General features: G+C 68.4%; 101 protein-coding genes and 3 tRNA genes (2 of these 104 only partly in view). 66 read left to right on the top strand and 38 right to left on the bottom strand.

Annotated features, from left to right (window positions below):
- Nucleotides 1-1040: the final stretch of a UPF0182 family protein gene (locus ODE13_RS01795; RefSeq protein ID WP_322477725.1), read on the top strand. 2098 nt of this gene lie to the left of the window's left edge; only the last 1040 of its 3138 coding nucleotides appear in the window; its start codon lies off the left edge, out of view; its stop codon occupies nt 1038-1040.
- Nucleotides 1041-1218: 178 nt separating this feature from the next.
- Here ODE13_RS01795 and ODE13_RS01790 read toward each other — a convergent pair whose 3' ends face one another.
- Entirely contained in the window at nt 1219-1635 is a 417-nt protein-coding gene (locus tag ODE13_RS01790) for a DUF2231 domain-containing protein (RefSeq protein WP_322477724.1), read from the bottom strand.
- A 158-nt stretch (nt 1636-1793) separates the two neighbouring features.
- On the opposite strand from ODE13_RS01790, the gene ODE13_RS01785 reads away from it, so the two are divergent.
- A tRNA-Met gene (locus tag ODE13_RS01785) sits at nt 1794-1867 on the top strand.
- 131 nt (nt 1868-1998) lie between these two features.
- Here the strand turns inward: ODE13_RS01785 and ODE13_RS01780 are convergent.
- The 6 genes from ODE13_RS01780 to ODE13_RS01755 form a co-directional block, all read right to left on the bottom strand.
- Nucleotides 1999-2580 (bottom strand): GNAT family protein, encoded by a 582-nt coding sequence (locus ODE13_RS01780; RefSeq protein ID WP_322477723.1) that lies wholly within the window; start codon nt 2578-2580, stop codon nt 1999-2001.
- A gap of 36 nt (nt 2581-2616) precedes the next feature.
- Entirely contained in the window at nt 2617-3936 is a 1320-nt protein-coding gene (locus ODE13_RS01775) for a hypothetical protein (protein ID WP_322477722.1), read from the bottom strand.
- An 82-nt stretch (nt 3937-4018) separates the two neighbouring features.
- Nucleotides 4019-4606 (bottom strand): pyridoxal 5'-phosphate synthase glutaminase subunit PdxT, encoded by a 588-nt coding sequence (pdxT, locus tag ODE13_RS01770; RefSeq protein WP_322477721.1) that lies wholly within the window; start codon nt 4604-4606, stop codon nt 4019-4021.
- Complete coding sequence (pdxS, locus tag ODE13_RS01765) at nt 4603-5442, bottom strand: pyridoxal 5'-phosphate synthase lyase subunit PdxS (RefSeq protein WP_416210525.1); 840 nt, start codon at nt 5440-5442, stop codon at nt 4603-4605. The genes pdxT and pdxS overlap by 4 nt, the downstream gene beginning before the upstream one ends.
- Before the next feature lie 231 nt (nt 5443-5673).
- Nucleotides 5674-6504, bottom strand: coding sequence for a PspA/IM30 family protein (locus ODE13_RS01760; protein ID WP_322477719.1), 831 nt, complete (start codon nt 6502-6504; stop codon nt 5674-5676).
- 89 nt (nt 6505-6593) lie between these two features.
- Nucleotides 6594-8138 carry a hypothetical protein gene (locus ODE13_RS01755; protein WP_322477718.1) on the bottom strand — a complete coding sequence of 515 codons (1545 nt, stop codon included), beginning with the start codon at nt 8136-8138 and terminating at the stop codon, nt 6594-6596.
- Nucleotides 8139-8385: 247 nt separating this feature from the next.
- On the opposite strand from ODE13_RS01755, the gene ODE13_RS01750 reads away from it, so the two are divergent.
- Together ODE13_RS01750 and ODE13_RS01745 are read left to right on the top strand one after the other, a co-directional pair.
- Nucleotides 8386-10395, top strand: coding sequence for a trypsin-like peptidase domain-containing protein (locus ODE13_RS01750; protein WP_322477717.1), 2010 nt, complete (start codon nt 8386-8388; stop codon nt 10393-10395).
- Nucleotides 10396-10403: 8 nt separating this feature from the next.
- Nucleotides 10404-11189 carry a PIG-L deacetylase family protein gene (locus ODE13_RS01745; RefSeq protein ID WP_322477716.1) on the top strand — a complete coding sequence of 262 codons (786 nt, stop codon included), beginning with the start codon at nt 10404-10406 and terminating at the stop codon, nt 11187-11189.
- A gap of 9 nt (nt 11190-11198) precedes the next feature.
- Here ODE13_RS01745 and rraA read toward each other — a convergent pair whose 3' ends face one another.
- The 4 genes from rraA to ODE13_RS01725 all read right to left on the bottom strand — a co-directional run bounded on the left by rraA (nt 11199) and on the right by ODE13_RS01725 (nt 15104).
- The gene (rraA, locus tag ODE13_RS01740; protein ID WP_322477715.1) at nt 11199-11669 is read right to left on the bottom strand and encodes a ribonuclease E activity regulator RraA; all 471 of its coding nucleotides are present in this window, start codon (nt 11667-11669) and stop codon (nt 11199-11201) included.
- A gap of 31 nt (nt 11670-11700) precedes the next feature.
- Nucleotides 11701-13419: an anti-sigma factor domain-containing protein gene (locus tag ODE13_RS01735; protein ID WP_322477714.1), complete on the bottom strand. Its 1719-nt coding sequence runs from the start codon at nt 13417-13419 to the stop codon at nt 11701-11703.
- 72 nt (nt 13420-13491) lie between these two features.
- Nucleotides 13492-13965, bottom strand: a complete 474-nt coding sequence (locus ODE13_RS01730; RefSeq protein WP_322477713.1) for a tRNA (cytidine(34)-2'-O)-methyltransferase — start codon at nt 13963-13965, stop codon at nt 13492-13494.
- 71 nt (nt 13966-14036) lie between these two features.
- A complete protein-coding gene (locus ODE13_RS01725) occupies nt 14037-15104 on the bottom strand; it encodes a J domain-containing protein (protein WP_322477712.1) in 1068 nt (355 codons plus the stop codon).
- Nucleotides 15105-15234: 130 nt separating this feature from the next.
- Between ODE13_RS01725 and ODE13_RS01720 the strand changes: the two genes are divergently transcribed.
- On the top strand, nt 15235-16461 hold the full coding sequence (locus tag ODE13_RS01720; RefSeq protein ID WP_322477711.1) for a cysteine desulfurase family protein: 1227 nt from the start codon (nt 15235-15237) through the stop codon (nt 16459-16461).
- Here the strand turns inward: ODE13_RS01720 and ODE13_RS01715 are convergent.
- The 9 genes from ODE13_RS01715 to ODE13_RS01675 all read right to left on the bottom strand — a co-directional run bounded on the left by ODE13_RS01715 (nt 16415) and on the right by ODE13_RS01675 (nt 25629).
- Nucleotides 16415-16951: a DUF664 domain-containing protein gene (locus ODE13_RS01715; protein ID WP_322477710.1), complete on the bottom strand. Its 537-nt coding sequence runs from the start codon at nt 16949-16951 to the stop codon at nt 16415-16417. The two genes, ODE13_RS01720 and ODE13_RS01715, sit on opposite strands and share 47 nt — an antisense overlap.
- A gap of 28 nt (nt 16952-16979) precedes the next feature.
- A complete protein-coding gene (locus ODE13_RS01710) occupies nt 16980-18011 on the bottom strand; it encodes a hypothetical protein (protein ID WP_322477709.1) in 1032 nt (343 codons plus the stop codon).
- A 47-nt stretch (nt 18012-18058) separates the two neighbouring features.
- Nucleotides 18059-18466 carry a chorismate mutase gene (locus ODE13_RS01705; protein WP_179542233.1) on the bottom strand — a complete coding sequence of 136 codons (408 nt, stop codon included), beginning with the start codon at nt 18464-18466 and terminating at the stop codon, nt 18059-18061.
- Nucleotides 18467-18586: 120 nt separating this feature from the next.
- Nucleotides 18587-19726: a tRNA 2-thiouridine(34) synthase MnmA gene (mnmA, locus tag ODE13_RS01700; RefSeq protein ID WP_322477708.1), complete on the bottom strand. Its 1140-nt coding sequence runs from the start codon at nt 19724-19726 to the stop codon at nt 18587-18589.
- Nucleotides 19727-19859: 133 nt separating this feature from the next.
- Entirely contained in the window at nt 19860-21167 is a 1308-nt protein-coding gene (locus ODE13_RS01695) for a DUF58 domain-containing protein (protein WP_322477707.1), read from the bottom strand.
- 72 nt (nt 21168-21239) lie between these two features.
- Entirely contained in the window at nt 21240-22331 is a 1092-nt protein-coding gene (locus ODE13_RS01690) for a MoxR family ATPase (protein ID WP_322477706.1), read from the bottom strand.
- Nucleotides 22328-23644: a DUF4350 domain-containing protein gene (locus tag ODE13_RS01685; RefSeq protein ID WP_322477705.1), complete on the bottom strand. Its 1317-nt coding sequence runs from the start codon at nt 23642-23644 to the stop codon at nt 22328-22330. The genes ODE13_RS01690 and ODE13_RS01685 overlap by 4 nt, the downstream gene beginning before the upstream one ends.
- Nucleotides 23641-24339 (bottom strand): DUF4129 domain-containing protein, encoded by a 699-nt coding sequence (locus tag ODE13_RS01680; protein WP_322477704.1) that lies wholly within the window; start codon nt 24337-24339, stop codon nt 23641-23643. The genes ODE13_RS01685 and ODE13_RS01680 overlap by 4 nt, the downstream gene beginning before the upstream one ends.
- Nucleotides 24340-24348: 9 nt before the next feature.
- Entirely contained in the window at nt 24349-25629 is a 1281-nt protein-coding gene (locus ODE13_RS01675; RefSeq protein ID WP_322477703.1) for a hypothetical protein, read from the bottom strand.
- Between the two features lie 169 nt (nt 25630-25798).
- On the opposite strand from ODE13_RS01675, the gene mtrA reads away from it, so the two are divergent.
- The 6 genes from mtrA to secA all read left to right on the top strand — a co-directional run bounded on the left by mtrA (nt 25799) and on the right by secA (nt 34849).
- A complete protein-coding gene (gene mtrA, locus ODE13_RS01670; RefSeq protein WP_179542241.1) occupies nt 25799-26491 on the top strand; it encodes an MtrAB system response regulator MtrA in 693 nt (230 codons plus the stop codon).
- Between the two features lie 69 nt (nt 26492-26560).
- Nucleotides 26561-28330 carry an MtrAB system histidine kinase MtrB gene (mtrB, locus tag ODE13_RS01665; protein ID WP_322477702.1) on the top strand — a complete coding sequence of 590 codons (1770 nt, stop codon included), beginning with the start codon at nt 26561-26563 and terminating at the stop codon, nt 28328-28330.
- A complete protein-coding gene (locus tag ODE13_RS01660; RefSeq protein ID WP_322477701.1) occupies nt 28330-30048 on the top strand; it encodes an LpqB family beta-propeller domain-containing protein in 1719 nt (572 codons plus the stop codon). The genes mtrB and ODE13_RS01660 overlap by 1 nt, the downstream gene beginning before the upstream one ends.
- 259 nt (nt 30049-30307) lie before the next feature.
- Nucleotides 30308-31057 carry a ComF family protein gene (locus ODE13_RS01655; protein ID WP_322477700.1) on the top strand — a complete coding sequence of 250 codons (750 nt, stop codon included), beginning with the start codon at nt 30308-30310 and terminating at the stop codon, nt 31055-31057.
- Between the two features lie 115 nt (nt 31058-31172).
- Nucleotides 31173-31898 (top strand): ribosome hibernation-promoting factor, HPF/YfiA family, encoded by a 726-nt coding sequence (gene hpf, locus ODE13_RS01650; protein ID WP_179542245.1) that lies wholly within the window; start codon nt 31173-31175, stop codon nt 31896-31898.
- 278 nt (nt 31899-32176) lie between these two features.
- Entirely contained in the window at nt 32177-34849 is a 2673-nt protein-coding gene (gene secA, locus ODE13_RS01645) for a preprotein translocase subunit SecA (protein WP_179542246.1), read from the top strand.
- Between the two features lie 43 nt (nt 34850-34892).
- On the opposite strand, the gene ODE13_RS01640 is transcribed toward secA, so the two are convergent.
- Nucleotides 34893-35564 carry an Rv3235 family protein gene (locus tag ODE13_RS01640; RefSeq protein ID WP_322477699.1) on the bottom strand — a complete coding sequence of 224 codons (672 nt, stop codon included), beginning with the start codon at nt 35562-35564 and terminating at the stop codon, nt 34893-34895.
- Nucleotides 35565-35639: 75 nt separating this feature from the next.
- Nucleotides 35640-36713, bottom strand: coding sequence for a hypothetical protein (locus ODE13_RS01635; protein ID WP_322477698.1), 1074 nt, complete (start codon nt 36711-36713; stop codon nt 35640-35642).
- 217 nt (nt 36714-36930) lie between these two features.
- Here ODE13_RS01635 and ODE13_RS01630 point away from each other — a divergent pair, with 217 nt between their 5' ends.
- The gene (locus ODE13_RS01630) at nt 36931-37494 is read left to right on the top strand and encodes a hypothetical protein (protein WP_322477697.1); all 564 of its coding nucleotides are present in this window, start codon (nt 36931-36933) and stop codon (nt 37492-37494) included.
- Between the two features lie 46 nt (nt 37495-37540).
- Here the strand turns inward: ODE13_RS01630 and ODE13_RS01625 are convergent, their stop codons facing one another.
- Entirely contained in the window at nt 37541-37777 is a 237-nt protein-coding gene (locus ODE13_RS01625) for a helix-turn-helix domain-containing protein (RefSeq protein ID WP_322477696.1), read from the bottom strand.
- A 296-nt stretch (nt 37778-38073) separates the two neighbouring features.
- Here ODE13_RS01625 and ODE13_RS01620 point away from each other — a divergent pair, with 296 nt between their 5' ends.
- From ODE13_RS01620 to ODE13_RS01605, 4 genes are all read left to right on the top strand, one after another.
- The gene (locus ODE13_RS01620; protein WP_322477695.1) at nt 38074-38853 is read left to right on the top strand and encodes a hypothetical protein; all 780 of its coding nucleotides are present in this window, start codon (nt 38074-38076) and stop codon (nt 38851-38853) included.
- Between the two features lie 113 nt (nt 38854-38966).
- Nucleotides 38967-40379 carry an AAA family ATPase gene (locus tag ODE13_RS01615; protein WP_322477694.1) on the top strand — a complete coding sequence of 471 codons (1413 nt, stop codon included), beginning with the start codon at nt 38967-38969 and terminating at the stop codon, nt 40377-40379.
- 75 nt (nt 40380-40454) lie between these two features.
- Nucleotides 40455-45272, top strand: coding sequence for an NAD-glutamate dehydrogenase (locus ODE13_RS01610; protein WP_322477693.1), 4818 nt, complete (start codon nt 40455-40457; stop codon nt 45270-45272).
- 3 nt (nt 45273-45275) lie between these two features.
- Nucleotides 45276-46805 carry a sensor histidine kinase gene (locus tag ODE13_RS01605; protein WP_322477692.1) on the top strand — a complete coding sequence of 510 codons (1530 nt, stop codon included), beginning with the start codon at nt 45276-45278 and terminating at the stop codon, nt 46803-46805.
- A gap of 148 nt (nt 46806-46953) precedes the next feature.
- On the opposite strand, the gene ODE13_RS01600 is transcribed toward ODE13_RS01605, so the two are convergent.
- Nucleotides 46954-47202, bottom strand: coding sequence for a WhiB family transcriptional regulator (locus ODE13_RS01600; protein WP_179542255.1), 249 nt, complete (start codon nt 47200-47202; stop codon nt 46954-46956).
- A gap of 449 nt (nt 47203-47651) precedes the next feature.
- Here ODE13_RS01600 and ODE13_RS01595 point away from each other — a divergent pair, with 449 nt between their 5' ends.
- Complete coding sequence (locus ODE13_RS01595; RefSeq protein WP_322477691.1) at nt 47652-48107, top strand: hypothetical protein; 456 nt, start codon at nt 47652-47654, stop codon at nt 48105-48107.
- Between the two features lie 21 nt (nt 48108-48128).
- Here the strand turns inward: ODE13_RS01595 and ODE13_RS01590 are convergent, their stop codons facing one another.
- Nucleotides 48129-48536 carry a DUF1844 domain-containing protein gene (locus ODE13_RS01590; protein WP_322477690.1) on the bottom strand — a complete coding sequence of 136 codons (408 nt, stop codon included), beginning with the start codon at nt 48534-48536 and terminating at the stop codon, nt 48129-48131.
- A gap of 27 nt (nt 48537-48563) precedes the next feature.
- Here ODE13_RS01590 and infC point away from each other — a divergent pair, with 27 nt between their 5' ends.
- The 5 genes from infC to ODE13_RS01565 all read left to right on the top strand — a co-directional run bounded on the left by infC (nt 48564) and on the right by ODE13_RS01565 (nt 51924).
- Nucleotides 48564-49370 (top strand): translation initiation factor IF-3, encoded by an 807-nt coding sequence (gene infC, locus ODE13_RS01585; RefSeq protein ID WP_416210504.1) that lies wholly within the window; start codon nt 48564-48566, stop codon nt 49368-49370.
- Between the two features lie 439 nt (nt 49371-49809).
- Nucleotides 49810-50004 (top strand): 50S ribosomal protein L35, encoded by a 195-nt coding sequence (gene rpmI / locus ODE13_RS01580; protein WP_070159257.1) that lies wholly within the window; start codon nt 49810-49812, stop codon nt 50002-50004.
- Between the two features lie 110 nt (nt 50005-50114).
- Nucleotides 50115-50498: a 50S ribosomal protein L20 gene (gene rplT, locus ODE13_RS01575; RefSeq protein ID WP_322477689.1), complete on the top strand. Its 384-nt coding sequence runs from the start codon at nt 50115-50117 to the stop codon at nt 50496-50498.
- A gap of 128 nt (nt 50499-50626) precedes the next feature.
- The gene (locus ODE13_RS01570) at nt 50627-51622 is read left to right on the top strand and encodes an RNA methyltransferase (protein WP_322477688.1); all 996 of its coding nucleotides are present in this window, start codon (nt 50627-50629) and stop codon (nt 51620-51622) included.
- A complete protein-coding gene (locus ODE13_RS01565) occupies nt 51619-51924 on the top strand; it encodes an RNHCP domain-containing protein (RefSeq protein WP_322477687.1) in 306 nt (101 codons plus the stop codon). Before ODE13_RS01570 ends, ODE13_RS01565 begins: the two co-directional genes overlap by 4 nt.
- 49 nt (nt 51925-51973) lie before the next feature.
- Here the strand turns inward: ODE13_RS01565 and thpD are convergent, their stop codons facing one another.
- Nucleotides 51974-52876, bottom strand: a complete 903-nt coding sequence (gene thpD, locus ODE13_RS01560) for an ectoine hydroxylase (protein WP_322477686.1) — start codon at nt 52874-52876, stop codon at nt 51974-51976.
- 160 nt (nt 52877-53036) lie between these two features.
- Here thpD and ODE13_RS01555 point away from each other — a divergent pair, with 160 nt between their 5' ends.
- Nucleotides 53037-54224, top strand: coding sequence for an amidohydrolase (locus ODE13_RS01555; protein WP_322477685.1), 1188 nt, complete (start codon nt 53037-53039; stop codon nt 54222-54224).
- Between the two features lie 9 nt (nt 54225-54233).
- Here ODE13_RS01555 and ODE13_RS01550 read toward each other — a convergent pair whose 3' ends face one another.
- Nucleotides 54234-55778 carry a PTS ascorbate transporter subunit IIC gene (locus ODE13_RS01550; protein WP_322477684.1) on the bottom strand — a complete coding sequence of 515 codons (1545 nt, stop codon included), beginning with the start codon at nt 55776-55778 and terminating at the stop codon, nt 54234-54236.
- Nucleotides 55779-55833: 55 nt separating this feature from the next.
- Nucleotides 55834-56628: a PTS sugar transporter subunit IIA gene (locus ODE13_RS01545; RefSeq protein WP_322477683.1), complete on the bottom strand. Its 795-nt coding sequence runs from the start codon at nt 56626-56628 to the stop codon at nt 55834-55836.
- A gap of 56 nt (nt 56629-56684) precedes the next feature.
- Here ODE13_RS01545 and ODE13_RS01540 point away from each other — a divergent pair, with 56 nt between their 5' ends.
- Nucleotides 56685-57014: an acylphosphatase gene (locus tag ODE13_RS01540; protein ID WP_322477682.1), complete on the top strand. Its 330-nt coding sequence runs from the start codon at nt 56685-56687 to the stop codon at nt 57012-57014.
- Between the two features lie 37 nt (nt 57015-57051).
- Here ODE13_RS01540 and ODE13_RS01535 read toward each other — a convergent pair whose 3' ends face one another.
- Nucleotides 57052-59127: a S9 family peptidase gene (locus ODE13_RS01535; RefSeq protein ID WP_322477681.1), complete on the bottom strand. Its 2076-nt coding sequence runs from the start codon at nt 59125-59127 to the stop codon at nt 57052-57054.
- Nucleotides 59128-59259: 132 nt separating this feature from the next.
- Here ODE13_RS01535 and ODE13_RS01530 point away from each other — a divergent pair, with 132 nt between their 5' ends.
- On the top strand, nt 59260-60066 hold the full coding sequence (locus tag ODE13_RS01530; RefSeq protein WP_322477680.1) for a hypothetical protein: 807 nt from the start codon (nt 59260-59262) through the stop codon (nt 60064-60066).
- Nucleotides 60067-60123: 57 nt separating this feature from the next.
- A complete protein-coding gene (locus ODE13_RS01525) occupies nt 60124-60762 on the top strand; it encodes a DNA-3-methyladenine glycosylase I (protein WP_322477679.1) in 639 nt (212 codons plus the stop codon).
- Nucleotides 60763-60807: 45 nt separating this feature from the next.
- Here the strand turns inward: ODE13_RS01525 and ODE13_RS01520 are convergent, their stop codons facing one another.
- Both ODE13_RS01520 and ODE13_RS01515 read right to left on the bottom strand, forming a co-directional pair.
- Complete coding sequence (locus ODE13_RS01520) at nt 60808-61728, bottom strand: cation diffusion facilitator family transporter (RefSeq protein ID WP_322477678.1); 921 nt, start codon at nt 61726-61728, stop codon at nt 60808-60810.
- Nucleotides 61729-61827: 99 nt separating this feature from the next.
- Nucleotides 61828-62367, bottom strand: coding sequence for a hypothetical protein (locus tag ODE13_RS01515; RefSeq protein WP_322477677.1), 540 nt, complete (start codon nt 62365-62367; stop codon nt 61828-61830).
- A gap of 174 nt (nt 62368-62541) precedes the next feature.
- Between ODE13_RS01515 and ODE13_RS01510 the strand changes: the two genes are divergently transcribed.
- From ODE13_RS01510 to ODE13_RS01395, 24 genes are all read left to right on the top strand, one after another.
- Nucleotides 62542-63330 (top strand): superoxide dismutase family protein, encoded by a 789-nt coding sequence (locus ODE13_RS01510; protein WP_322477676.1) that lies wholly within the window; start codon nt 62542-62544, stop codon nt 63328-63330.
- A gap of 450 nt (nt 63331-63780) precedes the next feature.
- Nucleotides 63781-66732 (top strand): DUF4040 family protein, encoded by a 2952-nt coding sequence (locus ODE13_RS01505; protein WP_322477675.1) that lies wholly within the window; start codon nt 63781-63783, stop codon nt 66730-66732.
- Nucleotides 66729-67289: a cation:proton antiporter subunit C gene (locus ODE13_RS01500; RefSeq protein ID WP_322477674.1), complete on the top strand. Its 561-nt coding sequence runs from the start codon at nt 66729-66731 to the stop codon at nt 67287-67289. Before ODE13_RS01505 ends, ODE13_RS01500 begins: the two co-directional genes overlap by 4 nt.
- A complete protein-coding gene (locus tag ODE13_RS01495) occupies nt 67286-68890 on the top strand; it encodes a monovalent cation/H+ antiporter subunit D family protein (RefSeq protein WP_322477673.1) in 1605 nt (534 codons plus the stop codon). Before ODE13_RS01500 ends, ODE13_RS01495 begins: the two co-directional genes overlap by 4 nt.
- Nucleotides 68887-69327 (top strand): Na+/H+ antiporter subunit E, encoded by a 441-nt coding sequence (locus ODE13_RS01490; RefSeq protein WP_322477672.1) that lies wholly within the window; start codon nt 68887-68889, stop codon nt 69325-69327. Before ODE13_RS01495 ends, ODE13_RS01490 begins: the two co-directional genes overlap by 4 nt.
- A complete protein-coding gene (locus tag ODE13_RS01485; protein WP_322477671.1) occupies nt 69324-69590 on the top strand; it encodes a monovalent cation/H+ antiporter complex subunit F in 267 nt (88 codons plus the stop codon). Before ODE13_RS01490 ends, ODE13_RS01485 begins: the two co-directional genes overlap by 4 nt.
- Complete coding sequence (locus tag ODE13_RS01480; RefSeq protein WP_322477670.1) at nt 69590-69955, top strand: monovalent cation/H(+) antiporter subunit G; 366 nt, start codon at nt 69590-69592, stop codon at nt 69953-69955. The genes ODE13_RS01485 and ODE13_RS01480 overlap by 1 nt, the downstream gene beginning before the upstream one ends.
- A gap of 115 nt (nt 69956-70070) precedes the next feature.
- Entirely contained in the window at nt 70071-71309 is a 1239-nt protein-coding gene (locus ODE13_RS01475) for a YihY/virulence factor BrkB family protein (protein WP_322477669.1), read from the top strand.
- Nucleotides 71310-71542: 233 nt separating this feature from the next.
- Nucleotides 71543-73165: an ABC transporter substrate-binding protein gene (locus ODE13_RS01470; RefSeq protein WP_322477668.1), complete on the top strand. Its 1623-nt coding sequence runs from the start codon at nt 71543-71545 to the stop codon at nt 73163-73165.
- Nucleotides 73166-73383: 218 nt separating this feature from the next.
- Entirely contained in the window at nt 73384-75027 is a 1644-nt protein-coding gene (locus ODE13_RS01465; protein WP_322477667.1) for an ABC transporter substrate-binding protein, read from the top strand.
- A 63-nt stretch (nt 75028-75090) separates the two neighbouring features.
- Nucleotides 75091-76683 carry an ABC transporter substrate-binding protein gene (locus tag ODE13_RS01460; protein ID WP_322477666.1) on the top strand — a complete coding sequence of 531 codons (1593 nt, stop codon included), beginning with the start codon at nt 75091-75093 and terminating at the stop codon, nt 76681-76683.
- A gap of 111 nt (nt 76684-76794) precedes the next feature.
- Nucleotides 76795-77721 (top strand): ABC transporter permease, encoded by a 927-nt coding sequence (locus tag ODE13_RS01455; RefSeq protein WP_179542278.1) that lies wholly within the window; start codon nt 76795-76797, stop codon nt 77719-77721.
- On the top strand, nt 77714-78649 hold the full coding sequence (locus ODE13_RS01450; protein WP_322477665.1) for an ABC transporter permease: 936 nt from the start codon (nt 77714-77716) through the stop codon (nt 78647-78649). Before ODE13_RS01455 ends, ODE13_RS01450 begins: the two co-directional genes overlap by 8 nt.
- Before the next feature lie 11 nt (nt 78650-78660).
- Nucleotides 78661-79713, top strand: a complete 1053-nt coding sequence (locus ODE13_RS01445; RefSeq protein ID WP_322477664.1) for an ABC transporter ATP-binding protein — start codon at nt 78661-78663, stop codon at nt 79711-79713.
- The gene (locus tag ODE13_RS01440; protein WP_322477663.1) at nt 79700-80764 is read left to right on the top strand and encodes a dipeptide ABC transporter ATP-binding protein; all 1065 of its coding nucleotides are present in this window, start codon (nt 79700-79702) and stop codon (nt 80762-80764) included. Before ODE13_RS01445 ends, ODE13_RS01440 begins: the two co-directional genes overlap by 14 nt.
- A gap of 481 nt (nt 80765-81245) precedes the next feature.
- Nucleotides 81246-83087: an ABC transporter substrate-binding protein gene (locus ODE13_RS01435; protein WP_322477662.1), complete on the top strand. Its 1842-nt coding sequence runs from the start codon at nt 81246-81248 to the stop codon at nt 83085-83087.
- Nucleotides 83088-83221: 134 nt separating this feature from the next.
- The gene (locus ODE13_RS01430; RefSeq protein WP_179542283.1) at nt 83222-84745 is read left to right on the top strand and encodes an ABC transporter permease subunit; all 1524 of its coding nucleotides are present in this window, start codon (nt 83222-83224) and stop codon (nt 84743-84745) included.
- On the top strand, nt 84742-85893 hold the full coding sequence (locus ODE13_RS01425) for an ABC transporter permease (protein ID WP_322477661.1): 1152 nt from the start codon (nt 84742-84744) through the stop codon (nt 85891-85893). Before ODE13_RS01430 ends, ODE13_RS01425 begins: the two co-directional genes overlap by 4 nt.
- Entirely contained in the window at nt 85890-87584 is a 1695-nt protein-coding gene (locus ODE13_RS01420) for an ABC transporter ATP-binding protein (RefSeq protein WP_322477660.1), read from the top strand. Before ODE13_RS01425 ends, ODE13_RS01420 begins: the two co-directional genes overlap by 4 nt.
- A 206-nt stretch (nt 87585-87790) precedes the next feature.
- The gene (gene typA / locus ODE13_RS01415; RefSeq protein WP_322477659.1) at nt 87791-89737 is read left to right on the top strand and encodes a translational GTPase TypA; all 1947 of its coding nucleotides are present in this window, start codon (nt 87791-87793) and stop codon (nt 89735-89737) included.
- A 38-nt stretch (nt 89738-89775) separates the two neighbouring features.
- The gene (locus ODE13_RS01410; RefSeq protein WP_322477658.1) at nt 89776-90279 is read left to right on the top strand and encodes a hypothetical protein; all 504 of its coding nucleotides are present in this window, start codon (nt 89776-89778) and stop codon (nt 90277-90279) included.
- A gap of 164 nt (nt 90280-90443) precedes the next feature.
- Nucleotides 90444-90764 carry a ferredoxin gene (fdxA, locus tag ODE13_RS01405; protein WP_322477657.1) on the top strand — a complete coding sequence of 107 codons (321 nt, stop codon included), beginning with the start codon at nt 90444-90446 and terminating at the stop codon, nt 90762-90764.
- 10 nt (nt 90765-90774) lie between these two features.
- Nucleotides 90775-91872 carry a succinyldiaminopimelate transaminase gene (gene dapC / locus ODE13_RS01400; protein ID WP_322477656.1) on the top strand — a complete coding sequence of 366 codons (1098 nt, stop codon included), beginning with the start codon at nt 90775-90777 and terminating at the stop codon, nt 91870-91872.
- Between the two features lie 162 nt (nt 91873-92034).
- A complete protein-coding gene (locus ODE13_RS01395; RefSeq protein ID WP_322477655.1) occupies nt 92035-93321 on the top strand; it encodes a citrate synthase in 1287 nt (428 codons plus the stop codon).
- Nucleotides 93322-93568: 247 nt separating this feature from the next.
- Here the strand turns inward: ODE13_RS01395 and ODE13_RS01390 are convergent, their stop codons facing one another.
- From ODE13_RS01390 to dapD, 3 genes are all read right to left on the bottom strand, one after another.
- Entirely contained in the window at nt 93569-94522 is a 954-nt protein-coding gene (locus tag ODE13_RS01390; RefSeq protein ID WP_322477654.1) for a hypothetical protein, read from the bottom strand.
- Between the two features lie 286 nt (nt 94523-94808).
- Nucleotides 94809-95918 carry a hypothetical protein gene (locus tag ODE13_RS01385; RefSeq protein ID WP_322477653.1) on the bottom strand — a complete coding sequence of 370 codons (1110 nt, stop codon included), beginning with the start codon at nt 95916-95918 and terminating at the stop codon, nt 94809-94811.
- A 102-nt stretch (nt 95919-96020) separates the two neighbouring features.
- On the bottom strand, nt 96021-96992 hold the full coding sequence (dapD, locus tag ODE13_RS01380) for a 2,3,4,5-tetrahydropyridine-2,6-dicarboxylate N-succinyltransferase (RefSeq protein ID WP_322477652.1): 972 nt from the start codon (nt 96990-96992) through the stop codon (nt 96021-96023).
- 30 nt (nt 96993-97022) lie between these two features.
- On the opposite strand from dapD, the gene dapE reads away from it, so the two are divergent.
- The 8 genes from dapE (at nt 97023) to ODE13_RS01340 (ending at nt 106160) form a co-directional block, all read left to right on the top strand.
- Nucleotides 97023-98273, top strand: a complete 1251-nt coding sequence (gene dapE / locus ODE13_RS01375) for a succinyl-diaminopimelate desuccinylase (RefSeq protein ID WP_322477651.1) — start codon at nt 97023-97025, stop codon at nt 98271-98273.
- 222 nt (nt 98274-98495) lie between these two features.
- Nucleotides 98496-99509 (top strand): TAXI family TRAP transporter solute-binding subunit, encoded by a 1014-nt coding sequence (locus tag ODE13_RS01370; RefSeq protein WP_179542296.1) that lies wholly within the window; start codon nt 98496-98498, stop codon nt 99507-99509.
- A complete protein-coding gene (locus ODE13_RS01365) occupies nt 99506-101578 on the top strand; it encodes a TRAP transporter permease (RefSeq protein WP_322477650.1) in 2073 nt (690 codons plus the stop codon). The genes ODE13_RS01370 and ODE13_RS01365 overlap by 4 nt, the downstream gene beginning before the upstream one ends.
- Nucleotides 101579-101610: 32 nt before the next feature.
- Entirely contained in the window at nt 101611-102330 is a 720-nt protein-coding gene (locus ODE13_RS01360) for an SDR family oxidoreductase (RefSeq protein ID WP_322477649.1), read from the top strand.
- Nucleotides 102327-102773, top strand: coding sequence for a GNAT family acetyltransferase (locus tag ODE13_RS01355; protein ID WP_322477648.1), 447 nt, complete (start codon nt 102327-102329; stop codon nt 102771-102773). Before ODE13_RS01360 ends, ODE13_RS01355 begins: the two co-directional genes overlap by 4 nt.
- A gap of 22 nt (nt 102774-102795) precedes the next feature.
- Complete coding sequence (locus ODE13_RS01350; protein ID WP_322477647.1) at nt 102796-103923, top strand: FAD-dependent oxidoreductase; 1128 nt, start codon at nt 102796-102798, stop codon at nt 103921-103923.
- A 314-nt stretch (nt 103924-104237) separates the two neighbouring features.
- Nucleotides 104238-104684, top strand: coding sequence for a peptidoglycan recognition family protein (locus ODE13_RS01345; RefSeq protein WP_322477646.1), 447 nt, complete (start codon nt 104238-104240; stop codon nt 104682-104684).
- Between the two features lie 96 nt (nt 104685-104780).
- Entirely contained in the window at nt 104781-106160 is a 1380-nt protein-coding gene (locus ODE13_RS01340) for a deoxyribodipyrimidine photo-lyase (RefSeq protein ID WP_322477645.1), read from the top strand.
- A 76-nt stretch (nt 106161-106236) separates the two neighbouring features.
- Here the strand turns inward: ODE13_RS01340 and ODE13_RS01335 are convergent.
- A tRNA-Asn gene (locus ODE13_RS01335) sits at nt 106237-106308 on the bottom strand.
- A gap of 164 nt (nt 106309-106472) precedes the next feature.
- On the opposite strand from ODE13_RS01335, the gene ODE13_RS01330 reads away from it, so the two are divergent.
- The 4 genes from ODE13_RS01330 to ODE13_RS01315 all read left to right on the top strand — a co-directional run bounded on the left by ODE13_RS01330 (nt 106473) and on the right by ODE13_RS01315 (nt 109647).
- Nucleotides 106473-106991 carry an NUDIX hydrolase gene (locus ODE13_RS01330; RefSeq protein ID WP_416210502.1) on the top strand — a complete coding sequence of 173 codons (519 nt, stop codon included), beginning with the start codon at nt 106473-106475 and terminating at the stop codon, nt 106989-106991.
- Complete coding sequence (locus tag ODE13_RS01325; protein WP_322477644.1) at nt 106988-107578, top strand: TIGR00730 family Rossman fold protein; 591 nt, start codon at nt 106988-106990, stop codon at nt 107576-107578. The genes ODE13_RS01330 and ODE13_RS01325 overlap by 4 nt, the downstream gene beginning before the upstream one ends.
- A 112-nt stretch (nt 107579-107690) precedes the next feature.
- The gene (purU, locus tag ODE13_RS01320) at nt 107691-108566 is read left to right on the top strand and encodes a formyltetrahydrofolate deformylase (RefSeq protein ID WP_322477643.1); all 876 of its coding nucleotides are present in this window, start codon (nt 107691-107693) and stop codon (nt 108564-108566) included.
- A 277-nt stretch (nt 108567-108843) separates the two neighbouring features.
- Nucleotides 108844-109647, top strand: a complete 804-nt coding sequence (locus ODE13_RS01315) for a siderophore-interacting protein (protein ID WP_322477642.1) — start codon at nt 108844-108846, stop codon at nt 109645-109647.
- A 67-nt stretch (nt 109648-109714) separates the two neighbouring features.
- Here ODE13_RS01315 and ODE13_RS01310 read toward each other — a convergent pair whose 3' ends face one another.
- Nucleotides 109715-110161, bottom strand: coding sequence for a TM2 domain-containing protein (locus ODE13_RS01310; RefSeq protein WP_322477641.1), 447 nt, complete (start codon nt 110159-110161; stop codon nt 109715-109717).
- 214 nt (nt 110162-110375) lie between these two features.
- Here ODE13_RS01310 and ODE13_RS01305 point away from each other — a divergent pair, with 214 nt between their 5' ends.
- From ODE13_RS01305 to ODE13_RS01290, 4 genes are all read left to right on the top strand, one after another.
- Complete coding sequence (locus tag ODE13_RS01305; RefSeq protein WP_322477640.1) at nt 110376-111269, top strand: phage holin family protein; 894 nt, start codon at nt 110376-110378, stop codon at nt 111267-111269.
- 49 nt (nt 111270-111318) lie between these two features.
- A complete protein-coding gene (locus ODE13_RS01300) occupies nt 111319-111972 on the top strand; it encodes a CDP-alcohol phosphatidyltransferase family protein (protein ID WP_322477639.1) in 654 nt (217 codons plus the stop codon).
- A gap of 26 nt (nt 111973-111998) precedes the next feature.
- Nucleotides 111999-113249: a glycosyltransferase gene (locus tag ODE13_RS01295; protein ID WP_322477638.1), complete on the top strand. Its 1251-nt coding sequence runs from the start codon at nt 111999-112001 to the stop codon at nt 113247-113249.
- A gap of 42 nt (nt 113250-113291) precedes the next feature.
- Nucleotides 113292-113368, top strand: a tRNA-Ile gene (locus tag ODE13_RS01290).
- Here the strand turns inward: ODE13_RS01290 and ODE13_RS16910 are convergent.
- Nucleotides 113325-114191, bottom strand: a complete 867-nt coding sequence (locus tag ODE13_RS16910) for a class I SAM-dependent methyltransferase (protein ID WP_416210524.1) — start codon at nt 114189-114191, stop codon at nt 113325-113327. The two genes, ODE13_RS01290 and ODE13_RS16910, sit on opposite strands and share 44 nt — an antisense overlap.
- Nucleotides 114134-114299 carry the end of a glycosyltransferase family 4 protein gene (locus ODE13_RS01285; RefSeq protein WP_322477637.1) on the bottom strand. The gene runs 1010 nt beyond the window's last position, so 166 of the gene's 1176 nt are visible here — the last part of the coding sequence; its start codon lies beyond the right edge, outside the window; it ends in the stop codon at nt 114134-114136. The genes ODE13_RS16910 and ODE13_RS01285 overlap by 58 nt, the downstream gene beginning before the upstream one ends.

Genomic DNA, 114299 nt, shown 5'->3' with positions numbered 1-114299 from the left:
CCTACTCCGAGATGAGCGCCGAGCTCATGGATCACGTCCGCTATCCGGAGGACATGTTCCGTGTGCAGCGCGAGCTCCTGGGCCGTTACCACGTGACGGACCCCGGCGCCTTCTACGAGAACAACGACGCCTGGTCCGTCCCGGACGACCCGACCGTCGAGGACGGCACTGTCAACCAGCCGCCGTACTACATGACCCTGCAGATGCCGGGTCAGGACGAGCCGAAGTTCTCGCTGACCTCCACCTTCATCCCGCAGATCACCGAGGGCGCCCAGCAGCGCAATGTGCTCTACGGCTTCCTGGCAGCCAACGGCGACGCCGGCACCGGTGAGGACGGGGAGAAGGCCGAGGACTACGGCGGCCTGCAGCTTCTCGAGCTGCCGCGTGACACCGCGGTCCCCGGACCGGGCCAGACGCAGGCGAACTTCGACTCCAACGCCGAGGTCTCCCAGGAGCTCAACCTGCTGCGTCAGGGCGCTTCCGAGGTCATCAACGGCAACATGGTGACCTTGCCGGCCGGAGACGGAATGCTCTACGTGCAGCCGGTCTACGTCCAGTCCACCGGTACGACCGCCTACCCGCTGCTGCGCAAGGTGCTGGTCTCCTACGGTGAGGAGGTCGGCTTCGCCGACAGCCTCGGGGAGGCCCTGGATCAGGTCTTCGGCGGAGACGCCGGTGCCGAAGCGGCCGAAGGCGCCGGAGTCGAGGGTGAAGCCGTCGACGAGGGCGTGGAAGCACCTGTGGAGGATGACGCCACGGCCGAGGACGAGGACGTTCCGTCCCCGACTGAGGATGAGGCCACCACCGAGGATGACGAGGACGAGGCCACCGAGGACGACGACCCCACGGTGGAGGATGCGCCGGCCGGTTCTCCGGAGGAGCAGCTGGCTGACGCTCTCGAGCGCGCCAACGAGGCTATGCAGGACTCCCAGCAGGCCCTCGAGGACGGCGACTTCGCCGCCTACGGGGAAGCCCAGGCGGAGCTCCAGCAGGCAGTGGAGGACGCCCTGGCGGCTGAGGAAGCGATCGCCGGCGACTGATCCTCCTCCGGCGCGGCGTCCCGTGATCGGGCCGTCGGAGTCGGGAGCTGAGGTGCTGAGCACGGCCCAGGACGGTGGGGTCGGTTCCCTGAAGAGGGGACCGGCCCCACCGTCGTCTGTGTCCGGGGCGGTCACCTGCGGGCCGGACTCCCTCGCCCGAGGACGGCGCGATGTCCGGTCAGCTCAGTTCGCCCCAGACTGCCTCTGCGCCGCTGTGTCCGGCCAGGACTGTGAACGTCACCGCGGCGATCGCGCTGAGGATCGTGAGCACTCCGAAGACGCTCCTGGCGACTCGGTGGCGGATGAAGAACCACAGCAGGGCGGTCAGCGCCATCGCGGAGGAGGAGTACACCGTGGGCAGCCCCCAGCGGATGTGCTCCTCGGGGGTCCCGACGTAGTCGGTCAGGATCGAGCCGGACTGGTCGGCGACGACGGCGGAGATCGCGCCCAGCACGGCCAGGATCACCCCGAGCGGGCCACAGACTCCACGCAGGCGGGGCACGCAGACGGCCAGCACGAGCAGCAGGGCGGCCAGCGGCACGAGGATCACCACGGCGTGGACCACCAGCGGGTGGATCGGCAGGTCGAAGATCATGGGGGCTCCGGTCGGGTCGCGGGCGCTGGGGGGACCGACGGTACCGGACGCTGACCTGGAGCGTCACGGCTCCATGGCCGAGGAGACGCAGATCACCCCGGGATCGTTCGTCTCGATTTTGCATGCCGCTCACGCACCGGTAAAGTAGGACAAGTCAACGCGGGGTGGAGCAGTTCGGTAGCTCGCCGGGCTCATAACCCGGAGGTCGCAAGTTCAAATCTTGCCCCCGCAACGAGAAGACGAAGGCCCCTGATCGGAAGAGATTCCAGATCAGGGGTCTTCGTGCGTGCCCGGACATCTTACTCCGCGCGGAGCGTCAGGGCCAGAGCACTGACCAGCTCCTGACCCGCCGCAGTTGGGCCGTCAGCGGAGGCCGGACGTGACCTCGTCGTCCCGGACGGCGGCGTAGAGCAGCATGTCCCGCCGTCGGCCTCCGATCTCCTGGTGGCTGCGCAGCAGTCCCTCCCTCACGTATCCGGCACGTTCGGCGGTGCGCACCGAGGCGGTGTTCCAGGGTTCGATGAGCAGCTCGATCCGATGCAGGCCCTCCAGGCTCCAGCCGAAGTGGGTGAGAGCGGCGAGCGCATCTCCGGCCAGCCCGCTTCCTCGTGCCGAGGGAGCCAGCGCGTAGCCGGCGGTGGCGCGTCCGTGGGCGAACAGGCGCAGCCACAGGCCGCAGTGGCCCACCGGGGCGTCGTCGGTGTCGGCGATGGTGAAGGCGAAACCCGCCCCTTCGGCATGCCGAGACTGCTGGCGGTGCACCCAGTCGAGCAGCTCCTGCGTGCTCCCGTGGACCGGCAGCGTGCCGATCAGCGGCACGTAGGGGTCGGTGGACAGCTCGCGGGCCATCACGACGTCGGACTCGCGCACCTCGCGCAGCACCACCCGCCCATGGTGCGGGGGTTCGGTGGGCCAGGGCGGCAGAGGTTCCGTCTCGGAGGTCATCGCGCGGCGCCCACCGTCGGCTCGGCCACGGCTGGCTCAGTAGATGCTGTTCCGGGTGGAGGAGAGGTTGATGCCCTCTCCGGTGAGCTGGTTCCAGCAGGACATCTGAGAGGGGAACGATGCGCAGGCGAAGAAGCCGTTGGCGGCGGTCTGCCCGTACTGCAGCACCTCCGGCTCATCCTCAGAGGAGACCTGGTTCTCGCAGTCGGGCTCCGGCCCTTCGTCCACGCTGATTCGGTAGGTGGTGCCGTCTTCACAGCCCTCAGGGGCCTCGAAGGAGTGGTCCAGCACCCGGCAGCGCAGGGACTCGCCGAGCTCGCAGACCACGTTGCCGGTGGGAGCGGAGAAGGTGGTCATCTCCCGGGCGCCGGTGGCCGGGTAGGCGTAGTTGAACCAGTCGGTGCCCATGCCGCCCACGGCGGTGCTGAGCGCGTCATGCTCGGCCCCCTCGCCGCTGAGCAGCTGGAAGACACGAGCGGCGTAGGGGTCCCCGCACTCGTCCTGGAGGTCCTCCACGACGTCCTGGGAGAGGTCCGCGTGCTCCTGGGTCCACGCGTCCTCCTCGTCGCCGCGCTCAGCCAGGAGCTCGAAGACCTCTGCATCCTGAGCGGGGTCCTCACAGCTGGTCTCCTCCGGGAGATCCTGCAGGGCGGCGCGAGCCTCCTCCACCGTGGGCCCCTCGACCTCGGGCTCCTCAGGAGAGGGCTCCGGCGACTCCTCGGGCTCCGTGGTGGTCTGCTCCGGTTCGGGAGCCGGCGACTGCTCAGCGGCAGGGGTGCTTCGGTCACCGAGCAGGGTCAGCCCGAGGGCCAGGATCGCCCCGACCGCGATCAGGGGCAACAGCACGGCTAGGACGATGAAGCCGACCCGTCGCCCTCGTCTCTGCTCCCCGGCTTCCGGGGCGTCCTCGTCCGCGCCGTCCGCGCCGTCCGCGCCGTCCACAGCATCGTCCGCAGCGGCGGTCGCCCCGACGGCAAGGACGCCAGGTTCGTCATCGTGGAGCGGATCTGGATGCGGCTCCCGGGGCTGATCGTCGCCGGGCAGCAGAATCCCGGCCTCCTGCAGATCCGGCTCGGGATCTGGCTCAGGGTCCGGCTCGGACTCTGGCTCCGGTTCAGGTTCAGCTGCACCCTCCGTGACCGGGAGCTCGTCCTCGGGCCAGAATCGTCGCATCAGGGCGGCGTTGATCGCCGGATCGTCGAGATCCGCGAGAGCCTCGAGCAGCTCCGGGTAGGTGCTCGGGTTCGCAGCGACCTCAGGACGGAGCTCCGGGTGGTTCTCCGCGATCCAGTGCAGAATGTCCCAGTCTGTGGCCGGGTCAGAGGCCATCCGTCTGACGTCGTCGTGTTCAGTCATGCGTTCCTCGGGGCGCGGCGGGCGGGACCGCAGGTGCGGCGATCGGTTACGAGCTTACAAGCCCATGCCGATGAGACGCACCTCACGCGTCCCTGGCGATCTCCACGAACAGGCGATGCAGACGGGGATCATCGGTCAGCTCGGGGTGGAAGCTCGTCGCCAACATCCGTCCTGCACGCAGGGCCACGGGAATGCCTCGTGACTCTGCGAGCACCTGAACCCCCGCTCCGACCTCCTCGACCACCGGCGCGCGGATGAACACCGCCTCCAGCGGCTCCTCCAGACCGACGATGTCGAGCGGTTCGGTGAAGGAGTCCTGCTGACTGCCGTATCCGTTGCGTCGGGCGACGACGTCGAGTCCGCCGATGCGCGGGAAGCCGGCCAGCGCCTCCGGGTCGGCCACCTCTCGGGCCAAGAGGATCAGACCCGCGCAGGTGCCGAACAGCGCCAGCCCATCGTGCTGGGCCTCACGGATGTGCTCCATCATGCGCACCGGGGCGGCCAGCCGTGCCATCGTGGTCGACTCTCCGCCCGGCACGACAAGCCCGTCGAGAGCGTCCAGCTCGGCAGGCCGGCGTACGGTGCGGACCTCGGCGCCGGAGGCCGTGAGCGCCTGCGCGTGCTCGGCCACGGCCCCCTGCAGCGCGAGGACTCCGATCCGCGGGCTCACCAGCCGCGCTCGGCCAGACGGTGCGGGGCCGGGACGTCGGCAACGTTGAGACCGACCATGGCCTCGCCCAGGCCCTTGGAGACCTCGGCGATCACGGAGGGGTCGTCGTAGTAGGTGGTGGCCTTCACGATGGCCTCGGCGCGGGCGGCCGGGTTGCCGGACTTGAAGATGCCCGAGCCGACGAACACCCCGTCGGCGCCCATCTGCATCATCATCGCGGCGTCCGCCGGGGTGGCGACACCTCCGGCGACGAACAGGACCACCGGGAGGCGACCGTCCTTGGCGACCTTCTTCACCAGCTCGTACGGCGCCTGAAGCTCCTTGGCGGCCAGGTACAGCTCGTCCTCGGCCGTGGAGCCCAGCTGAGCGATCTCGGCGTTGATGGTGCGGATGTGCTTCATCGCCTCGGAGACGTCGCCGGTGCCGGCCTCACCCTTGGAGCGGATCATCGATGCGCCCTCGGTGATCCGGCGCAGCGCCTCACCCAAATTGGTGGCGCCGCAGACGAAGGGGACCTTGAACGTCGACTTGTCGATGTGGTGGACGTAGTCGGCGGGGGAGAGGACTTCGGATTCGTCGATGTAGTCCACCTTCAGGTGCTCCAGCACCTGGGCCTCCACGAAGTGGCCGATGCGGACCTTGGCCATCACCGGGATGGAGACGGTCTCGATGATGCCGTTGATCAGGTCCGGGTCCGACATGCGGGCCACACCGCCAGTGGCGCGGATGTCCGCGGGCACACGTTCCAAGGCCATGACGGCCACGGCGCCGGCGTCCTCAGCGATCTTCGCCTGGTCGGGGGTCACCACGTCCATGATGACGCCGCCCTTGAGCATGTGGGCCAGGCCGGTGTTGACCGTGGTCGCGCCCTGCTCGGCGGACTCTCGGGACTCGGTGTTCTCAGTGGACACGGAAGGACTCCTCATCGATGGATCCAGGTGACGGTTGCCAGACGTCCATTGAAGCAGAATTTCGCAGGGCACAGACACCGAGCGAGCCTCAGACGTCATCTGAGCCCGCCCGGTGTCCTGACAGAGCGCTTCAGCAGTGCGGAGCGTCGTCCTCGCTCACTTCTGCTGCTCGTTGCCCTCCAGTGCCGAGTCCAGCTCGGCCAGGCCGGCCAGATCGGCCTCGGTGACACCAGTGCCCGACTCGCCGGCACCGGCCCCCAGCGCTGCCGGGGTGGAGGCCCCACCCTTGAGCGCGGCCAGCCGCGCCTCGATCTCGGTCTGCTCGCCGAGGTCCTCCAGGGACTCGAACTGCGCGTCCAGGCTGGAGGCGGCCAGCTCGTTCTGCCCGCGCACCCGAGCCTCCTCACGGCGGATCTTCTCCTCGAAGCGGCCCACCTCGGAGGTCGGGTCCATGACGTCGATGGACTTCACGGCGTCGTGCACCTGGGACTGCGCGTGGGCGGCGCGAGAGCGTGCCACCAGTTCGTCACGCTTGCTGATGAGCTGCTGACGCTTGGTCTTCATCTGCTCAAGCCCCTGCTTGAGCTTGTCGACGATCTCGCGCTGGGACTGGATCGTCGGCTCAGCCGACCGGGCGGAGCTCTCCGAGTCCATCTGCCGCTGGATGGCGACCTTGGCGAGGTTGTCGAACTTCTCGGCGTCGGTCGGGTCGTCGGCCGCCCGGAACTCGTCGGCCTTCCGCGAAGCGGCCAGAGCCTTCTGCCCCCAGGAGCGCGCGGTGTCGAGGTCCTCGCGGTAGTCGTCCTCCATCATCCGCAGGTTCCCGATGGTCTGGGCCACGGCCTCTTCAGCTTCGGCGATGTTGTTGGTGAAGTCCCGGACCATCTGGTCCAGCATCTTCTCGGGGTCTTCGGCCCGGTCCAGCATCGCGTTGACGTTCGCACGCATCAGCTGGGACATCCTGCCGAAGATGGACTGCTTGGACACGGTGATCACCTTTCCTGGAGTGTTTCAGATCAGTCTAGTCAGTGGGCACGCTAGGACACAGGGGGTATCGACGCACAACCGGCCCGGGCTCAGAGCCACCGACGTCGTCCGTGCCGCATGCCGTAGCGCATCATCCGCCGGCCGGCCCGGCCATGGCTGCGCTGCCGACCGTACCCGGTGCCGTATCCGCCCCCGTAGCCGCCGCCCCAGTGGCGCCCGGAGCCGCCGAAGCCACCGAAGCCTCCGGACCCGGCGAGGTTCTCCTCGGCCCGGTCCCGGTCGGCGATCTGGGCGGCCTGCACGGCCAGGGTCTTGGCCTGGGTGGCGAAGTCCAGGGCGCGGGCGGGCTGGGTCTCGGCGAAGGACTGGGCCTCGGAGAGGCAGCGCTCGGCCTCGGCCATACGGGTCCGGGCGGTGGTCCCCACTCGGTGGGCGCGGGAGCGGAGGAAGTCCTGGGAGGACTGCACCTGGTTCCGTGCGGTCAGCAGCTCGGTCTGCAGCATCTCGCGGGCGCGGCGGTCCTTGGCCTGCCGGTCGCGCACCGAGTTCAGCGGGGCGTCCAGCTCCCGGTGGGCCAGTTCCAGTCCCAGCAGCAGGTCCAGCGGGTCGTATCTGCCGTCGGAGTCCAGGGTGCGGCGCACTCTGGCGACGGCGGCCTCGGCGGCCGCGATGGGTCCGGCAAGCTCGGGTGCCTGGCCGGCGTCGCGGGTGGCTCGGGCCTGGGCGACGTCCTGCTCCGTCTGAGCGAGCCCGACGTCAAGGTTCTTCCGCGCGTCATGCAGCTGGGAGATGGTCTGCTCCGCAGAGTCCAGCAGCTCACCGGCCTGCCCGGCGCTCTGCTCCCCGGAGTGGATGGCCACCACGGCGTCCGATGTGCGCTGCTCCTCCGCGGCGGAGCGGGCGGCGTCCCGTTGGGTTCCGGCCTGGCTGATCAGCTCCTCGGTGCGGTGCAGATTCTTCTCCAGCCCGCGGAGCGGCTCACCCTCGTAGCGCGCCTGCAGCTCCGGCAGCTGGGCGCCGAGCTGCTGCAGACGCTGTCCCAGGCCTGTGAGGCGCTCGTCGAGCTGCTCCACCGCCGGGCCTGGGCTGCGTTCGAGATCGCGCAGTCCTTCGAATTCCTGGCGGTGCGCATCGAGCGAGGCGTCCAGCTCTTCGCAGTGGTCCATGATCTGCTTGACGATCGACCGTGCCTGAGCCTCCTCCGACGGAGGCTGCTGATCGAGCTGCTGCTGCAGACGGAAGGCGTCGCGCAGATGCCCCTTGGACTTCTCGATGTCCTCCCGGAAGACCGCGACGGCCTCGTCCCCGTAGGCGGCCTGGGCGAAGAGGATCTCCTGCTCGGAGGAACGCACCGCCTCGTCGGCGGCCACCAGCAGGGAGCCCGCCTGCTGACGGAGCTGATCGAAGGGCATGGAGTCCCGCGGATCGACGGGGGCGCTCTGGCCCTGCTGACCGCCCGGGCCCAGCCCGGGAGCGCCAGGGGCCGAGGAGAGCCGACGCGTCTGCTTCCTGCCTCCGGAGAGGTACATGGCCCCCAGGCCGATGAGTACGAGGACCCCCGCACCGATGATCAAGGGGCCCACGAAGATGGCCCCGACGGGCAGGGGCAGGGGCAGCGCAGCGGCTTCGAGCATGGGCTCAGTCTATGAGCACCCCGGTGAGGCGTCCACGAGGCCGAGCGGCCCTGTGGACTGCGGACCTCTGTGCTGAGCGGGTCATGCCGAACGCAGGAATCGCACAGGTGGCACCCAGCGAGTTATCGTCAAAGGCACAGGATGGACGAGCACAATGCATCGAGTGCGCCGCCGTGGCACTATGCGGAGGCCCGAGATCCCACGCTCGCCCGGCGGGCGGCGTCGTCAGGTTGAAGGTAGGTTTCTCATGACTACAGACCCTCAGGACCACGCTGAGTCCCAGGACCGTGAGCAGGCGTCGACGACGCCCGGCGGTCAGCAGGATCGAGCGGCGGACAGCGGGGAGCAGACCCAGCGGATCCCCGCCTCGCCCGCGGAGGAGACGCGTCCGATCGCCCAGGAGGACGACCCGGCGCAGGATCAGGACCCGGCGCAGGATGAGGGCGAAGCCGAAGAGCCTCGGGAGAGGGGCCTCGGTCAGCCGGCCCGGACGTCTGAGGACCCCACGCAGGGTACTCTGCAGCGGCCCGAGGATCAGCCCACCCAGGCGCTTCCCGCCTACGGCCGACAGCCCACCTCGGACCCTGCTGCCTCTGCGTCAGACGCCGATGCCTCCAGCGTCCCCGGTGCCTCAGCCGGCTCCGTGCCGACATCGGGTTCAGCCGCGCCTGCTCCCTCGGCGCCGTCCGCGCCTGCCCCCGGCACGGCAGCGCCCGCGGGCAGTCATGACCGTGCGGCACCAGGGCCGCATCCCGCTCCGCGCGGAGTTCAGCCCTATGCCGGGCAGCCCCATCACGGACAGTCCCTCCATGCCCAATTCCACCACGGACCGCCTCATGGCAGGCAGCCGCATCAGAACCCCCCGGCGCAGCCCTACGGACAGCCGGGCCAGGCCCGCTCGGGCTACGCCCACCCCGCCCCCTGGGCCACCGGCCAGACGCGTCTGCCCGCAGGTGGGCAGCCGGTCCACCCAGGTCAGCCCGGTCAGCCAGGTCAGCCCGGTCAGTCAAGCCACCCAGATCACCCGGGCCACCCTGGTGGGGCCGCGGAGGAGAAGCGTCGTCGTGGTGTCGGCGTCCCCCTGTTCCTCGTCGGGGTCCTGGCCGCGGGACTCATCGGCGGCGGTGTCGGTGCCGGCGCGGTCGGCCTGTTCGGCAGCGACCAGATCGACGTCGGCGGCTCCGGGATCGAGATCAACAATCCGGAGAGCGCCACTGCGGTGACCGCCGCAGCGGCGAAAGCCTCACCCTCCGTGGTGACCCTCTCCGTGGCAGGGTCCAACGCTGCCGGCTCAGGTTCCGGCATCATCCTCGACGACGAGGGCCACATCCTGACCAACACCCACGTGGTGACCCTCGGCGGCGCGACCGCCGAGGCCGAGATCCAGGTCAAGCTCTCCGACGGCTCCGTGCGCCAGGCGGAGGTGGTCGGCACCGACCCGCTCTCCGACCTCGCGGTGATCAGACTCGACGACGCCGAGGGGGTCCAGCCGGCCGAACTCGGCTCCTCCTCGGACCTCAACGTCGGGGACCGGGCGATCGCGATCGGCGCCCCGCTGGGCCTGGACGGCACTGTCACCGACGGGATCATCTCCACCCTGGAGCGCACCATCTCGGTGGCCTCTGCCGCGGTGGACGAGGAGTCCCCCGACGCACCTCAGCCCGAGGAAGGCGACCCGGGCGACGACGGCTTCGAGTTCTACTTCCCGGACCTGGAGAACTCCCCCTCGCAGGGCTCCATCCACATCAATGTCATCCAGACGGACGCCGCCATCAACCAGGGCAACTCAGGAGGTGCGCTGGTGGACGGCGAAGGCCGGGTCATCGGGGTCAATGTCGCGATCGCCTCCACCGGTGGCGGGATCTCCGAGGCTGAAGCGGGAAGCATCGGCGTCGGCTTCTCCATCCCCATCGACTACGCCCAGCGCGTGGCCGAGGATCTCATCGCTGACGGTGAGGTCTCCCACGGCCTGCTGGGTGTCACCGTCAACGCTGCAGGTGCGGGGGAGCAGCCGCTGGAGACCGGCGGCGGTTTCACCACCGGTGCCTACGTGGAGGAAGTGGTGGCGGACTCCCCGGCCGACGCGGCTGACTTGGAGCCCGGCGACATCATCACCCAGGTCGGGGATCGCCGCATCGAGGACAGCCTGACGTTGACCGCCACCGTGAGGGAGTACCGTGCAGGGGAGACCGTGACCGTCAGCTACCTGCGCGAAGGTCAGGAGTACGAGGCCGAGGTCACCCTCGGCGGGATGTGAGAGATCCGATGCCCCAGTCCCCGCAGAGCCCCGAGTGGCTCATCGACACCCTCGGGGCGCGCCGGGTCCTCGCCTTCGGGGCCCACCCCGACGACGTCGACTTCGGTGCGGCCGCCACGCTCGCGGCGCTGACCGAGCGGGGAGTCGAGGTGACCCTGTGCCTGCTCACCGCCGGCGACGCCGGAGGCTTCGAAGTGGGCCAGGACCGGGCCGAGATGGCGCGCCGGCGGCAGGCTGAGCAGGAGGCGGCAGCCGCCGTGCTCGGCATCAAGGAGGTCATCCTGCTCGACGAGCGGGACGGCTGGGTGGAGTCCACCCCGGACCTGATCCGCAGCATCGTGCGGGTGATGCGGCAGGTGCAGCCCGACGTCGTGATGTCCCCGCATCCGGAGCGGGCCTGGGACCGCCTGCAGAAGTCACACCCGGATCACCTGGCCTGCGGCGAGGCCGTGGTGCGGGCGAGCTATCCGGCGGTGGAGAACCCCTTCGCCTTCCCTGAGCTGGCGGAGCAGGAGGGGCTGGCGGCGTTCAAGGTCCGGCATCTGATGCTGATGGCGGCGCCCGAGGAACGGATCAATCTCCGGGTGGACGTGACCGACCACGTGGGGCAGAAGCTCGAGGCGCTGCGCAAGCACTTCAGCCAGCACCCAGATCCGGTCCGGATGGAGGAGTTCGTGCTCTCCCGACTGCGCCGGATCCATGCAGCCGGGACGGCCGAGGGCGCCCCGGAGGGCCATGCCGAGGACTTCCACTGGGTCGTGGTCAACGGCCCGGAGACGTTCGCGGGCTTCTGACCTGTCGGTTCAGCGCTCGACGAGGATCCCGTCCTCGTCGCTGTGCAGCCGCGCGCCAGGGCGGAACACCACTCCGCCGAACTCCACCGGCACGTCCTGGTCCCCGGTGCCCTCCTTGGAGGACTTCCGCGGGTTCGTGCCCAGCGCCTTGACCCCGAGGTCCAGCTGAGCGACGGCGACTCGGTCGCGGATCGCTCCGTTGATCACCACACCCGCCCAGCCGTGGGTCACCGCGGCCTCGGCGATCATGTCACCCATCAGGGCCGACTCCAGCGAGCCGTCCCCGTCGATGACCAGCACGGCCCCGTCACCGGGGGAGTTCAATGTGGCCTTGACCAGCCCGTTGTCCCGGAAGCAGCGGATCGTGCGCACCGGGCCCCGGAACCGAGCCCGGCCGCCCAGGTTCTGCATCTGCAGAGAGACCGACTGCAGGGACTCGTCGGCGTCGTAGAGGTCGCAGGTGGTGAACTCGACGGTCATCGTCGGCTCCTCCTCAGCTCGTCGGCGGGTGTCAGTCCTCGGGCTCGGTGACGTCCTCGTCCTCGGCGTCGTCCTCGGTCGGGGCGGAGCCACCGCCGCCGTACTGCGGCCCCTCCGTGAGGCGATCGCGCAGCGGCACCTCCACGATCACCTCTCCGGTGGGTCGCTCCTCACCGCGGACCTGCTCAGTGGTGACCAGCAGCTGGTCGTAGCCGGAGATGCTGCGCAGGGTGACCACCTCATCCTCGAGCTCGCCTGCGGTGAAGCTGCCCAGCGAGCTGGGCGGACGCTCGTCGGAGGGGAGCAGCCACACCTGGTAGGTGAGGCCGTCCAGAGCACCGACGTCCTCGAAGTCCACGTAGCCGACGTCCTCGGTCTCGGAGAACACCGCTCGAGCGGTGCCGCCCTCCTCCAGCTCCAGACCTTCGAGCTCGCGGGCGTCCTCGGCGCCGTCAGCGGCCGCGATGATGTCCTGACCGCCGGTGAACCGCCAGATCAGCACGATCGCCAGCAGCAGCACCACCACGAAGCCAGTCACCACCATCCAGCGCTTCATGATCGGCTCGCGCTTGGGGGCCTCCTCGGTGTGCGAGGAGAACTCCTCCACCATGCCCATGCCGACCTCCTGGTCGCCGAGGTCCAGCAGCACCTCTTCGAGCAGGTGCGCCGGGGGCACTACAGGGTGGGCGGTGAAGATCTCAGCCAGGGTGCGGCGGGCGGCCAACACACGGGTGTCCCACTGCTGGGCGGTGCGCTCATCGGCGTCGAGGACGAACTCGTCGAGCAGGGAGCGTTCGCGATCATCGAGCGCGTCCAGGGCGTAGACCTCGGCCAGCTCCACCAGCAGACCCTTCTGCAGGTCGGCCGAGACCTCCCGGGTGAAGTTGCGGTTGACCCCGGTGCCGCGCTCGAGGTCCCGGCGGGTCACGGCGGCGCGCAGGATCGGATCGAACTCTTCGTCGCGGGCGACGCGCTGGCTGTGCAGGCGGGTCATGCCGTCCCGGAGCCGGGACTTCACCGCGGGGATCGCCGCGCCGGCCGTCTGCGCGACCTGCTGGTGCGTCGCCCCCGCCAGGTAGCTGAGCGCCAGTGCCTGGGACTGGGAGTCGGAGAGCACCTCGAAGTCGCCCAGCACCTCTTCGGGCAGGCCCGCGACGCCGGGGCCGTCGGGCAGAGCCGTGAGACCGATGGGGGCGGCCGAGCCGTCGCGGAAACGCTCGACCATGATCCTGTGCGCCAAGGGCACCAGCCATTCGAGGACGAGCTCATACTCACTGGGACGGTAGCTGGCCTCGGCGTCGGCGTGCTCGTCGGTGAGCATCTCCGAGGCGGCCGTCTGCAGACGCAGGTCGCGCGCCCGGACGTCAGCCTGGTCCCACAGGTGGTGGTAGACGGCCACGGTGGAGGCATCGGCGCCGTCGGGATCCTCATGCATCAGCAGGGCGAGTCCATAGACGACGTCGGCGGTCGCCTCGTAGAACGCGGCGAAGGAGGCCTGGTCCCCGTGGGCGGTCGCGGTGAGCAGCTCGCCCAGGGTCGGGTCCTCGGACAGCACCGGCGTGGCGGTGCCCTCCTCCGTCTCCCCCCAGATGGGGTCCTCCGGCTGGTCCTGGGCGGCCTCGGGAGGCTGGACGGGATCGGGGGAGGAGGCGCGTTCGTCCGTGTCGATGGGCGTCCCGGACGCCCCCGACGCCTCCTGGTCCTCTGGGTGAGGTTGGTCGCCGTCACGGCGCGGGGAAGCTGTCTCCATATTTCGTGAGTCTAGCGACCTCAGCGGCCGGCTTCAGGGACCGACGCACACGTGCGGCGAGGCCACACAGATTCACCAGGCCCCGTCGAAGCCCCGCTGCCGCCAGGCCTCGTAGACGGCGATCGAGACGGAGTTGGCCAGGTTCAGGGAGCGTCGCGAGGGCAGCATCGGGATGCGCACCTTCGCGGTGATGCGCGGGTCGGACTTGACGGGGCCGTCCAGGCCGGTGGACTCCCGGCCGAAGAGGAGCACGTCCCCCGGACGGTAGCCGATCGCCGTGTGGGAGGTGTCACCGTCGCCGGTGAAGGCGAAGATCCGCTGCGGGGCGAGCGTGGCCCAGGCGGCCTCCAGGCTGGGGTGGACGGTCATCACCGCCAGATCGTGGTAGTCCAGACCGGCGCGCCGCAGCTTGGCGTCGCTGAAGTCGAAGCCCAGCGGTTCGGCCAGGTGCAGCTGCATCCCGGTCACGGCCGCCAGGCGGATCAGGTTGCCCGTGTTGCCGGGAATCTCGGGCTGGTCGACGAGCACTCTGATCGGATTGTCCACGGCGACCATCCTAAGCCCGTCGGGTCACTGTCCTGTCTGTCCGTCCTCCGGAGCGCCGCGGGGCCGAGCCCTCAGGAGCCCTCCTCAGGGGAGCTGAGCTGGTCCCGCAGGATCGCGAGCAGGTGACGGTCCACCACGTTGGCCTGGGAGGAGGCGGCCAGCTGGCCGACGATGCGCCTGGCCGCCCGTGCCACCGCCAGCGGAGGAGATCCGCCGCCGCGGGTGGTCTCGACCACCGGCGAGAGCAGCCCGCCGTCGGGGGAGTGGAGGATCACCTGGTGGTCCACGGTGAGCAGCACCTCGTGGCCCCGTTCATCGAGCAGCCGCTGCATCAGCGTCTCGCGCAGCTGCCGTGCCTGGGCGGCCAGGTCGGGCAGAGCGAGGCCGCGACCCGCGGCACGCAGCACCTGCCCGTCCCAGGAGGCGGCCGGCGTGGGGACCTCAAGGGAGAAGATAACGGTGAGCATGTCCCCGCAGACCAGCACATGCTCAGCACGGTCCCCGCTGTTCCCGCGGCGCCGTGCTGTCCGCTCCCGGCGGTGCCCGCCGGCCTGAGGCTCCAGCAGGACGTCGTTGAACAGCCGAGCGGCGGGGAGCTCGTCGAGGACGTGACGTTGCAGCACCTCGATGGTGCGCGCGTGGCGGCGCTGGATCCGGCCCCGCGAGAAGAGGCCCTGGGAACGGAACTCACCGTGGACCCGCTGGCTGGTCAGCGAGAGGGACAACGGCCGGGAGTCGGAGAGATCGGGGCGGTACTCCGGGGGCAGGTGAGCGTTGCCCGACGCGCTGCGCTGGGCGCCGCGCTCGTACCCGCCGCGGGATCGTGCGGCGGGTGCCGCCCAGGTGCGGGCGGGGCCGTAGCGGACCGCGTCGACGTCGTCGGGACCGACACTGTGCGCGGCCCGGCCGTCTGTGCGGGTGCTGTCATAGGCGGCGCGGGCGGCTTCGGAGCGAAGCACCTCCCAGGCGGCCTGGACACGATGGAACTCCTCGGCCGATCCGCCGCGGTCCGGGTGGGAGTCACGGGCCTGCCTCCGGTAGGCGGACCGGATGGTCTTCAGGTCCGCCTCCGGGGACACGCCCAGCACGGCGTACAGGTCGGCGCCGGACGCTCCGGGGGCAGAGGATCGATTGCTCATCGCTCATTCACGATAGCGCCTCAGCGAGGCCGACTGCCCACGCAGGTCGGCGATCAGCCGACCGCGGACACGGCGGACGGCCGTGCACACCGGCTCGCCGTCCCCGGGCACCTCGTAGAATCGGGACACGATGACGACGCCCTCCCGGTACTTCGACCACGCCGCCACCACCCCGGTCCGCGAGACCGCTGTGCGTGTGCTCACCGAGAAGATGCCCCAGCTGGCCAATCCCTCCTCGCTGCACGGGGCAGGTCGCCGCGCCCGGCTGGAGGTGGACTCCGCCCGTGCCCGGCTGGCCGCCTCGCTCGGTGCGGACCCCAGCGAGGTCATCTTCACCTCCGGCGGGACCGAATCCGACAACCTCGCGCTCAAGGGCCTGTACTGGAGTCGCCGGGCCCAGGATCCTCGACGTCGTCGGGTGCTGCTGACCGGGATCGAGCACCCCGCGGTGCTGGACACCGCCGAGTGGCTGGAGGCCCACGAGGGCGCGGAGCTGGTGATCCTCCCGGTGGACGACGAGGGGGTGCTGGAGTTCGACGCCGCCGTGCACCAGCTCCAGGACCTGCAGGCCGAAGAGGCCGAATCCGTGGCGCTGGCGTCGCTGATGTGGGCCAACAGCGAGACCGGTGCCGTCCAGCCGGTGGCCGCTCTCGCCCGAGCCTGTGCCGAGTTCGGGATCCCGCTGCACACCGATGCCGTGCAGGCCTTCGGCGGAGAGCCCGTCGGCGCGGAGCCGGTGGACTTTGCGGCATCGGGTGCGGCGACCCTGGCGGTCAGCGCCCACAAGATCGGCGGGCCGGTGGGGCTCGGAGCACTCCTGGTGCGGCGCGATGTGCCCCTGACGCCGGTGCTGCACGGTGGTGGCCAGGAGCGTGACATCCGCTCCGGCACCCTGGATGCCCCCGGCATCTGCGCCTTCGCCGCCGTCGCCGAAGAGGTCGTCGCGCATCGGGGTCACGAGTCTGCCCGGCTGGCCGCACTGCGCGACCGGCTGCTGGCGGTTGTGGTCGATGTCGAGGGCGTGACCTTGCGGGGACCTGATCCACGCACGGCCGGGCACCGGCGTCTGCCGAACAACCTGCACATCACCGTGGACGGGGCCGAGGGCGACTCCCTGCTGTTCATGCTGGACATGGCCGGCTTCGACACCTCCACCGGTTCCGCCTGCACCGCGGGGGTGCCCCGACCCTCACGGGTGCTGCTGGCGATGGGGCTGGACGAGGACTCCGCCCGCGGCGCCCAGCGCTTCACCCTGGGTCACACGACCACCGACGAGGACGTCGACGCGCTCGCCGAGGCGCTTCCCGGCATCATCGCTCGAGCGCGGGCGGCAGGCATGGCGGCTGGCCGGCGCTGAGCACGTCCCGAGTGACCTCCGCGTGCTCGAGATGCTGGCTGATCTCCTCGAAGACGTGCAGCAGCACCCCGTGGCAGCTGCCGGTCCAGAGATGCTCACGTCCCGGCGGAACTGCGGCCGGGGCGGCAGCAGGGTCCGTGAGGGCGACGTCGTGGAGGAACCCCCGCCGGGTGTGCGCTGCGATCTCCAACACCTCGTCCACCGGCATCTGCGCCGAAAACTCCGTCTCCCGGTCTCGGGGGACAGGCACGTCCAGGTTCACCGTGGAGGACCAGCGGCGCAGCATCCCGCAGACGTGGGTCAGCAGCTGCACCGCAGAGTTCGTCCCGATCCCTGCTGGGACCAGTCCGGCAAGGTCCCGATTGGCGGTGGCATCATCCAGGGAGCCCACCAGGTCCACCAGCGCATCGAACTTCTCCAGGATGAACAGCACAAGCACCTCGGAGTGCTCGGGAGGGCCTGCGGGTGCGCCCGCGTCGTCGTGTGCCATGGGCGGTCTCCTCTCTGCGGGGTAGGCCTCAGCCCTGCATCGTCTCGGTCAGCGCATCGGCGGCGTCGCGGACTCGGGAGATCAGCCGCAGCGCGTCGACCTCGCTGGCCTGCGCCAGCTGCTCGCGGATGCCGCTGACCAGGGGAGTCAGAGTCATCGCAGCCAGTCCGGCGGCTGGCATCCCCAGCGCCTGCCAGGGGTCGGTGATCCGCCGGACGAGATCGCTGACCTGGGGCAGCGTCTGCGCCGAGCCTGGGAGGGAGCCCAGCAGACCGGCCAGGAACCGGGTCTCCTGCTCGGCCAGCTCGGCGATGCGCTCCCAATCGCCGGGCTGCAGGGCAGGCACGGGGAGGCCGAAGCCGTCCACCTGGGAGCTCGACGGCGACCGGTGGTCCTCCACATGCTCGAGCAGCGGCGCCTCGCCCAGGTCCAGGAGGACCTCGTCGGCGCCCCCGGCGCGCAGTGCCTCGACGACGACCCCCAGCATCCGCCGCGAGTCGTCCCGTGGCAGGGCGCGGATCGTCCGGTAGCCGCTCACGGTGGGCACGGCCCCGGCCCGCACCCGGGCGTGGTCGGGTTCGTGGAGGACCACGCGCAGTGCCGCGGGTGTGCAGGCTCGGCGCACGTGCTCGAGGTGGCCCTGCACCCCGGTGGCCAGAGACTCGGCCAGGTCGCGGCGGGCCCCGTGGTCCACCAGCAGCTTCTCCCCACCGGGCAGGGCCAGCTGGGAGGCCAGGCTCACCGGCCCCAGCAGGTGCAGCATGAGCTCGGAGGGCCCGTGATCGGTGCCGGCCTCGGCCCGGGCGCCGCGCACGTCGGCCAGGGTGTCGACGTCGGCACGGAGCAGCTGGACGGCGCGGCGGTGGTCAGCCCCGGGTCGGCCCACCAGGCGCCACCCATAGGAGACCAGTTCGGCCGGCAGCTCGGCCAGCAGGGCGAGCGTCCGGCCCAGCAGCTCGGCGTGGAGCCCACGGCTGGGCAGCTCGGTCAGGGCCGGGAGGTGGCCGCTGAGCTCAGTCTCCAGGTGTTGCGCGGAGCGGAGCGCGTCAGTGCCTGGCATGACACCGCCGGCCGCGGCGAGCACAGCGTCGGCAGGGGCGCGGAGACTCATCGGGGCTCGGCGGAGTCGGAGGGGTGGGAGTACTCCGAGCGGGTGTCGGCCTCGGGTGCAGAGACTGTCTCCGAGGCGGAGATCGCCTGGTGGTGGCGGATGACCTCGTCGATGATGAAGTTGAGGAACTTCTCGGCGAACTCCGGGTCGAGCTGGGCGTCCTCGGCCAGGCGCTTCAGCCGGGCGATCTGGTTGCGCTCGCGGGCCGGGTCGGCCGGGGGCAGCTGATGCCGGGCCTTCAGCACACCCACCCGCTGGGTTGCCTTGAATCGCTCAGCGAGCAGATACACCAGCGTGGCGTCGATATTGTCGATGCTGGCGCGCATCGCCAGCAGCTCCTCCAGGACCTCGGGGTCCACGTGATGTGCGGCGTCTCCGGCGCGCTGATCAGGGCTCGAACTCATGGCCCCAGCTTACGTGGGCCGAGTGGCCACGACTGACCGCATCTCGCCGGTGACACGCCGTCAGCGGGCACCAGATGCCGTGATCCATGGCCGCTCGATGCGCCGGGAGGCGAGCACCGTTCAGGCTGTGCTGTCAGCCGGCCGGTAGTTCTTCGACCGGGCGGTGTCGATCGTGGCCTGTCCGAGCACCCGGGTGCCCTGGTACATCACCGCGGTCTGGCCGGGGGCGACGCCGCGCAGCGCCTCCTGAAGTTCGACCATCAGGCGCGGGGCGTCCCCCTCGTCGTCGGCGATCCGCGCTCGGGCGGGCACGGGGTCCGCGTGGGCACGGATCTGGAGGTCCACGGGGAACCATGCTCCGGTCTCGGCCTCGGGCACGGGAGGGCCCGCCCAGGAGAGCCGGACCCCGGTGAGTCGGTCGATCTCCAGCAGCTCCCTGGGCCCGGCGACCACAGTGTTCTCCTTGGGACGGATCTCCAGCACGAACCGGGGCTTGCCGTCCGGTGCGGGACGGCCCAGCTTCAGGCCACGCCGCTGGCCGACGGTATAGGCCTGGGAGCCCTCATGGGCGCCGATCTGCTCGCCGTCGGGGTCGAGGATGGGGCCCTCCCGCAGCTCGATCTGTTCGGCCAGCCAGCCGCGGGTGTCGCCGTCGGGGATGAAGCAGATGTCGTGGGAGTCGGGCTTCTTCGCCACCGAGAGCCCGCGCTCGGCGGCTTCGGCGCGCACGAGGTCCTTCGAGGGGGTCTCGCCCAGCGGGAAGAGACAGTGTGCCAGCTGCTGCTCGTCGAGCACCCCCAGCACATAGGACTGGTCCTTGGTCCAGGTGGCCGCACGATGCAGCTCGCGGGTGCCGTCCTCGCCCTCGACGATCTTCGCGTAGTGGCCGGTGGCCACCGCGTCGAAGCCCAGCGCGATCGCCTTGTCCAGCAGCGCCTCGAACTTGATCTTCTCGTTGCAGCGCATGCAGGGGTTCGGGGTCCGCCCGGCGGCGTACTCGGCGATGAAGTCATCGACGACGTCGGCCTTGAAACGGGCGGAGAAGTCCCACACGTAGTAGGGGATGCCGAGCACCTCGCAGGCCCGCCAGGCATCCGAGGAGTCCTCGATGGTGCAGCAGCCGCGGGAACCAGTGCGCAGAGTCCCTGGCATGCGGGACAGCGCCAGGTGCACGCCGACCACCTCGTGGCCGGCGTCGACGGCGCGGGCGGCCGCCACGGCCGAGTCCACGCCTCCGGACATCGCTGCGAGTACCTTCATGACGCCTACCAGGGTCTCACAGCCGCGCCGCGGACACCCAGCCGACGGCTGGCGCGAGGACCAGGGGAGGACCGTCACCGGCCCCAGGTCGGGGGCCCGGCGCAGAGGGCTCGGCGGACGGCGTTCCCCGAGATCACAGTCGGCCGGTCGCCTTGAGCCGGATGTAGGTGTCTGCCAGCAGCGGCGGCAGCTCGTGCGGCGTCGCGTCCACGACTTCCACTCCCATGGCGGTGAGCTGGGCCTTCTTGGCCTCCCGTTCGATGATCTCCCGCTCGGCGGCCGCGGCCCGGTACACCTCGGTGGCGGTCTCGCGCTCGCCGGTGCGGCGGTCCAGATCTGGATCACGCACAGCGGCCAGCAGCACCAGGTGCTTGGCGGTCAGGGCAGGCAGCACGGGCAGCAGACCTTCCTCCAGAGAACCGGATTCCAGGGAGGTCAGCACCACCACCAGGGAGCGCTGGGAACTGATCGCCGCCACGTGGGAAGGCAGCTGGGAGAAGTCGGCCTCCACCAGCTCCGGGTCCATCGTGGCCATCGCGTTGACCATCTTGTGGAGGAAATCACCTGACGAGGAGGATCGTGCCCGCGCCACGATGCCCCGGTCGAAGCCGATGAAGTCCACCCGGTCGCCGGCTCCGGCGGCGAGCACACCCAGCAGCAGCGAGGCCTCCATCCCGGTGTCCAGGCGAGGCTCGTCCTCGATCCGGGCCGCCGAGGTGCGGGAGGAGTCGAGGCAGAGGATGACCCGGCGGTCCCGTTCCGGACGCCAGGTGCGCACCACCAGATTGTGTCCGGCCCCAGTGCGGCGGCGGGCGGTGGCGCGCCAGTCGATCGAGCGGACGTCGTCACCGCGGACGTAGTCACGCAGCGAGTCGAACTCGGTGCCGGCGCCGCGGATCTGTACCGCGGTCTGCCCGTCCAGCTCGCGGAGCCGCTGCAGCTTCGAGGGCAGGTGCCTCCGCGAGCGGAACGGCGGCAGCACACGCTGCAGGTGGCGGGACCGGTGCACGACCTGGCGGCCGGCCAGCCCCATCGGCCCCAGGGAACGGACCGCCGCAGTGGCGCTGACCAGGTCTCCTCGGCGGCGGGGCCGCAGCGGGACGCTGATGCGCTGCCGTCCGCCCGGGGGGATGGCGATCGGCTGTATCGGCCGCTGGGAACCGGCTGACGGCTGCCAGCCGTCCTTGATCGAGCCCCGCAACCGACGACGCCCCTGATGGTGCAGCACCGAGACCGCCGTCGTCGACTGGCCCAGGCGCACGGCTTCTCCGGGGACACGCTCCACGCGGACCTGACGCGGCGATCCGGCCAGCAGCATGTCTGTGGCCACGAGCCCCACCAGCAGAGCCAGGCAGACCCACAGGGTCGCCGCCACCGGAAGTGCGACGACCACGACGCTCAGCGCGAGCGCCAGGTAGAGCAGCCGGCGGGTCAGCACCATGGACGTGTCCTCAGTTCAGCTGGTTCGGGCAGGGTCGGGGGTTCAGGTCGGTGGGCAGGTCAGCCGAGCAGGTCAGCGGGGCACGGGCACAGTGGCGAGGATGCCCTGCAGCACGTCGTCCACGCTGACACCGTCCATGGAGGCCTCGGGCCGCAGGGCGACACGGTGCCGCAGGCAGGGCAGGGCGAGGGACTTGACGTCGTCGGGTGTGACGAAGTCGCGCCCGGAGAGCCAGGCCCAGGCCTTCGCGGAGTTCATCAGCGCGGTGGCGCCTCGTGGCGAGACCCCGAGCTGGAAGCTGGGGGACTGGCGGGTGGCCCGCGCGATGTCCACGATGTAGGCGATGACCTCAGGGGCCAGCGCGACCGACCAGACGGCCTGTCGGGCGGCCTTGATGTCGGCCTCGGAGGCGACCGGGCGGACTCCCGCCGCCGCCAGGTCCGAGGGGTTGAAGCCGGCGGCGTGTCGGCGGATCACCTCGATCTCCTCGCCGCGCTGGGGCAGGTCCAGGGTGATCTTCAGCAGGAACCGGTCCAGCTGCGCCTCCGGCAGCGGGTAGGTGCCTTCGTACTCCACCGGGTTCTGGGTGGCGGCCACCAGGAAGGGATCGGGCAGCGGGCGCCCGATGCCGTCGACCGAGACCTGGCGCTCCTCCATGGCCTCGAGCAGGGAGGCCTGGGTCTTCGGCGGGGTCCGGTTGATCTCGTCGGCGAGCATCAGATTTGTGAACACCGGGCCTTCGCGGAAGGCGAAGTCCCCGGTGGTGGAGTCGTAGACCAACGAGCCGGTGACGTCGCCCGGCATGAGGTCCGGGGTGAACTGCACCCGGGCTGTGCCCAGGGACAGCGATGCCGACATGGCGCGGACCAGCAGGGTCTTCGCCACTCCCGGCACACCTTCGAGGAGCACGTGACCGCGCACCAGCAGTCCGATGAGCACACCGGTGACCGCCCCGTCCTGACCGACGACGGCCTTGGAGACTTCATGCCGGACCTGGTGGAAGCGGTCGCGAAGCGTGTCCGGCGCACCCGAGGGGGACGCGCCGGCCGTCGAGGCGGGTCGTGGCTGGGCCTCGCCCGTCTGCGGGGGGCGGGCTGCCTGCTGTGTCTGAGCCGGCGCCGCCGGCTGCTGCTGATGGGTCTGGTCGGGCTGTTGTGCTGTCACAGTGTCTCTTCCCTCGGCGTCTCGTCCTGTGTGGAGCTGTCCCACGTCTTCTCGTCCTGTGGCCCGCGTGAGGCCGTCGCGCCCGGGCCACGGCGCGGGCCATGGCCAAGCCGGATCCGGATCTCGTCCTCCAGAGCGGCCAGCCCCTGGGCGTATCTCACCATCTGAGAGTTCCCGCTGATCGCTGAGGCATCGACGGCGTGGGCGATCTCTGCGGGCGGCCGGCCGGTCTGTGCGGCGACCGCGGCGATCACGTGCTGCTCCGGGGTGCCCGGGCCCAGACGCAGCAACCGGGTCAGGCGGAGCAGGTGAGCGGAGCGCAGCGTCCTGGCGGCCTCCGACGCAGCGTCGGCCTGCTGGTAGAGCCTTCCGCGACCTTCTGCGGATTCGGAGGCCGGCACCTCCACGGGAAGCGGCTCGATCACCACCGGACCGTGCCGGCGACCGGCCACCAGCATCAGCAGCAGCGTGCAGATCAGCAGCCACCAGGTGAGCCGGTCCACCCAGTCAGGCATGAAGTCCCACGGTGAGGCCCACTCGTCGGAGGCGAGCGAGTCCATGCCAGAGGGGGTGTACCAGATGAGATCCTGCTGCTGGCCGAACAGGCCCAGCGCCAGGGCGGCGTTGCCCTCGGAGGTGATGTGGCGGTTGGTGAACGCCTCCGGGGCGCCGAAGACGAGGCCGCCGCCGGTCTCCGCCAACGCGTGCGCCGAGTCTCCCTCCTCGGAGTCGTGGACGAAGCAGCCGGTGCCGCCGGTGAACAGCTGCCCGGGGGCGCGGATGGCCTCAGCGCGCTCAGCCGGCGCCACGGAGCAGGCCTCTCCGGTCTCCAGGAGCTCGGGGAGCTCGGTGGTGCTGGAGGCCGGGATGGCGCCTGCGGGGCGCAGCTCCTCGAAGGCGCTCAGCCGCGTCGACGCTGTCGGGGAGATCCAGACGATCTCGCGCGTGGACTCGGCCAGCTCCTCCACCAGTCGCGGGCTCGCCTCGGGGCCCTGCTCGAGGACGACGACGGCGGCGTCGGGCAGCTGCTCCAGGTGCTCGCGGGCGATCTCTGCCGTGGGGGCGTGGTGGATGTCCACTCCCTCATCCTGCAGCACCGCGGCGACGGCCGCGTAGCCGTCCAGGTCTGTGTTGCTGAGTCCGTAGCGCTCCTGGTCCTCGACGGTGAGCAGCTGGACGACGACGGCGAACAGCACGCCCAGCACGACCAGCAGCAGCCAGAACTGCCACCGTCGCAGGGTTGTGCGCAAAGCGGATGAAAAGTTCTGCACGGTGGCGCCGCCGCTCGAGCGGGCGGGGCTCTGGGCGGTCATCGGGGCGCCACCACCTGGGGCAGGGCAGCAGCGGCGTCGTCCTGAGGCTGCGCGGCGGTCAGCAGGGCATCAAGCTCGGCGATGTCGTCGCAGTCCTGCAGAGTCAGTGAACGTCCGCCATAGCGGGAGAGGTTGAACAGGTCGGCGGCCATCCCGATGCGCCGCGCGTGGACCGGGAAGGAACGGCCGAGCTCCATGGCCGCCTCGGAGGCAGTGCGGCCCGTCATCTCGGTGAGGATGTCGCGCTCCTCGGCGGCACGCACCACGGCGCGGAAGACATCCCGGTAGGACTCGTCCACCCGTCCGGCCCGCCGGTGGGCCTCGGCACGGGTGCGCAGCTCCTCGCTGCTGATGCCGACCTCGGTGTCCAGCGGGTCATCGGCGCCTGCGGCGCGCTGCAGCCGGGGCCGGACGAGCACGATGGCCAGGACGATCGCGGCGGTCAGCAGCACCAGGATGATCAACGGCCCGTAGGGGATGTCGATGCCCCCGATGGTGCCGAGACGCTCGTCGAGCCAGCGCAGAACGTCTTCGATGGCCTGACGGATCGGTCCTGTCAGCTCTCGCTGGTACGCGGGGTCGGCCAGCTCGCGCTCGAGCAGGTCCTGAGCCTCGTCACGGCTGGGAGACAGCGGTGTGGAGGCCAGGGGCGCGACGGCGTGCGGCGCCAGCAGGGTCGACGGGTCCAGGGGCATGTGGCGGCGTCACCTCGGCTGGCCGAAGTCGGGCCCCGACCCGGGCCCATCGGGGCGCGGAGGGTGCCCGGGACGGGACGGATCCTGCGGGGACTGGCCGTAAGGGTTCTGACCGTAGGGGTTCTGACCATGGGGCGCCTGGCCGTAGGGGTTCTGGCCGTAGGGCGCCTGCCCGTACGGTCTCTGCCCGGCGGTCGGCTGGTGGCCGCCCCAGTGATCACCACCGGCCGGGGGACCGTGCCACTGCGGGGCCGCCGCCGTCGGCTGGCCCAGGTGCTGCACGGAAGCGGGGATGACCGTACCGTCGTCGACCGCGCCCTCGGCGACTGTCAGCAGCGCGACATCGAGGCTCTCCTGATGGATGCGGCAGTTGAGGTACATCACCGTCACCAGCGCGCCGACTAGGCCGAGGAACACGGCGCTGACGGCCGAGTCGAAGAAGCTGGCCAGGGTGAACAGCACCATCGACATCGTCGTGCCGCCGTCAGGGGACGCCATCGCCATCTCCCCGCCGATCACCGAGATGATGCCGATCGGCATGGAGGCGATCATGACCATCACGAACGTCATGAGGTAGATCAGCGCCACCGTGCCGATGTTGATCCACCAGCGCCCGCGGTTCAGCCGCCAGGAGCGGGCCATCGCGGCGAACGGGCCGCGATCCTCGACCAGCAGCACGATCGGGGCGTACATCAGCCCGGCGGTGATCCAGGCGCCGAGCAGCAGCGCTCCCGGCAGCACCAGGATGAGCCCGATGCCGAACGTGGCCACCGCGAGCAGCAGGACGAGGACGAACACAGCGGCGCCCAGGACCATCACCAGGATGCTGAGCAGGAGCAGGTGCAGCACCAGCCAGCCGATGCGGCCGGAGCGCAGCCGCAGCGTCTGGGTGAAGCTGGTGCGGTAGCCGTAGGCGGCGCGCAGGGTGGGGAGGGCGACGAGCGAGTACGCCACGGCGAGCACGAAGTACTGCACGACCGAGACGACGATGAGCCCCAGCCAGAAGGCCAGGCTGGTGAACACGCTGTACAGGAGCTCCTCGTCCTCAAAGGCCATCGGGTCATACATCAGGCGCAGGATGTTGCCCGAGGGGGTCATCGTGAACACCAGCATCGACAGCAGGAAGCTGACCATCCCGGCCACGAAGGGCACCCCGATCACGGCCTTCGGCGCGTGCCGGAGCATCGAGAACCCGCCGCCGAGCACCTCGCCGAGAGTCATGCGTCGGATCGGGAACACGCGGCCCGGGTAGGCAGGCGTCGACTCCTCGGTGCTCCACCCCGTCGTCATGGTTCCCCTCCTGATCACAAGTCCTGACGTCGTGCAGGCTTTCACCCTATAGCCCGTGTCCTGTGGCTGACACCCCTGTGACGCGCTGACCAGCCGGTCTGCGGCACCTTGTCATATATCCTGGCGGGATGGACCGGGCACGTGCAGGGCGAGAGGAACAGGAGAGCTGATGAAAGCCAGGATTCTGGTCGTCGATGACGATGAGGCGCTGGCCGAGATGATCGGCATCGTGCTGCGCAATGACGGCTTCGAACCCACCTTCTGCGCCACCGGAGAACGGGCGCTCGAGGAGTTCCGCAGCACCAAGCCCGACGTCGTCCTGCTCGACCTCATGCTTCCGGGCAAGGACGGCATCGAGGTGTGCCGGGAGATCCGTGACGAGGCCGACACCCCGATCATCATGCTCACCGCGAAGTCGGACACCGCCGACGTGGTGCGCGGCCTGGAGGCCGGTGCAGACGACTACGTGCCCAAGCCCTTCAAACCGGCCGAGCTGGTGGCCCGCGTCCGTGCACGGCTGCGGCCGGCAGAGACGCATCCCCGGCCGGAGTCCGAGCAGCTCACCATCGGTGACCTGACCATCGACGTCGCCGGCCACGAGGTCCGTCGCGGCGAGACGAGGATCTCCCTGACTCCGCTGGAGTTCGACCTGCTCACCGCGCTGGCGAAGAAGCCCTGGCAGGTGTGGAACCGGGAGATGCTGCTCGAAGAGGTCTGGGGCTACCGCCATCAGGCGGACACGCGGCTGGTCAACGTCCACGTGCAACGCCTGCGGTCGAAGATCGAGAAGGACCCGGAGCACCCCGAGATCGTCCAGACGGTCCGCGGCGTGGGGTACAAGGCTGGCGGCGGACAGGGGTAGACCATCACCGAGGATGAAGGCCGCGCCTCCGCCTCCCGAGCGATCGCCACCACCACCGGAGCTGTCCCGGTGATCCGCCCGGCACGCACCGAGGCGCCGACGACGGCGGAGAACCCGCAGGTCGGGGCGGGCAGGTCCGACGCCGGCCTGTTCCGTCGCGCCGGCCGACGCCTGGCGCGGCTCCCTCGTCTGTGGGGGCGCTCGCTGCTGTTCCGGGCGGTGGCCTTCACAGGACTGCTGACCATGCTCGGCACCGGCCTGGTGGCGGCCTTCCTCGCCCAACAGGTCACCACCGGGCTCTTCCAGGAGCGCTTCGACCAGATCGAGCTCGAGGCATCCAACGGGATGCAGCAGATCCGCAACGAGTTCATCTCGGCCTCCACCGCGGACCGCAGCGAAGCTGACGGGCTGGTCGCCGACACGCTCACCCAGCAGGAGGACACCGGATCACAGATCCACCGCTACGTCTTCCTGGTGCCGCTGGACGACACCGACATCGACACCCAGTCCGTGGCCGGCCGTATCCCGCGAGGGCTGAGCGAGGACGTCACCGAAGCGGTGGTCTCCGATGAGCTGCGCGCAGCGGTGGCCGGCGGCACCGGCCAGTACTGGCAGTCGGTGTCCTTCGAACGGGACGACGTCGAGACCCCCGGGGTCATCTTCGGCACCCAGGTGACTCTTCCTCCGGGGGACATCATGGGTCTCTACTTCCTCTATGACTTCTCCACCGTGCAGGAGACCTTGGCGTTCCTGACCCGCATCATGCTGCTGGCCGGTCTGGCGCTGCTTGTGCTCAACATGGCCGTGGCGGCCTGGGTGACCCGCTCGGTGGTCTCCCCGATCTCCCAAGCGGCGGAGGTCTCCGAACGGATCGCCGCCGGGCAGCTTGATCAGCGCCTGGCGGTGCGCGGCGAGGACGAGATCGCCCGGCTGGGCATCTCCTTCAACCGCATGGCCTCCAACCTGCAGGAGCAGATCACCCAGCTGGCGAACCTGTCCAAGATGCAGCAGCGTTTCGTCTCCGACGTCTCCCACGAGCTGCGCACCCCGCTGACCACCGTGCGCATGGCCGCCGAGGTCCTGCACGAGTCCCGCGAGGACTTCGACCCGGTCAACCAGCGGTCCACCGAGCTGCTCTACCACCAGGTGGAGAGGTTCCAGGCGATGCTCTCGGACCTGCTGGAGATGTCCCGCTTCGACGCCGGCGCCGCCGAGCTGGCCCTGACCGACGTGGACCTGCGCAGCCTGGCCCAGGACGCACTGACCACCGCGCTGCCGCTGGCCGACCGCTCGCAGACCCCACTCTCGTTCGTGGTGCAGGGGGAGGGCTTCGTCGTCGAGGCCGACCCGCGCCGGATCGACAGGATCCTGCGCAACCTCATCAACAACGCCATCGAGCACGCGGAGTCTCGCCCCGTGGATCTGGTCATCGCCTCCTCACCGACCGCCGTGGGAGTCGCGGTGCGGGACCACGGCCTGGGGATGAGCCCCTCCGAGGTGGCTCACGTCTTCGACCGCTTCTGGCGCGCCGACCCGGCTCGGGCGCGCACCACCGGCGGATCCGGGCTGGGGCTGTCCATCGCCACCGAGGACACGCGGCTTCATCATGGCGCGCTGGACGCGTGGGGGCAGAAGGGCCAGGGCTCCTGCTTCCGCCTGGTCCTGCCACGTCGGCAGGACGAGCCGTACAGAGCCTCCCCGTTGGCCCTGCCCCCGGTCTATCGCTCCTCGGATCGCCGGAGGGTCTCCATGCCGGTGGACGGTGCCCCTGCCACCGGAGAAGTCGATCACGACCGCGTCACCGAACAGTCCCTGAACCGCCCGAAGGAGATGGACTGATGTTGCGCCATCGCCTGACCGCCCTGATCGCCGCGCTGAGCGCTGTCGTCCTCTTCGCCGCCGGGTGCACACCGATGCTGCCCACCGACGGCCCGGTGGGGACCTCCGAGCCCGACGTCGGCGGCGACCCCGCCTACAACATCCAGGCACGCTCGCCGGTGGAGGGCATGAGCCCCGACGACATCGTGCTGGGCTTCATCAACGCCGGGGTCGAGCCCAGCAGCCAGTATGAGGTCGCCCGTGAGTACATGACCGAAGAAGCTGGGGCCGAGTGGATCTCCGGGGCCCGCACCCTCGTCTACGCCGGGGACCCGAATGTGCTCGCCATGGGAGATGACACCTATTCGGTGCAGATGGAGGTGGAGTCCGCCATCGACGAGTCCGGGATCATGACGCAGTTCCCGGAGGGTCAGACCCAGACGGAGGAGTTCCGGCTTGAGGAGGTCGACGGGGAGTGGCGCATCGCCGAGGCGCCGGAGGGCACGATGGTGACCTCCGGATCGTTCGCCACCGTCTATGAGGCCCACACCCTCTCCTTCTACGACCCGCAGCGGCTCTATGCGGTCCCCGACATCCGCTGGTTCCGCAGCAACCGGGACGGCATCACCACCGAGATCGTCAGCGCCCTTCTCGAGGGCCCGGCCGCCTACCTGGAGCCGGCGGTGAGTTCGGCGTTCTCCAACGGCACCGCGCTGCAGCGGCCGTCGGTGCCGGTGGAGGAGGGGGTCGCAGTCGTCGACCTGGATCCGGAGCACCTGCGCGGGGCGAGCAATCAGGAGCGTCTGCTGATGCAGCATCAGCTGGAGCTGGCGCTGCTCGATCTCCCCGGTGTGCGAGCCGTGGAGATCACAGCGGGGCAGGCCGAGTATGAGATGCCCGATCAGTCCACCGACGCGCTGGGGATCGAGGATCGGCCCAGCGTGGGCAACACGCAGGTCGGTGTCCTGGACGACACGCTGGTCCGTGTGCAGGACCTCCAGACCCTGTCCATCGGCTCCCTGCCGGACATCTCGGACCTGGAGCCGCAGAAGCCTGCTCTGCCCGCCGAGGCGGAGGAGATCTTCGCCTTCCTGGACGGCGAGGGGGAGGAGCTCTACCACCTGCGGCCGCACCGGAGTCCTGATCTGGTGCTCTCCGGGGAGGAGCTCACTCGGCCCTCGATGGACAACTTCGGGTGGACCTGGAGCGCCAGCAACGAGGATGACGGGGCCCATGTGCACGTCGCCGCCTATGACGAGACCCTGGCTCAGACCGCTTTGGAGGTCAGCGCAGACTGGCTGGTCGATCTGGAGGTGAAGTCCCTGCGGATCGCCCAGGACGGTGCCCGGGCCGCGGTCGTGGTCGACGACGGCGGCGAGTCCCGGCTCTATCTGGCGGGGGTCGTGCGCGACTCCTCCGGGACGCCGCGAGGCCTCGGTGAGCCGATCGCACTGCAGACGACCACGGCAGAACCCGGTGACGTCCGGTGGCTGGAGCAGGATGCCCTGGTCATCTGGTCCACCTCCGACGACTCCGCTGTGGAGGTCGAGAGGGTGAACCTCAACGGCTCCAACCAGTCGCTGGGCAGCCCGCTGCTCGGTCTGCAGAACGTCTCCGCCGGGGAGGGGCTGCGTACGGTGTTCGCCGAGCGGGTCGATGCGCCGTACAACTCCCGCAGCGGTGACAGCTGGGACATCAATGAAGAGGTCGAGGTCCGGGACTACGCCTTCCCCGGCTGACGCTCGCGAGCTGTTCCTCCACAGGAAGGCATGAGGGGGCACGGCGCGCCCGCCTCTCCACAGCGTGCCGGTGCCAGGTGATCTGCTGCCTCGAGCCCGTGAGGCTGGAGCTATGTCATGTGCTGCTGGCTCTCCGCACTCTCCGCGGAGCCGTCGACCTGCCCGTGGACCCTGGATCTGGTCTGTCCGTCGACTCCTCCGGGAGGTCGCCGGGGTCATCTCCCCGGTGTGGTGCGCCGGGTGCGGGCGTGAGGACGTCGTGCTGTGTGGGGACTGTGGCGAGCTGCTGCGGGACCTCACCCGCCTGCCCTTCCGCGCGGAGGAGCAGGCGCTGGCCCTGCCGCTGGTGCCCCCGGCGGGCGGTGGTGACCAGGACGGTGTCGAGCTGGTGGTGTTGCCTGCGGTGTCCGCGTCCCGGTATGAGGGGCTGGTCGCGCGGACGGTCCTGGCCTACAAGGACCACGAGGTGACCGGACTGGCCCGTGTGCTCGCCCCTGCCCTGCACCGCGCGGTGGCCGGAGCCTGCGCGCAGCTGCACCCGGGGTCAGCTCCGCTGCTCGTCTGCCCGCCCTCGACGCCGGCAGCCCGACTGCGTCGCAGCCATCGCCCCGTGGAGCATCTGCTCGGCGCCTGCGGCCTGCGTCCTGCCTCCGGTCTGGTGGCTCCCACCGTGTCCGCGGCGCTGCGCTCCCTGCTGCCCGGGTCCGGGCAGAAGGCCCGTGGGATGGGGGCACGCCGCCGAGCCCTGCGCGGTACGCTGCGGATCACCGCCGCCGGCCGCCTGATCCTGCCGGGGTCCGAGGTGATCCTGGTGGACGACGTGCTCACCACCGGGGCGACGCTGCACGAGCTGCACAGGGCCCTCGCCGGAGCCGGCGCCGTCGTGCGCGGTGCCGCGGTGCTGGCCGCCTCCCGGCGTCGGAGCCCGGGGGCGGAGGGCTCCGGACGGGCCGCCTCGGCGTGTCGCCCGACGCCGAGGACCAGTTCCGGATCTGCCCGTGACGAATGAGTGGATTCGTCCTAGGGTGGAGTATGGGTATCTTCACGATGGGTCCCATCGCAGCGGCGACGGGACGCATGTCCCGGTCGGCCGTCGTGCTGTCATCGGAAACGAGGAGGACACCATGACCCTTCAGGTCAGCTATACCGGACGGAACATCCAGATCCCCTCCGCCTTCAAGGAACACGTCCAGGACAAGATCGACAAGATCGAGCAGCTCGCGGACAAAGGGCATCGCCTGGAAGTCAAAGTCGCCTCCGAGAACGCCCACCGTCGCGCAGACACTGCGCTGACCGTGGAGCTGACCGTCATCGGTCGGGGCAAAGTGGTGCGTTCGGAGGCTCAGGCCGAGGACAAGTTCGCCGCGTTCGAGATCGCGCTCAACAAGCTGACCGAGCGTCTCCGCCGCGTCCGTGACCGTAAGAAGTCCCGCGCGCACAACGCCTCCCGGAACGGAGCACCTGACGTCGCCACCGCGATGGCCGGGCTCGATCCCGTCTCCACGGATCGCCCCCTCTATGAGCAGGTCCTGGACGCAGAGGCTGCGGATGACCATCCGCCGGCTGAGGACGACGTCGACGCCGGGACGGTCAAGATCCGTCGCAAGGTGTTCCCCGCTGAGCCCATGAGCGTGGACGCGGCTGTCGACGCCATGGAGCTGGTGGGGCATGACTTCTACCTGTACATCGATGATGAGACCGGACAGGCCTCGGCGGTGTATCGGCGTCGTGGATGGACCTACGGAGTGATCTCGTTGGACGCCGAGCGGCAGATCGACGAGCCCACCACGGAGGAGCGCAGCTACCGCCCGGAGAACGGCACCACACCGCGGAAGGTCGGGGTGGCCTGAGCCGGTGCCCGGACGGGCACATGACATGCGGGACGACGAGCCGCATCTGACCGTCTGACCGTGACGTGCGGGGCTCGGACATCATGTCCGGGCCCCGCCGTCATGCCCGTGCCGAGACTGCGGCATCCGCACCGAAGATCGTCGCGCGTCGTGGTCCTTTAGGCACCGTCCAGCCTCAGCGCGTAGACTGGCAAGCGGCTCCGTGCAGGTGGCCCGGGACACATCCCGGCACCGTCAGCGCAGCCGAGGACCGATACACACCTGATGGAGAACCGGCCGTGCCTACTCTGCTCGAACGAATCCTCAAGACCGGGGACAAGAAGATCCTCAAGACGCTTGGCGCCTACGCCGACGCCGTCAATCTCTTGGAGGACGAGTTCAAAGAGCTCTCCGACGCTGAGCTGCGTGCGGAGACCGAGCGCTTCAAGGAGCGCCACCGCGACGGCGAGTCGCTGAACTCGCTGCTGCCCGAGGCCTTCGCCGCAGTGCGCGAGGCCGCCGACCGCACCTTGGGCCAGCGTCACTACGACGTCCAGCTCATGGGTGGCGCGGCCCTGCACCTGGGCAACATCGCAGAGATGGGCACCGGTGAGGGCAAGACGCTGGTCGCCACGGCGCCGGCCTACCTCAACGCGCTCTCGGGTAAGGGCGTCCACGTCGTCACCGTCAACGACTACCTGGCGAAGTACCAGTCGGACCTGATGGGACGTGTCTTCCGCTTCCTCGGGATGACCACCGGGACGATCACCAATGATCTCAAGCCGGCCCAGCGCCGTGAAGCCTACGCCGCGGACATCACCTATGGCACGAACAACGAGTTCGGCTTCGACTTCCTCCGGGACAACATGGCCCAGTCGCTGGACGACCTGGTCCAGCGCGAGCACCACTACGCGATCATCGACGAGATCGACTCCATCCTCATCGATGAGGCCCGGACCCCGCTGATCATCTCCGGGGCGGCCTCCGGGGACATCTCCCGCTGGTACACCGACTTCGCGACCCTGGTGAAGAAGCTCCACAAGGACGAGGACTACGAGGTCGACGAGAAGAAGCGCACGGTGGGGGTGCTCGAGCCCGGCATCGACAAGGTCGAGGACTACCTAGGCATCGAGAACCTCTACGAGACCCAGAACACGACGCTGATCCAGTACCTCAACAATGCGATCCGCGCCAAGGAGCTCTACAAGCGCGACACCGACTACGTGGTCGTCAAGAACGAGGTCCACATCGTCGACGAGCACACCGGCCGCATGCTCAAGGGCCGGCGCTACAACGAAGGCCTGCACCAGGCCATCGAGGCCAAGGAGGAGGTGCGGATCAAGGCGGAGAATCAGACCCGCGCCACCGTCACTCTGCAGAACTACTTCCGTGGATACGAGAAGATCTCCGGCATGACCGGCACGGCCGAGACCGAAGCTGCCGAGTTCATGTCCACCTATGGTCTGGGCGTGGTGCCGATCCCGCCGAACAGGCCCCGCCAGCGCGTCGACCACAATGACCTGGTCTACAAGAACGAGGTCGTGAAGTTCGACGCGGTGCTCCAGGACATCGTGGAGCGGCACGAGAAGGGCCAGCCGGTGCTCGTCGGCACCGAGTCGGTGGAGAAGTCCGAGTACCTCTCCAAGCTGCTGGCCAAGGCCGGCATCCGCCATGAGGTCCTCAACGCGAAGAACCACGAGCATGAGGCGGCCATCGTCGCGCAGGCCGGCCGCAAGGGCGCCGTCACCGTGGCCACCAACATGGCCGGCCGAGGCACTGACATCATGCTCGGCGGCAACGCGGAGTTCAACGCCGTCCACGAGATGGAGAAGCTCGGGCTGGACCCGGCGGAGGATGCCGAGGAGTACGAGGCCAAGTGGGACGATGTGTTCACCACGGCCAAGGACGAGGCCGAGAAGGACGGCGACGAGGTCCGTGAGCGTGGCGGACTCTACGTGCTCGGCACCGAGCGCCACCAGTCCCGGCGCATCGACAACCAGCTGCGCGGTCGTTCCGGACGTCAGGGCGACCCCGGTGAGTCGCGCTTCTACATCTCGCTCACCGATGACCTGATGCGCCTGTTCAACCAGGCCGCAGCCCAGCGGATCATGAACTCCAAGGCCATGGATGAGCAGATCCCGGTCGAGCACAAGTTCGTCTCCGGCGCGATCGCCAACGCCCAGCAGCAGCGTGAGGGTCAGAACACCGAGATCCGCAAGAACGTCCTGAAGTACGACGATGTGATGAACCGGCAGCGCGAGGCGATCTACTCTGATCGTCGCCGCATCCTCGAGGGCGACGACGTCCACGAGAAGGTCCAGCACTTCATCGAAGATGCGATCGGCCTGATGATCGACGAGAGGACCTCGTCGAGCTCTTCCGAGGACTGGGACCTGGAGGGCCTCTGGGAGGAGCTGGAGACGTTGTACCCGATCTCGCTGGAGGTCGCGGACATCGTCGAGGAGGCCGGTGGCATCGATCAGATCACCGTGAAGATGCTCAAGCGCGAGATCGTCTCTGATGCCAAGATCGCCTATGAGAACAAGGAGGAGGAGCTCGGCGAGGAAGCCATGCGCCAGCTCGAGCGCCGGGTCCTGCTCTCGGTGATCGATGAGAAGTGGCAGGAGCACCTCTACGAGATGGACTATCTGAAGTCCGGCATCGGTCTGCGCTCGATGGCTCAGCGCGACCCGTTGGTGGAGTATCAGCGTGAGGGCTACCTGCTGTTCCAGACCATGGCCGACTCCATTCGCGAGGACTCCGTGCGCTACCTCTTCAACGCTGAGGTGACCTCAGCGGCGGCCCGTGCCAAGACCACCAGCCTGCCCGGTGTGAAGGAAGGCCGTGTGGCAGCAGCGGGCAAGGAGGTCAGCGTGCCGGGTCTCAAGGACGAGCAGCCCAAGGTGAAGCTCAACTTCACAGCCCCGACCGAGACCGGCGGCAAGCAGACCGAGTCCCGCAGCACCGGCTGATCCCGGCAGCGGCTCGTCGCCTCACCGGCGGGTCGGGGCGGTGTCAGCCCAGCTCGAGGGCGACGGCCCGCCACCTGCCTCGGTGCGCCTCCACTCGCATCGCGCAGGCCCGGGTGCGGGTCTCCTCGCTGAAGATCACCGAGACCTCCCATACCCCTGCCTCGACGGAGTGGGTCCGGATGCGACGCAGGCTGAGGCGTGGGGGCGTCGTCGTCTCTCGAGAGGGGTTCTCGTGGCCGCGGGTCAGTCGCCGTGTGTGCTCGAGCAGCACGCTGCGTTCCTGCACCTTGGCGTAGACGAGGGGATCGAGCCAGCGGCGCAGCTGCTGGACCGGTCGTACCCCGGCCAGCGTCTCCATCGCGGCCTGGCAGATGAGCCGGGACACTGCGATGACCTGTCTTCGTTCCTCGCGCAGTGAGGCCAGTTCTGTGGGCCGTCGGCGATCCCCTCCGGCCGTGGCGTTCACCGAGACGCCGTCGGAGCCCGCGCGGTTCATCAGTCGCTGCACCTCGTCCTCCCGCTGCAGGCGGAAGGTGTTCGGACGTCGCATCGGAGGTCTCGTCCAGCTGGCCTCGGGATCTCGGCGCACCCTGGCGTCCAGCCTGATCAGCGGTTCCAGAGAGTCGATCCGAGTGGTGGTCTGCGCGCCGGTCTGCTCTCGGCTCGCTGACTGCGCGGTGGCCTCCAGGTGCTGCTCTGGGATGGGGGCGGTCATGCTCAGGTCCTCTCTTCGCTGCGGTGCAGCGGGGTGGGGTGATGCGGGCATGTCGGTGGAGCCCGCAGGCGGACGTCACGCGGACTGATCGTGCTCCGGTGGAGTCAGCACCGTGCCGGGCAGCAGATGGCCGGGGTCACCGCCGATAGCCTCTCGATTCGCCTCGTACCACTGGGGCCAGAGCTCGGCGATCTCCCAGTCCGTGGCCTGAGGGCCCAGCTGCTCGGCAGCGATGTCCCACAGGCTGTCCCCGGCGCGGACGGTCACCTCCGCGTCGGACCGCTCACGGGTCTCTGCGCCCTGATGGCGGTCCGCCTCGGGTGCGGGCGGGTCTGGGGTGAACAGCGGGCTCATCGGGTCCTCCTCGGCGGCAGGCGGGTGCTCCTCGACTGGGCCGGGCCCAGGCGTTGCGCTCTGGGCGGTCTCGTCCGGGGGATCCTCGGCGGCGGAGAGGGGCAGCAGCAGGTCCGCCGGACCCGAGGCTGCAGATCGTGTCTCCTCCACGGCTCGGTCGTCGGTGCTGATCGAGCTGATCGAGCTGGATCCCCCAGTGCCGCTCGGAGTGGAGTGGTGGTGCAGCGTCGTCACCGCACCTGCGCCGGTCACCGCCAGCTGCGCGGCCAGGGTGAGCACCACTGTGCGCCTCATGAACCCCGGGGACAGGCGTTCCAAGATGTTCCGCGCCGGGCCGGCATCGAGCCGTCCGAGACGCGCCAGGATCACGAGGATCGTCGACGCGACGGCACCGAGAAGCGCGGCCGCACTCAGCAGAAGGCCCAGGCCGGCGGCACCGAGGCCGACGACGTGTTCGGCCTCGCGCAGCCCGGAGTCGAGCCGGGGGAGGTGCTCCTGCACCACTGATGGTGCCGCTGAGGAGAGCAGGGAACCGACGGGCACGTCCAGGATGGCGGCACCGCAGATGAGCAGCACCGGCCCGACGGCGATGCTCAGCAGGGACAGCACTGCGTCCTGCCGCTGATCGGCCGGCTGCGGCACGTCGAGGCCGGGGTCTCGGCGGATGGTGCGCGATCGGGCGGTCCGGGGCGAGACTGCGGAGCTCCGCGTCGGCTGTCGCCGGGTCGCCCGGTCTGTGGGATTCCCCCTTCCACGCCGTCGATCCCGTCGCCGTTCCGGTGTGGTCGTGCTCATGGCCCCTCCTGATGTCTGCTCGACGACGCCCCTGAGTTTGGGACCTCGTGGGCTGCGGCGTGCGCCGCAAGATGTGTGGATGAAGCTATTCATCATGTGATGATGCGATTTGATGTGATTTGCTAGTATTGGATGCTACACGGATGAGTGGTGATTGGGTAGTGTGTTGCCGCGGCGGCTGGCAGGATGTCGAGGATCAGAGGCGAGAGGGGTCGGGATGCGGTGGGAGGCATTGTTCGCGGACATGGAGGCTCGGTGGGATGCCGAGGCTTCGGCTGAGCTCGAGCGGGACATCGCGGAGGCCACGCGCTTCGAGCAGGCGGCGGTGGGCCTGGTGGACCGTCTGCGTGCGCAGATCGGGGCGATGGTGACCGTGGCCCTTCCGGGGGAGCGCCTTGTGGAGATGCGCCTGGACGCCGTGGGGGAGGACTGGATCGCCGGCAGCGAGGGGCATCAGGGCATCGTCGTGCCGCTGCAGGCCGTGCAGTCGGTGGAGGGGCTGCTGCGGCGCGCGGCGCATGAGCACAGTCATGTGCGCCGGCGGATGGGGCTCTCTATGGTCCTGAGGGGAATGACGCGGGACCGTGCCGTCGTCGAGATCCGTGGCGCCGAGGGCGGGGTCCTCGTCCACGGGCTGCTGGTGAACGTGGGGCGCGACCACTGCGAGGTCGCCCGAACCATCGCCGGAGAGGTCCCGCGCCTGCGTCGTGCTCAGGGCGTGCGCACGGTGCCGTTCGCCGCGATGACGGAGATCAGGGCCGAAGCGCATCCGCCCAGCTGATCAGCGGAGGCAGCGTCCAGGTCGGCGGCGGGTGCTGGAGTGTGCTTCAGGATGAGGGCTGGGATGACGAGTGGGTGGTGCGTCCGCGCTCGCGGCGCGCCTGGCGCTGGACTTCGTACTGGCGTTCGATGTACTCGTCCAGCTTCGCCTCTTCGATCCGCCACTGTCCGCGGCCGCCGACCTGGATGGCCTCGAGGTCGCCGCTGCGCACCAGGCTGCGTGCCTGGTCCATCGAGATGTTCAGCACTTCGGCGACGTCGGGCAACGTGAGGAAGCGCCGCATCGATTCCCTCCGGTCGGTCTGGTCGGTCTGCTCGACCTGCTGGATGCCACGAGCACGTGATCGGGGCCGAGGTCCAGGCAGTCATAGGGTTCAGTGCATTGCAGTCCCAATAGGGCCGATTCTCTCACAGCGGAGACGATTCGGAGCTGTTTGTCCACAGCTGGTGGCATTGTCCACAGGTTGCGTCAAGCAACGACGCAGGCCTGGCCTGTCGGTTACTCTGATGCGGTGTCGGGGTGGTCCTGAGGGGGACACCCCGGGCATCTCACGCACGGAACGGACATCGAGGGGTATGCATGACGGCTGAGACGCACGACGCAGCGACGGCGGCACGCGCCACTGAGGACACTGCCGAGCGACTGCGGCGACCGAGCTGGAAGGACCCCCGCCTCATCGTCGGGGTGCTGATCGTAGTCGCCTCGGTGGCCGGAGTCGTGGCCCTGGTCGCCGCGCAAGACCGCACCGTCCCCGTCTATGCGGCCGATCGCACCCTGGCCGTGGGGGAGCCCGTCGACATCGCGAACCTGCGTGTGGTGGACGTGCGGCTCGACGAGGTCGCCGAGCTCTACCTCAGCGCTGAGCGCGAACCGCGGTCGGACCTGCAGTTCGTCACGGTTGTGGACGAGGGGGAGCTGGTCCCGCTGCGGGCAGTGGGCACCACGGATCCGCTGGGTCGCCAGGCCGTCACCCTGGAGGTCGACGAGGCGCTGGCCCGGGCGGTGGAGCCCGGCCGCACCGTGGATCTCTGGGCGGCCTTCGGCGGGACGGTCGGCGCGGACGCCGAGACTCCGGTGGAACAGATCGTGGAGACCGCCGAGGTCTCCGCGGTCACCGAGTCCACCTCAACCTTCGGAGCCCAGTCCGCGGTCACGGTGGAGCTGCTGGTCGATCCGGAGGACCTGCCCAGCGTCTTGGCCGCGCGCAGCTCCGCCGCGACCCTGTCGCTGGTGCCCGCCGGTGCGGAGGCCCCCCGCGATGCCGAGGAGAGTTCCGACGAGGACACCGACGACGACCTGGAGCACTCCTCCGACCAGGACGCCGAAGGGGACCTCGAGCGCGACGGGGAGGGCTCGTGAGACGCTGCTCGGTCATCACAGCTGGTCATCTCCATCACGACCATATCGCTGCGGTGGAGCGAATCCATGGACCAGTCACGATCGACCGCCGCTGTGCTGACCTTGCTGAGCTCATGGCGGCGGCACGTGCGGGCTGGGCAGACGCCGCGCTGATCATCGGGCAGACGGATGCGCTCACCGGTTCGCTGCTCACCGAGCTCACCGAGCCCGGGATCGTCGTCGTCGTGGTCTCCGACGTCGCCGTGGAGCGCACGCGCCTGAGGAATCTGGGCGCGCTGGCACTTCCCGACGACGTCGACGTCGAAGTCCTGGTCGATGCCCTCCGTGGGCGCCCGGTGCCCGATGAGCTGACGGTGGAGTCAGTCCCCGGGGTGGCATCTGGGGACTGCGCCGGGGTCCTGCCGGCAGCCGATCCCCAGGCTGTCTCCGACTCCGATGCTGGTCCACCGGCCGCAGGTGCCGATCCGCTGGACGACGAACTGGCCGACCTGCTTCGATCGACCGGGCAGCAGGAGTCTCCGGACCTTTCGGACGTTCCTGACTGGGGCTCTGACCGGGACGCTGACGGGGGCTCAGAGCACGATGCAGACGGGGATGCAGACCAGGATGCAGACAGGGATGCAGAGCTCGAATCCGACGACTCGTCGGTGAGCCGTGCCGACGTTCGCCCGATCGCACCGGGGGAGACCAGGATCGCCGGGATCACCACCGTGTGGGGTGCTCCCGGCAGCCCAGGCCGCACCACACTGGCGGTGAACCTCGCCGCCGAGCTGGCGCTCACCGGCGCGCACGTGCTGCTCATCGATGCCGACACGGTGGCCTCCTCCGTGGCCGCCCATCTGGGACTGCTGGAGGAATCCGCCGGTCTGGCGCAGGCATGTCGGCAGGCCGACCTGGGTCGGCTGGACTCTGCGCGTCTGCGCCGGGCGGCCACGGTGGTGGACATCAGCGGCAGCCGTCTGCGTATGCTCACCGGGCTCCCGCGAGCCGACCGCTGGCCCGAGCTGCGCGAAGGGGCCCTGCGCCAGGTGCTGCAGCTCGCTGACAGGGACTTCGACCATGTGATCGTCGATGTGGCAGCACCCACCGAGCAGGACGAGGAGCTGACGTTCGACACCCGTGCCCCGCAGCGGAACGCCGCCACCGTCGTCGCAGTGGAGGAGGCGCACACGCTGCTGGCCGTCGGAGCACCGGATCCCGTCTCCTTCCCCCGGCTGATCAAGGGGCTGGACGATCTGCGGCTCAACGTGCCCCAGGCGCCCCGGCCTCTGGTGCTGATCAACCAGACCCGGCGCGAGGCAGTGGGGCGAGCCCCAGAGGACCAGCTCCGTGAGGCCTGGAGACGATTCGGCTCCGAGGAGCCTCTGGAGATCTTCCTGCCCTGGGACCGTGCTGCCTGCGACGATGCCCTGCTCACCGGCCGTGTGCTCGCTGAGTCGGCGCCCCAGTCGGCCCTGCGACGCGCTGTGGCGGAACTCGCCGGGGCTGATCTGCCGACGCGTCGTCGGAGGCGTCTGAGACGATAGGCTGGCACAGCAAGGCCGGACACCGTGGTCCGGCCCATGGATGGGGCATCGAAGACCCAGAAAGAGTGAGTGCACATGGCCGGTGAGAAGTCCCTCTGGACCCGTGATGACGCTGATCTCAAGAACCTGGAGAGTGCGTATTACGCGCATATCGCTCCAGAGGATCTGTGGTCCGTCAGCTCGGAGCATCAGCGAGAGCGGGTGACCCGCCACCTGGAGGTCGCCCGGCGTCGTACGGACTCCTCGCCCCAGGCCGACGTCGTCACCGTCGGGGGGCGCAGCATCGCCCTGGTCGTGACTGATGACATGCCTCATCTCGTCGACTCCGTCACCGCGGAGATCTCTCGCCAGGGCCACGCCATGTCTCTGGTGGTCCATCCGATCTTCCTGGTCAGCCGGAGCCTGGAGGGCCGTGAGGTGCTCGGCGTGCGCTCCGTCCCCGCACCTCAGCGAGGGCTGTCCTCCGGAGACACCCAGACCCTGCCGGACCTCTCCGTGCTGGCTGACCCCGATCAGCACACTGACGTCGAGTCCTGGATCGCCGTGGAGCTGGATCGAGTGCTGCCCGCCGAGCGGGCGGAATCCCTGGTGAAGGGCCTCTACAGCGTGGTCGACGACGTCAAGGTCAGCCACCGCGACCAGAACCGCATGATCGGCAAGGCCCGTGGCGCCGCCGGGCTGCTGCGCGAGGCCGAAGGGCTCCATGAGTCCCAGGAGTCTGCTGACCTGCTCGACTGGATGGCCGACGGCAACTTCCTGTTCCTGGGCTATCGCGAATACGAGCTCGACGAGCACACCGACGGCTCGGTGCACCTGGAGCCGGTGATCGAGACCGGACTGGGCATCCTCACGCACAACCGTGGGAAGGGCACCCTGCACCGCACCACCGAGCTCTCCGAGGCGGGCCGGGCTCGGGCCCGAGAGCGTCGTGCGCTCGTGATCACCAAGGCCAACTCCCGCTCCACGGTGCGGCGCCGCACCTACATGGACTACGTCGCGGTGAAGACCTTCGGTCCCGACGGCACTGTGCGCGGCGAGCGTCGCTTCGTCGGCCTGTTCAGCCAGCGTGCCTACACCCAGTCCATCCAGAACATCCCGCTGCTGCGGTCGCGGGCGCGCCAGCTGCTGGACCGGTCGGGCTTCAGCCCGAACTCGCATTCGGGGTCGGACCTGATGCAGATCCTCGAGACCTATCCGCGCAATGAGCTGCTGCAGATGGACATCGAGGAGATCGAGGAGACCGCCTGGCAGATCCTGCAGCTGCAGGAGCGCCGTCGGGTGAAGCTGTTCCTGCGCGAGGATCACTACGGGCGGTTCATGACGGCCCTGCTCTTCCTGCCCAGGGACCGCTACAACACGGCAGTGCGTCAGCGCGTGGAGCAGGAGCTGCTGCGCCATATCGATGCCGAGTCCATCGACTTTACGGTGTGGCTCACCGAGTCGGTGCTGGCCCGGGTCTTCTTCCGGCTTCGCCTGGGGGAGGACGCCGCGGAGCTGCAGGTGGGCGTCGACGAGCTGGAGCGGCGTCTGGCCGGGGCAGTGCGGTCCTGGTCGGAGGGGATCTCCCAGGAGGCCGCTGAACGGTATTCCGGCCGACGGGCTGAGGACGTGGCCCGCCGCTGGGGCGAGGCGTTCCCGGAGGACTACCGGGTGCTCTACGAAGTCTCCGACGCGCTGGCCGACATCACGCAGTTCGAGACCCTGGAGCGCCATCCGCAGGACGGACCGCGCATGCAGTTCTACCCGCCGCGCGGCGATGATCCCGCGCATATGCGGCTGAAGCTCTACCTCACCGAGCCCAAGACGCTGACCGACACCCTGCCGACCGTCGATGACTTTGGCCTCTCGATCCTGGACGAGCGTTCGTACACGCTCACCTGTGAAGACGGCACGAACTTCTACCTCTACGATCTCGGTCTGTGCTACCCGACCGGCGTCGATCCGCACACCACGATCGACCTGCTCAAGGAGGCCTACAGCCACGTGCTGGTGGGCACCGCCGAGTCGGACATCTTCTCCCGACTGGTGCTGCGCCTGGGGCTGTCCATCCGCAAGGTCACCGTGCTGCGGGCGTATGCGAAGTACATGCGCCAGCTGGGGTCCGCCCATTCCTACGCGTTCCTGGCCGAGGCGCTGCTGCAGAACCCCGAGGTGTCGGTGGCGCTGGTGGCCTACTTCGAGGCGCGGTTCGCCCCCCACCTGGAGGGCGACCGGCACGAGCTGATGGCCGAGACCCGGCAGCGGGTGGTCCAGACCCTCGAGACCGTGCGCACCCTGGACGCCGATCGTGTGCTCTCCACCCTGCTGAACCTGATCGACTCCACACAGCGCACCAACGCCTACCAGGGGCGGAACTGGCTGTCGATGAAGCTCACCCCCGGCAGCATCGACTCGGCACCGCAGCCGCGTCCCGCCCATGAGATCTGGGTGTACTCTCCCGAGGTCGAAGGTGTGCACCTGCGTTTCGACAAGGTCGCCCGCGGCGGGCTGCGCTGGTCCGACCGTCAGGAGGACTTCCGCACCGAGGTCCTTGGCCTGGTGAAGGCACAGATGGTGAAGAACGCAGTCATCGTCCCCTCCGGAGCGAAGGGCGGCTTCTACGCGAAGCAGCTCCCGGATCCGGCCGAGGACCGCGGCGTCTGGTTCGAAGCCGGCCGGGAGGCCTACAAGGTCTTCATCCGTGCGCTGCTGGACATCACGGACAACCAGGTGGAGCGGGACGGGCAGATGCAGATCGTCCCGCCCGAGGACGTGGTCCGCCACGACGGCGACGACGCGTACCTGGTGGTCGCGGCCGACAAGGGCACCGCCACCTTCTCCGACACCGCGAACGAGGTCTCTGCGGAGTATGGGCACTGGCTGGGGGACGCCTTCGCCTCCGGCGGATCGGTGGGCTATGACCACAAGGCCATGGGCATCACCGCACGCGGCGCCTGGGAGTCGGTCAAGACGCATTTCTCCGAGCTGGGTCACGACACGCAGACCGAGGACTTCACCGTCATCGGCATCGGTGACATGTCCGGCGACGTCTTCGGCAACGGGATGCTGCTCTCCGAGCACATCCGGCTGGTCGCCGCGTTCAACCACCTGCACATCTTCATCGACCCCGACCCGGATTCCGCCGCTTCCTTCCAGGAGCGGAGTCGGCTCTTCGCCGCCCGGCGCTCCGGCTGGGACGCCTATGACCAGGAGCTGATCTCCGACGGCGGCGGGGTGTTCTCCCGGACCGCGAAGACCATCACCATCACCGAGCCGATGCGACGCCGCTTCGACCTTCCTGCCGAGGTCGAGGTCATGACCCCGCCGGAGCTCCTCAACGCGCTGCTGAAGGCACCGGTTGATCTCCTCTACAACGGGGGCATCGGCACCTACGTCAAGGCCTCGCAGGAGACCCACGATGAGGTCGGGGACCGGGCCAACAACGGCATCCGCGTTGATGGTCGGGAGCTGCGTGTGCGTGTCGTCGGTGAGGGTGGCAACCTGGGGCTCACCCAGGCCGGCCGTGTCGAGGCCGCCCAGGGGGGTGTCCGGCTCAACACTGATGCGATCGACAACTCTGCCGGCGTCGACTGCTCCGACCACGAGGTCAACATCAAGATCCTGGTGGACCAGCTGATCTCCTCGGGACACCTGCAGTCGGAGGAACGCACCGAGCTGCTGCGCGAGATGACCGACGACGTCTCCGAGCTGGTGCTGAAGACCAACCGGGACCAGAACATCCTGCTGATGACGGACCGCCACCGGATGGGGGACTGGTCCCCCAGCTTCCAGCGGCTCATGGGCTGGCTCGAAGACTCCGCAGGACTGGACCGCGAGCTGGAGGTGCTGCCCACCGACCTGCAGCTGGAGGAGCGCCGTGACGCGGCCAAGCCGCTGACCTCTCCGGAGCTGGCGGTGCTCGTGGCGTACGCGAAGATCCAGCTCAAGGGCGCCCTGGTCGCCTCAGAGCTGCCAGATGATGACTGGTTCTCCTCTCTGCTGGAGGACTACTTCCCCCAACAGATCACCTCGCGCTTCGCCTCGGAGCTGCCGCGGCACCCGCTTCATCGAGAGATCATCGCCAACGTGCTGGCCAACGATGTGATCAACATGGGCGGAGCCACGTTCGTCTTCCGCGCGATGGAGGAGACCTTCGCCTCGGAGGCGCAGGTGGTGCGTGCCTTCGCCACGGTGCGGGAGCTCTTCCGTCTCGACGAGTTCGACGCCGCGATGCGGAGCCTGCCGGTGAGCTTCCCTCGGGAAGAGTGGGCGCTGACCTACCTGGACATGCGCCGGCTCCTGGACCGGGCGGTGCGCTGGTGCGTGAACCATGCTCCGCGCGGAACCTCCGTGCAGGAGGACGTGGAGCTCCTCGCCGAGCACATCCGCCCGCTCTACGGCCACCTCTCCGAGCACCTGCGCGGCGAGGACCACCTTCGGGTGGTGGAGAAGAAGGCCGAGGTGGTCTCCGCCGGAATGCCGGAGGACCTGGCCGGATGGGTCGCCGAGCTCTTCGAGACGTTCTCGCTGCTCGACGTCGCGGACCTGGCTCGGGAGCACGGGGTCGACTCGACCGAGGTCGCCGCGATCTACTACAAGGTCTACGAGGAGTTCAGCGCGGACTCGCTGCTGGAACGCATCACCGGGCTGCCGCGGAAGGACAAGTGGCAGGCCCTGGCGCGCGGAGCCCAGCGCGACGAGTTGTATCACGCGATCCGGGACGTGACCTCTTCAGTGTTGGAGCGGACCGAGCCGGGATCTGCGGACGAGCGCATGGCTGCCTGGCGGCGGGAGAACGAGACGAAGATCAGTCGGGCGGAGCGGCTGGTGGCGGAGGTCGATCAGCTCAAGACCGACAACATCGCCTCGCTGACGGTGCTGCTGCGGCATCTCCGCGGTCTCATCGGAGGCTGAGCTGTGGCCGTCTTCGAGGATCCGCTGATCCGTCACCCGCATCTTCATCCGGGTGACGCCGACTGGCTGCACGCGCTGGTGGCCGACTGGCAGATGCTCTCGGACCTGGCCTTCTCGGATCTGGTGCTGTGGTTCCCCCACACCGCAGAGGGTTTCGTCACGGCGGAGGGCCGTTCCTACATCGCACTGGCCCAGGCGCGGCCCTCCACCACTCAGACGGTGGTGCACCGCGACGTCGTCGGGGACAGGATCCGTGCGGACCTCAAACCCATGGTGGAGCGGGCCTGGCGCTACCAGGTGGAGACGAACTCCTCGGACGAGGGGCGTCCTGCGCCCGCGCGGATGCGTGTGACCGCGATCCCGCTGATCCGCGGAGGCAGGACTCTGGCGGTGATGACCCTGCACTTCTCGGTCACCACACTGCGGACCCCCTCCCGGCTTGAGCTGACCTACCGGCGCTGTGCCTCGGACCTGCTGGTCATGGTCCGTGAGGGTCGCTGGCCGGAGACCCATGTGGAGTTCAGCGCCTACGGCGGCGCCCCGCGCGTGGGGGACGGGCTGCTGCGCCTGGACGTGGAGGGCAAGATCACGTTCGCCAGCCCGAACGCCGTCTCCGCGCTGTCCCGGCTGGGGGTGGCCGACTCGTTGGAGGGGCGTTCTCTGGCGGGTATCGGTGCCGAGCTGGAGCGCGCCGCCGGTGGTGTGGTCGATGAGACTCGGCCGCTGCTGCTCACCGGCAGGCGTGCCATGCGCGCGGAGCTCGAGGCCCACGGCGCAGCGGTGACGCTGCGTTCCATCCCCCTGTACAAGGAGGGCGAGCGGTTCGCGGCGCTGGTGCTGTGCCGCGATGTGACGGAGCTGCGTCGTCGTGACCGGCAGCTGATGAGCAAGGATGCGACGATCAAGGAGATCCACCACCGGGTGAAGAACAACCTCCAGACCGTCTCGGCTCTGCTGCGCATGCAGTCGCGCAGGATGGACTCGCAGGAGGGACGGGAAGGGCTGCGCCGGGCGATGCGCCGGGTGGAGACCATCGCCATGGTCCATGATTCGCTCTCCAAAGGGTTGGAGGAGAGCGTCGACGTCGACGAGCTCATGCGTCGGCAGCTCCGCCTGGCCGCGGAGATGGCACAGTCGGAGCGTCGAGTGGAGACACGCCTGACGGGCAGCTTCGGTCAGCTGTCACCGGACATGGTCACCCCGTTGGCACTGGTGATCACCGAGGTCGTGGCCAACGCGGTGGAGCATGGTTTCGGACCAGATCCGGCCGGTCGGAAGCTCGTGGTGCAGATGTCGGTGAGGCGTTCCGCGGATGCGGCCGGACGGGAACGGCTGGAGCTCGAGATTGTCGATGACGGAGTCGGCCTGCCCGCAGAGGGTTGGGAACCGGGCCTCGGACTGCAGATCGTCAAAACCCTGGTACGGGGTGAGCTCTCCGGGGTGATCGAATGGAGCCCGGGCCAGGGACCCGACGGCGAGCCGTCTGGCACACAGGTCATGCTCCGGGCCCCCATTCTGGGGACCCAGCACTGACGTCACCCCGGCAGCCTGACACGACGATGGCTGGCCCGCGCCGTGTGGCGTTGACCAGCCATCGTGAAGTCAGTGGGCCGGTGGGGCGAGGCGGTGCCGTGACGCGAGGTCAGGACCGGTCAGACGTCCCCGGAACCGGCTCAGTCGCCTATGATGCGCGGCGTGCGCGGGCTGCACGACGTTTGAGAGCCCGCCGCTCATCTTCGCTCATGCCACCCCAGACACCGGCGTCCTGACCGGTCTCCAGAGCCCACTGGAGGCAGGTGTCCATCACAGGGCACCGGCGGCAGACGCTCTTAGCCTCCTCGATCTGCAACAGGGCTGGGCCGGTGTTGCCGACGGGGAAGAAGAGCTCGGGGTCCTTGTCCAGGCAGGTGGCTCGACTGCGCCAATCCATGGGGATCACTACTCCTTGCGACCGCTGCGGGCCGCTGTTGCTCGGGTGGGTGCTGCGGCATTTCCTCGACCCGAGGCAGGGAAGCCTCCGGGGAGTCGGTGCCGCCTCCGGGAGGCAGAAGTTCAGTTGTCGGTGCGGGACGATGACCGCGACGGCGCATCTGCGCCGACAGGGTCACAGGACTGCCAGACCCGAATAAGTACGTGCTCAAGGCTGACACGTTAACGGGATGCAAACAAGACTTCGCAGGGCGGAAATGCGCCGGAAACCCTGTGGGATTGATCACAGCAGAAAGGTGGATCTGAGCGGATCCGGAGGTGTTGGTCCTCGCATCGGCGTCCCGGGGTGGGGTGCCTCGCGCCGCGGTGAAGTCCCAGAGGGCTGAGCGGCGCGGCGGCGGGCACGAGGCGTCGAGGTCGGCGCTGAGTGAAGGGTGATTCAATGGGGGCATGCCCGAGAAGGACTCGCCCCGTGACTCGCCCCAGCCGGACTTCAACGCCCCGCAGGGGCCGCGCCGGTTCACGCAGGCTCGCCCGCGCCCCTGGCCGGTATGGGTGATCTTTCTGATCCTGTTGATGCAGGGGCTGGCCCTGGGCATCAACACCGTCGCCTCATTCGTCGTCTCGGAGTCCGCCGTGCTCGACACGGTGGGGATGATCGCCATGCTGGTGCTCTACCTGCTCTTCGGCGCCATCCTGATCCTGCTGGGCTTCCGCATCTTCATGGGGGCGGCCGGAGCGCGCACGCCGGCGATGGTCCTCCAGCTGCTGATCGTGGTGCTCTCGTTCAGCTTCTTCGCCGGGGGTCTGTGGCAGGTGGGACTGCTCTTCGTCGTCCCTGCGGCGCTGGCGATGCTGCTGGCCTTCGTCCAGCCGACTCGGGACTGGCTCGACGCCACGTCCTGAGCCGGCCGGCGGGCCGAGTGGTCAGTTGACCGGGCCGGTCCACTTCTCGCCCGGGCCCTTGCCCGGGGCGTCTGGTACCAGGGACTCCTCCCGGAACGCAAGCTGCAGGGAGCGCAGCCCGTCGCGCAGGGGAGCGGCGTGGGTGGATCCCACCTCGGGAGCCGCGGCGGTGATCAGGCCGGCCAGTGCGGTGATCAGCTTCCGCGCCTCGTCGAGGTCCTTCAGGGCCTCCGCCTCCGGGTCGTCGGCCAGGCCGGTCTTCACGGCGGCGGCACTCATCAGGTGCACCGCCACGGTGTTGATCAGCTCCACGGCCGGAACCTCGGCGATGTCCCGGGCCTGCTGGTCCACGGCCTGTTTCACGTCCTCGGCCTCCGGCGCCTCGGTGGGGGAGTCGGCGTCGGGGTGGTTCTTCTGCTCACTCTGCATGCTGGTAAGCTTGTCATATGTCTCGGTGTGCGCGCGACGCGTGCACTGAGCGCCGAAGCGGGCGTCATCTCGCACCCCGCATGCGGGGCTCTATGCCGACGACGCCCACTCGCCATCGTCATCACAACAGGAGCTAGACAGATCAGCGAACCACGTATCAATGAACGGATCCGAGTTCCGGAAGTCCGCCTCGTCGGCCCGCAGGGGGAGCAGGTCGGCATCGTCAGGATCGAGGACGCCCAGAGGCTGGCCTCCGAGGCGGGTCTGGACCTGGTCGAGGTCGCGCCCAGCGCGAAGCCTCCCGTCTGCAAGCTGATGGACTTCGGCAAGTGGAAGTACGAGGCTGCCGTCAAGGCTCGTGAGTCTCGGAAGAACCAGACCACCACCATTCTCAAAGAGGTGCGTTTCCGCCTCAAGATCGATGATCACGACTATGAGACCAAGGTCGGCCGTGCCCGTCGGTTCCTCGCCGCCGGTGACAAGGTCAAGGCCATGATCCAGTTCCGTGGTCGTGAGCAGCAGCGCCCTGAGATGGGCGTGCGGCTCCTTCAGCGCTTCTCCGAGGACGTGGAGGATCTGGGTTCGGTCGAGTCCTCCCCGCGCCAGGACGGCCGTCACATGGTGATGGTCATCGGCCCGTTGAAGACCAAGGCCGAGGTGAAGAAGCAGGAGGCCGCTGAGGCCGCTGTGGAGGCCGCGGAGGCGGAGCCGAAGGGCACCCCGACCCGCCGCGCCCGGAAGAACCAGGAGCGTGTCTCCACGGAGAAGCAGGACGCCCAGCCGCTGTCCAACTCCATGGCGGACTACCTGCCGGACGAGCTGAAGAACCTCTGAACATCCTGACCTGTTCTGAGGCGGCCACGTCACGCGTGCCGTGCCGAGGACAGGCTCTGTCGGCGTCCTCGTCCTGCTGAGGACCGCTGACGCCGTCGACAGATCTGCCGGAGCAGCCCTCCATCCCGCTGACGTGGGACGGAGGGCTGTCCCATGCCCGACATGCCGTGGGGCGCCACATGGCGTAGAATGGATCTTCGGGTTCACGGCAGGATGCCGCCCGCGCACTGCGCACCGCATCCGGTCGTTCCTATGACAAGGGGGCCGAGGCCCATGGAGTCCTCGTCCACGGCGAATTCAGCCGGGGCTCGGAGACCATGATGCCGATCGGCCCCACCTCTGCGCCGCCGCACGGCGGAGTCTCTCGGAGCTGATCCGTGGGATCCGTGCCGTGCACTGAAGGCGTTGTAGGTCCGCACGAACTAAGGAGAACGGCACCATGCCGAAGATGAAGACCCACTCCGGGGCCAAGAAGCGGTTCAAGCTGACCGGCTCCGGCAAGATCAAGCGCCAGCAGGCGAACCGTCGCCACTACCTGGAGCACAAGTCTTCCCGCCTGACGCGCCGTCTGGCCGGTGACCGCATCGTCACCAAGGCCGACGAGAAGCGCATCAAGCGGATGCTGGGCATCTGAGCGTCCTGCTCTCAGGACCTCGACGCCGATGATCGAGCGCCCGGACCGGCGAACACTGCACGGCACCGGCGCATGAACACCAGAAGACTTACTGCACAAGGAGATTTCACGTGGCACGAGTGAAGAGGGCGGTCAACGCCCACAAGAAGCGCCGCAAGGTCCTCGAGCGGGCCTCCGGCTACCGCGGTCAGCGCTCCCGCCTCTACCGCAAGGCCAAAGAGCAGCTGCTGCACAGCTACACCTACAACTACCAGCACCGCAAGAAGCGCAAGGGCGACTTCCGTCGCCTGTGGATCCAGCGCATCAACGCCGCATCCCGCGCACACGGTCTGACCTACAACCGCTTCATCCAGGGCCTGAAGGCCGCTGAGGTGGAGGTCGACCGCCGCATGCTGGCAGAGCTGGCCGTCACTGACGCCAAGGCCTTCGAGGTCCTGGTCGACGTCGCGCGCAAGGCCCTGCCGCAGGACGTCAACGCCAAGAAGGCCGCCTGAGCCTGATCGGCTGACACCGATTCACGACGGCGCCCGTCCCTGGACCCCAGGGACGGGCGCCGTCGTCGTGCGGGCCGTCGACCGCCGTCGGCCCGTGAACACAGACCCAGTGAGGAAGAATGGCAGCCATGACTGATCCCGAGGTGCTGAGCAACCCCCGGGCGGACCGGGTCAAGAAGGTCGCAGCCCTGGCCACCCGCGCCGGTCGACGCCGGCAGCGGCTCTTCCTCGCTGAAGGGCCCCAGCCGGTGCGCGAGGCCCTGGCCCTGTGGTTGCGCCACTGGGAGCAGGGGGCGGGCCCGGAGAGCACGGCTGCCGGCCTGCCCACGCTGGATGCCCTCTACTTCGACGCCGAGGCGCTGGCCTCCCACCCGGACGTGCAGGCGCTGCTGGACCAGGCCCGCGGAGAGCTGTACGACCCGCAGTCCACCCTGCCTCGGGAGGCCCGTTTCTTCCTACGAGAGGCCACCGCAGAGGTGCTCGCCGCCATGGGAGACACGGAGACCTCCCAGGGAGTGCTCGCCGTGTGCCGGATCCCGGAGACACGCGGCGGCGAGGGCGCAGGCGACCCTGTGGACGTCCTGCTCGGCGCGGCCGATGCGGCAGGGACGGGTCCCCAGCCTGCCGGGCTCGTCGCCGGCCTGCTGAGTCTGCAGGACCCTGGCAACGTGGGCACCATCATCCGGACGGCGGACGCCGCCGGGGCTGCCGCCGTCGTCCTCATCCCGGGCAGTGCGGACCCCTGGGCGCCCAAAGTGGTGCGCTCGGCCGCCGGATCGCACTTTCACCTGCCGCTGGTCGCCGGGGTCGACCCGCAGCGACTCGTCGACGCCGCCCGCGCGGCGGGACTGCAGGTCCTCGCCGCTGACGCTGGAGGAGAGGCCAGTCTGCCGGACCTCGAGCATCCGGCAGCCCCGACTCTGTGGCTGCTCGGCAACGAGGCCCACGGTCTCTCCGCCGAGCATCAGGCGCTGGCAGACGTCCGAGTCTCCATACCGCTCTATGGTCAGGCTGAGTCGCTCAACGTCGCCACGGCGGCGACGGTGTGCCTCTATGCCTCCGCCATGGCACGTCATGACCGAGCATCAGGATCCATCCCGGGGTCCGTCCCGACCGGCCGATGAGTCGCGCCGCGGAGAACACCGGCTTCATCTGCGGACACTGCGGCCGTCAGGTCAGCCCGCAGTCCGGGGGCAGCTACCGCAACCACTGTCCGTTCTGCCTGCATTCACGGCATGTGGACCTCACGCCCGGTGACCGGGGCGCCGACTGCGGTGCGGTGATGGTGCCGATCGGGGTCGACCACTCGGGAAAGAAGGGCTTCATCCTGATCCATCGATGCTCCGCCTGCGGCGGCGTCGACCGCAACCGGCTGGCCCCGGATGACGACATGGACGCCGTCATCGCCCTCCAGCGTCCTCGGTGACTCCGGTGACTCCGGTGACTCCGGTGACCCGAGCTCAGTTCGAGGCGTGTCAGCCGCCGACCGGGGTGAAGTCTCGGCTGCCGAGGAACTCGGGACGCGGCGCCGGTGCCGCGAACGGCTCCACCGGGGTGTTCTCCACCGAGTTGTAGACGATGAACACGTTGGACCGGGAGTAGGGCGTCACATTGCCGTTGGAGGCGTGCATGCAGTTCGAGTCGAACATGATCGCGCCTCCCGCGGGCCCTTCGAGGACATCGATGCCGAAGCGGTCGGCGAACTCCGTCAGAGTGTCGGGATCGGGCACTCCGGCGCCCTGCATGACGAGGGACTGCTTGAAGTTGTCCTCCGGAGTGCCGCCCGCCGCACTGATGTAGTGCTTATGGGAGCCGGGCATGATCATCAGCGGCCCGTTGAAGGAGTAGTTGTCGGTCAGCGAGATCGAGATGCTCACCGCCCGCGGGGCGGGCATCCCGTCCTCAGCGTGCCAGGTCTCGAAGTCCGAGTGCCACGTGAAGTCCTTGCCCACGAAGCCGGGCTTGTAGTTGATCCGGCTCTGGTGGATGTAGACCTCGGACCCGAGGATCTGACGGGCCCGCTCCACCACACGCGGGTCCTCGGCGATCCTCCGGAACACCTCATTGGAGCGGTGGATGTCGAAGATCGACCGGACCTCCTGGGACTTCGCCTCGACGACGGTCCGCTCATCGGCCTTCACCGTGGGGTCGTGCGCCATTCGGTGGAGCTCCTCGCGGAAGAGCCGCAGCTCCTCGTCGCTGATCAGCTTCTCGATGGTCAGATAGCCCCGCTCATCGAATCCGCGCAGCGCCTCGGCGTCCAGGGGGCCCTGCTCGGCGGTGCCCTGCACCACCGGATCCTGGCGCGGGATCACCCGGGGTGCCTCATCCTGGCGGGTGGGGTACTGGTCCGTCACGTCGGGGACGGTGGTCGTCATGTGAAGACCTCCTTCATCGGGGGACGTTCCGTGCACGCCGCGCCCCGGCATGAGGTGCGGCAGGCGCGGCGCCGGCCGGTGTGGAGGCTCCGACGCCGCCACTTCGGACCCTAGCAGCTCAGTTGAGGACTGCAACCGCAGATGCGCTAGGGTTCCCTTTATGGTTGCACAACGAAACTATGCTATCGCGGGTGCGCACATCGTGCCTGTCACCGGGGAGCCTTTCGCCGGGACCCTGGTGGTCACCGACGGGAAGATCGCCGCCCTGGGACCGGACGTCGAGGCACCCGAGGGGCACGAGCTCATCGAGGCCGCGGGCCGCTGGGTGCTGCCCGGCCTCGTGGACGCCCATGTCCATCTCGGGGTCCACGAGGAGGGGGAGGGCTGGGCCGGCGCGGACGTCAACGAGACCACCGACCCGGTCACCGCCGCCGCCCGTGCGGTGGACGCCATCAACCCGACAGAGGTCGGGTTCGACGATGCCCTGGCGGGCGGGGTCACCAGTGTCAACGTCAACCCGGGCTCCGCCAACCCCATCGGCGGGTTGGCCGTGGCGATCAAGACCCATGGCCGGATCGTCGACGAGATGGTGCTGCGCTCGCCCTCCGGGCTGAAGGCGGCGTTGGGTGAGAACCCGAAGCGGGTCTACGGAGAGCAGAACAAGACGCCGAACACCCGTCTCGGTGTCGCGCTCACCATGCGCAAGGCCTTCGCGGAGGCGCGTGGCTGGGCGGAGAAGCCGGTGGAGGATCGCCCGGTGGACCTGGTCTCTGAGGCGTTGGTGCAGGTGCTGGACCGAGAGATCCCGTGGCGGCAGCACTGTCATCGCGCTGACGACATCGCCACTGCGATCAGGCTGGCCGACGAGTTCGGCTACGAGCTGGTCCTCGACCACGGCACGGAGTCCCACAAGCTGGTCGATGTCATCGCTGAGCGGGGCATCCCGGTGCTCTACGGGCCGCTGATCGTCTCACGGAGCAAGGTGGAGGTGCGCCACCGCACCCCGACCGCGCCGGGGATCCTCGCCGCCGCCGGGGTGAAGGTCTCCCTCATCACCGACCACCCGGTGGTGCCGATCGACTTCCTCATGCACCAGGCGGCCCTGGCCGTCCGCGAGGGGATGGAGCCGTCGGAGGCGCTGAGGGCCGTCACCATCAACCCCGCTCAGGTGCTGGGCGTGGCTGAGCGGATCGGGTCCCTGGAGGTCGACAAGGACGCCGATCTCGTGCTGTGGTCAGGCGATCCGCTGGACACTCGGAACCGGGTGCTGCGCACCTGGATCGACGGTCTCGAGGTCTACGCCTACGACCAGGAGACCCGCACCGGCTCGGTGCTCGAGCGCTGGTGAGCACCCCGCTCAGGGGCGGGGCGGCGGGGCCGGTGCCCCGCGCGGCGGGCTGATCCTGGGCTGACGGCCGGCGGCGTCCGCCGGAGCAGGAGAGTCCGTCTCTCCCCCGTCGGCACGCGCAGGGGCCAGCCGGTGCGGTGAAGGGTCCCAGCCGACGTCGACGACCTTCTTCTGCACCAGGATGGCGGAGGCGAGCACCAGCAGCCCCAGGGCGCCGACGACGATCAGCCCGCCCCAGGATCCGATCGAGGCCCCGTAGCCGATCAGGATGCCGAACCAGCCGAAGTCAGTGTCGCCGAAGGTCGTGTTGGCCTCGGCGAGATCGCCGAGGACCAGCAGCAGCCCCGCCGGCAGAAAGGTGATGAGCAGGCCGTTGACGAACCCGCCGGCCACCGCGCCCCGGCGTCCGCCGGTGGCGTTGCCGTAGACCCCGGCCGCGCCTCCGGTGAAGAAGTGCGGCACCAGCCCGGGCAGGATGAGGGCGAGCCCCAGAGCAGGGTTCAGCCACAGGGACAGTGTCGCCAGGCCGAGCAGGCCGCCGATGAAGCTGGAGATGAAGCCCACCAGCACGGCGTTCTGCGCGTAGGGGAAGACGATCGGTGCGTCCAGGGCGGGGATGGCCCCGGGCACCAGTCGGGCGGCGATGCCCTGGAACGCGGGGACGATCTCCCCGAGGATGGTGCGCACGCCGAAGAGGATCACCGCCACGGCGATCCCGAACTGCAGGCCCTGGGTGACTGCCTGCATCATGAAGTTGCCCAGATTCTCTGCGCCGCCGTCGAACGCCTCGTAGGCGGTCTCGCCCTCGCGTGCGACGTAGATGGCCGCGATCACCACGTACATCAGCACCATGGACAGTGCGGTGGCGACCATCGAGTCTCGCAGGAAGCGCAGGGACTCCGGCAGCCGGAGCTCCTCGGTGGATCGGCTCCTGCGCCCGCCGACCAGGCGGCCCGCCGCGCCGGCGGCGACGTAGCCTGCCGTGCCGAAGTGCCCGATGGCGATGCTGTCGTCCCCGGTGATGCGCCGGGTCCACGGATGGGCCAGGGCGGGCAGCGACACCATCAGGATGCCCAGCAGGGCGCCGCCGACCAGCACGGTGACGGTGCCGGAGTAGCCGGCGGTGGCCAGCACGATGGTCAGCAGGGTGGCCATGAACAGGATGTGATGGCCGGTGAGGAACACGTAGCGCAGGGGAGTGAGCCGGGCCAGCACCAGGGAGACGGCGAATCCGAGGATCATCAGCCAGGCCACCTGGGATCCGTGGTGCTCCTGGGCGATGCCGACGATGGCCTCGTTGGTGGGGATCACCCCATGGGCGCCGGTGGCGCCCTGGATCATCACGCCCAGCGGATCCAGGGAGGCGACGACGAGCGTGGCACCGGCGCCGATGAGCAGGAAGCCCAGCGTGGCCTTCAGCGCCCCGCCGATCACCTGGCCGGCTGATCGCCGCAGGGCGAGGAGCCCGACGGCGGTGATGATGCCGATCAGGTAGGCGGGGACGCTGAGGATCTCGTTGACGAGAAACAGGGAGGCGGCGACGAGCCAGTCCATGGGACGGTCCTTCCGTCAGGGAGCGATCGGGGAGGAGGAGGCGCCGGCAGCGGCGTCAGACGTCGTAGAGGTCGCGCAGGGCGGCGTCGAGCTCGACGGTGCTGGTGAAGTTCTCCACCACCCGCACCGGGACCCCGACGTCTCCCAGAGTGCGGGCGATCTCCCCGGAGGTCAGGATGGCGACCGACTCGGAGGCACGACCCCGCGCAGAGATCGTGTCGGTGGCCTCGACCGTGAGGAAGGGGGACCAGCCCCACGTGTCGAGGACCTGCTCCAGGGTGTTCTTCAGGAAGAGGGAGGTGCCGAGGCCGTTGCCGCAGACGGTGAGGATGAGGTGCCGCCCGGGGGCTGAGGCTGCGCGGGGCTCGTCATCCGGCGCCGGGGGTGCGGCCTCGGGCGGCGGCTCGGCGCCGAGCAGGCCCATGACCTCCTCTGCGGAGGTCGCCGCGTCCAACTGCTTCCGGGTGGCGGGGTCGCCCACGGTCCGGGCCAGCTGGGCCATGGCACGGGTGTGGGCAGTGGAGTCGACGGCGGCGAGTGCGACCACCAGGGTCACCGGATCGTTGGTCTCGTGGCCGAAGGAGACGGGCGTGGCCAGGCGCAGCCAGGCCAGCCCGGTGCGGGCCACACCCTCGCTGGGCCGCGCATGGGCGAAGGCGAACCCCGGGGCCACCACGATGTAGGGGCCCTTCTCCTCCACAGAGGTGATCATGGCCTGGGTGTAGTCGTGATCGGCGATGCCCTGGGACTCCAGGAGGGCGCCGGCGGTGCGGAGGGCCTCGCGCCAGTCGGGGACGTCCACGTCCAGGCGCATTCCGGCAGGTGTCAGCAGCTCGGAGAGGGATGACATACGGGGCACAGTATCACCGGCTGGTGGATCCCGGACCCGCCTGGTTCACTGGTGCTATGGCAGATGAGTCCGCAGATCGACCGGCCCCCTCCCGTGGCTGCACCACCGGACGGCTGCTGCGTGTCCGCGGCCGGGTACAGGGGGTGTTCTTCCGTGCCTCCACGCAGTCCGAGGCCGAGGACCTCAGTCTCACCGGCTGGGTGCGCAACACCGACCAGGGCGCCGTCGAGGTCCTCATCGGGGGCCAGGGGCCGGCGGTGGACGCCTTGATCCGCTGGTGCCACCGCGGCCCGGAGAAGGCGCGCGTGGACCATGTGGACGAACGTGGCGCCACCGACGAGGAGCTGGCTTCGCTGCCGGCCTCGGGCTTCGAGATCCGGCGCTGAATCAGGCGTCGGAGGCTGTTCCGGCGTCTCAGTCGTCTCAGTCGTCCTGGGTCGGAGGAGTCAGCCCGAGCTCCGCAGGCAGGTCCCGACTCTCGCCCAGCACGTGCTCCGCCAGGAAGCCGAGGACCACCTCGTACCAGATCTTCGCGTGGTGCGGGGTGAGGATCCAGTGGTTCTCCTGCGGGAAGTGCAGGAACCGGTGAACGGTGTTCCCCTCCGCGTCGGCCGGCAGGCCGGACTTCTCCAGCAGCTCGTACCAGAGGCGCAGACCCTCGCCGATCGGCACCCGGTAGTCCTTGTCCCCGTGGATCACCAGCATCGGGGTGACGATGTCCTCCACGAATCGATGCGGGGAGTGGTTCTGCTCCATGGCCGTGTCGATCTGCCTGCGCCAGAAGAAGGAGGCGTCCGTGGTGGGCCCGAACTGGTCCAGCGCCCACAGCGAGGCATGGGTGACGATCGCGGAGAAGCGGTCGGTGTGCCCGGCCACCCAGTTGGCCATATACCCGCCGAAGGAGCCTCCCATGGCGGCCGTGCGGGTCTGGTCGATGTCCGGCCGAGCTTCGGCGGCATCGGTGATCGCCATCAGGTCGGTGAAGGGTGCCTCTCCCCAGGAGTTCCAGCCGCGCTGGATGAACTCCTGGCCGTAGCCGGTGGACAGCGCAGGGTCCGGCAGCAGCACCGCGTACCCCCGTGCCACCATCAGCCACGGGTTCCACCGCCAGGACCACTGGTTCCACGAGCTCAGCGGGCCCCCGTGGATCCACAGCAGCAGCGGGGCCGGGTCCTCCGGGCTCGCGCCCTCGGGAAGCGCCAGCCAGGCGCGCACTCGCACCCCGTCCTCGGCGTGGGTCTCCACCTCGGTCAGTGTGCCGGGGAGCTCCGGGCGTCGGACGGGGTTCCTCAGCCGGGTCACCGAGCCCTCGTCCAGCTCGACCCGCACCACCTCGGAGGGGTGGGCGTAGCTGCTTCGCACCCCCAACACGGCGGCGCCGTCCGGGGAGACGACGGCGGCGGAGTAGGTGGCGTCGTCATGGGTGAGCTGGCTGACGGCACCGTCGGTGACATCGACCCGGAACAGCGGCCCCCGGCCGTCGGCATCGGCGACGGCGATGACACCGGATCCGTCGGGCAGCCAGTCGAAGGCGGTGAGCCACAGATCGGCGTCAGCCGTGGGGGAGAGCCCTCCGGTCTCCAGGTCCAGCAGATGCAGTCTCGACTCGAGGGCCCGGCTCGGGACGGGTCGCCGGGTGACCGTCACCACCGCCCTGCGACCGTCAGGGCTGAAGGGGCCCGGTGCGTGGTCGTGGTCGGGGTCGTCGGCGATCATCCTGCGCTCGCCGGAGACCAGGTCCACCAGGGCGAGCGCGGTGCGCCGGTCGGCATCGGGCTCTGGCACATGCACCGAGATCAGCGCCCGGGTGCCGTCGGGACTGAGCGTGACGTCCCCGCCGAATCGGCTGCCCAGGCCCTCTGTGACGTGGCGCAGCCTGCGGGGGAGCCCATCCTCGGTGCGCGGCAGCAGTTGCTCTGGAGACTCCTGCTCGTCCACCGTGAACAGGGCGGAACGGGCAGGTCCGAGGTCGTGGTCCCAGGAGCGGACGGGATAGGAGTCATGGAGGATCGCGGTGACCGATCCGTCCGTGCGTGCCCCATGCAGGACGGCGTGCTGACTCTCGTCGGAGGCCCCCGGCAGCAGCGGAGCGGTGACCACGGTGACATCGGCCGATCGTGCGCAGATCACCTGGTTGATGCCGCCGGGTCGACGGTTCACCACAGTGGCCTCGCCGCCCTCTGCGGGGAGGCGCCACAGAGCGGTGTCGTCGGATTCGCCGGTCTCTCCCGGCCGGCACGACGTGAACCAGAGGTCCCCGGAGGCGGAGAAGGTAGGACCGCCCTCTCCCGCGGCGCTCCGGGTCAGCCGGCGGGCGGCCCGTGCACCCGAAGGGTCTACCTCCCAGAGCGCGGTGACGTAGCCGGTGCGCTTCTCGTCGAGCGTGGTCACGGTGGTGACGAGCCGGGAGCCGTCGGGACTCATGGTCAGGCCGGCCAGTCGCGGGAAGGCCATGTGGTGGTCGAGGTCGTGGAGGTCTTCTGCTGCGCCGTCGGTCATGGGAACTTTGTATCACCGGAGCAGCCCCTCACTGTTGCATTGCGCAACTGTCCGTGAGTCGTCCAGAAGGCCCCTGGTGGCGCGATATCGGGCTCCGGGCCAGGGGGAGCACCACGAGGAGGAGAGCCCACCATGATGGACCACGGCGACGGCATCCCTGCGCACCCGTTGTGCCCGCATCGTTTCAGCGCACGCCCCGAGGCGATGGTCGACTTCCTGCAGACGCTGGGGATGCGGCCACGATTCGCCCAGCACGGAGACTCCTTCGGGGTGCTCGCCGCAGCGGCAGGACTGATCGCGGTGCATGCGCTCGACCCGGACGATGCCGCGGTGGCCGGTGCGTCCCACGGGGAGACGCGGCTGGTGTTCCTGGCCGAGGATGCGCGGCACACCGCCGGCCGACTGCAGGAGGACGGGTTGAGAAGCATGTGGTGGGACGCGCGCCGAGGTCGCCACGCCGGAGTGACCGGCCCGCACGGGGAGGGCATCTGGTTCACCGAGGACGCCGGCCACCACCGGCAGCGCGAGCTCCTCGAGAGTCCCCTGACACCGGGGCTCACCGTGGTGGCGGTGCGCAGCAGCCACGCCCTCCAGGCGGACGTCGCCTTCTTCGCCCACCTCGGGTACGTGCCTGCACCCGGTGCCGCCGCTGGGGACTGGCTCCCCATCGCCGTGCCGAACGCCCCGAGCGGGATCATCGGACTGCACGCGTCGGACGACGAGCAACCTGTGTCCGCCCTCGACCGGCCGTCGGAGAAGAGCAACCCGGCGGGGCGCAGCGCGCGGGTGGACCTGGGCTTCCTGACCACCGAAGGGATCCCTGAGCTGGCCGCACGGCTCACCGCCGCCGGGTATCCGGCGGAGCGGGTCGAGGGGCCGGGGCCCGCGCTGACCGTGCGGGACCCCGACGGGCGGCGCCTGACGATCCATCAGGCCTGATGCGGTCCCTGTCTGGCGCCGGCGTCTTCTGTCCCGGGTCTGGGCTAAGGTGCCGGTATGCCTGAGCACGAGCAGCACGACGTGATCCCCGGTCCGCCCGCCGACGCGGAGGGGCTGGTGGTCGGCTCCGACGGACTGGCCCGCACCGCATGGGCCATGGGCAGTGAGATGATGCGCCACTACTACGACACCGAGTGGGGGATGCCGGTCCGCGACGAGCGCGGCCTGTTCGAGCGGCTCAGTCTCGAGGGCTTCCAGGCGGGGCTTTCCTGGGCGACGATCCTGGCCAAGCGGGAGAACTTCCGGCGGGCCTTCGCCGACTTCGACCCTGACGCCGTCGCGCGCTTCGACCAGCACGACCTCGATCGGCTGCTCCAGGACGCCGGCATCATCCGCCATCGGGGGAAGATCACCGCCACGATCGGCAATGCGCGGGCCACCGTGGCCCTGCGCGAGAAGGGCGGGCTCGCGGAGCTGATCTGGTCCCACCAGCCGAAGCAGACGCCGGCCCCGCGCAGCCTCGCCGAGGTGCCCACGCGGTCGCCGGAGTCCGAGGCGCTCGCCAAGCGGCTGCGCGCGGCCGGGTTTCGATTCGTGGGCCCCACCACCATGTTCGCTCTCATGGAAGCGGTCGGAGTCGTGGACACCCACCTGGTGGGCTCCCATCGACGGGGCGTCTCCGGCGTCTGGAGCTGAGATCCGCGGGAGGCTCGTTCTCCGGTCCGCGGCGGCCCGGTTGAGTCATCTGTGCCGCTGGCGCTCCTGCGCGGCGTTCTCTGCCGTCTCCAGCTGAAAGGTCGAGTGCTCCAGACTGACGTCGAAATGCTCGGCCACACAGGTGCGCAGCTGGTGCAGGATCGCGGGCGCGTGCCCGTCGTGGAAGCATCCGTCGTCGACCACCACGTGGCCGGTGATCACCGGCAGTCCGGACGCCACAGTGGAGGCGTGCAGGTCGTGGACCTCGTGGACGTGCGGCTGGGCGAGCATGTGCTCACGGACCTCGTCCAGGTCGATCCCTCGCGGAGTGAACTCCATCAGAATGCGCCCGGCCTCCCGCAGCAGCAGCGCCGCGCGCGGCAGGATCATCGCGGCGATGACCAGGGCCGCCACGGCGTCGGCCTGCTGCCAGCCCGTGAGGGTGATCACCGCGGCCGCGGCGATCACCCCCAGGGATCCGAGCGCGTCGGCGAGGACCTCCAGGAACGCGGCCCGCAGGTTCAGGCTGCTGCGGCGGCCGGAGCTCAGCACGGCCAGCGAGATCACATTGCCCACGAGCCCGATCGCCCCGAAGAGCAGGAGCTCCCCGGCAGGCACGGAGGGGGGAGAGCTGAGCCGGGCGACGCCCTCGACAGCAGCGTAAATGCCGATGCCGAGCAGCAGCAGGGCCTGGACCGCGGCCGCGAGGACCTCGATCCTCCGGAAGCCCCAGGTGTGGCCCGAGGTCGGAGCTCTGCCCATGAGGGAGGCGGCGAGCAGTGCGATCAGCAGGCCGATGGAGTCGGTGAGCGAGTGGACGGCGTCGGTGAGCAGCGCCAGCGAGCCGGTCAGCCAGGCGCCTAGGAACTGGGCGACGACGACCCCGCAGGTGATCCCGCAGGCCAGGGCCAGGCGGCCGCGGTGGGTCGGTACGCTCTCGGGAGGGTCTGGTTGGTGGGAGCTCAAGGGAAGGCCTCCTGAACCGCTGGTCCGTGGACTTCGATTCTAGGGGGCCGGGGCGCGGCACATCAGGAGAGGCTGCGTGCAGGTGTCTCCGGTGCGCGGTCAGCGCGAGGTGAACCAGCGGTTCGACGACGGCAGCCACAGCAGCAGCACCATGACTGCCATGATGCCGAGATCCCACCGCAGTCCCATGCCGATCACACTCGGGTAGGCCCAGCTGCGCAGCACCGCCTCGAGGGTGGAGATCGCCAGCAGCACCGTCAGCAGGAGACGGACCCACTCGAGGCGCTCGGGGACTTTGAGGACGAGCGCGATCTGCAGGATGCCCAGAGCGGAGCTCACCATGACCACCAGGAGCCCGACGATCCCCGGACCGAGGCCGGCCACCTGGGTGATGGTGTTGAGCCCCGTCAGATAGATGAGGAAGCTGGGCAGGAGGAAGATCAGCATCAGGCCGCTCATCGCCAGCATGCCGACATAGGCGATCCGCGAGATGAACGGCATGTGGTGGACACTGAGCGTCGAGCTCAGCGCTCGGCGAGGCACCAGGTCACCGAGCCCCTGGGGCCAGGTGGCCGGGAGCCGGTAGGCGGGGCGCGGTCGATCGGACCGTGCGACGGAGGTGAGATGCTGTGTGCTCATGTCAGCCTTATGATAGCCCGGGATCGCCTCTATGACAGGGATCCAGGGGGTGTCGCACGCGCCCGGCCCTGCGGCGCGTCCTGTTCCGGGGAGAGACGGGAGCGCCGCAGGTACGGCCGCGACTCGGCGGAGCAATGAACTCACAGTCCCGTCGTGGGCGCGTATCCTGTCCGCATGATGTCTGATCGTCTGCACCCCCGTGCCCTGCCCCTGACCGCCCTCGCTGTCGGATTCGGCCTCGTGCTGGCCGGCTGCGGGGGGACCGATGAAGAGCCCCCGGGGCAGGATGAGGGTCAGGAAAATGGCGCGGCCGGTGACGAGCACGGTTCCGAGGAGGACCCGGCCGGCGGTGAGGACGAGGGTTCGGCAGGCGAGGCGTTCGCCCAGGCCCAGCTCGCCGACGCGGCGGGCAATGACCTCGGTCAGGTGACCTTCACCGAGACGGACGGCGGCGTGCAGGTCCAGGCGGACGTCCAGGATCTGGCGGCGGGCTTCCACGGGTTCCACATCCATGAGATCGGCCTCTGCGAGCCGCAGTCCGAGAACGACGCTGGCGAGATCGGTGACTTCTTCTCCGCCGGCGGGCATCTGGCCGGTGAGGGCGAGGACGACCTGGGCGTCGTCGAGGGTGAGGAGGCTCCCGAGACGGAGAATGTGGATGAGGAGGAGATGCCTGATGTCGACGCCGACGCCCACGCCGAGGTGCACCATCCCGACCACGCGGGGGACCTGCCCAACCTCATGGTCGCCCAGGACGGCACCGCTCAGCTGAGCGTGGTGACCGACCGGCTCACTCCGGAGCTGCTGACCGCCGAGGACGGTGCCGCCGTCATCGTGCACTCCCAGCCGGACAACCACGGCAATGTGCCGGAGCGCTACGCGCCCGGCGGCCCGGACGAGGACACCCTCGCGACCGGTGATGCCGGTGAGCGAACAGCCTGCGGCGTGATCGAGGACTCGTGACCCTCCTCACACGCCGGGGTTCCGCGCCCTCCCGATGAGCAGTCCGCTGACGGGCTCCCTGTGCCGCGCCGGGGCGGGGGAGCAGCGCTGCTCCCCGGACGCGCCGTGAGCCCCCGCAGAGCATGAGGAGAATTGCCCGGGCTGTGATGTGGTCGATATAGTCACCTTCGGTGTGCCGGGAAGACTGGTCGGCGATGAGTAGTGTCTATGTGTGGAGTACGTGACCTGAGACGAATGGGTGCAGAACCGGTTCGTCAGCCGTGTCGACTCCGCCCATGGGGGCTTCCTCACGACGATGACGCCTGGACCGCTGGCGACATGTTCCCCGCACCGACAGGAGGCCCGCACCATGCACCTGCCCCTCTGCACGCCTCCCTCCTGTGCGCCGGGAGGCCGCCGCAGTCTCTGGGCTGACAGCGCGGCAGGGCGGAATCGGGCGGTGGGCCGCTGATGACGGTCATGGTGCTGCTCTTCCTCACGCTGATCCTCGTTCCGGCCTCCGCGCTGGTCCACCGTGCCCTGGGCCGTGACACCGGATGGTTCGCCGCCGTGGCGCTGATCGGACTCGGAGCCGCGACGCTACCGTGGATCGGCTCGATCGCGGACGGCGAGGTGCTCGAGGAGCACCTGCCATGGATGCCCACCGTCGACGTCGGCATCTCCCTGCGGCTGGACGGCCTGGGCCTGGTGTTCCTGCTCCTCGTGCTGTTCATCGGTGCCCTCGTGATGGCCTACAGCGCCCGGTACTTCTCCCCGCAGAAGCGCACCAACGACTACTACATCTGGATGCTGCTGTTCGTCTTCGCGATGAGCGGCATGGTCATGGCCGATGACCTCATCCTGCTGTTCGTGTTCTGGGAGTTCACGACCCTCTGCTCGTTCTTCCTGATCAACCGCTCCGGGGACAAGGCCCCGGCTCCGGCGCAGCGCACGCTGCTGATCACCATGGCCGGCGGGCTCGGACTGCTCACCGCAGTGCTGATGATCATCGTCGCCACCGGCACCACGCGGATCTCCGAGGCGCTGCAGCATGGGATCTGGCAGGAGGACGGCGTGTTCACCTCCGTGGTGGCCGTGCTGGTGGTGCTCGCGGCGTTCACCAAGTCCGCGCAGTTCCCGTTCCACCTCTGGCTCCCCGATGCGATGGTTGCCCCGGCTCCGGTCTCCGCCTATCTGCACGCGGCGGCCATGGTCAAGGCCGGCATCTATCTGCTGCTGCGCTTCTCGCCGGTCTTCCAGGGAGTCGCGATCTGGCAGACGCTGCTGATCGGCTGCGGCCTGATCACCGCGCTGATCGGTGCCCTGTTCGCTCTCCAGCGCCACGACATCAAAGAGATCATGGCCTACTCCACGGTCAGTCAGCTGGGCTTCCTGGTCGCTGTCATCGGTGTGGGCACGCCGACGGCGCTGGCCGCGGCGACCATCCATGTGATCGCCCACGCGCTGTTCAAGTCCTCGCTGTTCATGATGGTCGGGATCATCGAGCATGAGGCGCATTCCCGAGACATCCGGCGGCTCAACGGGCTGCAGCGCACGATGCGGGTCTCAGGGGTGATCACGGTGATCGCCTGTGTCTCTATGGCCGGGATCCCGCCGCTCATGGGCTTCGTCTCCAAGGAGCATCTGCTCGCGGGCCTCCTCTCCGCGGATCTCGGTGCCGGCCTGACCTGGCTGATCACCGGACTGGCCGTGCTGGCCGCCGTCGGGACCTTCGCCTACTGCGGACGCATCGTGCTCGGCGTCTTCACCTCCTACACCGGTGCGGGCCGTCGTGACGAGGTCCATGAGCCGATGCCGGAGGACGGCGCCCACGAGGCTCCGTTGTCCTTCTACCTGCCGGCTCTGCTGCCGGCGGCGGCAGGCCTGGTGCTGGGCTTCTTCCCGCAGATCTTCGACGGGCTGGTCAGCGCGGCGGCCTCGGCGGCCTCGCCGGAGGAGTACCAGGCGCACTTCGCCCTGTGGCACGGCTTCACCGTGGACCTGGCACTCTCCGCCGTGATCATCGTGGTCGGCCTGATCCTCGTGCTGTACCGGGTGCGGGTGGACTCGCTCATCCCACGGACCATCCTGCCGTTCACCGGAGTGCAGGTCGTGGAGAGGCTGCGCACCGGATCCATCTCCTTCGGCCGCCGCGTCGGCGACCTGACGCGCACCGACATGCATGGCCTGCACCTGACCGTGCCGGGCATCCTCTTGGTCGGGATATTCATCGCCGGCCTGATGACGGCCCCGTTCGTCGGTGAGCTGACCCCCGGCCACACCCGCCCCACGGACTGGGTGCTGATCGGTCTGCTCGTGTTCTTCCTCATCGGCACGGTGATCACCCAGAGCCGGACGGCCGCGGTGGTGCTCGCCGGTGGTGCCGGCTTCGTCGTGGCCGCCTGGTACTTCCTGCTCGGCGCGATCGACGTGGGCATGACGCAGCTGCTCGTCGAGATCCTCACCGTGGTCGTGCTCGTCCTGGTGCTGCGGAAGCTGCCCAAGCGGTTCCACGCCGTCTCCCGCACGCGCACCGTGGTGTCCGCGACGGTGGCGATCGGCTTCGGCGTGATGGCCTTCATCGCCGCCTTCGCGCTGACCGGCCGGCGCGGGCAGTCCCCGGTGGCCGAGTGGTACCTGGAGAACACCTATGATGCCACGCATGCGACCAACACGGTCAATTCGATCCTGGTCGACTTCCGGGCCTTGGACACCTTCGGGGAGCTCACCGTCCTCGGTGTCGCCGGATTCGCCATCCTGGCGCTGCTGAACTCCGCGTTCTCCACCTCGGACAACGCCCCGGCGGCGTCCCAGCTGTGGGTCGGCACGCCGATCTACAACGCGGAGGACAACACCACGGCGATGCGCATGGTGTTCAACTGGATGGCGCCGTTCATCATCCTGCTGTCGCTGGTGCTGCTGGTGCGCGGCCACTACGAGTCCGGCGGCGGCTTCATCGCCGCCCTGGTGGCCGGCGGGTTCTTCGCCCTGCGGTACCTGGTGGCGCCGTCGGACTCTGCGGTGAAGCTGCGCTTCGACTACGCCATGGTCATCGTCGGGGGCATCATGACCGGTGCGGCCATCGGCGTGGTGGGCTACCTCGAGGGCTCCTATCTGCGGCCGATCATGTGGGACATTCCGCTGCCCTGGGGCGGAGAGTACGCGTTCACCACCGCGCTCATCTTTGACCTGGGCATCTACCTGGCGGTCATCGGAGCGGTGCTGGTGGCACTGGATCGACTCGGTCAGGCCCAGCGCTACCCGGCCGAGCTGCTGCGGACCCATCGGCGCGCCTTCGGCACCCCGGAGGGGGAGCAGCACGGCTCCGCCCACCGGTACGTGGACCCTGGTGACGTGCCCTTCGAAGTGGATCCGACGGTCGACGAGGACGAGACGAGCATCCAGGAGGTGAGGAACCGATGAGCATCGCCATCGCCATCGGGGTCCTGACGGCAGCGGCCGTCTACCTCTTCATGCAGCGCGGCATGGTCCGCATCGTGCTCGGCTTCGTCCTGGCCTCCCACGCGGCGAACCTGCTGCTCTTCTCCGCCGGCAACGTGGCCTACCGCGGAGTTCCCTACATCGGCTCCGGAGAAGTCGGCGAGCAGGCTGACCCGCTGCCCCAGGCCTTCGTGCTGACCGCGATCGTCATCGCCTTCTCCATCACCATGTTCATGGTGACCCTGGCGATCACCACGACCACCGACGACGACACCGAGAACGAGGAGGAGTCGCCGATCATGGTGCTCACCGGCGGCACCGGTGACATCAACGACGCCGGCATGATGCGCCACGACATCGAGTGCACCGGCGCCGCGGGCGCGGGCACGGGTGGGGCGCATGCGAGCCCGCTGAGTCCGGTCCATGACTTTGAAGGCCCGGAGCTCAGCCCGGGGCTGACAGATGAGCAGGGCGGCGGCACCGGTGACATCAACGACGCCGGCGCCGATCCGGGCATCGGGAAGGGGGGTCCGCGATGAGCGAGATCCTGGGACCTCTGCTGCCGTTGCTGGTCGGCGTGCCGCTGTTCCTCGGTGCGTTGGGGGCGCTGTTCCGACGGAACAAGCTCGCCCGGCACATCATCTGTCTGGGCACTCTGACGGGGCTGCTCGCCTTCTCGCTCCTGCTGGTCGTGGAGACCCACGACGGCACTGTGATCGCCCACCAGGTGGGCCTGTGGGAGTACGGGGTCTCCATCCCGTTCGTGGTCGATGCGCTCTCCTCCCTGGTGCTGATGATCATCAGCATCCTGGGCATCGCCTCGGTGCTGTTCGCCATGGCCACCCACGAGGCCCGGGCGCGGTTCTATCACCCGTTCGTGCTGGTGCTGATGGCGGGTGTCGCCGGGGCGCTGATGACCGGGGACCTCTTCAACCTCTTCGTGTTCATCGAGGTCATGCTGCTGCCCTCCTACGGCCTGCTGGCCATGATGGGGGCGAAGCTCGGAGCCCACGGGGCCCGGATCTATGTCTCGATGAACCTGCTGGCCTCCACCCTGCTGCTGGTCGGAGTCGGGCTGGTCTACGCCACCGCAGGCACCGTGAACTTGGCCGAGCTGCATGGAGCGGCCGCGGAGGACCCGGCTGTGGCGGTGGCCGGGGGAGTGGTGCTGACCGCGATCGCCATCAAGGCCGCCGTCGTGCCGGTGCATGGCTGGCTGACCCGCACCTACGCCCTCACCTCTCCGGCGGTGACCGCCCTGTTCTCCGGCATCCACACCAAGGTCGCGATCTACGCGATCTACCGGATCTACGCGCTGCTCTTCGACGGGGACCAGCGCTTCCTGTGGGTGGCCCTGCTGATCACCAGCCTGACGATGCTGATCGGCGTGCTGGGGGCGATCGGGGAGAAGACGACCCGCTCGATCCTGGTGTTCCACATGATCAGCCAGATCGGCTACATCCTCATCGGTGTGGGGCTGTTCACCACCCTGGGGCTGACCGCGGCGATCTTCTACCTGCTCCACCACATGATCGTGAAGGCCTCGCTGTTCCTCTCCACCGGCGCGATCGAGGAGACCTACGGCACCGGAGAGATCGACAAGCTCGGCGGCATGCTCAAGCGGGAGCCGCTGGTCGCGATCACCTTCATGGTGGCCGCGCTGTCGCTGGCCGGGCTGCCCCCGTTCTCCGGGTTCGTGGCGAAGTTCTCCATCATCCAGGCCACCTTGGAGCAGTCGCACTACTGGGTCGCGGCCGTGGCCGTGGTGGTCTCGGTGTTCACGCTGCTCTCGATGCTGAAGATCTGGACCGGGGTGTTCATGGGCTCGGAGCCGGAGAATCTGGAGAAGCGGGCCCTCATCCACCAGCAGCGCACCCACGGCAAGCGATACCTGCGTGTGGAGGCCCAGGCAGGCGCTCCGACATTGACCATCGGTCCGCCGACGACGACCACCACCCGGGTGCTGGCCGGGGAGCAGGCGGTGAAGGTCCCCGCCAAGCTCATCGTGCCGGGGGCGCTGCTGGCGGTGGTGACGCTCTTCTTCGGGCTGGGCGCGGAGCTGCTGCTCAGCCTCTCGGCCACAGCGGCGGAGAACCTGTTGAATCCGATCGACTATGTGAGGGCGGTGAGCGGCGCATGAGTCTGGAGAATCTGGCCAGGCGGCCCTGGCCGCTGCGCATCATGAGCTTCCTGTTCTGGTACGTCCGCGAGTTCGTGCTCGCGAACGGGCAGGTCACCGTCGAAGTGCTCCGCCCGCGCCGACGGATGAGGATGGCTCCGGCCATCGTGGCGATCCCGGCGGCGTCCCGCACGGACACCGAGTGGACGATGATCTCCACCCTGATCACGCTGACGCCGGGGACGCTGACCATCACCCTCTCGAAGGAGCACGGCATCCTCTACGTGCATGGCATGTTCGTGGAGGGGCGGGAGTCCTTCGTGGCGGAGATCCAGGAGATGGAGGACCGGCTGCTCCACGCGATGCGTCGCGACGTCGGGGACCTCACCCGACCGGTCCAGGCCCCGGTGGTCGCCCCGGTGGAGGTCGACGAGGACGAAGCAGGTGATCCGCTGTGATCACGGAGATCACCCTGGAAGTGGCTCTGGTGCTGCTGGGCATCGGCATGCTGATCGCAGGTGTGCGCGGATTCCTGGGGCCACGCACCTCGGACCGTGCGGTCGCCTCGGATCTGATCTTCTTCGCCATGATCGGCTTCATCGCCCTGATCGGCCTGCGGATCGACATCGAGGCGCTCTTCGACATCATCCTCATCGCCACACTGCTGGGCTTCATGGCCGCCATATCCATGGCACGACTCGGATCAGGAGGGCAGCGCTGATGGACCTGCAGATCATCGAGATGAGCGCTCATGTGGCTGGCATGGTGCTGATCTTCTTGGGCATCTTCGTCATCATGGTCTCCGCGATCAGCCTCTTCCGGCTGCCGGACCTCTACCTGCGCGCCTCCGGCGTCGGCACCTCTGCCGGACTCGGAGTGGCGACGATCGTCGTCGGCGCCCTGTTGGTGGATTTCTCCGCGATGAATCTGGTGAAGGCGCTCATCGCCGTCGTTGCCCAGCTGCTGACCTCCGCCGTGGGCTCGATGGCGATCGCACGGTCCGGCTACCTCAACAACTCGTTGCCGGCCGCGATCACCCACATCGACGACCTGCGGCTGACCCGCCGCGACACCGCCGCCGAGTGACCGGGCCCCTCCGTGCCGGCGTGCCGGACCGTGATTGGTGATTCTCGGGCGGTGGTTCTCGACCGATCCGCCCGGACCCGCTGACCTGGAGCGTCGTTGCGGCTAGGGTGACCTCATGAGCTTCGAGCCGCAGCAGGATCCCCATGCGACCGACGACGGCCTTCGCCCCTACAGGGCACGGGAAGACATGGCCGAGGACCGAGACGTCCTCGATGAGCAGGCGACCTATCAGGATGCCCGGCGCCCTGGCACTGTGGCTGCGGCGGCGGATCAGCCGCTGTCCGTGAAGAGCCGGCAGCGCATGGACTTCGCCGCATCCGAGGAGGCCCCCGAGAAGCCGCGTGTCCCGTGGAGGCTGACCGGGGCGACCTGGCGGTACAGCCTGAAGCGGACTCTCGCGGAGTTCAGCCGGGACCAGTGCACCGACTTGGCCGCCGGCCTGACCTACTATGCGGTGCTCTCGCTGTTCCCGGCGCTGATCGCGTTCGTCTCGCTGCTCTCTGTGGTCGGGCAGGCTCAGGCCACTCAGGACTTCATCCTGGAGACGATGTCGGAGCTCGTGGACGAGGAGTTCATGGACACCGTGGAGACCATCGTGGGAGTGGTGACCTCCGCCCCCGGGGCGGGCCTGGGCCTGGCGGTCGGAATCCTGGTGGCGATGTGGACGGCGTCGAACTATGTCAATGCCTTCTCCCGGGCGATGAATCGGATCCACGAGGTTCCGGAGGGACGATCGATGCTGCAGCTGCGGCCGGTGCTCTACAGCGTCACGGTGGGACTGATCGTGCTGGTGGCCCTCTCCGCGGTGATGCTGGTGATCTCCGGACCGCTGGCCGAGGCCATCGGGAACACCGTGGGGCTGGGTGAGACCGCAGTGACGGTGTGGGACTACGCGACCTATCCGGTGCTGCTGCTGGTGGCGGCCGCCTGCGTCGGGCTGCTCTACTACGCGACGCCGAACGTTCGACAGCCCGGGCCGCTCTGGATCTCGCCCGGCGCCCTGGTCGCCATCGTGGTGATGGTGCTGGCCACGATAGGGGTGGGGTTCTACATCGGAAACTTCGCCAGCTACGAGGCCACCTACGGGGCGCTGGCCGGGGTGATCATCTTCCTGTTCTGGATCTACATCATGAATGTGGTCCTGCTGCTGGGAGCTGAGCTCGACGCCGAGCTGGAGCGTGGCCGGCAGCTCCAGGCCGGCATCGAGGCGGAGCGGACGCTCATGCTCTCCCCGCGGCAGCTCAAGTCGGCGGAGAAGTCCGCACAGAAGTACGAGCAGCTCGTGGCCCAAGGGCAGGCGTTGCGGATGAGCGAGGGACGGACCTTCGACGCGGAGGACGTCTGGCGACAGTGATCAGATCGTGACCTGCAGCACGCGCATCGAGGTGGATCTGAAACACTTGTGAAAAGTTTCCTTGATAGACTCCGGTCATCGGGTGACGTACGCAACATCGGGACGTGCTGATGCGTTCTGATGAGGCATGCGTGACCGACCACTGAGCGGGTCGCCGCAGCGACGACCTGCTCGACTGCAGTCGCGGCTGGGTTTGAAACCCGTCGCTCGCACCCATGAGGAGAACATCGCAGATGCGCACACACAGAACCTTCAGCCGCGGGGCGGTGGCCGTCTCTGCGGCGGCAGCCCTGACGCTGACCGCCTGCGGCGGCAACGGAGGCAACGGCGACGGCGGCGACGGTGACGCCCAGGCAGCAGATGGCGGCGGCACGGTCTCCGCCTACAACTGCGAGCCCCAGTTCCTGGTCCCCGGCAACTCGACCGAGGTCTGCGGCTCTTGGGTCCTGGAGAACCTGTTCACCGGCCTGACCCAGATCGACTACGACACCCTGGAGGCCGGCGCCGGTGTCGCCGAGAGCTGGGAGACCGAGGACAACGTCACTTGGACCTTTGAGCTCGGCGAGGACTGGACCTTCCACAACGGCGACCCGATCACCGCCCAGACCTTCGTCGACACGTGGAACTGGGTCGTGGCAGAGGACAACGCTCAGCAGAACGCGAACTTCCATGACAAGTTCCTCGGCTACGACGACGTGGCCAGCGGCGACGCCGAGGAGATGGAGGGCGTCCGCGCGGTGGATGACTACACTCTCGAGCTCGAGCTCACCGAGCCTTTCTCCCCGCTGCCGATGATGCTCTCCTACACCGGCTTCTACCCGATGCCGGATGTCGCCTTCGAGGACATCGAGGCCTTCGAGCAGGCCCCGGTCGGCAACGGTCGCTATCAGATGGACGGTGAGTGGGTACACGACGAGGAGATCGCCGTGGAGCGCTTCGATGACTGGGCCGGCGAGGACCCGGGTGTCCCGCAGCGCATCGAGTGGAAGATCTACGCCGACATCGACACCGCCTACATGGACGTCCAGGCCGGGAACCTGGACATCATGGACTCCGTGCCGCCGCATCTGCGGCCCAACATGGAGGCCGACTTCGGCGAGGACCAGGAGACCTTCGACACCTCCTCCTTCACCTACATGGGCTTCCCGCTCTACCAGGAGGACTTCGAGGACGAGGATGTCCGCCACGCGCTCTCCATGGCCATCGATCGCCAGGAGATCATCGACACCATCCACAACGGAGCCTTCACTCCGGCGTCGAACATCATCCCGCCGATGCTGCCCGAGGCTCGCGAGGACGCCTGCGAGTACTGCGAGTTCGATCCTGACGCAGCCGCTGAGCTTTACGAGGAGGCCGGCGGTCCTGAGGACCTGACGGTGTACTTCAACTCCGGTGCGGGGCATGAGGAGTGGACCGAGGCCATCGCCAACCAGTGGCAGCAGCACCTGGGTGTGGAGAACGTGAGCTTCGAGTCCCTGGAGTTCGCCCAGTACCTCGACCTGCACGACAACGATGAGATCACCGGACCGTACCGTCTGGGCTGGGTGCTCTCCTACCCCTCGCCGCAGTACGCGATGGAGCCGATCTACACCACTGGCCAGTCCTCGAACTACGCGGGCTTCTCCAATGAGGAGTTCGACGACCTCATCGACGAGGCGAACGCTGCTTTGGAGGAGGACGAGGCCGCCGAGCTCTACCAGCAGGCCGAGGACATCCTGCTGGAGGAGATGCCGGTCATCCCCCTGTGGTTCCAGAACTTCGGCGTGGTCCACTCGGACCGCATCGACGGCGACAGCGTCCTGATGGACCCGCGCACCTTCCTGCGTGTCGAGCAGCTCGTCGTCGCCGAGGACTGAGGGCCCGAGCGCCACAGCATGAGGACGCGGTCCGTGCCGGCCACAAGCCTGGACGGGCCGCGTCCTTCTGCCGGGAAGAGGCACGACGTCGCCTCTTCCCCCCCCCCCCCAATCACCGGCCGCACACGCTGCGGCGCTGCCCGCGGCACACCCGCACCGCGCGACACAGACGACCCCGACCGGCCTGGGTCACGAGCCCGGCCCGGTGAAGGAGCCCCGTGAAGAGCACCAGCCATAGACCCTCGTCCCTCCACGCCCGGGGGACACCCACACGTCTGACCGACTCCCGCTCCGGCCGCTCCGCGCTGGCCGGTGCCGGCCTCAGCACCGCCCTGGTGCTCAGCGCCTGCGGTGAAGGCGGCGAAGAGTCGGACGTCTCGGATGGGGGCGAGTTCAGCGCCTACACCTGCGAGCCCCAGAGCCTGACGCCGGGCGACACCTCGGAGGTCTGCGGGGCACGAGTGCTCGAGCAGCTCTTCACCGGGCTCACCGAGATCGACTACGACACCTTCGAGGCCGCCCCGGGTGTGGCCACGGAGTGGGAGTCCGAGGACAACGTCACCTGGACATTCCAGCTGCGCGATGACTACACCTTCCACAACGGCGACCCGATCGACGCCCACACGTTCGTCGACACCTTCACCTGGACGGCCGACACGGAGAACGCGCAGGCGAACTCAGAGTTCTACGAGATCATCGCTGGCTACGAGGAGCTCCAGGAGGGTGAGACCGAGGAGCTCGCCGGTGTGCGCGCCCTGGACGACCACACTCTGGAGATCGAGCTCTCCGAGCCGTTCGGGCAGCTGCCAGTCCACGTGGGCCTGCTGGGCTTCTCACCTCTCCCGGACGTGGCCTACGAGGACATGGACGCCTTCGAGCAGGCTCCGATCGGCAACGGCCGCTACCAGATGGACGGGGAGTGGGTGCATGACACCGAGATCGCCGTGACGCGCCACGAGGACTGGCCCGGTGAGGTGCCCGGCCAGGCGGAGCGCATCCAGTGGAAGATCTACTCGGACGTCGGCACGGCCTACATGGATGTTCAGGCGGGGGAGCTCGACCTGCTCGAACAGGCCCCGCCGGAGCAGATCCCGCACATGGAGGCGGACTTCGGAGAGAATCAGGACGCCTTCGAGACCGGCACCTTCACCTACCTCGGCTTCCCGCTCTATCAGGAGGAGTTCCAGGATCCTGATGTCCGCCGGGCGCTGTCCATGGCGATCGACCGGGACTCGATCGTGGAGACCATCTTCGACGGCGGCATGCAGCCTGCACGCTCCATCATCCCTCCGGTCCTCCCGGAGGGTCGCGAGGATGCCTGCGAGGCCTGTGCCCATGACCCGGAGGCCGCGGCCGACCTCTACGAGTCCGCCGGCGGGCCCACCGAGCTGGAGATCTACTTCAACTCGGGAGCCGGCCACGATGACTGGGTGGAGGCCGTCACCCACCAGTGGCAGCAGCACCTGGGCATCGAGGACATCACCTTCCGTTCCCTGGACTTCGCCCAGTACCTGGACGACCTCACCGAGGAGAACGCGGCCGGGCCCTTCCGCCTCGGGTGGACCCTCTCCTCGCCGAGCGCCCAGTACGCGATGGAGCCGATCTACTCCTCCGGCGCCTCCAGGAACTTCGCGGGCTACTCCAGCGAGGACTTCGACGCTCTCATCGCCGAGGCCAATGCGGCGGACGTCGAGGAGGCTGGTCCGCTCTACCACGAGGTCGAGGACGTCCTGCTGGAGGACCTGCCGGTCATTCCGCTGTGGTTCAACCAGCAGCATGTGGTGCACACCGAGCGCATCTCCGACGTCGAGGTCAGCCCGCGCGGCCTGCCCCGCGTCGAGTCCATCACCGTCACCGAGTGAGGCGGCCCGGTCGGGCACCATGCTCCCCAGGACCGCATCCTGCTGCAAGGAAGTGAACATCTGATGAGGACACATTCAGCACCCGCCCGTCTCGTCGCCGTCGGCTCGGCCGCAGCTCTGCTGCTGACCGCCTGCGGAGACGACGACGGCGAGACCCAGGCTGCCGGCGACGACGACGGCGGCACGCTGAGCATCTACAACTGCGAGCCGCAGAACCTGATGCCCGGCAACAACACCGAGAACTGCGGCTCGCGGATCCTCGAGCAGCTCTTCACCGGGCTCACCCAGATCGACTACGAGAACTACGAGGCCGTGCCTGCTGTGGCGGAGAGCTGGGAGACCGAGGACCAGACCACCTGGACGTTCCACCTGCGGGAGGACTTCACCTTCCACAACGGGGACCCGGTCACCGCACAGACCTTCGTCGACACGTTCAACTGGGTCGTGGACCCGGACAACGCGCAGGCCGGGGCCACCTTCCATGACAAGTTCCTCGGCTATGACGAGGTCCTCGCGGGAGAGGCGGAGGAGATGGAGGGTGTCCGCGCCGTCGACGAGCACACTCTGGAGCTGGAGCTCACCGAGGCCTTCGGCCAGCTGCCGGTGGTGCTGACCTACACGTCCTTCTTCCCGATGCCGGAGGTCGCCTTCGAGGACATGGAGGCCTTCCAGACCGCACCGATCGGCAACGGGCGCTACCAGATGGACGGTGAGTGGGTCCACGACGTCGAGGTCGCCATGGAACGCTATGAGGAGTGGCCCGGCGAGGAGCCCGGATCCCCGCAGCGCCTCGAATGGATGATCTACAACGACGTCGACACCGCCTACACGGACGTGCTCGCCGGGAACCTCGACATCCTCGGGGAAGTCCCACCACATCGGATCACCGGCATCGAGGACGACTTCGGCGACGACTGGTCCCAGCACGAGAGCTCGCGATTCGTCTACATGGGCTTCCCCCTCTACGACGAGGAGTTCCAGGACGCGGACCTGCGTCACGCGATGTCCATGGCGATCGACCGGGAGGAGATCATCGAGAACATCTTCGACGGCTCCCAGACCGCCGCCCGCTCCATCCTGCCGCCGGTGCTGCCGCAGGGCCGCGAAGATGCCTGCGAGCACTGCCACTTCGACCCGGAGGCGGCTGCCGATCTCTATGAGGCAGCCGGCGGCCCCGAGGAGCTGACGCTCTATACGGACACCGGCACCGGTCATGACGACTACGTCGAGGCCATCGGCAACCAGTGGGCCCAGAACCTCGGTGTGGAGGAGATCCGCTACGAGTCCCTGGACTTCGCTCAGTATCTTGACCTGCACGAGTCCGAGGGCGTGACCGGGCCATACCGACTGGGCTGGCTGCTGGCCTACCCGTCCCCGCAGTACGCCATGGAGCCGCTCTACTCGGAAGGGGCGCCCTCGAACTATTCGGGATACGCCTCCGAGGACTTCGACGCGCTCATCGATCAGGCGAACGCCGCGGATGTCGATGACGCCGACGAGATCTACCAGCAGGCCGAGGACATCCTGCTGGAGGACCTTCCGGTCATTCCGCTGTGGTTCCAGGACTACTTCATCGTGCACAGCGACCGGGTCGCTGACGTGGAGATGGACCTGCGCAGCTACGTCCGGGTCGAGGATGTGACGGTGACCGACTGACTGAGACCCGGCCGACCGCCTAGTATGAGCTCGGCGTCGTGGGCCCCGTTCGGTCCGCGACGCCGGGCATCTCCCTGACATGCCCTTCAAGACCACCCACCAAGGACTCTCATGACCCGATACATCATTCGGCGTCTGCTCCAGTTCATCCCGGTACTCCTCATCGCGACCTTGTTGGTCTACGCGATGGTGTTCCTCATGCCGGGGGACCCGATCCGCGCACTGGCCGGCGACCGGCCGATGAGCGACGCGGTGCGGGAGACGCTTCGTGAGCAGTACAACCTCGATGACCCCTTCCTCGTCCAGTACGGCAAGTACATCTGGGGAGTCTTCACCGCAGCCGACTTCGGCACGACCTTCACCGGTCGCCCGGTGCTGGACATCATCCAGCAGCGCCTGCCGGTGACCCTCCAACTGGCGGCGGTGGCCCTGGTCATCCAGTCCGTCATCGGCATTATCGCCGGCGCGCTGGCCGCCATCTATCGCGATCGCTTCATCGACCGCCTCGTCCAGGTCTCCACGGTCCTGGTCGTCGCGCTGCCGGTGATCGCCATCGCGTTCCTGCTGCAGCTGGTCTTCGGCCTGAACCTGGGCTGGTTCCCCATCGCCGGCGCCCGGGAAGGGCTGGTCAGCTTCATCCTGCCAGGGGTTGCCATGGCTGCGGTGTCCACCGCGATGGTGGCGCGGCTGCTGCGCGGAGAGCTCATGGACGCTCTGCATTCCGACTACGTCCGCACCGCCACTGCCAAAGGGCTGACACGCGGACGCGTGGTCGGACGCCATGCGATGCGCAATTCGCTGATCCCCGTGGTCACGTTCCTCGGCGCGGATCTTGCCACGATGATGGGCGGCTCCATCGTCGTTGAATCGATCTTCAACCTTCCGGGCCTGGGCAATCAGGTGTTCCAGTCCATCCAGGCGCAGGAGGGGACCGTCGTCGTCGGCATCGTCACGCTGTTCGTGATCTTCTTCGTCATCGTGAACCTCGTCGTCGACCTTCTCTACGGCCTGCTCGACCCAAGGATCCGCTATGAGTGACACCGCACTGCACACCCAAGATTCTTCCCGCGAACCTGGTCAGCAGAGCCAGACCGAGGTCCAGGATGCGAAGCACACCGAGGAGGCCAGCCTCTGGGCCGATGCCTGGCGGACGCTGCGGAAGAACCCATGGTTCATCGTCGCCGCCACGCTGCTGGTGGTGCTGCTCGCGATGGCGGCCTTCCCTCAGCTCTTCACCAACACCGACCCGCGCGAGTGTCTGCTGAGCCGCAGCCGCCAGGGGCCCTCTGCCGCACACTGGTTTGGCACCGACGTCCAGGGCTGCGACTACTACACCCGCGTCCTCTACGGGGCCCGGAACTCCATCGCCATCGGCTTCATCACCACGATCGGCGTGTTCGTCGTCGCCGTGGTCATGGGGCTTCTGGCCGGCTACTTCGGCCGCATGGTGGACACGGTGCTCGCCCGCCTGGCGGACATGGTCTTCGCCGTGCCCTACATTCTGGCCGCTCTGGTGTTCCTGAACTCCATCGAGGAGCGGGGTGTCACGGAAGTCTCCGGCATCCTGATCTGCTTCACCTGGCCCGTCATGATGCGTCTGATGCGTGGTTCGGTGCTCTCGGTGACCAATTCCGAGTACGTGGTGGCCGCTCGGGCGCTGGGGGCCGGTCATCTGACGATCATGCGTCGCCACATCCTGCCGAACTCGCTGGGTCCGGTGATCGGCTATGCCACCGTGTTCGTCGGCATCATCGTCGGCGCTGAGGCGACGTTGACCTACCTGGGCGTGGGTCTGCAGCTGCCGTCCATCTCGTGGGGTCTGCAGCTGCAGAACGCCCAGCCCTATCTGCAGTCGCACCCGCATCTGATCCTGTTCCCGCTGATCTTCGTCGGTGTGACCGTGTTCGCCTTCATGACACTGGGCGATGCGGTCCGTGACGCGATCGACCCCAAGGGCAGGAAATGAGGCAGGAGACCATGAGCACGTATGAGACACAGCCCGGCACCGGGCAGAGGACGATCAGCCATGGCCCGCTCCTGGAGGTCAAGGACCTTCATGTCGAGTTCCGCACCAAGGCGGGGGTGGCCCAGGCCATCAACGGGCTGAACTTCACCTTGAACGCCGGGGAGACCCTGGCGATCCTCGGGGAGTCCGGTTCGGGCAAGTCGGTGACGGCCCAGACGATCATGGGCATCCTCGACATGCCCCCGGGCCACATCGCTGGCGGGGAGATCCTCTACCGTGGTGAGGACCTGCTGACCATGCCGGTGGAGAAACGGCGCAGGCTGCGCGGCACAGACATCTCCATGATCTTCCAGGACGCGCTGTCCTCGCTGAACCCGGTGCTGCCGGTCGGCTGGCAGATTGCCGAGATGTTCCGCGTCCACCGGGGCATGAAGCGACGCGCGGCCCGGGAGAAAGCCATCGAGATGATGCGACGGGTCGGTATCCCGGCCGCGGAGGAACGCGTGGGGGACTTCCCCCACCAGTTCTCCGGCGGCATGCGCCAGCGCATCATGATCGCCATGGCCATCTCCCTGGATCCCGATGTGCTGATCGCTGACGAGCCCACCACGGCACTGGACGTCACCGTCCAGGCCCAGGTGATGCGCCTGCTGAAGGACCTGCAGGTCGAACACAACATGGGCCTGATCCTCATCACCCATGATCTGGGCGTGGTGGCCGATGTCGCGGACAAGATCGCGGTGATGTATGCCGGCCGTGTGATGGAGGCCGCCGACGTCTTCGAGATCTACCGGCAGCCGGCCCACCCCTACACGCGGGGTCTGTTGGAGTCGATCCCGCGCATCGACGGTGAGGACGAGAGGCTGAAGGCCATCCCAGGCCTGCCCCCGATGCTCACCGACATGCCCCCGGGCTGCCCGTTCAATCCACGGTGCGAGTTCGCCACCGACCTGTGTCGCAGCGAGCGGCCGGAGCTGCGCGAGATCACCCGGGGCCACACATCGGCCTGCCATCATGCGGAGAAGATCTACACCCTCGAGGAGGCTCAGGATGAGTCAGTCTGACCAGAGTCCTGCGGACGGGTCCGCCCCCGGCCCCGACCCGTTCGGCGACGCTGAGGTGGTCCTCGAGGTCGAGGATCTCGTCAAGCACTTCCCGCTCACCCAGGGGATCGTGTTCCAGAAGAAGGTCGGAGCGGTGAAGGCCGTCGACGGTGTCAGCTTCCAGCTGCGCAAGGGGGAGACGCTGGGCATTGTGGGCGAGTCCGGATGTGGGAAGTCCACGCTGGCCAAGCTGCTCATGCGCCTGGAGGACCCCGACTCCGGCTCCGTGAGGTTCGGCGGAGAGGACTTCCTCTCGGTGAAGGGTGAGGCGCTGCGGCATCTGCGGCGGAAGATCCAGATCATCTTCCAGGACCCGTACACGTCGCTGAACCCACGGATGTCGGTCGGAGACATCGTCGGTGAGCCGTTCAAGCTGCACCCGGAGGCCAAGCCCGCACAAGGTATCCGTCCACGGGTCAAGGAGCTGCTGGACCTGGTGGGTCTGAACCCTGACCACATCAACCGGTACCCGCATCAGTTCTCCGGCGGTCAGCGTCAGCGCATCGGCATCGCCCGGGGGCTGGCGCTGAACCCGGACGTCATCATCTGCGATGAGCCGGTCTCCGCCCTGGACGTCTCGGTCCAGGCGCAGGTGATGAACCTGCTGGAGGACCTGCAGAAGGAGCTGGGGCTGTCCTACATCTTCATCGCCCACGATCTCTCGGTGGTCCGGCATATCTCCGACCGGATCGGTGTCATGTACCTGGGCAAGCTGGCGGAGATCGGGACCGAGGAGGAGATCTACTCGGCTCCGGCGCACCCGTACACGCAGGCGCTGCTCTCGGCGGTGCCGGTCCCGGATCCCACGATGCGTGGCCATCGGCAGCAGATCGTGCTCCAGGGGGACCCGCCGAACCCGGCGAACCCTCCCTCGGGATGTCGATTCCGCACGCGGTGCTGGATGGCCACGGACCTGTGTGAGAGCCAGGAGCCGGAGCTCATCCAGCGTCCGGGGATCACGCAGCAGGCGGCTTGTCACTACGCGCAGAGCAACGAGGCCGTCACAGCCTGAGCGCGGGCGGGGATTTTCCGCCCGAAGACGCCGGATGTGATCCACGTAACATGGTGACATCTTGAGTCACGCAGAAGGACCCCGGAGCGAGCTCCGGGGTCCTTCTGCGTGACGAGGATTTTTCGGTCCGCTGTAAGACATATACGAAGATGAGCGGAAGCTGTGCGCCCCCTGACTGCGACCTGGGTGCGGGGATCGCCGGAATGGCGGGGAATTCTGAAAGAAGTCTTGAACGTTTGAGGGAGAGCGGCATGTGTCGCTCAGGGTGACGGGGGTGGGTTGGCCGTGAGGGGGTGCCTCCCGCCAGGGCCTGAAGCATGAAATGTGACTGGAGTAACAATTCGATCACGTGTCTCAGGCGGTGCTGGAGGGGCATCGCTCCGCCCGTATTGTGGTGCACACCTTGTCCCGGTGTCAGGTACGTCACATGACTGGTGGCTGCATGGCCCGGGAATGACTTGCACTGTAGTGAGGAGAAGCTGTGAAGCTTAGGAAGCTCTCGAGTGCCGTGGCGGTGTTGGCGTCTGGCGCACTTGTCTTGACGGCATGTGCCCCTGACGCCGGCAACGGCGACGGCGACAACGGCAACGGCGGCGACAACGGAGGTGCTGAGGACCCCATCACCGCGGAGGGTCAGCAGTACACCGTCGAGCCGGAAGACACGGGCAAGGTCACTCTCGAGGACGACTGGGAGACTCTCGATGATGAGATCTCGGTGTCTCTGGGAGACACAGAGTTCACCAGCTACAACGGTGAGACTCCCGAGACCTACAACGTCTACAACTCGACGGTCGTGAACCATCTCTTCGGCGGCTTCGGCTATTGGGGAACCGACAACGTCTGGTATGCGGACGAGGACTTCGGGAGCTATGAGGTCATCGAGGAGGACCCGTGGACGGTGGAGTACACCATCAACGATGAGGTCACCTGGTCCGATGGGACCCCTGTCACGGTGGCCGACTACGTCCTCGACTGGGCTCGGCAGAACCCGGCGTTCACCGACGAGGATGACTCTCCTCTCTTCAACTCGGTGTCCCACACCTATGGTGAGTACGTCACCGAAGGGCCCCAGGGAGACCCTGAGGGCAAGACTTTCACCATCGAGTTCACCGAATCGTTCGCGGACTGGGAGATCCTGGTCTCGGAAGCTCACCCGGCGCACGTGGTCGCGGAGCAGAGCGGCATGGAGCTTGACGAGCTGGTGGACGCCGTGCGTGAGGAAGACATGGACACCCTCACAGAAGCCGCGGAGTTCTGGAACGAGGGCGACTGGTTCACCAACCCGGGCGAGCTGCCTGATGAGGAGCTCATCCCGAGCTCCGGTCCCTACGTGCTGGACAACTGGCAGGCTGGTGAGTCCATCACCCTCTCGGCCAACCCGGACTACTGGGGCACCCCGGCGGGAACTGAGCGCCTCGTCTTCCGGTTCGTCGATGACGGAGCCCACGTGCAGGCCTTGGAGAACGGTGACCTCAACGTCGTGCGACCTCAGGCCACTGTGGACACCCGCGGACAGCTGGAGCGGCTGGAAGGCCAGTTCGTGATGCATGAGGGTGAAGCCGCCACGTGGGAGCACCTGGACTACAACTTCGCCGACAGTTCGGTCTTCTCTGACAGCCCCGACCTGCGTGAAGCCTTCGCGATGTGTGTTCCGCGGCAGCAGATCGTGGACAACCTGATCGTGCCGGTCAACCCCGACGCGACGGTTCTCAATGCTCGTGAAGTGCTGACGTTCGAGGAGCACTACGACGACATCGTGTCCGAGAGCTATGACGGTCGCTATGACGACGTCGATGTGGACGGAGCGCGGGACATCGTCGAGGCTGAGGGCGCGGAAGGCACCGAGATCCGGATCGGCTACCAGGCTCCCAACCCGCGGCGCACCGACATCGTGGCAGAGATCAAGGCCTCCTGCGATGAGGCCGGCTTCGAGATCATCGACGATGGCGCAGATGACTTCTTCGCGCCGGGCGGTGCGCAGGAGACGGGGGACTTCGAGATTGCTCTCTTCGCCTGGGCGGGCTCGGGGCAGATCGTCTCCGGTCGCAACATCTACTCCACGGACCTTCCCCAGAACTACGGGGAGTACTCCAGCGAGACCGTCGACGACCTGTGGAACCAGGTGGCCGCCTCAGAGGATGAGGCTGAGCAGCAGGAGCTGGTGACACAGATCGAGCAGGAGCTGTGGGAGGACCTGCACGGGATTCCTCTCTTCGTGCACCCCCAGCTGTCCGGCTCGGACTCGTCCATCTACAACGTCCGTGACACGGCGTCTCAGGACCAGATCACGTGGAACGCCGAGCAGTGGCAGCGGGTGGAGTGATCAGCACGAGCTGATATGAGGCTCCGTCCCCAGCATGGCGGACCTTCTGGAACCGGTGGGATTCGGCGACGACGCCGTCGTCGAATCCCACCGGATCCTGTCCACCGCATCTCGACAAAGGCGACGTCTTTCCAGTGTTTACTTATGCTCTGAAGCGCCTCGGCAGTTCGGCGCTCGTCCTCTTGGGCTCGTCCCTCCTCGTCTTCATCCTCGTCATCAATTCCGGAGATCCCTTGCAGGAGCTGCGGGAGTCCAACGCCGAGAACGTCGAGTTCCTCATCCAGCAGCGGATCGAGTTCATGAACCTCGATCAGCCCTGGTACCAGCGGTACTGGACGTGGCTGACCGGTCTCGCCGGATGTGTCGTGGGAAACTGCGACCTCGGAACGAACATGCAGGGCCAGGACGTCGGCGCGCTGGTCCAGCAGGCGGCCGGCGCCTCCCTGCGCCTGGTCTTCCTGGCGACTCTCTTCTCGATCATCATCGGTGTGCTGACGGGCATCGTGACGGCGATCCGGCAGTACTCAACCTTGGACTATGCGGTCTCGTTCCTCATTTTCCTGTTCTTCTCGCTGCCGGTCTTCTGGGCCGCCGTCCTGGCCAAAGAATGGATGGGGATCCGATTCAACAATTGGATGGCGGACCCCTCGTTCACCTGGGCGCAGACCGGGATCGTCGCAGCGGTCGCGGCGATCGTGGTGCCCGGCATCATCGGTGGATCGCTCCGGCGCCGTCTGGGCACCGGCGCGGTGATGTTCGCCTTCGTCCTGGTCGTCATGCCGCTGTTCGACTGGCTCAACTACGCGCGGCAGCCGCAGCTCGGTCCACTCGTCATCACGCTGCTCGGCGTGGCCGTCGCCTTCGGCCTCACAGCTCTGCTCTCCGGTCTGCAGAACCGTCGCGTGCTGTATTCCGCGCTGGTCACCGTCGGACTTGGGCTCGTGTCGTACTACGCGACCTTCTGGCTGCTGCTGGATCCGGCCGGAGGCTGGTGGACCATATTCGGGCTGTTCGCCGTGGCCATGCTGCTCGCCGTCGCGACGGGACGCCTTCTGGGCGGACATGCCCGGGGGCAGGCGACGGCCGTCAGCATCCTCACGGCCGCGATCTACTCAGGTCTGGTGCTCCTCGATCACTTCATGCGGCATTGGCCGGGATTCCTCAGCCTGAAGCCGCGTCCCATCTCCACGATCGGTTCCTCGTCCCCCAACTTCGCCGGCAGCTTCTGGGAGGTCTCGTTGGACCAGGGAACACAGCTTCTGCTGCCCACGACGCTCCTGATGGTCGTCTCCGTGGCGACCTACACCCGATACACACGAGCATCGATGCTCGAAGCCATCAACCAGGACTACATCCGGACAGCACGAGCTAAGGGAGTCAATGAGCGCACGGTGATCTTCAAACACGCCTTCCGCAACTCCATGATCCCGGTGACCACGATCGTCGCCTTCGACTTCGCCGGTCTGATCGGCGGATCCGTCATCGTGGAGCGGGTCTTCGGCTGGCGCGGCATGGGCGACCTGTTCGCCACCGGACTGGGCAATTCGGACCCGGCACCTGTGATGGCCTTCGTCCTGGTGACGGGGACGGCCGCGGTGCTCTTCAACCTGATCGCTGACCTGCTCTACGCAGTGCTGGACCCAAGGATTCGTGTATGAGTGCGAGCAACAGCTCCGAGAACGAGCACACCGAGATCGCAGACCTGGCCGAAGCGGAGGATGCGCGGCTCCGCGGACGTGAGAGGTCCTACTCCCAGAGTCAGCTGATCCGCCGCCGATTCTTCGCCCACAAACCTGCGGTCATCTCGATGATCGTGCTGATCAGCATCATCGTGCTGGCCTTCACCTCCATCGGCCCGACTGGCCAGGGCGGATGGTGGGACAAGAGCTTCCTCCAGACCAACCCGGTGGTCGACGGCGGACGCCCCACCATGTTCCAGGACGGCTTCCTCGGGGAGTATCCCTTCGGTCAGGACAACAACGGCAGGGACTACTTCGCGTTGGTGATGCGAGGCGCCCAGCAGTCCCTGATCGTCGCTTTCGGCGTGGCGTTCTCCTCGACGGTCCTCGGGGTGCTGGTGGGAGCCCTGGCCGGGTACTTCCGGGGGTGGGTCGAGTCTCTTCTGATGCGCATCACCGACACCGTGATCGTGGTGCCGCTGCTGGCATTGGCGGCGGTCTTCGGAAGCTACGCGCAGAATCTCCCGGGCGGCACGTTCACGTTGGCGCTCCTGCTGGGGTGTGTGACGTGGACGGGAATGGCCCGACTGGTCCGAGCTGAGGTGCTCTCGCTCCGCGAGAAGGAGTATGTGGCTGCTGCGACGGCCATGGGCGCCCATCCGGCGCGGATCATCGTGAAACACATGCTGCCCAACAGCGTGGGTGTCATCATCGTCAACGCCACCTTCGCCGTCGCGGCGGCGATCCTGCTGGAGACCTCGCTGTCGTTCCTGGGCTTCGGGATCCAGTTTCCTGAGTCCTCATTGGGCCTGCTGATCGACATGAACCAGAACGCGTTCACCACGCGATCCTGGCTCTTCTGGTTCCCCGGTCTGTTCATCATCGCGATCGCGCTCAGCGTGAACTTCATCGGGGACGGCCTTCGGGACGCGATCGACCCTCGCCAGAAGCGTGCCGGGGACAAGCGCCCCACGCTGCGTGGGGTCCTGGGGTTCCGGGGCGGAGCGAAGGCGGAGCAGCGGCGAACGGCCCTCGCCGGTGGTGACGCTGCTGACGATGTCCCGCTCCCCGACGAGACGAGCGGTCTGGGCGGCACCCCGGATCTGCGGAAGGACGAGGAACGATGACGACACCTGTTCTGAGCTACCGGGACATCCATGTCACGTTCACGACCGAGTTCGGTCACGTGGACGCCGTCAAGGGGGTGAGCTTCGACATCGGCCCGGGGGAGGTCGTCGCCGTCGTGGGCGAGTCTGGTTCTGGAAAGTCCGTCACGTCCTCCACCGCCATGGGTCTGCTGCCCGACAACGCGCGTGTCGAGGGAGACGTGATCCTGCAGGGCCGCAGCGTCATGAAGATGTCTCCCGGAGAGCGACGACGTCTTCGCGGCCAGGACATCTCCATGGTGTTCCAAGAGCCGATGACGGCGCTGAACCCGGTCCTGCGAGTCTCTGATCAGCTGATCGAGTCACTTCAGGTCCACGATGTGGCTTTCGGCGCCCAGGCGATGGAGATGGCGGTCGATCTTCTCGAGAAGGTGGGCATCCCTGACGCCCGCAGGAGGATTCGGGAGTATCCCCACCAGTTCTCCGGTGGTCAGCGCCAGAGGATCGTGATCGCCATGGCGATCGCCTGCGGACCGAAGGTGATCATCGCTGACGAGCCGACCACCGCCCTTGACGTCACCGTGCAGGCCGAGGTGCTGGATCTGCTTCGGCGGCTCAAAGATGAGCTGCAGACCGGGATCCTGCTGATCACCCACAACATGGGCGTCGTCGCTGATATGGCGGACCGTGTGGTCGTGATGCTCAACGGCGAGGTCGTCGAGACCGGCGAGGTGAAGCAGGTGATGTCGGCGCCTCAGCACCCCTATACCCAGCGGCTGCTCGATGCCATGCCTCTGCTGCGGGATCCTGAGCTCCACGTCGAAGACGTCGACCAGGCGCCCTCCGCATCTGCGGACGTCGACCGCCCCGCAGGAGAGACGCCAGCCCTGGAGGCGCGCAACCTCGCACTGGACTACACGTTCCGTCGACAGGCCACGCGCGTGGTGGAGGGCGTCACCTTCACTGTGCAGCAGGGCGAGATCATGGGATTGGTGGGGGAATCAGGTTCTGGCAAGTCCACCGTGGCGAAGGCCGTGCTGGGTCTGCTCGACGTCGCAGAAGGTGATCTGCTGATCCGCGGACGCAACATGCCGACGATGCCTGCCAAGGAGCGCAAAGCGCTCAAGAAGGAGATCGGGGTCGTCTTCCAGGATCCCGCCGCGTCGCTGGACCCTCGTTTCCCGATCGGCGACATCATCGTCGAGCCTATGATCGTGCACAAGGTGGGCACATCGAAGGAACGCGTGAGGCGTGCCGAGGAGCTGCTCGACGCCGTGCGCCTGCCGTCCAGCGTCGTCAACCGATATCCCCACGAGCTCTCCGGGGGTCAGCGCCAGCGCATCAGCATCGCCCGGGCACTCGTGCTCAACCCGACCCTGCTGATCGCGGATGAGCCGACGTCCGCGTTGGACGTCTCCGTCCAGGCCGCGGTGCTTGACATGTTCCGCGAGCTGCAGGAGCAGTACGAGTTCGCGTGCCTCTTCGTCAGCCATGATCTCGCGGTCATCGACACCCTCGCCCATCAGGTGCTCGTGATGCAGAACGGCCGTACCGTGGAGCAGGGCAGCGTGGATCAGGTGCTGAGGTTTCCGAGGCAGGACTACACCCAACGGCTGCTGGCCGCGGCGCCGGTCCCTGACCCGATCAGTCAGGCAGAGCGTCGTGAAGCCCGGAGGCGTCTCTTGGTCAGACAGGGGCTCCGCCTCGATTGATCGGCTTGCTGCGCCTCTCCTGTGCGCAGCCGCCCAGGCGGCCCGGTGGCCGAGAACATGACCACCGGGTCGCCTGAGCGGCCGTGACCGAGGCCGCACCAGCCTGCCATCTGAGGGCAGTACACTGGATCGGGTGCCTGTGCCGTCATGTGCGGCGGTGCGGAGCCCACAACTCTTCTTTCTACTCCGGAAGGCGCTGCCCCGACATGACCACTGCTGCCGTACGCGCACAAGCAGGAACTGACGAGCGTCAGGACCTGCGCAACGTCGCGATCGTCGCCCACGTCGACCACGGCAAGACCACCCTTGTCGACGCCATGCTGCGTCAGACGAAGGCCGTCGGCGGCCATGGTGACCTCGAAGACCGAGTCATGGACTCCGGTGATCTCGAGAAGGAGAAGGGCATCACCATCCTGGCCAAGAACACCACAGTGTTCTACTCCGGCCCGTCCGCGGCCGAGCACGCCGGCCCGGACACCGTCACCATCAACGTCATCGACACCCCCGGCCACGCCGACTTCGGCGGAGAGGTCGAGCGCGGGCTCTCCATGGTCGACGGGGTCGTGCTGCTCGTCGACGCCTCCGAAGGTCCGCTGCCGCAGACCCGCTTCGTGCTGCGCAAGGCGCTCAACGCACAGCTGCCGGTCATCCTCGTGGTCAACAAGACCGACCGTCCCGACGCCCGCATCGACGGCGTCGTCTCCGACACGATGGATCTGCTTCTCGGCCTGGCCTCCGACGTCGCCGAGGAGAACCCGGACCTCGACCTGGACTCTGTGCTCGACGTTCCGGTGGTCTACGCCTCCGGCAAGGCCGGCCGTGCCTCCACCGAGCAGCCCGCCGACGGCGGCCTGCCCGAGAACGAGGACCTCGAGCCGCTGTTCGCGACCATCCTGGAACACGTCCCGGCACCGCGCTACGACGCCGGAGAGGTCCTCCAGGCCCATGTCACCAACCTGGACGCCTCCCCGTTCCTGGGTCGCCTGGCGCTGCTGAGGATCTTCAACGGCACGCTGAAGAAGAACCAGCAGGTCGCTTGGGCCCGCAAGGACGGCAGCACCAAGACCGTCAAGATCACCGAGCTGCTCGCCACCAAGGGCCTGGAGCGCGTCTCCACCGACGCCGCCGGGCCGGGCGAGATCGTCGCCGTGGCCGGCATCGAAGACATCATGATCGGCGAGACTCTCACCGACCTGGAGACCCCCAAGCCGCTGCCGAACATCGTCGTCGACGACCCGGCCATCTCCATGACCGTCGGCATCAACACCTCGCCGATGGCCGGCCGCGTCAAAGGGGCGAAGGTCACCGCGCGCCAGGTCAAGGACCGTCTGGAGAAGGAGCTCATCGGCAACGTCTCCATCAAGGTGCTCCCCACCGAGCGGCCCGACACCTGGGAGGTCCAGGGCCGTGGTGAGCTGGCGCTGGCCATCCTGGTCGAGCAGATGCGCCGCGAGGGCTTCGAGCTGACCGTCGGCAAGCCGCAGGTCGTCACCCGGGAGGTCGACGGTGCGCTGCACGAGCCCATGGAGAACATGACGATCGATGCGCCCGAGGAGTTCATGGGAGCCATCACTCAGCTCATGGCCGCGCGCAAGGGGACCATGACCACCATGACGAACAACGGCACCGGGTGGATCCGCATGGAGTTCCTGGTCCCGGCGCGCGGACTCATCGGCTTCCGCACCAAGTTCCTCACTGAGACCCGCGGTGCGGGCATCGCCTCCTCCTACGCCGCCGGCTACGAGCCGTGGAAGGGCGAGATCGAGTACCGAGTCTCCGGATCCCTGGTCTGCGACCGTTCCGGCACCGCCACTCCTTTCGCGATGATCAATCTGCAGGAGCGGGGCACCTTCTTCATCGAACCGCAGGACGAGGTCTATGAGGGCATGGTGGTCGGTGAGAACTCGCGCAACGAGGACATGGAGGTCAACATCACCAAGGAGAAGAAGCTGACCAACATGCGTGCCGCCAGCGCAGACAGCTTCGAGGGCCTCACCCCTCCCACCAAGCTGACCCTCGAGGAGTCTCTGGAGTTCGCCCGCGAGGACGAGTGCGTGGAGGTCACCCCGGAGTCCATCCGCATCCGCAAGGTGACGCTCTCCTCCTCGGACCGGCTCAAGGAGACCCGGAAGCGGAAGAACGCCTCGCAGTGAGTTCATCTCCCCATCAGAACGGAGCACCCGAGAGCGGCATGTCCGGTCCGACCGGCCAGCCGTCGTCATCGCCGGATCGAGGCCTGCGCTCGCGCCCTGTCCTGATGGGGATCTGCTTCACCGGTGGTGCTGTGATCGGCGTCCTCGGCACCGCCGTGCACGGCAATCTCTGGATGCTGGGGGAGACCCACACCGGCTTCGTCATCCCCTGGGGCGCCGTCGTCGCACTGCTGCTGAGCCTGCTCGGCCAGCTGTGGGCCGGGCTGCGCGCGGACTCGCTGCTGGAGCCCACGGTCATGGGCATCACCACGTTCACCGTGGTGACGATCGCCTACCTGTGGACGGGCCCGGACCAGCTGATGGTGCCCTACAGTGCCGAGGCCATGCAGCTGCTGCCCGGCCCCACGCTGGCGTCGCTGATCTGGTGGCTGGGCAGCGCGGGCATCACCCTGGTCTCGATGGTGCTGGTCAAGTGGATCCTCGCCCGGGACAAGGCCGTCGCTCGAGCAGCGGCGCGTCCGGGTGAGGGATTCCTCATGTGACGGCGGGAACCGGCCCCACCGGACATCCGGGGGTCCGGATCGCTAGACTGGAGGACACCGGCACGCCATGTGCCGTGTGCACCTGAGAAGAGTCGCCGTTCGCCTCGCCCACCGATCGGCAGTCCCGGGTCACCTCTCGGTGACCAGGAGAGACAGAGGAGTCCATGACCTACATCATCGCCCTTCCCTGTGTGGACCTGAAGGACAAGGCCTGCATCGAGGAATGCCCGGTGGACTGCATCTACGAGGGCGAGCGTTCGCTCTACATCCACCCTGACGAATGTGTGGACTGCGGCGCCTGTGAACCGGTCTGCCCCGTGGAGGCCATCTACTACGAGGACGACGTCCCCGAGGAGTGGTCCGAGTACTACCGGGCCAACGTCGAGTTCTTCGACGACGTCGGCTCTCCGGGCGGCGCCGCGAAGGTCGGCAAGATCGACAAGGACCATGAAGTCATCAGTGCCCTGCCCGCGCAGGAGCACTGACCGATTGGACATGCTGACCCTCCCTGAATACCCGTGGGACGCGATGGCTCCGTACTTGGAGCAGGCTGCTTCGCATCCGGACGGTCCCGTCAACCTCTCCATCGGCACTCCGGTGGATTCGACCCCGGCGGTGATCCGGGAGGCGCTGGCCTCCGCGGCCGACGCCCCCGGCTACCCGACGACCCACGGACGCCGTGAGCTCCGTGAGGCGGTGGCTGCCTGGTTCTCCCGGCGACGCGGGGTGCACGACGTCGACCCCGAGGCCGTGCTGCCGACCATGGGCTCCAAGGAGCTGGTGGCCTGGCTGCCGACGCTGCTCGGGATGGGGCAGGACGACGTCGTGCTGCGGCCCAGGGTCGCGTATCCGACCTATGACATCGGAGCCCAGATCGCTGGGGCCACACCGCTGGCGGTGGAGGATCCCGCCGAGCTGGACGAGGACATCCTGGCGCGGGTGAAGCTGATCTGGCTGAACTCGCCGGCGAACCCGACCGGCGCGGTCACCGGGGTGGAGCACATGAGGGCGTGGGTGGAGCTGGCCCGACGCCTCGGCGCCGTCGTCGCCTCGGATGAGTGCTACGCGGAGCTGCCCTGGGAGGTCGACGAGGTCCCGTCGGTGCTTGACCCGCGGGTCAGCGCAGGCGATCATCGGGGGCTGCTGGCGGTCTACTCCGCCTCCAAACAGTCGAACGTGGCCGGCTATCGGGCGGCGTTCGCCGCCGGATGCCCGGAGCTGATCGCCGGACTGGTCAACACCCGCAAGCATGCGGGCATGATCATGCCCGCCCCCGTGCAGGAGGCGCTGCGCGTGGCGCTGACCGATGACGCCCACGTCGAGGCCCAGCGGGAGATCTACGGGCGTCGTCGGGAGCTGCTGCTGCCCGCGCTGCAGGCCTCCGGGCTGCAGGTGCGGGACTCCGTCGCCGGGCTCTACCTGTGGTGCACCGACGGGGTCTCCGACTCTTGGACCCTGGTGGAGAAGATGGCCTCCCGCGGCATCGTCGTGGGGCCGGGAGTGTTCTACGGAGAGCACGGTGACGGGTTCATCAGAGTGGCACTGACGGCCCCGGACGAACGGATCGCCGCGGCCGCGGAACGGCTCGGCTGAACCCGCCGAGACCGGCGCAGCGGCGCCCGCATCGGGCTGGAGAAAGGGTGCGCGAAGGCCCTGTGACGGGCCGTGCGTGGACCACGACACAACTGGCAACGCGACGTGACGACCAGGTAGGTTGTCAGTGTCGCGTACGAGTGTTTCTGACGAGGAGACCGCATGACTGAGCAGACAGCAGCCCGCCTGAGCTATCAGGACCAAGAGCTCGAGCTACCCGTCGAGGGTGCCGTCGAAGGCAACGACGGGCTCGACATCGCTCCGCTGCTGAAGACCACCGGGGCCGTCACCTACGACCCGGGTTTCATGAACACCGCGAACGCGAAGTCTGCGATCACCTACATCGACGGGGACGAGGGCATCCTGCGCTACCGCGGGTACCCGATCGAGCAGCTCGCCGAGCACTCCAACTTCCTCGAGGTCTCCTATCTGCTCATCTATGGGGAGCTTCCCACCCAGGAGCAGCTCGACGCATTCGACAACGTCACCCGACGCCACACCCTGCTCCATGAGGAGCTGAAGGGCTTCTTCGGCGGATTTCCGCGGGATGCCCACCCGATGCCGGTGCTCTCCTCGGCGGTCTCCGCGCTGTCGACCTTCTACCAGGACTCGCTGGATCCCTTCGACGACGAGCACGTTGAGCGCTCCACCTACCGCTTGCTGGCGAAGGTGCCGACCATCGCCTCCTACGCGTACAAGAAGTCCATCGGCCAGCCGATGCTCTACCCGGACAACAACCTGGACCTGGTGGAGAACTTCCTCCGCGGCTGCTTCGGGGTGCCTGCCGAGCAGTACGAGCTGGATCCGGATTTGGTCAACGCCCTGGACACCCTGCTGATCCTGCATGCGGACCATGAGCAGAACTGCTCCACCTCCACGGTGCGTCTGGTCGGCTCCTCGCAGGCCAACATGTTCGCCTCCATCTCTGCCGGCATCAACGCCCTGTTCGGCCCCGCCCACGGCGGAGCGAACGAGGCCGTGCTGAAGATGCTGCGCCAGATCCAGGCCGGCGACGTCAGTCCCGAGGCCTTCATGGAGAAGGTGAAGAACAAGGAGGACGGCGTCCGCCTGATGGGCTTCGGCCACCGGGTGTACAAGAACTACGACCCGCGGGCGCGGGTCGTTAAGGGCATCGCTGATGACATCCTGGCCAAGCTCGGCGGAGACGATGAGCTCTTCGAGATCGCCCAGCGCCTCGAGCAGAAGGCCCTGGAGGACGACTACTTCATCGAGCGCCGGCTCTACCCGAACGTGGACTTCTACACCGGTCTGATCTACAAGGCCATGGGCTTCCCGGAGAAGATGTTCACCGTGCTCTTCGCCCTGGGCCGTCTGCCAGGTTGGATCGCCCAGTGGCGGGAGATGATGAGGGACCCTGCCACCAAGATCGGCCGCCCGCGCCAGCTCTACGTCGGCGCGCCCGAGCGCAGCTACCCGGGCGTGAACTGACCCGGTCACAGCTCACACACAGACGCGGGAGGACCCCGCAGCCGATCCGCCTCAGGGTTCTGGCTGCGGGGTCCTCCCGCGTCCGGGGGCAGAGCGGGGTGAGAGTGTGGGGCATCAGCCGCCGGATGGCCCGCCCAACCCCACGTTCGGCCGATACTCTCGGCTCCGCTCCGACGTCCGGCCGATACTTCCCGTGGGCAAGGGCATTCCCGGGCCTCAGGGGTGGGAGAAACGGCCGAACGTGGGTTCAGCCGGGCCATCCGCGGAAGCGCAGTGCACGGCAGATCTTCTCGATGGCGCGCCGGCCGCCGTCGCGGAGGTGCTCTCTGGTGATCCGGACCTCGATCCAGCCGATCGCCTCCGTGAGCTCCGCCCGGTGGATGTCCTTGAGCATCTGCCCCGGGTCGCGGTGATGCTCCCAGCTGTCGTACTGGATGGCCACCCGATACTGCGGGATCGAGAGATCGGGCTGCACCACCGCGATTCCCGCATCGTCGATGAGCCAGGCGTTGACATCTGGCTCGGGGAGGCCCGCCTGGTGCATCAGGAGTCGCAGACGCGTCTCCTGGGGTGAGTCGCTGCCCTTCCGGCTGAGACTCAGGGCCTGGCGAGCCGTGCGCACACCGGGCGCGGAGCCCCGACGGCGGAGTGCCTCGGTCAGCTCGTGCTTCGTGGCCCACGGCTCGGAGGGCTCGCCGAACTCCGTCCTTCCGGCCCGGATGACCTGATCAGTGAAGATCAGCGCCTCCACGAGAGGGCCGCTGAGCGCGATGTCGGTCCAGGTGCGAGTCACAGAGGTCGTGGGCAGACCATGGATCTGACGGATGTCCTCCTCGGGAATGTCACTGCGATGGCCGATGACCATCCCCGAACGTCTGACCCGAGCCGCCAGCCGAGGACTCGTGAGGTGGTAGCGGGGCAGGAGTGGATCGCCCGTGATGCCTTGGAGCTGGGCCGCTGTCGCATGGCTGACCACCCGGTCCCGGCCTGACGTCAGTCCTTGGAGCAGCGCGAGATGCCGATGGTGCTCCTCCGCAGCGGACGAGGGTGCGTAGACCCCGTGAGTGAGCCGGACCAGGTCTCCGCCATGGAGCGCATGGCGGATGTCCCTGGGGGCGAGCCGAGTGGAGAGCTCGGTCCACGGCACCCCTCGGCGGGGCAGCGGATAATCCCGTGGTCGGCGTCGTCGTGGTGAATCCATGTCGGGGATGATCCCCTGCACCGCATCACCACACGAGGGCCATGCGGGCATCTGTGGAGGGTCGTGCGTGTCGCGGCCGCCGCCAGGGCCATTGGGGAAGAATTGACTGCACCCATCCTGCGGCCGAAACTTCCCACAGGCAAGGGCTTTCCCAGGAGGACGAACTGGAAGAATCGGCCGAACGTGCGTCACGGGGGGCGGACGTGCGTCACGGGGGGGGGACGTGCATCATGGGGCTTGGCCGGGGCAGCTCAGGGTCGAGACGAGAGCAGCGCCGGGCGGCCCTTCAGAAGCCGATGGTCACGGCGTCGTCGTTGACCTCGTCCACGCGCGCCCAGCGGCCGGTGTCGCGATCCCACTGATAGGCGCCGGCGTGCACGGACTGGGTGCCGTGGACATCTGCGGTGGCCACAGCCCAGTGCGCCACGGTCCACAGCCGCTGGAGGGTCGAGGCCGCCTCCTCGTCGGAGTCGGGCTCGTCGTCCGCGCCGGGCATGGTGACGGTGACGACGGTGCCCGCCTCCGGTCCGCCATCGACCTCGTCATCGGAGGCCTCGGCCCGGTCGATGAGAATCGGACCGTACTCGTCGAGGTGAGCATCTTCCGCGTCGCCGTCCGCGTCCTCATCCTCGGCAGATTCGCCGTCTTCGTCGGCAATCCGCGCCTCCAATGCGGCCTGGGCGTCCTCGGGCACCTGCAGGGCCCCCGGCATCAGCTCGGCCAGCTCGTGGGCCATGCCGTCCGGGTCTGCCGGCGGTGCGTCCTTGCGGGACAGGTGGCAGGTCATCCCCACAGGCTGCTGACCGGTCAGCGGTCCGGCGAAGGCCCGACCGCGGTCGGCGTGCCGGGGATAGAAGCTGGGGTCCATCGGACGGTCGAGCGCCGTGGCCGCCTCAGAGATGGTGAGCTCAGGGGTCCAAGGGTCCTCGTCTCGGTCCTGTGCGGACTCCAAGGCGTCGTAGAAGCCCTTCACGGATGCGGCCGCCTCCGCGGGGGCGTCGTCGTCGGACCAGCTGGGCGAGCCCCGGCGGAACAGCTCACGGGCGTCCTGCTCCTCGGTGGCCTCCAACATCTGCAGGTCCGACTCCTGCAGAGCGATCCCCAAGGCGTCGGCGGTAGCCTCCTGGGGCAGTGCCCGATCCACTGCCATCGCCGAGATCAGCGCCGCGTTGGCGGCCTGTTCAGGGGAGAGGGTGTGCCGATCCTCACCGACCGGGACCTCACAGCGGGCGTCCAGCAGGAACTCCTGCTCGTCGATGTAGCGCCAAGTGCCCCACACCACGCCCGCCAGCGCCAGCGCCACAAGGGCCAGCACGGCCACAGCCCGACGGCGTCGCTTGCGTCGGACCATCTCGCGCGTCGCCACGATCGGGCGGTCTGCACGGCGTCTGCTCATCATCGTGTGCGTGTCAGCCTCTGCTGCTCGGTCAGGGGACGGGCCGACGCCCCGGTCCGGACGTCTCCCGCGCAGGAGGCGTCCGGACCGGAACGTGGAGGGTCAGTTGGCGTGCAGAGCCGTGTTGAGCTCCACCTTCTGACCCTTACGAGGCACCGCCTCGAGCCGGCCGGAGACAGAGTTGCGGCGGAACAGCAGGTTCGGCACCCCGGAGAGTGCGGAACCCTTGACCACCTCCACCACGTTGCCATGGTCATCGAGAAGGGACACCTTGGTCCCGGCCGTCACGTAGAGCCCCGCCTCGACGACGGCGTCGTCGCCGATGGAGATCCCCACACCGGCATTGGCGCCGAGCAGCACGCGCTCCCCGAGAGCGACCCGCTCCCTGCCGCCGCCGGAGAGCGTGCCCATGATGGAGGCGCCGCCGCCGACGTCGGTGCCGTCGCCCACCACAACTCCGGCGGAGATGCGCCCCTCCACCATCGAGGTGCCCAGGGTCCCGGCGTTGAAGTTCACGAAGCCCTCGTGCATGACGGTGGTGCCCTCCGCCAGGTGGGCGCCGAGACGGACACGGTCGGCGTCGCCGATCCGCACGCCCACCGGCGTCACGTAGTCGACCAGCCGCGGGAACTTGTCGATGCTGAGCACCGTGACGTGGCCGCGGCCGCGCAGCTTCAGACGGGTCGTCTCGAAGCCCTCCACGGCGCAGGGGCCGAAGTTGGTCCAGACGACGTTGGTCAGGTGACCGAAGATGCCGTCGAGGTTGATCGTGTTGGGCTGGGCCAGGCGGTGGGAGAGCAGGTGCAGGCGCAGCCAGACGTCCGAGGTGCCGGCGGCCTCGGCGTCGAGGTCGGCCTCCACGGAGACCACCTCGGTGCGCACGCCTCGGTCCTCGTCGACGCTGGTGGCGGCCTCGAGCGAGGCGATCAGCTCGGCGTCCCCGTTCTCAGCGAGCGGGGTCAGCTGGGGGGAGGGGTACCAGGTGTCCAGCACCGTCCCGTCGGCGGTGACCGTGGCCAGACCATGTCCGGAGGCGACGCGGGAGGTGGATGCAGCAGTGTCCGTCGAAGTCATGACGCCCATCTTACGGACTACAGTGGAGCCATGCCCGTTGACGAGCCTGACGCTGACAGCCCGGTCGAGAGCGCCGCGCCCCGACCCGCTCCGCCGATCCTGGACCTCACCGCCGAGATCACCGAGCTGACCGAGCAGATCATCGCCTGCGAATCGGTCTCCGGGAACGAACGCCGCCTGGCCGACGCGGTGGAGTCCGCCCTGCTGGAGCTGGGCGGGCTGTGGGTCCACCGTGACGGTGACACGGTCATCGCTCGCACCGACACCGGCGCCGACCAGCGGGTCGTGCTCGCCGGCCACCTGGACACCGTGCCGCTGCCCAGCGATCCGGAGACCCGCGGTGCGCCCGGATTCCGCGGCACCGTCCCGCCCCAGTGGATGACCGCCGAGGGCACGCCCTGCGGCACTCCGCCGGCAGCCGGCCGTGCCAAGGACGACGTCCTCTACGGACGCGGGGCCACCGACATGAAGGGCGGGGTCGCGGTGCAGCTCAAGCTCGCCGCCGACGTCGCCGCCCGCCTGCGGACCCTGACCGCTGCGCAGTCACTTGCCCGCGACGTCACCTGGGTCTTCTACGATCATGAGGAGGTGGAGGCCTCCAAGTCCGGTCTCGGACGGGTGCTGCGGACGAGCCCCGATCTGCTGGCCGCCGACTTCGCGGTGCTGCTGGAGCCGACCCACGGTGCCGTGGAGGGCGGCTGCAACGGCACCTGCCGACTGCGGGTGACCATGCCCGGAGTGGCCGCCCACTCCGGGCGCGCCTGGATGGGGCGCAACGCGATCCACGCCACCGCGCCGATCCTGGCCGCGCTGGAGGCTTACGAGCCACGCACCGTCGACGTCGACGGCCTGGCCTACCGCGAAGGCCTCAACGCGGTGTCGATCAGCGGAGGCATCGCCGGCAACGTCATCCCAGACGCCTGCACCGTGGAGATCAACTACCGCTTCGCTCCGGACAAGACCGAGGCGCAGGCGCAGGAACACGTCCGTCAGGTGCTGCGCTCGGCCGGCATCGATGAGGAGCTGACAGAGGTCACCGACTCCTCGCCCGGGGCGCGCCCGGGGCTGGACCACCCCGCCGCGCAGGCGTTCGTGGCTGCAGTCGGCGGCTCGCCCAAGCCCAAGTACGGCTGGACCGACGTCGCACGGTTCTCCGCACTGGGTGTGCCGGCGGTGAACTTCGGTCCCGGAGACCCCCTCCTGGCCCACACCGACGACGAGCACGTCACGGCTGAGGCGTTGCGCGCCTGCTATGCGGCGATGCACCGCTGGCTGAGCTGATCCGCTGGCCCGAGTCGCCGGCCGGATGGGCCCGGGATGACGCCTGGGATGACGCCTGGGCCGGCTTCGGATGATTCCTCCAGATGTGAAGCAGGTAACGATTCTGTCACCAGGGGCGCTCGGCTCCCCGTGGAGGCGGACTCTCGCATAGCCTTACTGGACGAGGTCGGAGGGGGACCCCCGTTCTGACCTGCTCGCATCACGTTCTTGAGGAGGACACCCATGAGGATCCGACGCACTGCCACCGCCATGACGGCGGCCGCAGCAATGGTCGCCCTGTCCGCATGCGGCGGCGACGACGACGCCGAGGGCAACGGCGAGGACGTCGAGGTCGGCAGTGACGAGGACTTCGTCACCGATCTGACCTTCGGCACCGGCGGCACCGCCGGCACCTACTACCCGCTTGGCGGTGAGCTCTCCGACATCTTCGAGGCCAACACCAGCGCCGACTCCGTCAACTACGTGGAGTCCGGCGGTTCCGGCGAGAACCTGGGCCAGATCTTCCAGGAGGAGTGGCAGCTTGGTCTCACCCAGAACGACACCGCCAACGACGGCGTCAACGGTGAGCTGGACGATCTCGACGGCGTCGAGCTGAACAACATCGGTTGGATCGCCAACCTCTACCCGGAGGCCGCGCACATCGTGGTGCGTGCGGATTCGGGCTTCGAGTCGGTGTCTGACCTGGAGGGCGCGACCATCGCAGTCGGCGACGCCGGCTCCGGCACCCGTGCCATCTCCGACGCCATCCTGGCCGCCCACGGCCTGGAGGAGGGCGACTACGACGCGGAGGTCACCGACTTCGGCGCCTCCACCGAGATGCTCGCCGACAACCAGATCGACGCCTCGATCTTCGTCGTGGGCACCCCGGTGGCCGGTCTGACCCAGCTGGCGGCCTCCACCGATGTGGACCTGCTGGCTCTCGACGGCGAGATCGCCGATGAGATCTCGGGAGACTCCGGTGCTGAGCCTTACGACATCTCGACCGAGGCCTACGACTTCCTCGACGAGGACGTCGAGACCGTCTCGGTGTTCGCCGCCCTGGCGGCGTCGACCACGCAGGTCAGCGAGGACCTCGGCTACGAGATCACCGCGGCGATCTTCGACCACGCTGAGGAGATCACCCTGGACGTCGGCGACTCCATCGACATCGAGGAGGCTCTGCTGGGCCTCGGTGACGTGCCGCTGCACCCGGGTGCCGAGCGCTACTACGACGAGCAGGGCGTCGACCTGCCGTGAGCGACGCACCTGCCCCGGGGAAGCTCCCGGCAGGTATGAAGGCGGGCGGTGACGCCCAGGAGAAGGCCGAGAAGGTCCTCCGCGAGCACGACACCTCCAGCCGGTTCCGTACGGACCTCGGCTGGTGGGGTTGGCTCGTGGGGGCCATCTCGGTGGTCTTCACCCTCTATCACCTGTATGCGGCGCTGGAACGCCCCTTCAACAACTGGATGCACGGCTCGCTCCACCTGGCTGGGGCGACGTCGTTGATCTTCCTGCTCTACCCGGTGAGCAGACGCCTGCTGGAGCTGCCGAGCACCGGAGTGCTGTGGAAAGATGCGCTGCTCGGACGCGGCCGCGGAGTGCCCTGGTACGACGTTCTGCTGGCCGCCGCCGGGGTGTTCTGCAATCTGTACATCTTCGTCGAGTACGGGCGTCTGACCGGCAACGCGGTGCAGATCCTCGGCTACACGGACCTGGACCACATCGTGGCGGTCGCCGGCATCCTGCTGGTGTTGGAGGCCACTCGGCGCTGTGTGGGGCTGCCGATCGTCATCATCGCCACCTTGGCGATGGTCTATGCGATCTTCGGCAACCACAGCCCGCTGTTCCCACACCGCGGCATCTCGATGGAGAACTTCGCCACCAGCACGTTCCTCTCCACAGGGCAGGGTGTGTTCGGCACGCCGATCCAGGTGTCCTCGAACTTCATCTTCCTGTTCCTCTTCTTCGCGGTGGTGCTGCTGCGCACCAACATCGGCCAGTTCTTCAACGACCTGGCCTTCCGCGCGGCCGGCCGCTTCACCGGCGGCCCGGCGAAGGCGGCCATCGCGGCCTCAGGCCTGCAGGGGATGGTCTCGGGCTCCTCCGTGGCAAACACGGTGGCCTCCGGTTCCTTCACGATCCCGATCATGAAGAAGGCCGGCTTCAAGCCGCATGTCGCGGCGGCCACCGAGGCCACCGCTTCCACCGGTGGGCAGATGATGCCGCCGATCATGGGCGCGGCGGCGTTTATCATGGCTCAGAACGTGCCTGATGTGGAGTACAACGACCTCATCGTCATCGCGGTGATCCCCGCCCTGCTCTACTTCCTCGGTGCGTTCCTCTCCATCCACTTCGAGGCCAAACGGAACCAGATCCGTGGTCTGCCCGTCGATGAGCTGCCCAGCATCCGATCGCTGGTCACCCGGGCTGACCTGCTGCTCCCGCTGGCCGTGATCATCGGCACGCTGCTCTCGGGGATGTCTCCGATGCGCGCGGCGCTGTTGGGCATCGCCACTGCGTTCGTGCTGAGCTTTCTGCGCTCCTCCACCCGGCTGGGCCCTCGGGGGCTCCTCGAGCTGCTCATCGCGGGTGCGCGCACCGCGCTGCCGGTGATCGCCGCCTGTGCGACCGCCGGGATCGTGGCGGGCACCGTGACGGCGACAGGATTGGGAGGTCAGCTGGGCCGTGGCCTGGTCGACATCGCCGGCGGCAGCTTCCTGCTGGTGCTGGTCATGGTGATGGTGGCCTGCATCGTGCTCGGCATGGGGCTTCCCACCACGGCGAACTACGTGGTCACCGCGACGGTGGCGGCACCGATCCTGTACAACAACTTCGACGTTCCGCTGATCGCCGCCCACCTGTTCGTGTTCTTCTTCGGGATACTCGCCGACATCACGCCACCGGTGTGTCTGGCGGCCTATGCGGGTGCGGGCATCGCCAATGCGAATCCGATGGCGGCCGGCGTGACGGCCCTGCGCATCGCCGTCGCCGGCTTCCTCATCCCGTACGTGTTCATCCTGCAGCCGGCGCTGCTGCTCCAGGGCACCTGGGTGGAGCTGGTGACCGCCCTGAGCACCGTGATCATCGGGATGATCGGGGTCTCCTCGGGGCTGGCCGGGCATCTGGTGGTGCGCGGCAGCCTGCTCGAGCGGTTCCTGCTGGTCGGCGGGGGCTTGGCCCTGATCTATCCGGAGCTGACCGTCTCGCTGGGAGGACTGGCGGCGATGGGAGTGGCAGTGGTCATGCAGCTCGTCCGCCGCCGCGCGGGTCGAGGCTCCGAGGCCGAGGATGTCGACCCTGCTGACGTCCGGGACGTCCGCGCCTGACGGCCTTCCGGCCAGATCGCTAGGCTGGGAGCATGAGCGAATCGAATCCTGCCGCTGCCCTGGAACGTCCCCTCGCCCTGGTCACGGGTGCCACTCGTGGCATCGGACGGGCGATCGCCGAGGACCTCGGCCGCACCCACCATGTGCTGGTCGGCGGAACGTCGGCCGGGCGCGTCTCGGAGGTCGTCGCGACCCTGCCCAGCGCCGGACCCTTCGTCGCCGATCTCACGGATGCCGAAGCGGTCGCTGCCGCGCTGGAGGAGGCCGGTCTGGAACGACTGGACGTCCTGGTGCACTCTGCCGGGGTCGCCGGCTCCGGAGAGGTCGGCACGGCGTCGCTGGAGCGGTGGCGGCACATGTTCGAGGTCAACGTCTTCGCCGTGGCCGAGCTGACCAGGCTGACCCTGCCGGCCCTGCGCACGGCCCGCGGCCAGGTCATCGCCATCAACTCCGGCTCCGGCTACACCTCCCGAGCCGGCGGAGGCATCTACTCGGGCAGCAAATTCGCCCTGCGCGCGCTCACGGACGCGCTGCGGGACGAGGAGCGCGGCACCGTCCGGGTGACCTCCATCCACCCGGGACGGGTGGACACGGACATGCAGCGAGAGCTGCAGTCGCAGATGGGCAACCGGGACTACGACAGCAGCATCTACATCGCCCCGCAGTCGGTGGCCGATACGGTCCGACTGGCGGTGGACATGCCCGAGGCGTCCATGGTTGAGGACCTCTCCATCCGGCCGGTGCATCGGTGAGCGGGGAGACCGCTGCTCAGCAGATCGCTGTGCTTCCGCGCGATCTGGTGCCGACGGCGACGGCGCTCTGGCACGAGGCGGGCCTCACCCGCCCCTGGAACGACCCGGAGGCGGACTGTCTGCGCGCGCTCGACGGAGAGGAGTCCACAGTGCTGTGCCTGCGTCCCGGTGGTGGGTCCTCCCCGCCGGTGGAGCTGCTGGGCACCGTGATGGTCGGGCATGACGGCCACCGCGGATGGATCTATTACCTGGCGGTGCCCGTCACGCTGCGTGGTCAGGGCATCGGGGAGCGGCTGGTCCGCGCCGCCGAGACGTGGCTGCAGGAGCGAGGCATCCCGAAGCTGATGCTCATGGTGCGTCGGGAGAACACCACCGTCCGCGAGTTCTACGACCGGCTGGGCTACTCGGAGCAGGACGTCGTCACACTGGGACGGTTCCTGTGAGCTCGGGCCAGGATGGAGAAGGATGATGACCGGGAGCCGCCACGTGGTGATCGGTGCGGGACTGGCAGGAGCATCGGTGGCCTGGCGCCTGGCGCAGGCCGGACATGAGGTCACCGTCCTCGAGCGAGACGTCCCGGCCAACGCCCAGGGCAGCTCCCATGGCTCGGCGCGGATCTTCCGTCATGCCTACCCGAGTCGCCTCTACACCGAGATGGTCGTCCGTGCGGAGGCCGGCTGGCAGGAGCTCCACGAATCGTCCGGAGTCCAGGCACTCACCCTCACCGGCGCCGTGGACCACGGGGCGCTCCGCCGGCCGACCGCGCTCGCCGAGGTGTTGGAGTCCTGCGGCGTGGCTCATGAGCTGCTCTCCGACGCCGAGGCCCGTCGGCGGTGGCCGATGTTCGCCTTCGAGACCGAGGTCCTCTGGGACTCCGGGGCCGGCGTGATCGACCCCGAGGCCGCAGTCCAGGCCATGCTCGACCTGGCACGAGAGGCTGGAGCCCACGTGGAGACCGGCTGGGAGGTCGGGCGTGTGGAGAGAACCCGGACCGGGCATCGGCTGACCTCGACCGACGGGCGCATCTGCGAGGCCGGGGAGCTGATCGTCTGTGCCGGAGGGTGGCTGCCGCAGCTGCTGAGTGAACTGCCGCTGCCAGCCGGCTTCCTTCCGGCTTCGCACGCGGTCGAGGTCCGCCAGGAGCAGGCCTTCCACTTTCCGTACCGCGGAGGAGCGGGGGAGGCCGCTGCCTGGCCCACCTTCATCCACTCCTCGGCGGACATCACCGTCTATGGCCTGCCGGGCGGGCGCGACGCCGGCCACGCGGGCCAGAAGGTCGCGGAGTTCAACGGCGGGAAGGTCATCCCGTCGGCGGCGGCTCAGGACGGCAGGGTCGACGAGGCCAATCGCCGTCGGGTGACGGGGTTCGTGGCGGAGTTCCTCCCCGGAGTGGAACCAGCGCCCTATGCAGAGACCACCTGTCTGTTCACGAACACGGCCTCCGAGGACTTCCTCATCGACCGGTACGAGCGGCTGACCGTGGTCTCTCCCTGCTCCGGCCACGGCGCGAAGTTCGCCCCGCTCATCGGTGAGCTCGCGCTGGCCGCTGTGACCGGGGAGGGCGAGGTGCCTCGCGAGTTCCGTGTCGTGTGAGACCTGCGGTGTGTGCCACCTGGTTCGCCGTCTTGAGCCCTGTGCGGCACTGCAGTAGCTTGACCTGCATGGACTATTCGCGGCGATCCTTCTTCACACTCGGTGCCGCCGGTGCCACCGCCGTCGGCCTCTCACTCAGCGGGGCTCCGGCTCAGGCCACAAGACCCGATGGAGCGCCTGCGGGCGCCGGGGCTCCCCACGGGGGCGCGCCGGACAGCCAGGACGCGACTCGTCCGACGTCCTATGACGACGACGGGCGGCGGAGGAACCCCGCGAATCCCTTGGGATGTCCTCTGGGCAAGGGGACTTGATCCGTGGACCTCGTCTGGAAACACACCGAGAACTACACGGCCGGCCGTGACGGAACTGCTGTGGACCGGATCGTCATCCATTACATCGTGGGCACCCTCGCAGCGGCCGACGCGACGTTCGCGGACCCGGATTCGGGAGTGAGCGCACACTACGGCATCGGCGAGGGGGCGTTGCATCAGTACGTCAGCGAGGCCAACACCGCCTGGCACGCCGGAGACCTTGCGATGAATCGGCGCAGCATCGGGATCGAGCACTCTGCGGACTCCGACCGGTCGCCCAGTGCGAGCACCTATGAGATGTCGATCGACGTGTGCACCCGCATCTGCCGTGAGTACGGACTCGACCCGCAGACCCAGATCATCCCGCACAGCTCGGTGGTGGCGACGGCGTGTCCGGGCACCGTCGCGATCGCGCGGATTCGTGATGGCGTGGACTCCCGGCTGGGATGAGGTCGACTCGCTCCGCTGTCATGAGCTGACATGGTGAGGTCCGTGCGGAGTCGCAGAGCGCTGCCGCAGACCGCCCGGATCTGACAGGCTGATGCCATGGATCGCACTCTCTGTCTCTTCCGAGACGACCTCCGCATCACCGACAACCCTGCCCTCACGGCCGCACTGGAGCGGCTGGGCTCCGGAGGCGATGTGGTGGCGCTCTACGTCCTCGAGGACTCCACGCCGGGCCTGCGTCCTCTGGGCGGGGCGGCCCGATGGTGGCTGCACGGGGCGCTGGAGGACCTGCGCCGCTCGCTGGAGCAGCTCGGGATCCCTCTGCTGCTGCGCCGGGGAGATTCGCGCCGCATCGTGGCCGAGACGGCGGAGGCCGCCCGGGCGAGCCGTGTTCACCTGACCCGGCGCTACGGCGTCGCCGGCCAGGACGTCGACTCCGAGATCATGACGACCCTGCGACGGTGCGGAGTGGCGGTGGAGGAGTGGCCTGGTCATCTTCTGCACGAGCCCGAGGACGTCGCGACGGTCTCGGGTGAGCACTACAAGGTGTTCACCCCCTTCTGGCGGGCCGTTCGATCGCGTGCCGTGCAGGAGCCCCTTCCAGCCCCTCGTGGGGGTCAGGACCTGCAGAGCGTGCGCCACTCCCTCAACGGTCTGGGTGTGTCTTCAGGCGACTTGTCCCGGTGGGAGCTGAGGCCATCGTCCCCCGACTGGGCGGCCGGGCTGCGGGAGATCTGGGAACCCACAGAGAGGGCCGCGCTGCGGCATCTCGAGGACTTCCTCGACGGCGGGATCGAACGCTACGCCTCGGAACGGGATCTGCCTGCCGCGCCTGCCACGTCGGGGCTGTCGCCATTTCTGCGTTTCGGGCAGATCAGCGCCCGGCAGGTCTGGCACTCGGGGGTCCGGGCCGGCGGGACGGATCGTGATGACTTTCTCTCGGAGCTGGCCTGGCGGGAGTTCCATTGGCACCTGCTGCACCACCACCCCCGGATGGCGGAGCAGAACATGCGTCCCACCTTCGACGCCTATCCGTGGCAGTCCCGGCGAGATGCTCCCGAGCTCTTCCGCGCGTGGGCCCAGGGGCGCACGGGATTCCCGCTCGTCGACGCCGGCCAGCGGGAGCTGTGGCGGACCGGGCATATGCACAACCGTGTGCGGATGGTGTCGGCGAGCCTGCTGGTGAAGAACTTCGGAATCGACTGGCGAGAAGGCGAAGCCTGGTTCTGGGACACGCTGGTGGACGCGGACGCCGCGTCCAATCCGGGAAACTGGCAGTGGGTCGCCGGATGCGGGGTCGACGCCGCGCCGTACTTCCGGATATTCAACCCTGAGCGACAGCGGCAGCGCTTCGACCCCGAGGGGAGATATGTGGCCCGGTGGGTCCCTGAGCTGGGGTCGACCGAGTATCCGGCCCCTGTGGTCGAGCTGCAGGAGAGCCGTCAGGAGGCTCTCGCCCACTACCAGTCACTGGGCTGAGGGGCCGAGGGCAGGCCGGGCCTCCCATGAGAGAGGGCGCATATCAGACAGTGCTGATATGCGCCCTCTCGAAGAGCTCCCCCAGCTGGATTCGAACCAGCAACCCCTCGATTAACAGTCGAGTGCTCTGCCGTTGAGCTATGGAGGAATGCGACTGAAAGAGTGTAGCAGTCGATTCTCGGCCGAGGGAAATCGTCGTGGCCGTGGCAGAGGCGAGCATGCCTGGCGGTCCGAGCGGCGTCCACGTGCCACCACATCGACGGGTCTGTCCGGGCGTGGGCCGACGTCGCTGCGGGCCGGTCCCCGAGTAGCATGGACGCCGTGCTGACCACTGATCATGCCCTTGAGGCCGCCCCGGAGAGCCCTGTCCCGCCTGCCGCCCTGACGGCGAGCGACGCTGTGCAGCTGGAGCAGGGGACCATCCACGTGAGCGCGGTGGTGATCCGCAACTCCGGAGGCGAGGTGCTCACTGTGCGGAAGAGCGGCACCGACCGCTTCATGCTCCCCGGAGGAAAACCTGTGCCCGGGGAGACGCCGGTGCAGACTGCTGTGCGCGAATGCGAAGAGGAGCTCGGCGTCGAGCTCTGGCCGGAGGACCTCCGCGCGCTGGGAACCTTTCAGGCCGTGGCGGCCAACGAGCCGGGGCTGCTCGTCACCGGGGAGGTCTTCGTCCATGATGCCGCCCCAGCCGCCGTCGACGCCGCCCCGGCCGCCGAGATCGCCGAGCTGCGGTGGCTCTGTCCGGCCTCCGCGCCGCTTCCGGAGGACCTCGCCCCGCTGCTGTCCGAGGAGATCCTGCCCGCGCTGCAGGCCGAGGTGGCCACGGCGTGAGGTCTCTGACGGTCTTCACCGGCTCCAGCCACGGCCATGACCCCGTGCACGCCTGTGAAGTGCGCAGGCTCGGCGAGAGGCTGGCCCGGCAGGGTGTCACCGTCGTCTACGGGGGCGGGCAGGTGGGACTCATGGGTGTGCTGGCCGACGCCGCTCTGCAGGCCGGCGGGGAGGTCCATGGGGTGATGCCTCGCGGGCTCGCGGACCGGGAGGCGGCCCATCCTGGGCTGACGCGCCTGGACGTCGTCGCCGACATGCACGAGCGCAAGCGCCGCATGGCCGAGCTGGGCGAGGGGTTCCTCGCCATGCCCGGGGGCGTCGGAACTCTCGAGGAGCTCTTCGAGGTCTGGACCTGGCAGCACCTGGAGATCCACGCCAAACCTGTGGGGCTGTTCGACGTCGACGGCTTCTGGCAGCCGCTGCTGGCCATGGTGGACCACATGATCGCCGCCGGCTTCCTCTCCTCCTCCCGGAGGGAGAGCCTGATCGTGGAGGAGGACGTCGAGCCCCTGATCGCCCGCCTGGGCTCGCGCGCCCAGCAGGCGGCTGCGGAACCCGGCGCTGAGGTGGACGTCTCGAAGATCTGAGCGCCATGCCGGAGCCGCCGCGACTGCTATCCTCTCTTCGACCCCGGCGCCGATTCCCGCCGTGATCCGTCCGGGAGCACCTGCACCCGCCGTCCTCAGATCAGGAGTGAGCATGACCTCCGTCGACGCGTCCCACACCGACATCGCCCGGCTCATCATCAGCTGCCCGGACCAGCCCGGGATCGTCGCCGCCGTCTCGGAAGTGATCACGGACCTGGGCGGGAACATCATCACCCTGGACCAATACAGCACCGGTGTGGCCGGGGGGCGCTTCTTCCAGCGCACCGTCTTCCACCTGCCGGGCCTCGCGGCGGCGCGTCCGGACGTCGAGGAGGCTGTGGAGACCCGCCTCGCGGCCCGCTTCGACATGGACTGGAGCCTGACCGACGCCGGAACGCCCAAACGGGTGGCGATCTTCGCCTCGAAGACCGATCACTGCCTGCTGGACCTGCTCTGGCGGCACCGTCGAGGAGAGATCCCGATGGACATCGCGATGGTGATCTCGAATCACCCCGACCTCGCCGACGACGTCCGCCCGTTCGGCATCCCCTACATCCACGTCCCGGTGGACAAGGACGACAAGGCCGCCGCCGAGGCCCGTCACCTCGAGCTGCTGCAGGGAAACGTGGACCTCATCGTGCTGGCCCGCTACATGCAGATCATCTCAGAGGACTTCCTGGACCAGGTCGGGGCCCCGGTGATCAACATCCACCACAGCTTCCTGCCTGCCTTCATCGGTGCAGGCCCCTATCAGAAGGCCAAGGACCGTGGCGTCAAGCTCATCGGGGCCACCGCCCACTACGTCACCAAGGATCTCGATGAAGGGCCGATCATCGAGCAGGACGTCATCAGGGTCTCCCACGGTGACGAGGTCGCCCAGCTGACTCGGTACGGAGCCGACGTCGAGCGGGCGGTGCTCTCACGCGCGGTGCAGTGGCATTGTGAGGATCGTGTCATCCGCAACGGGCAGACCACCATCGTCTTCTGAGCTGTGTCCTGGCGGTGTGTCCTGGCGGTGTGTCCTGAGAGCCGTGTCTCCTCATGGGTGTCCGGCCGTCCGACCTTGGATTGCCTCATGAGCACGTGACGTTATCCAAGACCAGCAGGTGAGGCTGACCTTTCCTGTAGACTCCGCGGTGCCGACCGTGGAAAGGACCTGCATCGTGTCCCTCGCAGCCTCATCTCGCCCAGACTCCGACCCTCCGACGCCGACGGCCGCCTCCGTCTCCGGACCTCCGGCTCCGGGCGCAGGCCGCCCGGAGCGCGTGCAGCACCTTCTTCAGGTGGAGCGGGTCCAGAGGCTCACTCCGCACCTGGTCCGTGTGGTGCTCGGGGGAGCGGGCTTCGAGGGCATCGAGTTCAAGCCGGCCACGGACCAGTACATCAAGATGCTCTTCGCCGACCCCGCGTTGGGTCTCGAGCGCCCCTATGACATGGACGCCCTCCGCGAGAAGCTTCCGCTGGAGCAGATGCCGGTCAGTCGGACCTACACGATCCGGCACGTCGATCACGCGGCCGAGCAGATCTGGGTCGACATGGTCACCCACGGGGTGGAGGGCCTGGCCGGCCGCTGGGCCCAGGAGGTCCAGCCCGGCGAGCTGATCAGCTTCTTCGGGCCCGGCGGAGCCTATGCTCCGCGCGGCGCGGCCGACTGGCACCTGCTCGCCGGCGACGAGTCCGCGCTGCCGGCGATCGCTGCGGCGCTGGAGTCCATGCCGGCGGATGCGCAGGGCGTGGCCGTCGTGGAGGTGGCCGGACCGGAGGAGGAGATCCCGCTGGCCGCGCCGTCCGGTGTGGAGGTGACGTGGCTGCATCGTGGCGGTGCCTTCTCCTCGACGAGCGCCCGGCTGGTCGATGCCGTCGCTGAGCTGGAGATCCCCGCCGGCGATGTCCAGGTCTTCATCCATGGCGAGCGTGAGCAGATGAAGCTCCTGCGCCGGCTGCTCGTGGAGGACCGTGGTCTGCCGCGCAGGGGGATGTCCCTTTCCGCATACTGGGCCCATGGTCGGGTGGAGGACCAGTTCCAGGCTGAGAAGCGCACCCCGGTGGGACGCATCGATCCGGAGTGATCCGCCGGCCGCCGCGGACTCCTGCCGGCCATGAGCGTCGGCTGCAGGCCCCTGTGCGCTCGGATGGTCAGGGGCTGACTGCGGAGCTGGTCCCGATGACCAGCGCGGCGATGAGGAAGCCGACCAGCACGAGGACTGTGATCGCCGCACAGGGGCCGGCCCACCGGCGGAAGCCGTGGAGCCGCACCTCCTTGCGATCGGACATGGTCCCGCTGAGCAGCAGGAAGAGGTCGATGATCGTCCAGGCGCCCACCACGCCCATGAAGATGAAGCCGAGGTTGAGCGCGCCGGTGGCGAAGCCGACCATCGCCGTGCCGAACATCAGGCTCTTCAGCACCCCGGTGGGGATCCGGCCGAGGTAGTAGCGCTGGGCACCCAGCGGGCCCAGGACCAGTGCCAGGGCCCAGGCGATCAGGAACTTCTTCTCCGAGGTCGGCTGGCTCTCGAAGGCGCGACGATCCTCCTCCGTGTACGTGTTGGCATAGAGGTCGTCCAGATCATGCATCTCGCCCATGGGTCCATGGTAGGCGCGTCGTCGGGCTCCGCGCTGCCGGGCTCCGGCGGGTCCGTGCGATGCCTGCGCGTCGCAGGGGCCGGGGGCGGCCGCTCAGCCCGCACCGGTGCCGGTCACCAGGGTCGATGGTGATAGTTTGGTCCCGAGAGTCTGCGCATGAGGCAGTGCTCAGGTTCACAGGTTCGACCAGTCGTTTCAGGATGGAGGCGCTGTCTTGGCTCAGCAAGGAGCAGGGCACACCCGCACCGCTGCCCCCCGGCCCTCGCTGTTCGACCTGATCAAGGTCGTGCTGCGGCTGGGTCCGAAGCAGATCAATGATGAGATCCAGCTGGCCGTCGGCCAGATGAAGACCAAGGGCATCGCGGCCGGCATCGCCGCCGGCCTGATGGTCGTCGGTCTGGTCTTCGTGACGTTCCTGGTGGTCGCGCTGATCGTGGCGGCGGTCGCCGCCTTCGGCCTGATCTTCGAGCTCTGGGCGGCCGCGCTCATCGTGGCCGGCATATTCCTGCTCATCGCGGCGATCTTCGTGCTCGTGGGGCTGCTTCGTCTGAAGAAGGCCATGCCACTGATGCCCGAGGACGCCATCCGAGGGCTGCGCCTGGACCTGGGCGTGGCCCAGCAGGGCAGCCGCTTCGACCCGCGCACGCTCGACAGGCAGGACGCTGAGCGCCGTCGGAAGAAGGAAGAGGCCAAGCGGGAGGCTCAGGAGCGCAAGAAGCAGGAGGCCAGGACTGCCGGTGCGGGCAGCCCGAAGAAGCCGCCGTACCGCGAGCTGCTGCGCAGGACCACCCAGCGCCGTGACCATCTCGGCAGCCTGCATGATCAGATCCGTGACCGCAGCGACAAGAATTCCCTGAAGTCCGAGGCGCAGGGCGCCGTCGCCGGGCTGAGGGAGAAGGCGCGCACGGCCGGACGCAAAGACCAGACGCACGAGGCGCCCGCACCCGGTGCGTCCACAGGTTCGGCCGACGCGCAGGGCCGGGCCCCGGGAGATGCGAGCACCTCCGGGGCCGGGGACTTCGTCGCAGCCCGCTGGAAGCCGCTGGCCGTGCTGGGCGCTTCGGCCGCAGCGGGAGCTGTGTTCCTGCGCGAGCTGACCAGGCGCTGAGCCGAACGGCGTCGGGGCTCCCCACCGAGCGAGACCAGCAGAGGACCCCGTGAGATTCATCGGTGCTGGAACCCGGGAGGGATTCGAGTACACCCTGCATGAGACATTCTGGACCATCCCGAATGTCATCACCGTCGTGCGTTTCCTGCTTCTCCCAGTCTTCTTCTGGCTTGTGGCGGACGGAGCCTATCTGGCCGCCTTCTGGGTGCTGGCGGTGCTGAGCGCCACCGACTGGGTGGACGGTTACATCGCGCGGCGCTTCGATCAGCTCAGCGTCATCGGGCAATGGCTGGATCCCCTGGCTGACCGGCTCTCGCTGATGATCGTCACCATCACCCTGGTGGTGTTCTCCGTGGCGCCCCTGTGGGTGGTGCTGGCCGTGGTGATCCCCGACCTGGTGCTCCTCCTCAACGTCGTGGTGCTGTTCAAAGGGTCCCCGCAGCTGACGGTCTCGGTGCTCGGCAAGATCCGCACCGCCTGTCTGCTGGTGGGGGCGCCGCTGATCCTGCTGGCCCGGACTCCTCAGCTGGAGGACACGGTGCTGACGCTCACAGCGGAGCTCGTGCTCGCAGCGGGATGTCTGATGCACATCGCCGCGTCGATCGATTATCTTGTGAAGGCGCACGGAAAAGCGCGCCAGCTTCGACGCCGGGGCATCAGGCCCCGCGACCGCGCTCTCTGGGCGAACGGGGCGGGCGGGTGACAATCCCAGGAGGACACGAGCCGCTCATGGTCAGGACGAAGGACACGCTGCGTATCCTCATCGCGGCGGACACCTACCCGCCAGACATCAACGGTGCGGCCGTCTTCTGCCATCGGCTGGCCCGGTACATGACCGGCCTGGGCCATGAGGTCCACGTGGCCGCCGCTCGTCATGACTCCGGCCCGGACACGGTCGAGAGGACCGACGAGGCCACCGTCCACCGTTTCCGCTCGTTCAAGGCCCCCACCCATGAGTACTACCGGCTGTGCCTGCCCTGGCTCGTGGAGCCGGCCATGGACCGGCTGATCGAGGAGATCCAGCCCGACGTCGTCCACGTCCAGTGCCATTACATGGTCGGCAAGGCCGCCATCGAGGCCGCCGAGCGGCGCAGGATCCGCACCATCGCCACCAATCATTTCATGCCGGAGAACCTGGACCCCTTCCTGCCGTTCCCGAGCTGGTTCTGCCGCGTCATCGCAGAAAACTCCTGGCGGGACATGGGCCGCCTGATGGGCAAGGCCTCGGTGGTGACCACGCCGACTCCGCTGGCTGCGCAGACGATGCGCGAGCGTGCGGGCTTCGACCATGTGCTGGCGCTGTCCAACGGCATCGACGTGGACCACTATCAGCCACGGCCGGGGGAGGAGATCCCACGGTCGGAGCGGCCGACCGTGCTCTTCGTGGGCCGGCTGGCGGTGGAGAAGAACGTGGACGTGCTGATCGATGCGGTCGCGCGCACGGACCCGACGTTGAACATCGGTCTGGAGATCGTCGGCGACGGCGAGCAGCGTGACGTGCTGGGGGAGCGGATCTCCGAGCAGGGCCTGCACGGTCGGGTGCGGATGCGCGGGCATGTCGATGAGGAGCAGCTGCGACGCGCCTATATGGAGGCTGACGTGTTCTGTCAGCCTGGGACCGCGGAGCTGCAGTCACTGGTGTCCCTGGAGGCGATGTCTGCCGGTCGTCCGGTGGTGCTAGCCGATGCGCTGGCCCTGCCGCATCTGGTGGAGCCCGGGGCCAACGGTCATCTGTTCACCCCGGGCGACGCCGGTGACCTGGCAGCGAAGCTCGAGGACATCTTCCGGCGCTCGGCGGAGGATCGTGAGGCCATGGGTCGGCGCAGCCGCGAGATCGCCTCCCGGCACAGCATCGCCAAGACCATGGATGCCTTCGAACAGCTCTACCGGGGCGCCGACTGGGTGGACCCCGGCCAGTACGGCAAGGCCCAGGGGTGGCGGCCCGCGGCTCGTCGTCCGCGGCAGCGCAGCACCCGGTAGGATGTCCACGGTCACGGCCCGTGCACCGGCGCGGACCGCCCGGGGGCGTTAGCTCAGCTGGTCAGAGCAGAAGACTCATAATCTTTTGGTCGCGGGTTCAAGCCCCGCACGCCCCACCAGCACGTCGAGGTGCCCGATCTCTAGGTGGAGCGTGCCGTGCGCGCGCTGCGCCAGCCGCTCCTCGCGCCAGCGGCGGACCCGTGCGACGGCGTCGCCGTCCTGCTCGGCGGTGAGCTGCTCCTCGGCGACCTCAGCCCTGTCCCTCACCAGCTGGCCCAGCAGCGCGGTGTCCTGTGGCCCGAGCTGCCACGGGGTCTCCCATGTCTGGGTGGGCAGTCGCAGGTCATCGGCGGCGCTGAGCAGCACCTCGGCGGCGCGGGGCCCGCAGCGTCCGCCGCGCTGCTGATGCCGGTTGAAGGCGGAGGAGACCAACTCGTCGTCAGGGTGACGAGGGCTCGGGTCCATGCCGCCGGTGACCGTGAGCGCGACCAGCAGAGGCACGTGGTGGCGCCCCACCGCCTCGAGGAGCCCGCGGATCTGTGCCGGGGTGAGCAGGTCGAGCAGAGCAGAGGCGATGGTCAGCGTCTCCGGTCCGGCGGATGCCAGCACCTCGTCCAGATCGCCGACGTCGGCCTGTCGGGTCTCGACGGGGCCGCGGGCGCCGCGCTCGGCCAGGCGGTGGGCGGTGCTGGCCAGCAGCTCGGAGTCGTGGTCCAGCAGGATCCAACGCTCATCACCTTCGAGCAGCGGAAGGAGCCAGCGGCCTCCGGCTCCGGTGCCGCAGCCGACGTCGACCACTGTCCGCGGGGCGGCCTCGGCAACGAGTGCGGCCACCGCAGCGCGGGTGGACTCCCGGGCGGCGGCATCGGCGGCCTCGCGCAGACTCAGCCAGTCTGCAGAGATCCGATCAGCTTCTGCCAGTGGTTCGCGGTCTGCTCCCATGAGGGAAGACTATCGGCTCGCGTGCGGGCCGCCTCGGTCCACCGGCTGCGCAGCTGTGGATCTGTCAGCCAGGATTCCAGGAGGCGGGCCCAGTCCTCAGGCTGATCG

Origin of the sequence: Nesterenkonia sp. HG001 (assembly GCF_034438835.1) — a bacterium.
Classification (GTDB): Bacteria; Actinomycetota; Actinomycetes; order Actinomycetales; family Micrococcaceae; genus Nesterenkonia; species Nesterenkonia xinjiangensis.
This window is presented reverse-complemented; position numbering and strand designations above follow the sequence as displayed.

What these genes read in the sequence shown, in the direction of transcription:
- ODE13_RS01515 (WP_322477677.1), bottom strand. Translation starts at nt 62,367, where the DNA reads ATGAGCACACAGCATCTCACCTCCGTCGCACGGTCCGATCGACCGCGC.
- ODE13_RS01330 (WP_416210502.1), top strand. Translation starts at nt 106,473, where the DNA reads ATGGACGCCGTGCTGACCACTGATCATGCCCTTGAGGCCGCCCCGGAG.
- ODE13_RS01490 (WP_322477672.1), top strand. Translation starts at nt 68,887, where the DNA reads ATGAGTCTGGAGAATCTGGCCAGGCGGCCCTGGCCGCTGCGCATCATG.
- ODE13_RS01500 (WP_322477674.1), top strand. Translation starts at nt 66,729, where the DNA reads ATGAGCATCGCCATCGCCATCGGGGTCCTGACGGCAGCGGCCGTCTAC.
- ODE13_RS01565 (WP_322477687.1), top strand. Translation starts at nt 51,619, where the DNA reads ATGAGTCGCGCCGCGGAGAACACCGGCTTCATCTGCGGACACTGCGGC.
- ODE13_RS01615 (WP_322477694.1), top strand. Translation starts at nt 38,967, where the DNA reads ATGGCGGCGGCACGTGCGGGCTGGGCAGACGCCGCGCTGATCATCGGG.
- typA (WP_322477659.1), top strand. Translation starts at nt 87,791, where the DNA reads ATGACCACTGCTGCCGTACGCGCACAAGCAGGAACTGACGAGCGTCAG.
- ODE13_RS01725 (WP_322477712.1), bottom strand. Translation starts at nt 15,104, where the DNA reads ATGAGCAATCGATCCTCTGCCCCCGGAGCGTCCGGCGCCGACCTGTAC.
- ODE13_RS01445 (WP_322477664.1), top strand. Translation starts at nt 78,661, where the DNA reads ATGAGCACGTATGAGACACAGCCCGGCACCGGGCAGAGGACGATCAGC.
- ODE13_RS01675 (WP_322477703.1), bottom strand. Translation starts at nt 25,629, where the DNA reads ATGACGACGGGGTGGAGCACCGAGGAGTCGACGCCTGCCTACCCGGGC.
- ODE13_RS01510 (WP_322477676.1), top strand. Translation starts at nt 62,542, where the DNA reads ATGATGTCTGATCGTCTGCACCCCCGTGCCCTGCCCCTGACCGCCCTC.
- ODE13_RS01680 (WP_322477704.1), bottom strand. Translation starts at nt 24,339, where the DNA reads ATGCCCCTGGACCCGTCGACCCTGCTGGCGCCGCACGCCGTCGCGCCC.
- dapD (WP_322477652.1), bottom strand. Translation starts at nt 96,992, where the DNA reads ATGACTTCGACGGACACTGCTGCATCCACCTCCCGCGTCGCCTCCGGA.
- dapE (WP_322477651.1), top strand. Translation starts at nt 97,023, where the DNA reads ATGCCCGTTGACGAGCCTGACGCTGACAGCCCGGTCGAGAGCGCCGCG.
- ODE13_RS01535 (WP_322477681.1), bottom strand. Translation starts at nt 59,127, where the DNA reads ATGACCGACGGCGCAGCAGAAGACCTCCACGACCTCGACCACCACATG.
- ODE13_RS01505 (WP_322477675.1), top strand. Translation starts at nt 63,781, where the DNA reads ATGACGGTCATGGTGCTGCTCTTCCTCACGCTGATCCTCGTTCCGGCC.
- ODE13_RS01610 (WP_322477693.1), top strand. Translation starts at nt 40,455, where the DNA reads ATGGCCGGTGAGAAGTCCCTCTGGACCCGTGATGACGCTGATCTCAAG.
- rraA (WP_322477715.1), bottom strand. Translation starts at nt 11,669, where the DNA reads ATGACCGTCGAGTTCACCACCTGCGACCTCTACGACGCCGACGAGTCC.
- purU (WP_322477643.1), top strand. Translation starts at nt 107,691, where the DNA reads ATGACCTCCGTCGACGCGTCCCACACCGACATCGCCCGGCTCATCATC.
- ODE13_RS01385 (WP_322477653.1), bottom strand. Translation starts at nt 95,918, where the DNA reads ATGAGCAGACGCCGTGCAGACCGCCCGATCGTGGCGACGCGCGAGATG.
- ODE13_RS01775 (WP_322477722.1), bottom strand. Translation starts at nt 3,936, where the DNA reads ATGACTGAACACGACGACGTCAGACGGATGGCCTCTGACCCGGCCACA.
- ODE13_RS01475 (WP_322477669.1), top strand. Translation starts at nt 70,071, where the DNA reads ATGAGCTTCGAGCCGCAGCAGGATCCCCATGCGACCGACGACGGCCTT.
- ODE13_RS01455 (WP_179542278.1), top strand. Translation starts at nt 76,795, where the DNA reads ATGACCCGATACATCATTCGGCGTCTGCTCCAGTTCATCCCGGTACTC.
- ODE13_RS01310 (WP_322477641.1), bottom strand. Translation starts at nt 110,161, where the DNA reads ATGGGCGAGATGCATGATCTGGACGACCTCTATGCCAACACGTACACG.
- ODE13_RS01660 (WP_322477701.1), top strand. Translation starts at nt 28,330, where the DNA reads ATGTTGCGCCATCGCCTGACCGCCCTGATCGCCGCGCTGAGCGCTGTC.
- fdxA (WP_322477657.1), top strand. Translation starts at nt 90,444, where the DNA reads ATGACCTACATCATCGCCCTTCCCTGTGTGGACCTGAAGGACAAGGCC.
- ODE13_RS01750 (WP_322477717.1), top strand. Translation starts at nt 8,386, where the DNA reads ATGACTACAGACCCTCAGGACCACGCTGAGTCCCAGGACCGTGAGCAG.
- ODE13_RS01570 (WP_322477688.1), top strand. Translation starts at nt 50,627, where the DNA reads ATGACTGATCCCGAGGTGCTGAGCAACCCCCGGGCGGACCGGGTCAAG.
- ODE13_RS01530 (WP_322477680.1), top strand. Translation starts at nt 59,260, where the DNA reads ATGATGGACCACGGCGACGGCATCCCTGCGCACCCGTTGTGCCCGCAT.
- ODE13_RS01755 (WP_322477718.1), bottom strand. Translation starts at nt 8,138, where the DNA reads ATGCTCGAAGCCGCTGCGCTGCCCCTGCCCCTGCCCGTCGGGGCCATC.
- ODE13_RS01540 (WP_322477682.1), top strand. Translation starts at nt 56,685, where the DNA reads ATGGCAGATGAGTCCGCAGATCGACCGGCCCCCTCCCGTGGCTGCACC.
- ODE13_RS01715 (WP_322477710.1), bottom strand. Translation starts at nt 16,951, where the DNA reads ATGGCACACGACGACGCGGGCGCACCCGCAGGCCCTCCCGAGCACTCC.
- ODE13_RS01460 (WP_322477666.1), top strand. Translation starts at nt 75,091, where the DNA reads ATGAGGACACATTCAGCACCCGCCCGTCTCGTCGCCGTCGGCTCGGCC.
- ODE13_RS01420 (WP_322477660.1), top strand. Translation starts at nt 85,890, where the DNA reads ATGACGACACCTGTTCTGAGCTACCGGGACATCCATGTCACGTTCACG.
- ODE13_RS01720 (WP_322477711.1), top strand. Translation starts at nt 15,235, where the DNA reads ATGACGACGCCCTCCCGGTACTTCGACCACGCCGCCACCACCCCGGTC.
- ODE13_RS01635 (WP_322477698.1), bottom strand. Translation starts at nt 36,713, where the DNA reads ATGAGCACGACCACACCGGAACGGCGACGGGATCGACGGCGTGGAAGG.
- ODE13_RS16910 (WP_416210524.1), bottom strand. Translation starts at nt 114,191, where the DNA reads ATGGGAGCAGACCGCGAACCACTGGCAGAAGCTGATCGGATCTCTGCA.
- dapC (WP_322477656.1), top strand. Translation starts at nt 90,775, where the DNA reads ATGCTGACCCTCCCTGAATACCCGTGGGACGCGATGGCTCCGTACTTG.
- ODE13_RS01360 (WP_322477649.1), top strand. Translation starts at nt 101,611, where the DNA reads ATGAGCGAATCGAATCCTGCCGCTGCCCTGGAACGTCCCCTCGCCCTG.
- ODE13_RS01470 (WP_322477668.1), top strand. Translation starts at nt 71,543, where the DNA reads ATGCGCACACACAGAACCTTCAGCCGCGGGGCGGTGGCCGTCTCTGCG.
- ODE13_RS01395 (WP_322477655.1), top strand. Translation starts at nt 92,035, where the DNA reads ATGACTGAGCAGACAGCAGCCCGCCTGAGCTATCAGGACCAAGAGCTC.
- ODE13_RS01495 (WP_322477673.1), top strand. Translation starts at nt 67,286, where the DNA reads ATGAGCGAGATCCTGGGACCTCTGCTGCCGTTGCTGGTCGGCGTGCCG.
- ODE13_RS01590 (WP_322477690.1), bottom strand. Translation starts at nt 48,536, where the DNA reads ATGCAGAGTGAGCAGAAGAACCACCCCGACGCCGACTCCCCCACCGAG.
- ODE13_RS01710 (WP_322477709.1), bottom strand. Translation starts at nt 18,011, where the DNA reads ATGCCAGGCACTGACGCGCTCCGCTCCGCGCAACACCTGGAGACTGAG.
- ODE13_RS01620 (WP_322477695.1), top strand. Translation starts at nt 38,074, where the DNA reads ATGACGGCTGAGACGCACGACGCAGCGACGGCGGCACGCGCCACTGAG.
- ODE13_RS01630 (WP_322477697.1), top strand. Translation starts at nt 36,931, where the DNA reads ATGCGGTGGGAGGCATTGTTCGCGGACATGGAGGCTCGGTGGGATGCC.
- ODE13_RS01790 (WP_322477724.1), bottom strand. Translation starts at nt 1,635, where the DNA reads ATGATCTTCGACCTGCCGATCCACCCGCTGGTGGTCCACGCCGTGGTG.
- ODE13_RS01545 (WP_322477683.1), bottom strand. Translation starts at nt 56,628, where the DNA reads ATGTCATCCCTCTCCGAGCTGCTGACACCTGCCGGAATGCGCCTGGAC.
- ODE13_RS01410 (WP_322477658.1), top strand. Translation starts at nt 89,776, where the DNA reads ATGTCCGGTCCGACCGGCCAGCCGTCGTCATCGCCGGATCGAGGCCTG.
- ODE13_RS01390 (WP_322477654.1), bottom strand. Translation starts at nt 94,522, where the DNA reads ATGGATTCACCACGACGACGCCGACCACGGGATTATCCGCTGCCCCGC.
- ODE13_RS01450 (WP_322477665.1), top strand. Translation starts at nt 77,714, where the DNA reads ATGAGTGACACCGCACTGCACACCCAAGATTCTTCCCGCGAACCTGGT.
- ODE13_RS01555 (WP_322477685.1), top strand. Translation starts at nt 53,037, where the DNA reads ATGGTTGCACAACGAAACTATGCTATCGCGGGTGCGCACATCGTGCCT.
- ODE13_RS01705 (WP_179542233.1), bottom strand. Translation starts at nt 18,466, where the DNA reads ATGAGTTCGAGCCCTGATCAGCGCGCCGGAGACGCCGCACATCACGTG.
- ODE13_RS01745 (WP_322477716.1), top strand. Translation starts at nt 10,404, where the DNA reads ATGCCCCAGTCCCCGCAGAGCCCCGAGTGGCTCATCGACACCCTCGGG.
- thpD (WP_322477686.1), bottom strand. Translation starts at nt 52,876, where the DNA reads ATGACGACCACCGTCCCCGACGTGACGGACCAGTACCCCACCCGCCAG.
- ODE13_RS01735 (WP_322477714.1), bottom strand. Translation starts at nt 13,419, where the DNA reads ATGGAGACAGCTTCCCCGCGCCGTGACGGCGACCAACCTCACCCAGAG.
- mtrA (WP_179542241.1), top strand. Translation starts at nt 25,799, where the DNA reads ATGAAAGCCAGGATTCTGGTCGTCGATGACGATGAGGCGCTGGCCGAG.
- ODE13_RS01370 (WP_179542296.1), top strand. Translation starts at nt 98,496, where the DNA reads ATGAGGATCCGACGCACTGCCACCGCCATGACGGCGGCCGCAGCAATG.
- ODE13_RS01350 (WP_322477647.1), top strand. Translation starts at nt 102,796, where the DNA reads ATGATGACCGGGAGCCGCCACGTGGTGATCGGTGCGGGACTGGCAGGA.
- hpf (WP_179542245.1), top strand. Translation starts at nt 31,173, where the DNA reads ATGACCCTTCAGGTCAGCTATACCGGACGGAACATCCAGATCCCCTCC.
- ODE13_RS01640 (WP_322477699.1), bottom strand. Translation starts at nt 35,564, where the DNA reads ATGACCGCCCCCATCCCAGAGCAGCACCTGGAGGCCACCGCGCAGTCA.
- ODE13_RS01425 (WP_322477661.1), top strand. Translation starts at nt 84,742, where the DNA reads ATGAGTGCGAGCAACAGCTCCGAGAACGAGCACACCGAGATCGCAGAC.
- ODE13_RS01480 (WP_322477670.1), top strand. Translation starts at nt 69,590, where the DNA reads ATGGACCTGCAGATCATCGAGATGAGCGCTCATGTGGCTGGCATGGTG.
- pdxS (WP_416210525.1), bottom strand. Translation starts at nt 5,442, where the DNA reads ATGCTCAAGGGCGGCGTCATCATGGACGTGGTGACCCCCGACCAGGCG.
- mnmA (WP_322477708.1), bottom strand. Translation starts at nt 19,726, where the DNA reads ATGAAGGTACTCGCAGCGATGTCCGGAGGCGTGGACTCGGCCGTGGCG.
- ODE13_RS01550 (WP_322477684.1), bottom strand. Translation starts at nt 55,778, where the DNA reads ATGGACTGGCTCGTCGCCGCCTCCCTGTTTCTCGTCAACGAGATCCTC.
- ODE13_RS01525 (WP_322477679.1), top strand. Translation starts at nt 60,124, where the DNA reads ATGCCTGAGCACGAGCAGCACGACGTGATCCCCGGTCCGCCCGCCGAC.
- ODE13_RS01780 (WP_322477723.1), bottom strand. Translation starts at nt 2,580, where the DNA reads ATGACCTCCGAGACGGAACCTCTGCCGCCCTGGCCCACCGAACCCCCG.
- ODE13_RS01340 (WP_322477645.1), top strand. Translation starts at nt 104,781, where the DNA reads ATGGATCGCACTCTCTGTCTCTTCCGAGACGACCTCCGCATCACCGAC.
- ODE13_RS01625 (WP_322477696.1), bottom strand. Translation starts at nt 37,777, where the DNA reads ATGCGGCGCTTCCTCACGTTGCCCGACGTCGCCGAAGTGCTGAACATC.
- ODE13_RS01295 (WP_322477638.1), top strand. Translation starts at nt 111,999, where the DNA reads ATGGTCAGGACGAAGGACACGCTGCGTATCCTCATCGCGGCGGACACC.
- ODE13_RS01600 (WP_179542255.1), bottom strand. Translation starts at nt 47,202, where the DNA reads ATGGATTGGCGCAGTCGAGCCACCTGCCTGGACAAGGACCCCGAGCTC.
- ODE13_RS01595 (WP_322477691.1), top strand. Translation starts at nt 47,652, where the DNA reads ATGCCCGAGAAGGACTCGCCCCGTGACTCGCCCCAGCCGGACTTCAAC.
- rpmI (WP_070159257.1), top strand. Translation starts at nt 49,810, where the DNA reads ATGCCGAAGATGAAGACCCACTCCGGGGCCAAGAAGCGGTTCAAGCTG.
- ODE13_RS01440 (WP_322477663.1), top strand. Translation starts at nt 79,700, where the DNA reads ATGAGTCAGTCTGACCAGAGTCCTGCGGACGGGTCCGCCCCCGGCCCC.
- ODE13_RS01695 (WP_322477707.1), bottom strand. Translation starts at nt 21,167, where the DNA reads ATGGTGCTGACCCGCCGGCTGCTCTACCTGGCGCTCGCGCTGAGCGTC.
- ODE13_RS01685 (WP_322477705.1), bottom strand. Translation starts at nt 23,644, where the DNA reads ATGACCGCCCAGAGCCCCGCCCGCTCGAGCGGCGGCGCCACCGTGCAG.